The 115343-nt window shown below is 71.0% G+C and carries 85 protein-coding genes, 3 rRNA genes and 1 other RNA gene (2 of these 89 running past the window's edge); 31 read left to right on the top strand and 58 right to left on the bottom strand.

The features are described from left to right. The 4 genes from CRV15_RS18105 to CRV15_RS18090 all read right to left on the bottom strand — a co-directional run. Positions 1-181, bottom strand: the 5' end (the start) of a protein-coding gene (locus tag CRV15_RS18105) for a sigma-70 family RNA polymerase sigma factor (protein WP_003954772.1). 407 nt of this gene lie to the left of the window's left edge; 181 of the gene's 588 nt are visible here — the first part of the coding sequence; its start codon is at positions 179-181; its stop codon lies off the left edge, out of view. A gap of 173 nt (positions 182-354) precedes the next feature. Further along, complete coding sequence (locus CRV15_RS18100) at positions 355-987, bottom strand: CGNR zinc finger domain-containing protein (protein ID WP_003960650.1); 633 nt, start codon at positions 985-987, stop codon at positions 355-357. A 137-nt stretch (positions 988-1124) separates the two neighbouring features. After that, positions 1125-2486: a serine hydrolase domain-containing protein gene (locus CRV15_RS18095; RefSeq protein ID WP_106428633.1), complete on the bottom strand. Its 1362-nt coding sequence runs from the start codon at positions 2484-2486 to the stop codon at positions 1125-1127. A gap of 176 nt (positions 2487-2662) precedes the next feature. Continuing rightward, a complete protein-coding gene (locus CRV15_RS18090; protein ID WP_003954769.1) occupies positions 2663-3613 on the bottom strand; it encodes a LysR family transcriptional regulator in 951 nt (316 codons plus the stop codon). A 66-nt stretch (positions 3614-3679) separates the two neighbouring features. On the opposite strand from CRV15_RS18090, the gene CRV15_RS18085 reads away from it, so the two are divergent. Next, entirely contained in the window at positions 3680-5161 is a 1482-nt protein-coding gene (locus CRV15_RS18085) for an MFS transporter (RefSeq protein ID WP_003960652.1), read from the top strand. Positions 5162-5207: 46 nt separating this feature from the next. Here the strand turns inward: CRV15_RS18085 and ssrA are convergent. From ssrA to ftsE, 5 genes are all read right to left on the bottom strand, one after another. Next, positions 5208-5603: a transfer-messenger RNA gene (gene ssrA / locus CRV15_RS18080) on the bottom strand. Positions 5604-5731: 128 nt separating this feature from the next. Further along, on the bottom strand, positions 5732-6250 hold the full coding sequence (gene smpB, locus CRV15_RS18075) for an SsrA-binding protein SmpB (RefSeq protein WP_003954767.1): 519 nt from the start codon (positions 6248-6250) through the stop codon (positions 5732-5734). A gap of 34 nt (positions 6251-6284) precedes the next feature. After that, the gene (locus tag CRV15_RS18070) at positions 6285-7439 is read right to left on the bottom strand and encodes a S41 family peptidase (protein ID WP_003954766.1); all 1155 of its coding nucleotides are present in this window, start codon (positions 7437-7439) and stop codon (positions 6285-6287) included. Positions 7440-7636: 197 nt separating this feature from the next. After that, the gene (gene ftsX, locus CRV15_RS18065) at positions 7637-8554 is read right to left on the bottom strand and encodes a permease-like cell division protein FtsX (protein ID WP_003954764.1); all 918 of its coding nucleotides are present in this window, start codon (positions 8552-8554) and stop codon (positions 7637-7639) included. A gap of 106 nt (positions 8555-8660) precedes the next feature. Further along, positions 8661-9350: a cell division ATP-binding protein FtsE gene (ftsE, locus tag CRV15_RS18060; protein WP_003954763.1), complete on the bottom strand. Its 690-nt coding sequence runs from the start codon at positions 9348-9350 to the stop codon at positions 8661-8663. 370 nt (positions 9351-9720) lie between these two features. Between ftsE and CRV15_RS18055 the strand changes: the two genes are divergently transcribed. After that, positions 9721-9912 (top strand): hypothetical protein, encoded by a 192-nt coding sequence (locus CRV15_RS18055; RefSeq protein ID WP_003954762.1) that lies wholly within the window; start codon positions 9721-9723, stop codon positions 9910-9912. 229 nt (positions 9913-10141) lie between these two features. On the opposite strand, the gene prfB is transcribed toward CRV15_RS18055, so the two are convergent. The 3 genes from prfB to CRV15_RS18040 form a co-directional block, all read right to left on the bottom strand. Continuing rightward, on the bottom strand, positions 10142-11248 hold the full coding sequence (prfB, locus tag CRV15_RS18050; RefSeq protein WP_003960653.1) for a peptide chain release factor 2: 1107 nt from the start codon (positions 11246-11248) through the stop codon (positions 10142-10144). Between the two features lie 1208 nt (positions 11249-12456). Then, positions 12457-13767, bottom strand: a complete 1311-nt coding sequence (locus CRV15_RS18045; protein ID WP_009996336.1) for a serine/threonine-protein kinase — start codon at positions 13765-13767, stop codon at positions 12457-12459. 283 nt (positions 13768-14050) lie between these two features. Further along, complete coding sequence (locus CRV15_RS18040; protein WP_003960655.1) at positions 14051-15919, bottom strand: serine/threonine-protein kinase; 1869 nt, start codon at positions 15917-15919, stop codon at positions 14051-14053. A 544-nt stretch (positions 15920-16463) separates the two neighbouring features. Between CRV15_RS18040 and CRV15_RS18035 the strand changes: the two genes are divergently transcribed. The 5 genes from CRV15_RS18035 to CRV15_RS18015 all read left to right on the top strand — a co-directional run bounded on the left by CRV15_RS18035 (position 16464) and on the right by CRV15_RS18015 (position 25886). After that, positions 16464-20339 carry an FtsK/SpoIIIE domain-containing protein gene (locus CRV15_RS18035; protein ID WP_009996337.1) on the top strand — a complete coding sequence of 1292 codons (3876 nt, stop codon included), beginning with the start codon at positions 16464-16466 and terminating at the stop codon, positions 20337-20339. 426 nt (positions 20340-20765) lie between these two features. Next, positions 20766-22160: an ABC transporter substrate-binding protein gene (locus CRV15_RS18030; protein WP_003958020.1), complete on the top strand. Its 1395-nt coding sequence runs from the start codon at positions 20766-20768 to the stop codon at positions 22158-22160. A 3-nt stretch (positions 22161-22163) separates the two neighbouring features. Beyond that, positions 22164-23573, top strand: a complete 1410-nt coding sequence (locus CRV15_RS18025; RefSeq protein WP_003960657.1) for a carbohydrate ABC transporter permease — start codon at positions 22164-22166, stop codon at positions 23571-23573. Next, positions 23570-24589, top strand: a complete 1020-nt coding sequence (locus CRV15_RS18020; protein ID WP_003958022.1) for a carbohydrate ABC transporter permease — start codon at positions 23570-23572, stop codon at positions 24587-24589. Before CRV15_RS18025 ends, CRV15_RS18020 begins: the two co-directional genes overlap by 4 nt. A 79-nt stretch (positions 24590-24668) precedes the next feature. Beyond that, on the top strand, positions 24669-25886 hold the full coding sequence (locus tag CRV15_RS18015; protein WP_003958023.1) for a glycosyltransferase family 87 protein: 1218 nt from the start codon (positions 24669-24671) through the stop codon (positions 25884-25886). 164 nt (positions 25887-26050) lie between these two features. Here the strand turns inward: CRV15_RS18015 and CRV15_RS18010 are convergent, their stop codons facing one another. After that, positions 26051-31006 (bottom strand): NAD-glutamate dehydrogenase, encoded by a 4956-nt coding sequence (locus tag CRV15_RS18010; protein WP_003960658.1) that lies wholly within the window; start codon positions 31004-31006, stop codon positions 26051-26053. A gap of 582 nt (positions 31007-31588) precedes the next feature. On the opposite strand from CRV15_RS18010, the gene CRV15_RS18005 reads away from it, so the two are divergent. Further along, complete coding sequence (locus CRV15_RS18005) at positions 31589-32146, top strand: DJ-1/PfpI family protein (RefSeq protein ID WP_003958026.1); 558 nt, start codon at positions 31589-31591, stop codon at positions 32144-32146. A gap of 113 nt (positions 32147-32259) precedes the next feature. On the opposite strand, the gene CRV15_RS18000 is transcribed toward CRV15_RS18005, so the two are convergent. Then, the gene (locus CRV15_RS18000; RefSeq protein ID WP_003960659.1) at positions 32260-32958 is read right to left on the bottom strand and encodes an HAD family hydrolase; all 699 of its coding nucleotides are present in this window, start codon (positions 32956-32958) and stop codon (positions 32260-32262) included. A gap of 153 nt (positions 32959-33111) precedes the next feature. Further along, on the bottom strand, positions 33112-33618 hold the full coding sequence (locus CRV15_RS17995) for a DUF6912 family protein (protein WP_003960660.1): 507 nt from the start codon (positions 33616-33618) through the stop codon (positions 33112-33114). Positions 33619-33902: 284 nt separating this feature from the next. On the opposite strand from CRV15_RS17995, the gene CRV15_RS17990 reads away from it, so the two are divergent. Then, on the top strand, positions 33903-34382 hold the full coding sequence (locus tag CRV15_RS17990) for an Rv3235 family protein (protein WP_230864128.1): 480 nt from the start codon (positions 33903-33905) through the stop codon (positions 34380-34382). 934 nt (positions 34383-35316) lie between these two features. On the opposite strand, the gene secA is transcribed toward CRV15_RS17990, so the two are convergent. Further along, positions 35317-38124 (bottom strand): preprotein translocase subunit SecA, encoded by a 2808-nt coding sequence (gene secA / locus CRV15_RS17985; RefSeq protein WP_003958029.1) that lies wholly within the window; start codon positions 38122-38124, stop codon positions 35317-35319. 237 nt (positions 38125-38361) lie between these two features. Between secA and CRV15_RS17980 the strand changes: the two genes are divergently transcribed. Both CRV15_RS17980 and CRV15_RS17975 read left to right on the top strand, forming a co-directional pair. Further along, entirely contained in the window at positions 38362-39012 is a 651-nt protein-coding gene (locus CRV15_RS17980) for a GNAT family N-acetyltransferase (protein ID WP_003958030.1), read from the top strand. 10 nt (positions 39013-39022) lie between these two features. Then, the gene (locus tag CRV15_RS17975) at positions 39023-40186 is read left to right on the top strand and encodes a winged helix-turn-helix domain-containing protein (protein ID WP_009996342.1); all 1164 of its coding nucleotides are present in this window, start codon (positions 39023-39025) and stop codon (positions 40184-40186) included. 78 nt (positions 40187-40264) lie between these two features. On the opposite strand, the gene CRV15_RS17970 is transcribed toward CRV15_RS17975, so the two are convergent. The 7 genes from CRV15_RS17970 to mtnA all read right to left on the bottom strand — a co-directional run bounded on the left by CRV15_RS17970 (position 40265) and on the right by mtnA (position 49341). After that, positions 40265-41017 (bottom strand): response regulator, encoded by a 753-nt coding sequence (locus CRV15_RS17970; RefSeq protein WP_009996343.1) that lies wholly within the window; start codon positions 41015-41017, stop codon positions 40265-40267. A 224-nt stretch (positions 41018-41241) separates the two neighbouring features. Further along, positions 41242-41934 (bottom strand): ribosome hibernation-promoting factor, HPF/YfiA family, encoded by a 693-nt coding sequence (gene hpf / locus CRV15_RS17965; RefSeq protein WP_029182941.1) that lies wholly within the window; start codon positions 41932-41934, stop codon positions 41242-41244. Positions 41935-42297: 363 nt separating this feature from the next. Continuing rightward, positions 42298-43011 carry a ComF family protein gene (locus tag CRV15_RS17960; protein WP_009996345.1) on the bottom strand — a complete coding sequence of 238 codons (714 nt, stop codon included), beginning with the start codon at positions 43009-43011 and terminating at the stop codon, positions 42298-42300. A gap of 324 nt (positions 43012-43335) precedes the next feature. Continuing rightward, positions 43336-45210 carry an LpqB family beta-propeller domain-containing protein gene (locus tag CRV15_RS17955; protein ID WP_009996347.1) on the bottom strand — a complete coding sequence of 625 codons (1875 nt, stop codon included), beginning with the start codon at positions 45208-45210 and terminating at the stop codon, positions 43336-43338. Continuing rightward, positions 45200-47122 (bottom strand): MtrAB system histidine kinase MtrB, encoded by a 1923-nt coding sequence (gene mtrB / locus CRV15_RS17950; RefSeq protein WP_003958036.1) that lies wholly within the window; start codon positions 47120-47122, stop codon positions 45200-45202. The genes CRV15_RS17955 and mtrB overlap by 11 nt, the downstream gene beginning before the upstream one ends. Before the next feature lie 149 nt (positions 47123-47271). After that, positions 47272-47961, bottom strand: coding sequence for a two-component system response regulator MtrA (gene mtrA / locus CRV15_RS17945; protein WP_003958037.1), 690 nt, complete (start codon positions 47959-47961; stop codon positions 47272-47274). Positions 47962-48189: 228 nt separating this feature from the next. Continuing rightward, positions 48190-49341, bottom strand: a complete 1152-nt coding sequence (mtnA, locus tag CRV15_RS17940) for an S-methyl-5-thioribose-1-phosphate isomerase (RefSeq protein ID WP_003960669.1) — start codon at positions 49339-49341, stop codon at positions 48190-48192. Positions 49342-49520: 179 nt separating this feature from the next. Between mtnA and CRV15_RS17935 the strand changes: the two genes are divergently transcribed. Continuing rightward, complete coding sequence (locus tag CRV15_RS17935) at positions 49521-50714, top strand: DUF7847 domain-containing protein (protein WP_009996351.1); 1194 nt, start codon at positions 49521-49523, stop codon at positions 50712-50714. A gap of 81 nt (positions 50715-50795) precedes the next feature. Here the strand turns inward: CRV15_RS17935 and CRV15_RS17930 are convergent, their stop codons facing one another. From CRV15_RS17930 to CRV15_RS17870, 12 genes are all read right to left on the bottom strand, one after another. Continuing rightward, positions 50796-52079, bottom strand: coding sequence for an IS30 family transposase (locus CRV15_RS17930; RefSeq protein WP_003960671.1), 1284 nt, complete (start codon positions 52077-52079; stop codon positions 50796-50798). 387 nt (positions 52080-52466) lie between these two features. Further along, positions 52467-52583 (bottom strand): 5S ribosomal RNA (gene rrf, locus CRV15_RS17925). Between the two features lie 75 nt (positions 52584-52658). Further along, a 23S ribosomal RNA gene (locus CRV15_RS17920) occupies positions 52659-55784 on the bottom strand. Positions 55785-56070: 286 nt separating this feature from the next. After that, positions 56071-57598 (bottom strand): 16S ribosomal RNA (locus tag CRV15_RS17915). Together the 16S, 23S and 5S rRNA genes form the textbook arrangement of a ribosomal RNA operon. 640 nt (positions 57599-58238) lie before the next feature. After that, the gene (locus CRV15_RS17910; RefSeq protein ID WP_003957149.1) at positions 58239-58853 is read right to left on the bottom strand and encodes a hypothetical protein; all 615 of its coding nucleotides are present in this window, start codon (positions 58851-58853) and stop codon (positions 58239-58241) included. A gap of 162 nt (positions 58854-59015) precedes the next feature. After that, positions 59016-60473 (bottom strand): adenosylhomocysteinase, encoded by a 1458-nt coding sequence (gene ahcY / locus CRV15_RS17905; protein ID WP_009996356.1) that lies wholly within the window; start codon positions 60471-60473, stop codon positions 59016-59018. 328 nt (positions 60474-60801) lie between these two features. After that, positions 60802-61773 (bottom strand): cation diffusion facilitator family transporter, encoded by a 972-nt coding sequence (locus tag CRV15_RS17895; protein WP_003957147.1) that lies wholly within the window; start codon positions 61771-61773, stop codon positions 60802-60804. Positions 61774-61880: 107 nt separating this feature from the next. Beyond that, positions 61881-63044 (bottom strand): mannose-6-phosphate isomerase, class I, encoded by a 1164-nt coding sequence (gene manA / locus CRV15_RS17890; protein ID WP_003957146.1) that lies wholly within the window; start codon positions 63042-63044, stop codon positions 61881-61883. A gap of 189 nt (positions 63045-63233) precedes the next feature. After that, positions 63234-64370, bottom strand: coding sequence for an SIS domain-containing protein (locus tag CRV15_RS17885; RefSeq protein ID WP_003960673.1), 1137 nt, complete (start codon positions 64368-64370; stop codon positions 63234-63236). Between the two features lie 88 nt (positions 64371-64458). Then, positions 64459-64641, bottom strand: coding sequence for a Trm112 family protein (locus tag CRV15_RS17880; protein WP_003960674.1), 183 nt, complete (start codon positions 64639-64641; stop codon positions 64459-64461). Positions 64642-65267: 626 nt separating this feature from the next. Next, positions 65268-66635 (bottom strand): phosphomannomutase/phosphoglucomutase, encoded by a 1368-nt coding sequence (locus CRV15_RS17875; RefSeq protein ID WP_003956784.1) that lies wholly within the window; start codon positions 66633-66635, stop codon positions 65268-65270. A 52-nt stretch (positions 66636-66687) separates the two neighbouring features. Further along, positions 66688-67116, bottom strand: coding sequence for a metallopeptidase family protein (locus CRV15_RS17870; RefSeq protein ID WP_174391376.1), 429 nt, complete (start codon positions 67114-67116; stop codon positions 66688-66690). Positions 67117-67459: 343 nt separating this feature from the next. Between CRV15_RS17870 and CRV15_RS17865 the strand changes: the two genes are divergently transcribed. Beyond that, the gene (locus CRV15_RS17865) at positions 67460-67834 is read left to right on the top strand and encodes a DUF3499 domain-containing protein (protein WP_003956781.1); all 375 of its coding nucleotides are present in this window, start codon (positions 67460-67462) and stop codon (positions 67832-67834) included. 70 nt (positions 67835-67904) lie between these two features. On the opposite strand, the gene CRV15_RS17860 is transcribed toward CRV15_RS17865, so the two are convergent. From CRV15_RS17860 to CRV15_RS17845, 3 genes are all read right to left on the bottom strand, one after another. Next, entirely contained in the window at positions 67905-69503 is a 1599-nt protein-coding gene (locus tag CRV15_RS17860) for a DUF5719 family protein (RefSeq protein WP_003960676.1), read from the bottom strand. 2 nt (positions 69504-69505) lie between these two features. Further along, positions 69506-73423 (bottom strand): glycosyltransferase family 2 protein, encoded by a 3918-nt coding sequence (locus CRV15_RS17855; protein WP_003956778.1) that lies wholly within the window; start codon positions 73421-73423, stop codon positions 69506-69508. Positions 73424-74078: 655 nt separating this feature from the next. Beyond that, positions 74079-74342 carry a WhiB family transcriptional regulator gene (locus tag CRV15_RS17845; RefSeq protein ID WP_003956777.1) on the bottom strand — a complete coding sequence of 88 codons (264 nt, stop codon included), beginning with the start codon at positions 74340-74342 and terminating at the stop codon, positions 74079-74081. An 884-nt stretch (positions 74343-75226) separates the two neighbouring features. On the opposite strand from CRV15_RS17845, the gene CRV15_RS17835 reads away from it, so the two are divergent. The 3 genes from CRV15_RS17835 to CRV15_RS17825 are packed head-to-tail and all read left to right on the top strand — an operon-like array spanning position 75227 to position 78352. After that, entirely contained in the window at positions 75227-75784 is a 558-nt protein-coding gene (locus tag CRV15_RS17835) for a cysteine dioxygenase (RefSeq protein WP_003956775.1), read from the top strand. A 4-nt stretch (positions 75785-75788) separates the two neighbouring features. Further along, positions 75789-76745, top strand: a complete 957-nt coding sequence (cofD, locus tag CRV15_RS17830) for a 2-phospho-L-lactate transferase (RefSeq protein ID WP_003956774.1) — start codon at positions 75789-75791, stop codon at positions 76743-76745. After that, a complete protein-coding gene (locus CRV15_RS17825) occupies positions 76742-78352 on the top strand; it encodes a coenzyme F420-0:L-glutamate ligase (protein WP_003960678.1) in 1611 nt (536 codons plus the stop codon). The genes cofD and CRV15_RS17825 overlap by 4 nt, the downstream gene beginning before the upstream one ends. A 127-nt stretch (positions 78353-78479) precedes the next feature. Here the strand turns inward: CRV15_RS17825 and CRV15_RS17820 are convergent, their stop codons facing one another. From CRV15_RS17820 to CRV15_RS17810, 3 genes are all read right to left on the bottom strand, one after another. Further along, on the bottom strand, positions 78480-79448 hold the full coding sequence (locus CRV15_RS17820) for a DNA-3-methyladenine glycosylase family protein (protein ID WP_003956772.1): 969 nt from the start codon (positions 79446-79448) through the stop codon (positions 78480-78482). A gap of 625 nt (positions 79449-80073) precedes the next feature. Continuing rightward, the gene (gene manB / locus CRV15_RS17815) at positions 80074-81156 is read right to left on the bottom strand and encodes a mannose-1-phosphate guanylyltransferase (protein WP_003960679.1); all 1083 of its coding nucleotides are present in this window, start codon (positions 81154-81156) and stop codon (positions 80074-80076) included. Between the two features lie 336 nt (positions 81157-81492). Continuing rightward, positions 81493-82806, bottom strand: a complete 1314-nt coding sequence (locus CRV15_RS17810) for a peptidoglycan recognition protein family protein (protein WP_003960680.1) — start codon at positions 82804-82806, stop codon at positions 81493-81495. 128 nt (positions 82807-82934) lie between these two features. Here CRV15_RS17810 and CRV15_RS17805 point away from each other — a divergent pair, with 128 nt between their 5' ends. The 4 genes from CRV15_RS17805 (at position 82935) to CRV15_RS17790 (ending at position 89480) form a co-directional block, all read left to right on the top strand. Further along, positions 82935-83684, top strand: a complete 750-nt coding sequence (locus CRV15_RS17805) for a TIGR03089 family protein (protein WP_029182942.1) — start codon at positions 82935-82937, stop codon at positions 83682-83684. Positions 83685-84222: 538 nt separating this feature from the next. Continuing rightward, complete coding sequence (locus CRV15_RS17800) at positions 84223-85518, top strand: LCP family protein (protein ID WP_003956765.1); 1296 nt, start codon at positions 84223-84225, stop codon at positions 85516-85518. Positions 85519-85736: 218 nt separating this feature from the next. Further along, positions 85737-87596, top strand: a complete 1860-nt coding sequence (locus CRV15_RS17795) for an LCP family protein (protein ID WP_009996359.1) — start codon at positions 85737-85739, stop codon at positions 87594-87596. A gap of 63 nt (positions 87597-87659) precedes the next feature. Beyond that, complete coding sequence (locus CRV15_RS17790) at positions 87660-89480, top strand: LCP family protein (protein WP_003960682.1); 1821 nt, start codon at positions 87660-87662, stop codon at positions 89478-89480. 86 nt (positions 89481-89566) lie between these two features. On the opposite strand, the gene CRV15_RS17785 is transcribed toward CRV15_RS17790, so the two are convergent. Further along, positions 89567-90586: a glycosyltransferase family 2 protein gene (locus CRV15_RS17785; RefSeq protein ID WP_003956762.1), complete on the bottom strand. Its 1020-nt coding sequence runs from the start codon at positions 90584-90586 to the stop codon at positions 89567-89569. Between the two features lie 242 nt (positions 90587-90828). On the opposite strand from CRV15_RS17785, the gene CRV15_RS17780 reads away from it, so the two are divergent. Then, positions 90829-92298: an LCP family protein gene (locus tag CRV15_RS17780; RefSeq protein WP_049887375.1), complete on the top strand. Its 1470-nt coding sequence runs from the start codon at positions 90829-90831 to the stop codon at positions 92296-92298. A gap of 80 nt (positions 92299-92378) precedes the next feature. Here CRV15_RS17780 and CRV15_RS17775 read toward each other — a convergent pair whose 3' ends face one another. Further along, on the bottom strand, positions 92379-92927 hold the full coding sequence (locus tag CRV15_RS17775) for an acyl-CoA thioesterase (RefSeq protein ID WP_003956760.1): 549 nt from the start codon (positions 92925-92927) through the stop codon (positions 92379-92381). 142 nt (positions 92928-93069) lie between these two features. On the opposite strand from CRV15_RS17775, the gene CRV15_RS17770 reads away from it, so the two are divergent. Then, entirely contained in the window at positions 93070-94491 is a 1422-nt protein-coding gene (locus CRV15_RS17770) for an LCP family protein (RefSeq protein WP_003960684.1), read from the top strand. Positions 94492-94564: 73 nt separating this feature from the next. On the opposite strand, the gene CRV15_RS17765 is transcribed toward CRV15_RS17770, so the two are convergent. Further along, entirely contained in the window at positions 94565-95443 is an 879-nt protein-coding gene (locus CRV15_RS17765; protein WP_003956758.1) for an alpha/beta fold hydrolase, read from the bottom strand. A gap of 113 nt (positions 95444-95556) precedes the next feature. Here CRV15_RS17765 and CRV15_RS17760 point away from each other — a divergent pair, with 113 nt between their 5' ends. The 4 genes from CRV15_RS17760 (at position 95557) to CRV15_RS17740 (ending at position 97609) form a co-directional block, all read left to right on the top strand. Further along, on the top strand, positions 95557-96123 hold the full coding sequence (locus tag CRV15_RS17760; RefSeq protein ID WP_003960686.1) for a TetR/AcrR family transcriptional regulator: 567 nt from the start codon (positions 95557-95559) through the stop codon (positions 96121-96123). Between the two features lie 155 nt (positions 96124-96278). Continuing rightward, positions 96279-97124, top strand: coding sequence for a helix-turn-helix domain-containing protein (locus CRV15_RS17755; protein ID WP_003956756.1), 846 nt, complete (start codon positions 96279-96281; stop codon positions 97122-97124). Next, on the top strand, positions 97103-97300 hold the full coding sequence (locus CRV15_RS17750) for a DUF397 domain-containing protein (RefSeq protein ID WP_003956755.1): 198 nt from the start codon (positions 97103-97105) through the stop codon (positions 97298-97300). Before CRV15_RS17755 ends, CRV15_RS17750 begins: the two co-directional genes overlap by 22 nt. A gap of 111 nt (positions 97301-97411) precedes the next feature. After that, positions 97412-97609, top strand: a complete 198-nt coding sequence (locus CRV15_RS17740; protein WP_003956754.1) for a DUF397 domain-containing protein — start codon at positions 97412-97414, stop codon at positions 97607-97609. 231 nt (positions 97610-97840) lie between these two features. Here CRV15_RS17740 and CRV15_RS17735 read toward each other — a convergent pair whose 3' ends face one another. Then, positions 97841-98632 (bottom strand): phosphotransferase, encoded by a 792-nt coding sequence (locus tag CRV15_RS17735; protein WP_003960687.1) that lies wholly within the window; start codon positions 98630-98632, stop codon positions 97841-97843. 1282 nt (positions 98633-99914) lie between these two features. Here CRV15_RS17735 and CRV15_RS17725 point away from each other — a divergent pair. Together CRV15_RS17725 and CRV15_RS17720 are read left to right on the top strand one after the other, a co-directional pair. Next, a complete protein-coding gene (locus CRV15_RS17725; RefSeq protein ID WP_003956750.1) occupies positions 99915-100802 on the top strand; it encodes a helix-turn-helix domain-containing protein in 888 nt (295 codons plus the stop codon). Continuing rightward, positions 100799-101005, top strand: a complete 207-nt coding sequence (locus CRV15_RS17720; protein ID WP_003956749.1) for a DUF397 domain-containing protein — start codon at positions 100799-100801, stop codon at positions 101003-101005. The genes CRV15_RS17725 and CRV15_RS17720 overlap by 4 nt, the downstream gene beginning before the upstream one ends. Before the next feature lie 63 nt (positions 101006-101068). Here CRV15_RS17720 and CRV15_RS17715 read toward each other — a convergent pair whose 3' ends face one another. The 8 genes from CRV15_RS17715 to CRV15_RS17680 form a co-directional block, all read right to left on the bottom strand. Then, on the bottom strand, positions 101069-102427 hold the full coding sequence (locus CRV15_RS17715; RefSeq protein WP_003960690.1) for a DUF3987 domain-containing protein: 1359 nt from the start codon (positions 102425-102427) through the stop codon (positions 101069-101071). Further along, complete coding sequence (locus CRV15_RS17710) at positions 102424-102762, bottom strand: hypothetical protein (protein WP_003960691.1); 339 nt, start codon at positions 102760-102762, stop codon at positions 102424-102426. Before CRV15_RS17710 ends, CRV15_RS17715 begins: the two co-directional genes overlap by 4 nt. A gap of 68 nt (positions 102763-102830) precedes the next feature. Further along, the gene (locus CRV15_RS17705) at positions 102831-103574 is read right to left on the bottom strand and encodes an Lsr2 family DNA-binding protein (protein WP_003956746.1); all 744 of its coding nucleotides are present in this window, start codon (positions 103572-103574) and stop codon (positions 102831-102833) included. A gap of 522 nt (positions 103575-104096) precedes the next feature. Next, positions 104097-105011, bottom strand: a complete 915-nt coding sequence (locus tag CRV15_RS17700) for a phage major capsid protein (RefSeq protein WP_003956745.1) — start codon at positions 105009-105011, stop codon at positions 104097-104099. 15 nt (positions 105012-105026) lie between these two features. Next, positions 105027-105428 carry a hypothetical protein gene (locus tag CRV15_RS17695; protein ID WP_003956744.1) on the bottom strand — a complete coding sequence of 134 codons (402 nt, stop codon included), beginning with the start codon at positions 105426-105428 and terminating at the stop codon, positions 105027-105029. A 345-nt stretch (positions 105429-105773) separates the two neighbouring features. Then, positions 105774-106403: a hypothetical protein gene (locus CRV15_RS17690; RefSeq protein WP_003956743.1), complete on the bottom strand. Its 630-nt coding sequence runs from the start codon at positions 106401-106403 to the stop codon at positions 105774-105776. A 61-nt stretch (positions 106404-106464) separates the two neighbouring features. Beyond that, positions 106465-106611 carry a helix-turn-helix domain-containing protein gene (locus tag CRV15_RS17685; RefSeq protein ID WP_257785471.1) on the bottom strand — a complete coding sequence of 49 codons (147 nt, stop codon included), beginning with the start codon at positions 106609-106611 and terminating at the stop codon, positions 106465-106467. Between the two features lie 62 nt (positions 106612-106673). Beyond that, positions 106674-107210 (bottom strand): hypothetical protein, encoded by a 537-nt coding sequence (locus CRV15_RS17680; RefSeq protein ID WP_009996370.1) that lies wholly within the window; start codon positions 107208-107210, stop codon positions 106674-106676. Between the two features lie 121 nt (positions 107211-107331). Between CRV15_RS17680 and CRV15_RS17675 the strand changes: the two genes are divergently transcribed. Then, positions 107332-108507 carry a tyrosine-type recombinase/integrase gene (locus CRV15_RS17675; protein ID WP_003956740.1) on the top strand — a complete coding sequence of 392 codons (1176 nt, stop codon included), beginning with the start codon at positions 107332-107334 and terminating at the stop codon, positions 108505-108507. 200 nt (positions 108508-108707) lie between these two features. On the opposite strand, the gene CRV15_RS17670 is transcribed toward CRV15_RS17675, so the two are convergent. Next, the gene (locus CRV15_RS17670; RefSeq protein WP_003956739.1) at positions 108708-109874 is read right to left on the bottom strand and encodes an acyl-CoA dehydrogenase family protein; all 1167 of its coding nucleotides are present in this window, start codon (positions 109872-109874) and stop codon (positions 108708-108710) included. A gap of 194 nt (positions 109875-110068) precedes the next feature. Between CRV15_RS17670 and CRV15_RS17665 the strand changes: the two genes are divergently transcribed. Beyond that, positions 110069-111406, top strand: a complete 1338-nt coding sequence (locus CRV15_RS17665) for a UDP-glucose dehydrogenase family protein (protein ID WP_003956738.1) — start codon at positions 110069-110071, stop codon at positions 111404-111406. 102 nt (positions 111407-111508) lie between these two features. On the opposite strand, the gene CRV15_RS17660 is transcribed toward CRV15_RS17665, so the two are convergent. Next, entirely contained in the window at positions 111509-112021 is a 513-nt protein-coding gene (locus tag CRV15_RS17660; protein ID WP_003960695.1) for a CGNR zinc finger domain-containing protein, read from the bottom strand. A 147-nt stretch (positions 112022-112168) separates the two neighbouring features. Here CRV15_RS17660 and CRV15_RS17655 point away from each other — a divergent pair, with 147 nt between their 5' ends. Further along, a complete protein-coding gene (locus tag CRV15_RS17655; protein ID WP_003956735.1) occupies positions 112169-112534 on the top strand; it encodes a VOC family protein in 366 nt (121 codons plus the stop codon). Positions 112535-112598: 64 nt separating this feature from the next. Here CRV15_RS17655 and CRV15_RS17650 read toward each other — a convergent pair whose 3' ends face one another. The 3 genes from CRV15_RS17650 to CRV15_RS17640 all read right to left on the bottom strand — a co-directional run. Next, the gene (locus CRV15_RS17650; protein WP_003956734.1) at positions 112599-113819 is read right to left on the bottom strand and encodes a dipeptidase; all 1221 of its coding nucleotides are present in this window, start codon (positions 113817-113819) and stop codon (positions 112599-112601) included. Between the two features lie 247 nt (positions 113820-114066). Next, positions 114067-114597 carry a 5-(carboxyamino)imidazole ribonucleotide mutase gene (purE, locus tag CRV15_RS17645; protein WP_003956733.1) on the bottom strand — a complete coding sequence of 177 codons (531 nt, stop codon included), beginning with the start codon at positions 114595-114597 and terminating at the stop codon, positions 114067-114069. After that, positions 114594-115343 carry the 3' portion of a 5-(carboxyamino)imidazole ribonucleotide synthase gene (locus CRV15_RS17640; protein WP_174391377.1) on the bottom strand. 390 nt of this gene lie beyond the right edge of the window, so the window shows 750 of its 1140 coding nt (coding positions 391-1140); its start codon lies off the right edge, out of view — the gene reads right to left on this strand; its stop codon occupies positions 114594-114596. The genes purE and CRV15_RS17640 overlap by 4 nt, the downstream gene beginning before the upstream one ends.

Raw genomic sequence — 115343 nt, 5'->3', positions numbered from 1 at the left:
CGGCGCGCTGGCGGTCGCCGGCGACGAGACGGAGCACATAGGCGAGCAGTGGACCCGCATGTTCGCGATACAGCGCTCGCATCAAATCCTCATCAGGTAACGAGGAATTGCTGCGTGGCTTCTCGCTGCGATGCCTGATCCCCTGCGGACGGTCATCGGCCACGGCGGCATCCTTGCGCACCTGAACCTCCCGGTCGAGACCCTGATGGCGGCCTTCTCTGCCACTTACCTGTCGCCCATCTCTACGGGGCGGACGGGGTCGTCGACTCAATCCGGGGGCGAAAAAGTTACGGATTCTTCGGGGTACCGCGCTGACCTGCAAGTCAGTAGTGGGGAGGGTGGAGTGACGGTGGGTCAGGCACGGGCCAGGGCGGCGGCGCGGCGCCGATGGCGGGCCACCCGCTCCCGGTTTCCGCACACCTCGCTGGAGCACCAGCGGCGCCTCCGGCCGCGGGACGTGTCCAGATACACCCGGTGGCAGCTCTCCCCCTGGCACTGCCGCAGCCGCCCCCGGGCGCCCGGGTCGGTCAGCAGCAGCACCGTGTCCCGGGCCACCGCCGCCAGCAGCGCCCCGCACTCGGGCGGCCGGGCCAGCACCCGGACGAACGCGCCGCTGTCGTCGCGTACCGCGCGGACGGCCGGGGGCGCGCCGGAGGCCAGGGCGTTGACCCGGTCCAGCGCGGCCCCGTCCGGGCAGCCGTCGAGCTGGGCCCGGACGAGCTGGTCGATCCAGCCGCGCAGCTCCACGAACCGGTCCACCCAGGCGGCCACCGCGGCCACCGGGGTGGACTCGGGCACCAGCCCGGCACCCGTCAGCCAGTGGCCGAGCCGACCGGGCCCGGCCAGCGGCTCGACCCCGGGCGGCCCCGCCGTGGCCATCAGGTCCAGGCACATCCGGCCCGAGTCGAACCGCCAGTCGTGGACCGCGGGACCGGTCGCCGTCGCCGTGCCGGTCGCGGTCGCCGTACCGGTCGCACCTGTCGCCATGCGCCTGTCACCGCCTTGAGGTCACTGCCCGAGAGCCACTGCCGGGTCGTGCGCGGGCCCACCCACCAGAGTGCCCGCGGCGGCGGACCGCCGGAACCCCCCGCCCCGCCGGGGCCCGCGCCGTACACCCGATCCGGTCAGCGTCCGGCCGCGGTCCCCGCCGCCTTCCGCTGCTTCTGCTCCGCGCCCCGGGGGGCCTTCTCCGCCCGGGCCGCCGGGCCGCAGAAGGCCGCCTCCAGGGTGCGCCCGAGCGTGCTGAGCACGGTGGCGTTGTTGGAGGTGTTGGTGAGGGCCGTGACGGAGCGCTTCCCGTCCGCGGACGTGAACGCGGAGGTGTAGTACCCCTGGACCGCCCCCGTGTGCCCGTACGCCGAGACCCCGCAGGACAGATCGCGGCGGCGCAGCCCGAGACCGTACGCCTGGGTGCTGTTCACCGGCGTCCACTTGCGCATCTCGGCGAGCCGCGCGGCGGAGGTCAGCCGCCCCTGGAGAACGGCCGAGTAGAACGTGTTCAGGTCACGGGTGCTGGAGATGATCGCGCCCGCGCTCTGCGCCCAGGACGCCGTCTGCGCGGTCGAGTCCACGAGCGGCGCCCCGGCCTCGTCGGGCCGCAGATAGCCCCGGGTGTGTCGGCCCGGCAGCGCGGTCGCGGGGTGGACGTAGGAGGTGCCGGCCAGCCCCAGCGGGGTGAAGATCCGCTCCCGGTACTCGGTGCCGACGGGACGCCCGGTGGCCTTCTCGATGAGCATGCCCGCGACGACGTAGTTGGTGTTGGAGTACGCGTACGAGGCCCCGGGCCGGTTGTTCAGCGGCCGGGCCACCGCGAGGTCCAGCAGCTCCTGGTTGGTGAAGACCTTGTTCCGCACCGCCTCGAAGCCGGGGACGGTACGCGCGAAGAGGGTGTTGGGGTAGTCGTACAGACCGCTGCGGTGGCTGAGCACATGGCGCACGGTGATCCGGGGGTCCACCGCGCCGGGCAGATAGTCGTTGACCGGGGCGTCGAGGGCGAGCTTCCCCTCGTCGACGAGTTGGAGCACCACCACCGCGGTGAAGGTCTTGGTGGTGCTGCCCGCCCGGAAGCGGTCCTCGTTGGTGATCGCCCGCCGTGTCGTGCGGTCCGCGACGCCCTCGGCCGCCTCGTACACCGTGGCCCCGTCGTCGATCCGGGCGATCGCGCCCGGCGCGCCCTGCGAGAGCGCGGCCCGCAGCGCGTCGCGCAGCGCCCCCGGGTCCGGCGGCGTCAGATTCCGCGCCCCGGCCGCCTGTTCCACGAGCGCCGCCCGCATCCGCTCCGCCGCCGTGGCGGCGTCCCCGGCGCCCTGTGGCCGCGCGCGCTGTGTTGTCTGAGGCTCCTGTGGTGTCTGCTGCTTCTGTGCCGTCTGAGGCGGCACCTTCGGCGCGAGGTCCGCGGTCCTGTCGTCCGCCTGCGCCGGAACCGCGAGCAGTGACACCAGGGCCGCGCCGAGCGCCGTGCCCCTGACCACCGTGCCTGAGACCATCTCTTTCTCCCGTACCTCTGAGCTGCCGCTGTCCTCCGGGCCCGCGAACGCGGGCACAGGCATCACCTATACGCGGGGAAGTGCCCGGCCAGTTGCATTCGGAAGGGTGAAATCCTGATCGGGACAGAATCCGGCCGGAAGTGTGCTGTCGCGGAGGCGCACCGGGAGCCGGACCGTCATTCCAGGGGCTTCCCGGCACCTCGTTCCAGCCACCCCTCCTCCCGCGCCAGCCCGGCCGCCGCCGCGCGCAGGGCGTCGAGGCCCGGGTGGCGCAGACCCGTGCGCCAGACCAGGGAGAGCGGGGCGAGCGGGACGGGGTCGGTGAGGGGCCGCAGAACGGTGTCCGGGACGGCGCGGAAGTCGACGACCGTGAGCACCGGGCGACGGGTCTTCGCCATCACCCGGCGGAACTCCTCCGCCCCGACGGCCATGGGCGCGGGCGGCGCGAGGGCGATGCCGTGCGCGGCGAAGAGACGGCGGGCCGACTCCGTCCACTCGGTGGTCCGGGGGTTGCCCGCGCCCGCGTAGACGCTCTCGCCCGCCAGCGCGGCCAGCGGCACCCGGTCCCGGGCGGCGAGCGGATGGTCGTACGGGAGGACCACGGCCAGCGGCTCGTACCGGACGAGCTGGTGGGAGAGGGGGGCCCGCAGCCGGGGGGCGAGGCCGCCGAAGAGTCCGAAGGAGACATCGAGACGGCCCGCGGCGAGGTCGGCGGCGGCGCCGGTGAGCCCGGACTCGTAGCGGGCCATCAGCTCCTGGCCCGGGGCCAGTTCCCGGGCCCGGGCCAGGACCCGGCCGGAGGCCATGCCCTCGGTGTTGAGATCCACGAGCAGCGGCCTGCCGGGGTCGGCGAAGGCGGCGGCCAGCTCCTCGTGGGCGGCGAGCACCCGCCGGGCGTACGGGAGCAGCCGCTCGCCGTCGGGGGTGAGGGCGACCCGCCGGGTGGTCCGCAGGAAGAGTTCGGCGCCCAGCTCCCGCTCCAGTCGGCGCACATCGCGGCTGAGCGCCTGCTGGGCGAGGTGGAGGCGGGCGGCGGCGCGGGTGAAGTGAAGTTCGTCGGCGACGGCCAGGAAGACGCGCAACAGCCGGGGGTCGACATCGTGGGCCACCGGCAGAACGTACAACACAGGCGCGTCAATGGGACGGGGGCAGGTGTTGGACCGCGCCCCGGGACCGGACCGAGGGTGGTTCCCATGCCGACGCCCTCCTTCGCCGCTCCGTCCGCCTCGCCTGCCCCGTCCGCCTCGTCCAGGTCGTCCAGATCGTCCGCCTCGCCTGCCTCGCCGATGGCGTCCGCCCGGTCCGCTCCGGTACTGGGCCTGACCGCCGAGGGACCGGTTTTCCTGCCCGGCTTTCCCGGCTTTCCCGGCCCGCCCGGAAACGGAGACAGGAACGGGAACCGGGACGGGGGAGGGCGCGGGAGAGGGAACGGGAACGGACCCGGGAAGGGGAACCGGCGACCGCGCCGCCCCCCGGGCCCGTACACCCGTCTTCTGGCCCCGCCCGGCGTCCGCGCCTTCGTCGCGGGCGGTCTGCTCGCCCGGCTCCCGATGGGCATGTTCGGCGTCAGCGCGGTCGTCATGATCGCCACGACGCGCGGCTCCTACGCGCTCGCCGGAGCCGTCGTCGCCACGGGACTCGCCGCCACCGCGCTGCTCGCCCCCTGGACGGCACGGCTGGTGGACCGGCACGGGCAGGCCAGGATCGCCGTCCCGGCCGCCGCGCTCGCGGTGCTCGGCTCGCTGGCGCTGGTGCTCTGCGTCCGGCTCGGCCTGCCCGACTGGACGCTCTTCGCCGCGCACGCCGCGACCGCCACCACCCCCAACACCGGGGGGATGTCCCGCGCCCGCTGGGTCCATCTCCACCGGGACGACCCGGCCGCCCGGCACACCGCGAACTCCTTCGAGCAGGTCGTCGACGAGCTGTGCTTCATGCTCGGCCCGGTACTGGCCGCGCTGCTCTGCTCGGCGCTCGCCCCGCACGCGGGCACCCTGGTCGCGGCGGGACTGCTGCTCACCGGCGTCCTCGTCTTCGCGGCGCAGCGCGCCACCGAGCCGCCGCCCGCCCCGCGCCGGGCCGGTGGGCGCGCCCCGCTGCGGACCGGGGGCATGCCCCCGCTGCTCGCGGTCTTCCTCACCACCGGAGTGATCTTCGGCTCGCTGGAGGTGTCCACGATCGCCCTGCTCGACGGCCCCGGCGCGGGGCTCGTCCTCGGTCTCCAGGCGGCCGGTTCGGCGGTCTGCGGACTGCTGTACGGGACGGTCCGCGCCGCCCGCGATCCGCACCGGCGGCTGGTGGTGTGCCTGGCCGCGCTGTGCGCCCTGCTGGTGCCGCCGCCGCTCGTGGCGCTCGGGGACGGGCCGGTCCCGGCCCTGGCGGCGGCGCTGCTCGCGGTGGGCGCGGCGACAGCCCCGACGATGGTCACCGGGCTGACGCTCGTCCAGCGGCTGACGCCCCCCGCGCGCCTGAACGAGGGGATGACGCTGGCCGTCACCGCCGTCCTCATCGGTATCGCGGCGGGGTCGGCGGCGGGCGGCTGGACGGCGGAGCACCTGGGGCCGGAGTACGGGTATGTGCTTCCGGCGCTCGCGGCGGCCCTGGGCTGTGCCGTGGCCCGGTTCGCCCCCACCCGAACTGCCGGAGCGGCGGCCGGGCGCGACCGAGGCCAGGCATGACAAAGGCCCGGCTGCCGTGGCAGCCGGGCCTTTGCCCACATGGGATGAGTGGAGATGGCGGGAATCGAACCCGCGTCCAACGGTGCGGAACCAGGACTTCTCCGAGCGCAGTCCGCTGTGATTTTCTCGGCCCCGGAGATCACACGGACAAGTCTCCGACGGGCTCAGTCACTGTTGGTTGTCCCCGCTAGCCCCCGTGACCGGGACTAGGGGTAAAGATCCCTAGCTGACGCCAGGGGCCGGGTCGGGATCGATCCCCGGGCTGACGCTCCATGAATGAAGGTTCGCTCTACTGCTTATCAGGCAGCGAGGGCGAAGGCTTCGGAGTTATCGCGCTTGGAATTGGCGATTATTGTTTGCGACATATGGTTTACGAGATCATTGCCGCTTCCTCGGCTCGCTTCCCCTGCCTCGACATCCGCTGTCGAAACCGATCATCCCCATGTTGATTTTTCAAACCGTGCCCCGTCGTGCGGGACGTTGCCATCGTACGTGACCGGCGGGGCCGCGTGCCAGCCATTTACTCCGGCACACCGATGGCGCTGCGGGCGGCCGGGAGACCGCCCCGGGCTAGGAGGCCGCCGCCCGCTGCCGCCTGCGGGCCGACGACATCGCCCGGTCCGCCTCGCGCCGGTCCTGCCGCTCCCGCAGGGTCTGCCGCTTGTCGTACTCCTTCTTGCCCTTCGCGAGCGCGATCTCGACCTTGGCCCGGCCGTTCGTGAAGTACAGCGACAGCGGCACGATCGTGTGGCCCGCGTCCTGGAGCTTGGCCTCCAGCTTGTCGATCTCCGCCCGGTGCAGCAGCAGCTTGCGCTTGCGCCGCGCGGCGTGGTTGGTCCAGGTCCCCTGGCTGTACTCGGGGATGTGCACGTTGTGCAGCCACGCCTCGTGGCCGTCGATCTGGATGAACCCGTCCACCAGCGACGCCCGTCCCTGGCGCAGCGACTTCACCTCGGTGCCGGTCAGCACCATGCCGCACTCATAGGTGTCGATGATGTGGTAGTCGTGCCGCGCCTTCTTGTTCTGCGCGACCAGCTTGCGACCCTGCTCCTTGGCCTTGCTCTTGGCCTTTGTGTTGTCCTTAGCCATAGTGCGTTTATTTTCGCACCCCGGCGCAAGAGGTTTACCGGGTCCGGCCGAGTCCGTCCAGAACGGTGCGCGCCCGGTCCTCGGCGGCGTCGCCCGCCGGGAGGTCGGGGGTGATCCCGGTGCCGTCGACGCTGCGGCCCGCCGGGGTGCGGTAGTGCCCCACGGTCAGCTCGGCCACCGAGCCGTCGGGCAGCTCGCTCGGCATCTGCACGGCCCCCTTGCCGAAGGTGCGCGAACCGACGGTGACCGCCCGGCCACGGTCCTGGAGGGCCCCGGTGACCAGCTCGGCGGCGCTCATCGTGCCCCCGTCGACAAGGGCGACCACGGGCCGCTCCGTGTCCCCGCCCGGCCGCGCGTAGAGGGAGCGCTCCTCCCCCTGGACGTCGTAGGTCGCCACCAGGCCGCCGTCGAGGAAGGCGGAGGCGGCGGCGACCGCCTCGTGGACCAGGCCGCCGCTGTTCCCCCGCAGATCCAGCAGGACCCCGGCACCCTCCGGGGCCCGGCGCACGGCCTCGCGCACCCGTTGACCGGTGCCCGTGGTGAAGGCCGCGACCTTGATCATCACGGCTCCGGGGTCGAGCCGGCGGACGGTGACGGTCTCGGCGGACAGCGTCGTCCGCGTGAGGGAACGGGTCAGGGCCCGGCCCGCGCGCTCCAGGGCCAGCTCGACACGGGTGCGGGCCTCGCCGCGCAGCAGCGCCACCACCTCGGCGGCCGTGCACCGGTCCACGGCCGTGCCGCCGACCGCCCGCAGCCGGTCCCCGGCCCGTACGCCCGCCCGGTCGGCGGGGCCGCCCGGCTGCACCCGGACCACCTCGATCCCCCCGGCGCGGGAGCGGCGCGGCCAGAGCCCGACGCCCGTGTACTCGCCGTCCAGCGCCCGGCGGAAACGCTCGTACTCCCGCTCGCCGTAGACCACGCCCCAGCGGTCGCCGCCGCGCCGGACGGCCTCCTGGGCCGCCTCCGTTCCCGATCGGCCGCCCGCCGCCGCCTCGGCCGCCGCACGGGCGACGGTGTCCCGGTCGACGGTGGTGCCCGCGGGGTGGACGGCGGGGGTGCGGGGCCCGGTCTCGCGGGGCAGCGCGTCGGCCGCCGCGCCGACGGCCAGCGCCATCGCGAACACCAGCGTCAGCACGGCCCCGCGACGGGCGCCGCTGGGCCGTGGGCGGTGGGAGTCCGGGCCCGGCATGGCGTCGAGTCTAGGACAAGCGAAAGGCGCCCCACGGGTGTTGACCGCAGGGCGCCCGGAGCGCTTGTCACATCGTCGGACGCGGTGGTGCGCCGTTCCCGTCCGGCCGTCCGCCGATGGCGTTCCGCCCGGCAGCATTCCGTCCGGCGGCTTTCCGTCCGGTGACGTTCCACGGGTGGCGTTCCACGGGTGGCGCGTCAGACCTTCAGATACTTGCGCAGCGCGATGGAGGCGGCGAGCGCGGGCATCAGCAGACCGATCGCCAGCACCAGCGGCAGCTTGGTGAGCACCGCGTCCCAGCCGATGAAGTTGACCAACTGCATCTTCTCGGCGAGCGCGAGCCCGTTGTCGATCAGGAAGTACCGGCCGAGCAGCAGGAACCCGCAGGCGACAGCGCCGCCGAGCAGCCCCGCGAAGGCGGCCTCCATGATGAACGGCATCTGGATGTAGAAGCTGGACGCGCCGACGAGCCGCATGATCCCCGTCTCACGCCTGCGGCTGAACGCCGAGACCCGCACCGTGTTGACGATCAGCATCATCGCGATCACCAGCATCAGCCCCATGACACAGAGCGCGGCGATCCGCATCCCGTTCATCAGCGAGAAGAGGTTCTCCAGGATGTCCCGCTGGTCCCGGACCTGGTGGACGCCGTCCCGCTGGGCGAACGCGGACGCCACCACCTGGTACTTCTCCGGGTCCTTGAGCTTGACCCGGTACGACTCCTGCATCTGGTCCGGGGTGATGGTGGCCGCGATGCCCGTGTCGCCGTACTGCTTCTTGTAGAGCTTGTACGCCTGCTCGGCCGACTCGTGGTGGACGGTCTCGACCACGTCCATCTTCTCCAGATCGGCCTTGATCTGGTGCTTCTGCTGATCCGTCACGGCTCCCTTGGCGCAGGAGCGGGAGGTCGTGGCGTCGTTCTTGTTGCAGAGGAAGATGGAGACGTTGACCTTGTCGTACCAGAAGTCCTTCATCGTGTTGACCTGCTGGCTCATCAGCAGCGCACCGCCGAAGAGCGCCAGCGACAGGGCCACCGAGACGATGACCGCGAAGGTCATGGTGAGATTGCGGCGGAGACCTACGCCGATCTCCGACAGTACGAACTGGGCGCGCATCGCGTGCGTTCAGCCTTTCCTTGCGCTTGCTGCTTGTGCCGCCGGGGCCCGGCGCCGACCGGGCCCCGGACCGGCCGGGGCGGCCGGGCCGGGCGCCGGGCCGGGCTCAGTGCTGATAGCCGTAGACGCCGCGGGCCTGGTCACGTACGAGACGGCCCTGCTCCAGCTCGATCACGCGCTTGCGCATCTGGTCGACGATGTTCTGGTCGTGGGTCGCCATCACCACGGTGGTGCCGGTCCGGTTGATCCGGTCGAGCAGCTTCATGATGCCGACGGAGGTCTGCGGGTCGAGGTTGCCGGTGGGCTCGTCGGCGATCAGCAGCATCGGCCGGTTGACGAAGGCGCGGGCGATGGCCACGCGCTGCTGCTCACCGCCGGACAGCTCGCCCGGCATCCGGTCCTCCTTGCCGCCGAGGCCGACGAGGTCGAGCACCTGGGGCACGGCCTTGCGGATCTCGCCCCGGGGCTTGCCGATGACCTCCTGGGCGAAGGCGACGTTCTCGGCGACGGTCTTGTTCGGCAGCAGCCGGAAGTCCTGGAAGACCGTGCCGAGCTGGCGGCGCATGTGCGGCACCTTCCAGTTGGAGAGCCGGGCGAGGTCCTTGCCGAGGACGTGCACCATGCCGGTGCTGGCGCGCTCCTCGCGCAGGATCAGCCGCAGGAAGGTCGACTTTCCGGAGCCGGACGACCCCACGAGGAAGACGAACTCCCCCTTCTCGATGTCCAGCGAGACATCGCGCAGGGCGGGCCGGTTCTGCTTCGGATAGCTCTTGGAGACATTGTCGAATCGGATCATGGATGCACCACGGTGAGCCGGGAGTAGATGGGCGTGACACTACGCGAACGAGGGTCGCGACCGCAGGCGCCGGTCGGGGTTGCGCGGTTTGTCCCACCGGGCCGGTCGCACGGGCCCGGACCACGGACCCTCGTACGGGCCCGGAACACCGCCCCTTGAACGGACCCCGGGCGAGCCCCGGGTGGAGCGTCCCGGGAGGGGGAGCCGAGTGGATCACCGTACGGGGTGGTGCCCCGGGAGGGGGCGCGCCGAAAAGCGCGGGAGCTGGCACAGTGGTAGGGGAACAGTCGCGTTTCCTTGAGCGTTGTCGGGAGAGAACTGTGCTGACGGTCCGCGTCTGCGGCTCCGGCGCGCGGGAGGAGGAGAGCGCATGACCTACGACCGACTGGTGTGCGCCAACTGCGCGGCCCCGGTATCCGAGGGCCGCTGTCCGGTCTGCCGGGCGAACCGCGCGCGGATGCAGCAGGAGGGCCCGTTCGGGGGGCTGAATCCGGTCACGCTGTTGACGTTGCTGATCGTACTGGTGGCGGCACTGGCGGTGCTCGCCGCGCGCACCGCGTAGGGAGACCGCGCGGGGCCGGTCCTGGGCCCGGGGTGCTGCCCCGGGCCTTTTTGCGGCCCTGCGGCCAGCACTCCGGGTGACCGGTCGGGTACGGTCGGGTACTCCCGGAGTCGCCGTGCTCCCGGACACGCCGACGGACGAGGTGCCGGGCCCGTGCGGGGCCCGGCACCTCGTCCGTCGTCCGTGGGTGGTACCGGGTGCGCCGGTCCGCGGGGACCGGCCGTCCGGACTACTTCTCCTGGCGCCTGCGCCAGCGGATGGCGGCCTCCAGGAAGCCGTCGATCTCGCCGTCGAGCACGGCCTGCGGATTGCCGACCTCGAACTCGGTCCGCAGGTCCTTGACCATCTGGTAGGGGTGCAGGACGTACGAACGCATCTGGTTGCCCCAGGAGTTGCCGCCGTCGCCCTTGAGCGCGTCCATCCTGGCCTGCTCCTCCTGGCGGCGCCGTTCGAGCAGCTTCGCCTGGAGGACGTTCATGGCGCTCGCCTTGTTCTGGATCTGGGAGCGCTCGTTCTGGCAGGAGACCACGATGCCGGTGGGGATGTGGGTGATCCGGACGGCGGAGTCGGTGGTGTTGACGCCCTGGCCGCCGGGGCCGGAGGCGCGGTAGACGTCCACCCGCAGCTCGGTCTCGTCGATCTCGACGTGATCGCTCTGCTCGACGACCGGAAGCACCTCGACACCCGCGAAGGAGGTCTGGCGGCGGCCCTGGTTGTCGAACGGCGAGATGCGCACGAGGCGGTGGGTGCCCTGCTCGACGGAGAGGGTGCCGTAGGCGTAGGGGGCCTTGACCACGAAGGTGGTCGACTTGATGCCCGCCTCCTCCGCGTAGGAGGTCTCGTAGATCTCCGTGGCGTAGCCGTGGCGCTCGGCCCAGCGCATGTACATCCGCTGGAGCCGCTCGGCGAAGTCGGACGCGTCCACGCCGCCCGCCTCGGCCCGGATGTTGACCAGCGCCTCGCGCTCGTCGTACTCGCCGGAGAGGAGGGTGCGCACCTCCATCTCGTCCAGCGCCTTGCGGACCGCGGCCAGCTCGGTCTCGGCCTCGGCGAGGGTGTCCGCGTCGTCCTCGGCCTCGGCCAGCTCGAAGAGCACACCCAGGTCGTCGATGCGGGCGCGCAGCGCCTCGGTCTTGCGCAGCTCTGCCTGGAGATGCGAGAGCCTGCTGGTGATCTTCTGCGCCGCCTCGGGGTCGTCCCACAGGGACGGGGCAGCGGCCTGCTCTTCGAGCACGGCGATGTCGGCCCTCATCCTGTCGAGGTCCAGGACGGACTCGATCGACCCCATGGTCGAGGAGAGGGACTTCAGCTCTTCGGATACATCGACGACTGCCACGGGTCCAGCGTAACGGCTCCCGCGACGGTTCCTGGCTGGTCCCTGTCATACGGGGCCCGCCGACCGGGCCGCACGGGGGTCGGGCGCCCGCCGTACGGGGCGTCCGCGCCCGGACGTACGGGGCTCCGGCGGCGGTCGTCCACGGCTTCGCGCCCGGACGTACGGGGTGCCTGCGGCGGTGCCGCCCGGTCGCGGGGAGAGCTGGGACGGGCGGCTCCCCGGGCCCGGCGGGCCACCGCCGCGCGGGGCCTGCACGCGCCCCCTCCCGGGCGCGTGCGGCGATCCGCGCGGGGCGCCACCACCGGGGGAAAGCGCCCGACGGGCGTCCGCCGCCGGGCGGCCCCCTCGGGAGCGGGACGGGCCCGGCCCGGGATTCCCCGGAGGGCACGACGCGTGCCACGCCGGGTGAAGCCCGGCGACGGGAATCACGGCACGGCGCCGCCCCGCGGCGGAGTCACGACGTCATGGCCGTCCACCGGACGGCCCCTCGGGAAGTGGGGCGGAAGCCCGCGCCGAAAGCCCCCGGCGGACATCCGCGCCGGGTGCACGGCGGACGCCACGGCACGGCGGCACCCACCGACGGGGAGGAGCCGACAGGCACCCGCCTGTGGAGCGGCGCGGACCCACCAGGGGACCCCGGCGGGCATCCGTCACCGGGCGTCCCCCCTGTGGGGTGTCGCTGTGGAGTGTCGCGGGCCTCCCTCCCGAGGGACACGGCAGGTGTCCACACCGAACGGAGCCCGGCGCGGTGCGACGACGCGAACCACAGCACGGCGGCACCCGGCGGTGGAGTCACGGCGGGACGGGCATCCGCCATCGGCGTCCCCTCGCGGAGCGGGGCGGAAGCCCGCGCCGAGAGACCCCCGGCAGGCATCCGCACCGGGTACGCGCCGGATGCCACGGCACAGCGGTACCCGGCGGTGGGTCACGGCCCGGTGGGCATCCGCCGCCGTGTCCCCCTGGAGCGGCGCGGGCCTCCCGGCCCGAGACCTCCCCGAGGGCACCACAGGCGCCCGCACCGAACGGAGCCCGCGCGGCCCGGCGACGGGAATCACGGCACGGCGCCGCCCCGTGGCGGGGGCACGGCGGGACGGGCATCCGCCATCGGACGTCCCCGGAGCGGGACGGAGCCCACCAGGAGAACCCGGCGGGCATCCGCCGCCGGGAGGTGTCTCAGGCCCCGGCGGGAACGGTGCCGGAGTGCGGTGTCACGGGCCCGTCGAGGTCGACTGGGTGTCCCGGGACGGGGGCTCGGCGTCGCCGTCGTTCGCCGCCAGCCAGCCGCCGACGCTCACCGCCGCGACGAGCGCGAGGCCCGCGACGCCGAGGGTGAGGCGGCGTCTGCGGATCATCGGGGAGACCTGGCCGGGGCGGGCGCCGCTCCGGTTGCGGGCGGAGCCGGGGCGGCGCTGGCCCGGCGAGCGCGGCGCGCGGGCGGTGCCGTGCGCCCCGCCCGCCAGCTCGTCCGGGGCGGGGACCCGCATCGAGGTGTGGGTGTCGCGCTGGGAGTCCGCGAGAGTCACACCCGGCACGAGCGGGACCGCCCCCCTCCGGCGCTCGTCGGGCCGGCCGCCGGGCAGGGTGTCCCGCCCGTCCCGCCCGCCGCGCTCGTCACGTTCCGTGTACGCGCCCTGCTCGCCGTACGGCTCCTGCCCGGACTCGGCGCCCGGTTCGTCCACGTCCAGCGGGGGCATGCCCGCGAGCAGCGGCAGCAGCTCCCGCAGCCGGGTGCCCAGCTCGGACGCGCGCAGCCGGGAGGCCGGAGCCTTGGCCAGGCACTGGACGATCAACTGCCACAGCTCGTCGGGAATCCCGGGGAGCGGCACCACCGTCTCGGTGACATGGCGGCGCAGCACCGCGCCGGGGTGGCCGCCGCCGAACGGGGTGAATCCCGCCAGCAGTTCGTACAGCACGGTGGCGAGCGCGTAGATGTCGACGGCCGCGCGCGGCGGCAGACCCTCCACTATCTCGGGGGCGAGATAGTCGGGTGTGCCGATGATCCGGCTGGACCGGGTGCGGCCGGCGGTGTCGATCAGTTTGGCGACGCCGAAGTCCGTGAGCAGCGCCGGGTGGGACCCGGCCGGGCCGAGCGGGCCCGCCATGTCCAGGAGGATGTTCTCCGGCTTCACATCGCGGTGGACGACACCGGCGGCGTGCGCGGCGGCGAGGCCGTCGGCCACGTCGGCGACGATCGCGACCGCCGCCTCGGGGGCGAGCCTGCGCTCCCGGTCGAGCCGGGTCCGCAGATCGGTGCCCCGGACGAGCTCCATCACCAGGGCGAGGTCGCTGCCGTCGACGACGAGGTCCCGGACGGCGACGATCCTCGGGTGGTCGAGTCCGAGCAGGGCGGTGCGCTCCTGGACGAAGCGCCCGACCAGCTCCTGGTCGGAGGCGAGGTCCTCGCGCAAGAGCTTGATGGCGACGGGTCCGTCGGGGCCTTCTCCGGCCCAGACCGTACCCGCGCTGCCCCGTCCGAGGATCTGGTGGGCCGTGTACCGGCTGCCGATATTCCGTGCCAAGACTGCTCCCTCAGCGGCTGGCGTTGCCCTAAACGTACGCGGGGTTCCGGCACGTGTGTGCGCCGGATGTCACCAACCTTCACTTCTCCGGGCGAAATCAACCCGCAGAAGTCGATAAATCGACTCAGTCGCCGCTCCGGAGATCACCCCCGGACGTCATCCCGGCCACCGTCGCCGTCACCCTGGCGGGTGGCGCCCTGGCGGCTGGCGCCGTGGCGGGTGGTCCGTGGCGGGTGGCGCCGTCGTCGCGGCGGGGTCCGGCCGGACCCCGCCGGAGCGCCGTCTACCGGCCGCCGGTGCCGGGGTCCGAGCCGCCCAGCTCGGAGATCCAGTCGGTCACGGTCGTGATGCCGTCGCCGATGACGTCCCAGTACCCCTTGCCCTGGGCGACCCAGTCCTGGAGCGGGGTCAGCTCCCACACCAGCCAGCCCGCGACGAACAGCATCAGCAGGGAGACGAAGCAGCCCTTGAGGCAGCCGAGGCCCGGGATGCGCATCGGATTGGCGCTGCGCTGACGCCGCTCACGGGGCTCGCGGGGCTCACGCCGGTCCGGCTGCTGCGGCTGCTGCGGCGCGGGCGGCTGCGGAGGCGCGTAGGGCTGCGGTGCGTACTGCTGCTGCTGAGGCGGCTGGGGCTGCGGCTGCCGGGGCGCCTGCCGTCGGGGCTGCGGACGCGGCTGCGGCTGCTGCGGCGGGGGCGCGTACTGCTGCTGCCCGTGCTGTCCGTGCTGTCCGTACGGCTGCTGCTGCGGCGGATACGGGCGCTGCGGGGGCTGCTGCCCATAGGGCTCGGGCCTCGGCGGGTACGGCTGCTGGGGCGGCTGCTGCGGGTGCCGCTGGGGAGCGCGGCGCAGCGGGTCCTGGCCCGGGTCCAGGTACTGGATCTGCGTCTGCTCGTTCCGGTCGCGCGCGGCCTGGAGCTGGGACTGCCAGGGGTGCGGGCCGTCGGGCTGCGGCGGCCCCCCGGGGCCCGGCGGCACGGGCGGCAGAACGGCCGTCGGGTCGGGGGCCCCGGTCCGGGGCAGCACGCTGGTCGGGTCGGCGGCACCCGCCGGACCACCCGTCTGCGGGAGCACGCTCGTCGCGTCCGAGGCCCCGGCCGGAGCACCGGTGTGCGGCAGCACGCTCGTGGGGTCGGCGGCGCCCGCCGGGGCACCGGAGGTGTGCGGGAACACGTTCGTCGGCGCGTTCGGGTCGTATCCCCCCGCCGCGCCGGGCGTCTCCGGCACCGGGGCCGGGGCCGGGTCGGGGGCGAGCAGCGCGGCGACGCCGAGGGCGGCGTCGATCTGGGTCGGCGTGGAGTGCATGCCGATCCCCGCCGCGACGGTGCGCAGCCCCCGCGCCAGGTTCTCCGCACTCGGGCGCTCCGCCGGCTCCTTGCGCAGACAGCGCTCTATGACCGTCCACAGCGGCTCGGGGACGGTGGAGGGGCGGCGGGGCTCCTCGCTGAGATGGCGCTGGAGCACTTCGAGCGCGTTGCCGCCCGCGAACGGCGGACGTCCGGTGACCAGCTCGTACAGCAGGATGCCCGCGCCGTAGATGTCCACGGCGGAGGTCTGCGGACGGCCCTCGGCGGACTCGGGGGCGACATACGCGGGGGTGCCGACGAACTCGTGGGTCCGGGTGAGGCCCGGGGAGTCGGCCAGACGGGCGATGCCGAAGTCCGTGAGCATCGGGTGCATCTGGCCGTCGGCGTCGGTCTTCAGCAGCACGTTCGCGGGCTTGAGGTCGCGGTGCACCACCCCGTCGGCGTGGCTCGCGGCGAGCGCGTCAGCGACCTGGGCGGTGAGCAGGGCGGCGGCGACCGGGGTGAAGGGGCCGTTCTCCCGGAGGTAGCGGTGCAGGTCGGGCCCGTCGACCAGATCCATGACCAGGGCGAGCAGATCGCCCTCGACCACCAGATCGCGGGTCCGGACGATATTGGGGTGGGTGAGGCGGAGCAGGACGGAGCGCTCCCGCAGGAAGCGCATCACGACATCCGCGTCGTTGGCCAGCTCCTCCTTGAGGACCTTGATCGCGACGGTCTCGCCGGGCTGGCCGGGCACGGCGGCCTCGGCGCCCGCCGTCTCCCGCTGCCGGGCGCGCCAGACGGTGCCGGTGGCGCCGCGTCCGAGCGGCTGCTCCAGGAGGTACTTGCTGCCTACAGGCCGCACGTCATCCGCTCCCTGCTGATCGTGGTCCTTGCGTGGTGCGGGCCGTGCGGGTCCGCCCAGGTGTCCGACCCACTGTAGTGCCGCGCGAGTGGATCGGACCGGTTGTCCACAGGCCGGGCCGCCACCCCGGCCGGGTGCGCTCCCCGTCGGCGCGCCCGCTCCGCCGCCGTTCCGTCCTGTTCCGTCCCGGCCGCGCGGACGGGGTTCCATTCGCACGCGTGTACGAGTGAGCACCCGGCCGCGTGTACGGAAGAAAGACGCCGAAAATCGGGCGACGGTTGCCGGACCGGGACGGGAAGCCCGGACCGGCACCCGGGGGCGGCCCGTCCGTTTTCCACCTCGACCAGGCATTTTTCCTCCCGGACCGGACCAATCAAGATCACTTCCCGCCATGGGGCGGGCGCGTTGTCCACGGCAGGTGCGAGGATGCCCCCAGCACGGAGTCACGGGGTGGGACCCGGTGGTCCGTGCCGACCTGTCGGGTGGGGGCGATCCGATGCGGCACCCTGCCGGGCACCCCGCGCAGAAGGGATTGCTGACGGCGATGCAGATCCGGCTGACCGTTCTCGCGCCGCGCGGTGGGCAGTCCGCGGCGGCGGGGCCCGCGGGCGGCCCCGGCGCCGCCGCGGGAGCCCGCGCGTGCTCCGGTCCGCGCGCGTGCGATGTGCTGATCACGGCGCCCGCCGGGACCGCGCTCGCCGCTGTCGCCTCCCCGCTGGCGAGCGCCGTCGCCGGTCCCTCGGACACCTCCGGGACGCCGGTGCTGTACGCGGGCGATGAGCGGCTGGACCCCGACCGCCGGGTCCTGGGCGAGCCGCCGCTGGTGGACGGGGCGGTTCTCTCGCTCCACCTCCCCGGTGCCGCCGGTCCCCGGGACCCGGGCGCCTCACCGCAGCTCCATGTCGTCGGGGGACCCGACGCGGGCGGTGTGCATCTGCTGCACGGGGGACGGGTCAGCGTCGGCCGCTCCGCCGACGCGGATGTGCCGCTGGACGATCCGGACGTCTCCCGGCTCCACTGCGAGATCACCGTCGCCGAGGACGGGATCACGGTCGCGGACCTCGGCTCCACGAACGGCACCGCGCTCGGCGGACGGGCGGTGGGCGGGCGTCCGCTGCCGCTGCACCCGGGGGCACTGCTGCGGATCGGCGAGTCGACGCTGCGGATCGTGCCCGGGGACGCGATGCCACAGCCGCTGGTGACCGCGGCGGACGGCGAGGGTCATCTGCGGGTCCCGGCACGGGCCGTCACCGTCACCGCCGACGGCACCGGCCCCTCCCTGAGCATCCCGGGGGCCCGGCCCGAAACCGATGCCCCGGCCGCCCGTATCCCCCGCCCCGCCGGTCCCTCCGACCCGGTGACGGGCCCCGCGGGGCATGACCCGTACCGCTCCGGCGCGGGCGGTACGGGCACCCGCGCCCCGTACGACGGGACAGGCGGCGCGCCGGACGCCTACCGCGCCTCCGGCTCCACCGGCCCGCAGCCGACGGCCGCCTCCGGTACCTACCGTTCCGCTGTCCACCGTTCCGGCACCGCGGAGGACGGCCGGACCGCGGCGGGGACGGCGGGTAGCGGTGACACCCGCGGAGCGAGCGCGGCGGGCACGTACCGTCCGGGCACCGACGGCCCGCGCGCCGCCGGGGACGGCCGGACCACGGCGGGGACGGCGGGCCCCACCGACTCCCACGCCGCCGACACCTCGACCACCGGCGGCGCCCACAGCCCGCGTTCCCGCGGCACCGGGAACCACGGAACGGGCGACACCCGCGGAGCGACCGCGACGGGCACGTACCGCCCCGCCTCCCGGCACAGCGCCGCCGACGACAGCCCGCACACGGCGGCCACCGCCGACATCCGTGGCACCGCCGACGCGCGCGGAGCGACCGCGGCGGACACCCACCGTCCCGCCACCGCCGCGGACAACCGGGCCGCTGCGGGGACGGCGAGCCCCGCCCGCACCCCGGCCACCGGCGGAAACCGGAGCACCGGCACGGCGGCGACCGGCAGCGCGCACGGCGCGAACAGCCCGCGTCCCCATGGCACCGGCGACCAGGGCCGTACCCCGTACGGCGGAACCGGCGGCCCGCACACAGCGGCCACCGCCGACGCGTACCGCCCGGCGGGCCCCGGTGGCACGGAGGCCCCGGACACCTACAGCTCGGCGGACGCGGCGGCGGTGACCCACGGGGCGGGCGTGTCCGGGCCCTGGGAGGGCTCCGACAGCGAGGACGAGGACGGCTGGGGCGCCCGGGGGCGCAAGGGGCGGCGGCTCGGGATAGGGGCGTGGGCCCGGCGGCTGGCCGGAGGGCGCGCGGAGGCCGCCGCCGAGGCGGACACCGAGAGCTTCCCGGTGCCGGGCGCCCCGGCGGTCCCCGAGCGCTGGCCCGACCCCGCCGCCGTGCTGCTCACCGCGCTCGGCCCCGGTCCCCGGCTGTGGGAACGCGGACCGGGCCACCCCGACGCGCTGGTCCTGCGGCTCGGCACCGGCGACCGGGGCGGCCTGCCCGCGGAGCCGGTCACCGTCGCCCTGCGCGAGACCGGTTCGCTGGGGCTCGCCGGACCCCGGGCCCGGCTCGCCGGTCTGGCCCGGGCGGCCGTGGCCCAGCTCGCCGCGCTGCACGCACCGGCCGATCTGGAACTCGTCCTGATCAGCGCCGACCGGAACCGTTCCGTCCATGAGCGGAAGGCGGAGTGGTCCTGGCTGGGCTGGCTGCCGCATCTGCGCCCGGCGCGCGGACAGGGCTGCCGACTGCTGCTCGCGTACGACCGGGACCAGGCCGCGGCCCGGCTGGCGGAGCTGACCCGGCGGCTGGACGGCGGCCCCCTGGGGCCCGGCTGGCCGAGCGCGGACCGCGCCACCGTCGACGCCGAGGCCGCCCGTTACACCGGCGCCCGCACGGTGCTCGTCGTCGACGGCGACCCCGGCAGCGCCGATCTGCGCGAGGCGACCGCCCGGCTGACGGCGGCGGGACGGGCGGCCGGAATCCATCCGATCGTGCTGGCCGAGACCCCCGCCGCGTCCTCGGCCTCCCCGATGGCCGCCACCTACGAGACCGCGTGCGCGGCCTCGGTCGCCTTCCGCGAGTGCGGCGCGGTCGCCCTGCTCAGCGGAGATGTGGCGACGACGCTGCGGGTGCTGGAGACCCCGGGCGGCCTGCCCCCGGCCCCGGGTTCCGCCGCGACCGTGGACGCGGTGTCGGCGGCGTGGGCCGAACGCTTCGGGCGGGCGCTCGCCCCGCTGCGGGCCGAGGGCACCGCCGCCGAGCGGGCCACGGCACTCCCCCGTTCCGCGCGGCTCCTGGACGAGCTGGGGCTCTCCCGGGCCACCCCCGCGTCGCTGATGGCCCGCTGGGCACAGGCCGACGACACCTCCGGCACGCTGGTCCTGGGCGCGGGCCCGGACGGCCCGCTCGCCGTCGATCTCACGGCCGAGTGCGCGCATCTGCTGATCGAGGGCCCGCCCGGCAGCGGCCGTACGGAGCTGCTGCGTTCGGCCGCCGCCGCGCTGGCCGCCGGGGCCCGGCCCGACCGGCTGGGTCTGCTGCTCGTCGACGGCGTGGGCGGCGAACCCGGCGCGGGGCTCGGGGTCTGCACCGACCTGCCGCACGTCACCGAGCATCTGGTGGCCAGCGACCCGGTGCGGATGCGGCAGTTCGCGACCGCGCTCGGCGCCGAGCTGAAGCGCCGGGACGGGCTGCTGGGCGGCGCGTCCTTCGCCGACGGGGCGGCCCGGCGGCGGGTCGGCGACCGGGTGGTGGCCCAGCGTCCGCCCACCGCCGCCGAGCAGCCCGGCACGGGCCCCGGCGGAGACCTGGAGTCCCCGCCGAGCGGCACCCTGCGGCTGCGCCCGGGGGGCCGCCACCGCGCCGCGGCCGGGACGGCGGACCGGCCGCTGCCCCGGCTGGTGGTCCTCGTCGACAACCTGGACGCGCTGGTCACGCCCGCGCTCGGCAGCACCGGCCGCCCCGCGGCGGGTTCGGTCGTCCGCGCGCTGGAGGCCGTGGCCCGCGACGGCGAGCGGCTGGGTGTGCATCTGGTGGCCGCGACGGCGCCGGACGGGCGCACATCCGCCACCGAGCTGGCACGGGCGGCCCGGCTGCGGGTGGCACTGGACGACCCGCCCCCCGCGACGGGTGCGGAGGGTCCGGCTCCGGGCCGGGGCGCGCTACGGCGGCCGGACGGCCGGGTGACCCCGTTCCAGGGCGGCCGGGTGACGGGCCGTATCCCCCGGACGGCGACCCTGCGGCCCTCCGTGGTGCCGCTGGAGTGGGAGCGCATGGGCGACCCGCCCGCCCGGCGCCCCATACGCGAGCTGGGCAACGGGCCGACGGATCTGGCGCTGCTGGCCAGCGCGCTGGACCGGGCCGCGCATCTGGTGGACGCCGCCCCGGTGCCCCCGCTGGCCCCCGCCCACCCCTGACGGACCCGGTGCGGCACCCACCGCCGCACCGGGCACCCCGCACACCGCCCCGCACCGACCCGCCGCCGTACCGGGCCACCGTCACCCGTCACCGGTCACCCATCACCCGTCGACGTACCGCTGTCCGCTGTCCGCTGTCCGCTGTCCGCTGTCCGCTGTCCGCTGTCCGCTGTCCGCTGTCCGCTGTCCGCACGCGTCCCTGTCCACCGCTCTCCGCCGTCAAACCGTCGTGAACGAGCCATTTCCGCAAGGCGCTCGGGCACGTATCCGCCGCCGCGCCCCAGCCACTCCGCGCGGCGGTGGAGAGATCACCTCACAGAGGCATCACGAAGGTTCCCGGGAGGCGTGGGCGGTATTGCGGCCCCCGCGGCCGGGCGTCAACCTGTCGGCACGCAGGAGACAGCGCACGGAAGAGACGGGGCACAGATGCGCACAACTCTTCGTACACATACGGCGTGCGGGACGAAACCCGACGGCACGACGGCCAAGGCCGCGGTGGCCCTCGCCGCCGTCACCGCGCTCGCCCTCACCGGCTGCGGAGGCGGGGACGGCAAACCGGCCCCCCTGGACGACAAGAGCGGGGCCCCCACGGTCTCCACGGTGGAACTCCCCCGCATCGAAGGGGAGAAGCTCCAGGTCACAGCGGTCTGGAGCGGCCCCGAGCAGGAGAACTTCGACAAGGTGCTGACCGAGTTCGAGAAGCGGACCGGTGCCGAGGTCACCTTCGTCCCCGCCCAGGACCCGATCGTCAACTTCATCGGCACGAAGATCGCGGGCGGCGCCCCGCCGGATGTGGCCCTGCTCCCCCAGCCCGGCGCCATCCGGCAGGCCGTCGAACGGAAATGGGCCAAGCCGGTCGGCGAGGCCGCCAGGGCACAGCTCGCCAAGAACTACTCCCCGGGCTGGCAGCGGACCGGCCAGGTCGACGGCGAGCAGTACGGCGTCTACTACAAGGCCGCCAACAAGTCGCTGATCTGGTACAACACCGCGGTCTTCGAGAACGCGGGCGCGGCCGAGCCGAAGACCTGGAAGGACTTCATGGCCACCGCGCAGACCGTCTCGGCCTCCGGTGTCCCGCCCGTCTCGGTCGCCGGGGCGGACGGCTGGACGCTCACCGACTGGTTCGAGAACGTCTATCTCTCCCAGGCGGGCCCGGAGAAGTACGACCGGCTGGCCCGGCACGAGATCCCGTGGACGGACCCCTCCGTGGCCGGGGCGCTGACCACGCTCGCCGAGCTGTTCGGCAAGCCGGAGCTGATCGCGGGCGGCGCGGACGGGGCGCTCCAGACCGAGTTCCCGGCGTCCGTCACCCAGACCTTCAGCGGCGGGGACCAGCCCAAGGGCGCCATGGTGTTCGAGGGTGACTTCGTCTCGGTGAACATCGGCCAGACCGACGCGGAGATCGGCACGGACGCCAAGGTGTTCCCCTTCCCCTCGGTGGGCGCCAAGCCGCCGGTGGTGACCGGCGGGGACGCGGCCGTCGCGCTGAAGGACGGCAAGGGCGCCCAGGCGCTGCTGACCTTCCTCGCCTCGCCCGACGCGGCGGCGATCCAGGCGGCCGAGGGCGGCTTCCTCTCCCCGAACAAGGCGCTGGACCTCGCCACCTACCCCAATGACGTGCTGCGTTCCATCGCGAAGGCGCTGATCGACGCGGGCGACGAGTTCCGGTTCGACATGTCGGACCAGATGCCGCAGTCATTCGGCGGCACCCCGGGGGCCGGTTTCTGGAAGACCCTCCAGGACTTCCTCAAGAACCCCGGGGATGTGGCCGGAACCCAGCGGAAGCTGGAGTCGGCCGCCGCCAAGGCGTACAAGAGCTGACGGATGGGGACCGCGACAGACGGGGCGGGCCCGGCCCGCCCGGGTCCCGGCACCGCCGGACCCCAGACGGAACACAAGAGCGCGCACGACCGCGGCACCGGCGGGGGCGGAGCGGGGCGACAGGGGCGCACGGCCATCGGCCGCGGGCTCGTCGCGGCCGGTTTCCTGCTCCCCGCGCTGGTGCTGCTGGGCGCGCTCGTGGTCTACCCGATCGGGTACTCGGTCCAGCGCTCGTTCTTCGACCGGTCCGGCGAGGGTTTCGCGGGCCTGGACAACTATGTCGAGATCTTCACCGACGACAGCATCTTCACCGCCGTGCGGAACAACGCGATCTGGGTGCTGGTCGCCCCCGTCGTCGCGACCGCGCTCGGTCTGATCTTCGCGGTACTGACGGAACGGGTCCGCTGGGGCACCGCGTTCAAGCTGATCGTCTTCATGCCCATGGCGATCTCGATGCTCGCCGCCGGGATCATCTTCCGGCTGGTGTACGAGCAGGACCCGGAGCGCGGTGTCGCGAACGCGGTCTGGGTCGGTGTCCATGACACCTTCGCCGAGTCCTCCGTCTTCCCCCGGGCCCATCCGCTGCCCGCGCATCCGCTGAAGGAGGGCGGGGGCGGCTCCTTCGTCACCGAGGAACCGGTCCGCGCGGGCCGCCCCGTTCTGCTGCCGCTGGTCGGGGTCGCGCCGGGGACGATGCCGTCGGACGCCGGGGCGGCCCGGCGGGCGGCACCTGAGACCGGCCGGATCACCGGCACCGCCTGGCTGGACTTCACCCGGGGCGGGGGCGGCACCGTCAACGCCGTCGATCCCCGGGAGCTGGGACTCAAGGGGCTGACGGTGGAGGCGGTGAAGGACGGCAGGGTCGTCGCCGAGACCCGGGCGGCGGCCGACGGGACCTTCTCGCTGCCCGCGGCGGCCGACGGGGCGCTGCTGCGGCTGCCCGCCGACAACTTCCGTGAGCAGTACAACGGGGTCGACTGGCTCGGCCCGGCGCTGGTGACCCCGGCGATCATCGGCAGCTATGTCTGGATGTGGGCGGGTTTCGCGATGGTGCTGATCGCCGCGGGGCTCGCGAGCGTTCCCCGGGAGCTGCTGGAGGCGGCCCGGATGGACGGGGCGAACGAGTGGCAGGTCTTCCGCCGGGTGACGGTGCCGCTGCTGGCGCCGGTCCTGGCGGTGGTCCTGGTCACCCTGATGATCAATGTGCTGAAGATCTTCGACCTCGTCTACATCATCGCCCCCGGCTCGGCGCAGGACGACGCCAACGTGCTGGCGCTCCAGCTCTACCGCTCGTCGTTCGGCACGGACGCGCACCTCGGGGTGGGGAGCGCGATCGCGGTGCTGCTGCTGTTGCTGGTGGTCCCGGTGATGTTCTTCAACATCCGGCGTATGCGAAGGGAGAGCCGCCGATGACACCGCGACCGCGGCAGACGCCGAGGCCCGGAGCACCGGATCCCGAAGCGTCGAAGACCGGGGCAGCAAAAACCGGAGCACCGCAGACCGGAGCACCGGAAACCGGAGCACCGGAAAGCGGGGCACCGCGGACCGGGGCGGCGAAGCCCGGGGCGGCGAAGGCGCGGCAGTCCCTCCCCGCACGGATCGCGGCCCGCGCCGGAGGCGGCGCGCTGCGGGTATTCCTGGTGCTGGTGGGGCTGTTCTGGCTGATGCCGACGTTCGGGCTGCTGATCTCCTCCCTGCGGAAGCCCGCCGACATCGCGGAGAGCGGCTGGTGGCGGGTGTTCTCCGAACCGGCCCGGCTGACCGGGGAGAACTACGAACGGCTGCTGGAGAACGAGGCCGTCACGGACTCCCTGTGGGCCAGTGTGGCGATCACCGTCCCGGCCACGGTCCTGGTCGTGGTGATCGGCGCTCTCGCCGGCTACGCCTTCGCCTGGCTGGACTTCCCCGGCCGGGACTGGTGGTTCATGCTGGTCGTCGGGCTGCTGGTGGTGCCCGTCCAGGTGGCCCTGGTCCCCGTCTCCCGACTCTTCGGCGAGATCGGGCTCTTCGAGACCACCCTCGGGGTGATCCTCTTCCATGTCGCCTTCGGACTGCCGTTCGCGATCTTCCTGCTGCGGAACTTCTTCGCCGAGATCCCCCGGGAGCTGCTGGAGGCGGCCCGGCTGGACGGCGCGGGCGAGATCCGGCTCTTCACCCGGGTGGTCATGCCGCTGGGCGGCCCGGCCATCGCCTCGCTGGGGATCTTCCAGTTCCTGTGGGTCTGGAACGACATGCTGGTCGCCCTGATCTTCGCGGACTCGGAGAGTTCCCCGATCACCGTGGCGCTCCAGCGGCAGGTGCGGCAGTTCGGAAACAACATCGACATCCTGGCCCCGGGGGCCTTTGTCTCGATGGTGATTCCGCTCGCGGTGTTCTTCGCCTTCCAGAAGCAGTTCGTGTCGGGGGTGATGGCGGGAGCGGTGAAGTAGCGGCAGCGCGGGGCGGTCATGATGACGCCGGACGATCAATCACCGGCAAAGCGTCTATCTCGGGCTAAAGTACCCGCCGATGACGACCCCTCGGACCGCCTCGCAGCCCCCCGCCCCCCATCTGCCGCCCGCGCTCTCCCCCGGCGCCGCCGCGCTGCGGCAGAGCGTGCCCATCGCCACCGTCTGGGCCGTGACCCGGCTGGGGATGCTCGTCCTGCTGCTGATCGACCGCCTCGGGGACTCGGGGGTCTCGGGCGAGGTCCACCGCCTCTACCGGGGCTGGTACGGACAGCTCGCCCACGGCGCCTTCCCCCTGGGGGACGCCACCTGGCAGTACCCGCCCGGCGCGGCCGTCGTCTTCCTCTCCCCTGCGGCCCTGCCCTGGCTCACCTACTTCCAGGCGTTCGTCGCCCTGGTCCTGCTCGCCGACGCGACCGTCACCCTGGTCCTCACCCGCGCCGGCCGCCAGGGAGCGTGGCTCTGGGTGTGCGGGCTGCCGCTGCTGCTGAACCTGCCGCTCGCCCGCTACGACGTCCCCGTCACCGCGATCGCCGTCGTCTCCCTGCTCGCCATGGCCTCCCGGCCGCATCTGAGCGGAGCGCTCGCCGGGATCGGCGCGATGATCAAGGTGTGGCCGCTGCTGACCGTGATCGGCTCACCGCCCGGACGGCGCACCCTCACCGTCTGGGGCTCTGCCGCCGCGTCCGCCGGAATTCTGCTCGGAGTCCTGCTCATGGGCTTCAGCCACCCCCTGGACTTTCTGCGGCAGCAGAGCGAACGCGGGGTGCAGATCGAGTCACTGGGCGGAACGGCGCTGCTGCTCGCCCGGGCGTGGGGCTGGTCGGGCGACACCGTCTTCCAGTACGGCGCCTACGAGTTCACCGGCCCCTATGTCTCCGGCGTCGTCCGGCTGTCGCTCGCGCTCAGCCTGGGCGCGCTCTGCTGGCTGGTGCTCTGGCGGGTCGGCGCCCGCCGCTGGAACCCGGCCGTCCCCTATGACGCCGCGTTCACCGCCGTCCTGCTCTTCACCGTCACCAGCCGGGTGATCAGCCCGCAGTATCTGATCTGGCTGCTGGGTCTCGCGGCGGTCTGCCTCACCTCCCGGCACACGGCGCTGCGCCCGGTGTGCCTGCTGATGGTGCCCGCCGCTGCCCTCAGCGCGCTGGTCTTCCCCCTGCTGTACGACGAGGTCGTCAGCGGGTCCGTACTCGGCTGTGTGCTGATGGTGCTGCGGAACGGGCTGCTGCTCGCCGCGGCCCTGCTCGCCTGCCGCAGACTGTGGACGGCGACCTCCTGACCGGTGGCGTACGACGGGGGAGGCGCCCAGCGGGCGACGGCGCGGCCGCCACGGGGCGAGCGCCCGCGGAAGACGGAAAACGGGGCGCCCGCCACCCCGGAGGGTGACGGGCGCTCCTACCCGGTCCTTGGTCGGGGACGGGTGTCAGGGGGCCGCGGCGCGGTTCAGCTGTGCGTCCGCAGCAGTTGCCGCATCGTCCGCATCGCGACCGACAGGTTCGCCAGGTCGAAGGTGTCCGAGCCCTGGATCTCCTCCAGCGTCGCCCGCGCACGGCCCAGGATGGAGGCGTTCTCCTTCTCCCAGGCGGTGAAGCGCTCCTCCGGCGTGGACGTCCCGTTGCCGACCGAGAGGACGTCCGCCGTCAGCATCGCGTGCGCCGCGTACAGGTCCTCCCGGATGGAGGCACGGGCCATCGACTGCCAGCGGTCCGCCCTCGGCAGCTCGATGATCCGGTCCATCAGCTGGGTGATCCCGAGCCGGTCGGCGAGGGCGTAGTAGACCTCGGCCACCGCCAGGGGCTCCTTCTTCGTCCGGTCGGCGATCGCGACGATGTCGAGCGTCGGGAAGGCGGAGGAGAACCCGGCCACCCGGACGGCCAGCTCCTCCGGGACGCCCACGGCGGTCAGCTCCCGGTACAGGGACTCGTACCACTCCCGGTCCGCGCCGCGCAGCATCTTCGGGAGCCGGCTCCAGACCTGCTCCACCCGCTCGGCGAAGAACTCGACGGTCTCGGCCAGCTCCAGCGGCTGCGGCCGGTTGCCGAGCAGCCAGCGCGTACCGCGCTCGACCAGCCGCCGGGAGTGCAGCCGCATCCGGGTCTGGACCTCGGCCGAGACCTGGTTGTCCAGCGCCTCGACCGCGTCCCACACCGCGCCCAGGTCGAAGATCGCCCGGGCTGCGGTCTGTGCCCGTACGACCTCCTCGATCGAGGCTCCGGTCTCCTCCCGCAGCCGGTGCAGGAAGGTGGAGCCACCGGTGTTGACGGTGTCGTTGACCAGGACGGTCGTGATGATCTCGCGGCGCAGCGCGTGGTGGTCGACGGCCTCCGGGTACCGCTCCAGGAGCGGCTTCGGGAAGTACGCGTGGAGCAGCCGCAGCAGATACGGATCGTCCGGCAGGCTGGTGCCGATCAGCTCGTCCGCCACCGTGATCTTGGTGTACGCGAGCAGTACGGCCAGCTCGGGCTGGCTCAGGCCCCTGCCGTTGTTGAGCAGGTCCCGGATCTGCCGGTCGGTGGGCAGGAACTCCAGGGAGCGGTCCAGCGCCCCGTCGCGGACCAGCTTGCGCAGATAGCGCTGGTGGGCGTGGACGAGGGAGGTGGACTGGCTGACGGCGTTGGCCAGGGCGACGTTCTGCGCGTAGTTGTTGCGCAGCACCAGCGCGCCGACCTCGTCGGTCATCTGCGCCAGCAGGATATTGCGCTGCTTGAGGGTGAGGTCGCCCTCGGTGACCAGCGCGTTCAGCAGGATCTTGATGTTGACCTCGTGGTCGGATGTGTCCACACCGGCGCTGTTGTCGATCGCGTCGGTGTTGACCTTGCCGCCGTTGCGGTCGAACTCGATCCGGCCGAGCTGGGTCAGCCCCAGGTTGCCGCCCTCGCCGACGACCTTGACCCGCAGTTCGTCGCCGTTGACCCGGATGGGGTCGTTGGCCTTGTCGCCGACGTCCGCGTTGGACTCGGACGACGCCTTGACATACGTCCCGATGCCGCCGTTCCACAGCAGGTCGACGGGGGCCTTGAGGATCGCCCGCATCAGCTCGGCGGGGGTCATCTTGGTGATCCCGGCCTCGATCCCGAGCGCGGCCCGCACCTGCGCGTTGACGGGGATCGACTTGGCGGTACGGGGGTGGATGCCGCCGCCCGCGGACAGCAGTTCCTTGTTGTAGTCGGCCCAGCTCGAACGGGGCAGCTCGAAGAGCCGGCGGCGCTCGGCGTACGAGGTGGCCGCGTCCGGGGCGGGGTCGATGAAGATGTGCCGGTGGTCGAAGGCGGCGACCAGCCGGATGTGCTCGCTGAGCAGCATGCCGTTGCCGAAGACGTCGCCGGACATGTCGCCCACGCCGACGACGGTGAAGTCCTGGGTCTGGGTGTCGTGGCCCAGCTCGCGGAAGTGGCGCTCCACGGACTCCCAGGCGCCGCGGGCGGTGATGCCCATGCCCTTGTGGTCGTATCCGGCGGAGCCGCCGGAGGCGAAGGCGTCGCCGAGCCAGAAGCCGTAGGCGAGGGCGACCTCGTTGGCGATGTCGGAGAAGGACGCGGTGCCCTTGTCGGCGGCGACGACGAGATAGGTGTCGTCACCGTCGTGGCGTACGACGTCCGCCGGGGGCACCACCTCGCCGCCGACCATGTTGTCGGTGATGTCGAGCAGGGCGGAGATGAAGGTGCGGTAGCAGGCGATGCCCTCGGCGAGCCAGGCGTCACGGTCCACGGAGGGGTCCGGGAGCTGCTTGGCGACGAAGCCGCCCTTGGCGCCGACCGGCACGATCACCGTGTTCTTGACCATCTGCGCCTTGACCAGGCCGAGGATCTCCGTACGGAAGTCCTCGCGCCGGTCGGACCAGCGCAGACCGCCGCGCGCGACCTTGCCGAAGCGCAGATGCACGCCCTCGACCCGGGGGGAGTACACCCAGATCTCGTAGGCGGGGCGGGGCGCGGGCAGATCGGGGATCGCCTGCGGGTCGAACTTCATCGACACATAGCCGTGGCGGCCGTCCACCCCGTCACCCGTGGTGCCCTGGAAGAAGTTGGTCCGCAGAGTGGCCTTGATGACGGTGAGGAAGGAGCGCAGGATGCGGTCCTCGTCGAGACTGGCGACCTGGTCGAGCGCCCCGTCCAGCTCTTCGAGGAGCCCGTCCGTCAGCTCGGTGCCCGCACGCTGCCGCTCGGGCGCCATCCGGGCCTCGAAGAGGGAGACCAGCAGCCGGGTGGTGTGGACATTCGTCCGGAGTGTGTCCTCCATATAGTCCTGGCTGAACGGGGAACCGGCCTGCCGCAGATACTTGGCATAGGCGCGCAGCACCATCGCCTGCCGCCAGTTCAGGCCCGCTCCGAGCACCAGGGAGTTGAAGCCGTCGTTCTCGGCGGCACCGGTCCACACGGCCGCGAACGCGTCCTGGAACCGCTCCCGGGCGTCGTCGCCCAGGTACTCCCCGTTGCCGGAGCCGACCGGCATGCGCAGACCGAAGTCGTAGATCCAGGCCAGGGAGCGGTCGGCGCCGCGCAGCTCGTACGGGCGCTCGTCGACGACCTCGCAGCCCAGCCGCTGGAGCACCGGCAGCACCGCGGAGAGGGAGACCTGCTCGCCGGTGCGGTAGATCTTGAAGCGGCGCTCGCCGGGGCCCGCGCCGACGGGCTCGTAGAGGGAGAGCGCGAAGTCCCGGCCGGAGCCGGCGAGCGCCTCGATGTGGACCAGGTCGGCGACGGCGGCCCGCGGGGTGTGGTCGGCCTTGTACCCCTCGGGGAACGCGGCGCCGTAGCGGCGCAGCAGCTCCGCGGCGCGCTCCTCGCCCAGCTCGGCGTTGAGCGCGTCGGAGAAGCCGTCGGCCCAGGAGCGGGCGGCCTCGACCAGACGGGCCTCGATGCGCTCGGTGTCCGCGTCGGTGAGGTGCGGCAGCTCGGTGCCCGAGGGCACCCGGACGACGAAGTGAATCCTGGAGAGAATCGATTCCGTGTTCCACGCGGTGAAGTCGACGCTGGTGCCGCCCAGCTCCTCCTTGAGGATGTCGATCAGCCGCAGCCGCACCCCGGTGGTGTAGCGGTCGCGCGGCAGATAGACGAGGGCGGAGTAGTAGCGGCCGTACTCGTCCTGGCGCAGATAGAGCCGCAGCCGGCGCCGCTCCTGGAGGTAGAGCACGCTGGTGACGATGGAGCGGAGCTGGTCGACCGGGGTCTGGAACAGCTCGTCGCGCGGGTAGGTCTCCAGGATCTGGAGGAGGTCGCGGCCGTCGTGGCTGTTGGGCGAGAAGCCCGCGCCGTCCAGCACCTCCGCGACCTTGCGGCGGATCACGGGGACCCGGCGCACCGACTCGGTGTAGGCGGCCGAGGAGAAGAGGCCGAGGAAGCGGCGCTCGCCGATGACATTGCCGTCGGCGTCGAACTTCTTCACCCCGACGTAGTCGAGATAGCTGGGCCGGTGGACGGTGGCCCGGCTGTTCGCCTTGGTGAGAACGAGCAGCCGGTGCTCGCGGGCCTTGGCCCGGGCGTCCGCGGGGAGCCTGCTGAAGGAGGGGCTGACCGGGTGGTCCTCGTCCTCGCTGTGCAGCGGGTCGGAGCGGAGGATGCCGAGGCCGGTGCCGGGGACGGCCGCCAGGGCGTCGGACCCGGTCAGCTCGTACTCGCGGTAGCCGAGGAAGGTGAAGTGATCGGCGGCGAGCCAGCGCAGCAGCTCACGGGCCTCCTCGACCTCCTGGTCGGCCAGGTCGGAGGCGACGGGCTCCCGGGGCAGCTCCTCGGCGATGCGCAGCGCGGCCTCGCGCATCTTCTCCCAGTCCTCGACGGCCTCGCGCACATCGGACAGGACGCGCAGCAGATCGGCGGTGATCTGCTTGAGGTCGGCGCGGTCGGTCTCGCGGTCGATCTCGACGTGGATCCAGGACTCGACGAGCGCGTCGTGCGGGAGGGCGGAGCTCTTGACCGGGGTGTGCCGGTCGGTGTGCAGGACCTCGATCAGCTTGCCGGTCACATCGCGGCGGACGGTGACCTGCGGGTGGATCACGACATGGATGCCGCGGCCCTGCCGGGACAGCTCATTGGTGACGGAGTCCACGAGGAAGGGCATGTCGTCGGTGACGACCTCGACCACGGAGTGGCTGCACGTCCAGCCGTTCTCCTCGACGGTCGGCGTGTGGACCCGCACATTGGCCGTGCCCTGCGGCCGGTTCTCCGCCAGCCGGTAGTGCGAGTACGCCGCGCCGTAGATGTCGACGGGGTCGCGGTCGGTCAGGTCCTCGGGGGCGGTGTGCAGGTAGTACCGCTGGAGGTAGCCGAGCAGGGTGTCCTGGTCAGGACGCCGCCCGGACTCGGACCCCGTGGGAAGGTGCCCACCGCCCGGACTGTTCTCGGCTACACGGGCCGCCCGTGCGAGCAGCTCGGCCTTGGCTTCGTCCAGCTTGGTCTGCATGTCCTCTGGCTCCTGTCGCGCGCCGTTGCGTGACGTAGGGGGAAGATGCGACGCGACGCCACGGCTCGGGATATCCGGTCGGGGTCGACGTTATGCCGCGATGAGAGTCGCGCGGGCCGCGTCCGGGAGAGACCGGGGACGGGACCGGCGCAGGGGGAACAGCGATCGCCCGGCCGCTGTGGCGCTCCGGGCGCAGGCCGGGGGCTTCGCTGCCCCCTCGGCATATCGCGCTGATCACGGCTCCAGGCTATCGCCCCGCCCCGGGGGACCGTCATGAGCCTTATGTGTACAAAACCAGGGTGCGAAGTTTGACAGTCTGCACAGCGACATAGGCCCTCTTGGCAAACAGATCCGTACGGGGCAGGTTGGGGCGGTGTCGGCACCCGGCCGTCACGGCGCCCATGCGCCTCCTGCCGTATCCGGTGGCCTCCCGCCGTTTCCGGCGGCGGCGCACCCGCCCCTCTCCAGTCTCCCTCCAGCACGGCCCTGCCCGCCCCCCGGATCACACCCATTCCTTTTCCGCCGTCGTTCAGGTTATTTCCGGCCCTTCTCCGGGCCCTCTTCCTCCGTACGGGAGCAGCCATGACAGCCAAGGTCCTGATCGTCACCGGTGACGCCGCCGAGTCCCTCGAAGTCCTCTACCCGTACCAGCGGCTCCTGGAGGAGGGGTACGAGGTCCACATCGCCGCGCCCACGCGCAAGAAGCTCCAGTTCGTGGTGCACGACTTCGAGCCCGGTTTCGACACGTACACCGAGAAGCCCGGCTACACCTGGCCCGCCGACCTGGCCTTCTCCGAGGTCGATCCGGGGCAGTACACGGCGCTGGTCATCCCGGGCGGACGGGCCCCCGAGTACCTGCGCAACGACCCCGAGCTGCGCAAGATCATGAAGGCGTTCTTCGACGCGGACAAGCCGGTGGCCCAGATCTGCCACGGCCCGCTGCTGACGGCGGCGATCGGCTCCCTGGAGGGGCGCCGGGTGACCGCCTATCCGGCCCTGGAGCTGGACATGCAGGCGGCGGGCGCGACCTTCCAGGACAGTGAGGCCGTCGTGGACGGGGCCCTGGTCTCCTCCCGCGCCTGGCCGGACCACCCGGGCTGGATGCGGGAGTTCCTGAAGGTCCTGCGCGCGAAGGGCTGACACCTCCCCCGCTTCCCCGGCGCCGGTGCGTGAGGCGCCGGGGTGAGATGGGCCGTGGCGCGGTGGCGCCGTGGCGATGCCCGGTGACCGGTGGCCGGTGGCCGGTGACCGGCTCAGGCCACCAGACGTATCGCCTCCTCGACCGCCTCCCGCAGGGTGTCCACGACGGGCACCCCGGCCGCCCCCAGACTCTCCCTGCTGTGCGAGCCGCCCGTGTACAGCACGGCCCTGGCGCCGACGTGGGCCGCCGCGAGCGCGTCGTCCACCGCGTCCCCGATGACCACCGTGCGCTCCGGGGAGACCGTCCCGGGCAGGGCGGCGAGGTGCCGCTCCATGGAGAGTGCCTTCGAGCCTCCGGACGGCCCCGTCCGCCCCTCGACGCGGAGGAAGTGGCCCTCGATGCCGTAGCCCCGGACGAGCGGTATCAGCTCGTCGTGCACATACATACTCAGAAGTGACTGGCTGTGACCGGCCTGACGCCACTCCTTGAGCACCCGCTCGGCGCCCTCGGTGAGGCCGCAGGCCACCCGGCGCTCGCTGTAGTGACGGTGGAAGACCACGTCCATGGTCTCCCACTCCTCGTCCGTCGGCAGCCGGCCGAGCAGCCGCTCGTAGAACTTGGGGATCGGCACCGTGTAGAGCGCGCGATACCGCTCCAGGGTGATCGGCTCCAGCCCTATCTCGGCGAACGCGGCGTTGGTGGCCCCGATGACCGCCGTCACGTCGTCGAGCAGCGTGCCGTTCCAGTCCCAGATCAGATGCAGACCGTCGCCGGTGGTGGGACTCTCCACGGCCCCCAGATGATTCCCCATGCCGAAAACCGTACTCGCCGGGTCTGACAACGGGGTCCCGGGCCACGGCGAAAGGTCCCCCAGGCGTCCCCCGACGAACCCCGCGAGGAGCGTTCCCGCAGCTCAGCGGTTACTGCGGCGGAACGGTTGCTGCGGCGGAGCGGTTCCGGCGGCTCAGCGCAGGATGCCCGGGATCTCCTGGATGCCGAACCACAGCAGCTCGTGGTCCTCCGCGCCGTCCACCGTGAACTGCGCGTCGTTGTCGCCCTGGTCCGCCGCGCCCAGCGCGTCGGCGGCGGCGGACACGTCGGCCACGGCGTCGGCCGCGTCCACGTGCACCGCGGCGGCCTTGGCCAGCGGGACGGCGGCGGCGATCCGCACCTCGCCGAGCGAGGTGGCGTCGAGCGCCCGGTCGGGATCGGCCGACGCGTCCTGGTCACGGATGTCGACCGCGACGACCACCCGTCTGCGGGCCTCGCCGGGAGCACCGGCGATCATCCGCAGGGAGGCGGCGGCTGCCCGGCTGAGCGCCGCGTACTCCAGCTCCTCCAGGTCGTCGGAGACGTACCACTCCCGCAGTCCCGGGGTCACCCCGTACGCCGTCACCGGGCCGGGTCCCAGCTCGCCCTTGGTGTGCGCCTCCGCGAGAGCGGAGAGGGTCAGAGGGACGTAGACACGCATGGCTCAGCCGCTTTCGTCGTCGGAAAACGTCCCCAGGATACGTCCGGGGTTCCCTCTTTCGGGCTGCTCGTCCCGGCCCCCAGGGGGTCCGTCACCCACCGTCACCGGTGCGCCGACACCCCCTCTGGGCTGCACCCTTCACCCCAACGGGTGAATTTTCCGATGAGCGTGTCGGGCGCGGCGAGGCTGTTGCGGTCGCGGCCCCGGCGCCGTAGAAGATCCCCCACCAGAAGTTACCGCCCGGTAGGAACTCCTGCCGGGCCCGGCGGATCGGGGGATGCCGCATGGACAGGACAGGCAGGACAGGCAGGACGGAGGGAACGGGCCGGGCGGGCGGGACCGCCAGGACACGGCCCGCGGGGCGGCGCGACCAGCGGCGACCCGGCAGCGTGGCCGCATCGGCCGTGGCACGGGCCCGGCGGCAACGGCCGCACTACTGGTTCGCCGACCGGCTGCTCGCCGTGCTCAGCGGCCAGCGGCCGGTGCACTGGATGCTCGGCCACACCGTCGGCGACGCCTATGAGCAGTTGGTGCGGCTGGCCCCGGGGGCGCCGCTGCGACCGGCGGACCGGGTGACCCCGGTGGTCCGGGAGTGCGGGGAATACCAGCCCGGGCCGGGGGTGATCGAGGCGTTCGCCCGCATCCGCTCCGGCGAACGGGTCAGCGCGATGGCCTTCCGGCTGGAACGCGGCCCGGACCAGCGCTGGCGCTGCTCAGCCGTGGAACTCGGCGGCGAACGCGCCGCCCCGGCCCCGACGGCCTGACCGCGAGGCTGGACGGGGCCGGTACCCACCGGGCCCGAAGCGGGCCCCGACGGCCCCCGGAGGTCTCGTGGCGCACGGGGGATCGCCCGCCGAACCCCGCCCGAACCCCGGCGGCCCCAGAAGGGCCCTGTGGCCCCGTGAGCCGCCCTGACGGCCCCACCGAGCCGGGACAGGGCGGAACGGGCGCCCAGCACGGCGCTGACGGGCCTCCTGCCCCGGCCCGGCACCCCCTGCCTCTGCCCCTGCCCCGACCCGCCGCCACGGACACGGACGAACGGCTGAGGATGGCCGCCGAGGACGACGGCGGCGGGCAGACCACGACGGGACCGGCGGACCCGGCGGGATCGACGCGGGATCGACACGGGACCGACGCGGGCCATGAGGGACCGGGGAACCCTCCGGGCACCAGGACCTGACACGCGAGCAGGGGCGGGGACAGTGCGGGCAGCACAGCCCCCGTCCGGGCTGCGTCCCTGGCTCCGGCCAGGGGCGCAGCCCGTGGCAGGACACACCCGGGACCGGACCGGGGGACCCACAGCCCCGGGCGGGGCAGGGCCGAGGCGCGGTGTCACACAGACGGGTCGGTACGCATCGGCCGGGGCGGGACCGGCACGGTCCGGAAGCAGGAAGGAGCCGGAAACCACTCGAAGAGCAGGGACGTGCCCACGGTCCGGGCCGGGGCTCCCGTACCCGGGCGGGGACATACCCCCAGGCCGGACCGGGACGCACTCCGCCCGGGCAGGGCACAGCCTCGGGCGGACACGCCCGGCCGCGCCGGGGCAGCGGTGCGGGCACCCCTGCCGATGCCCCGGCGCGGCCAAAAACGGCAGGGCCCGAAAACGGCAGGGGCCGGACCCCGAAGGAGTCCGGCCCCTGCCACCGCCGTTCGCGCGGGGCGGGACCTCACGGCCCCGCTCCGCGCGAGCACCGCGGGTTACTTCTTGCGGCGGCGACCGCCGCCCTTCTGCGCCTTGCGCCGCTCGGCGCGGGTCATCCCGTCCGCAGCGGAGCGGGCGGGCCCGCCCTCGGTCTCGAAGTCGCCCTCGACGACCCCGCCCTCACCGTCGACGGTGGGCGCGGAGAAGTGCAGCCGGTCCGGGCGCTGCGGAGCCTCCAGGCCCTTGGCCCGGATCTCGGGACGCGCCGCCGGAACGGTGTCCTTCTTCTCCAGGGAGGGCGCGGCCTCGTCCACCGGGACCTCCTCGACCTGCTGCTCCACCTGGACCTCCAGGTTGAACAGATAGCCGACGGACTCCTCCTTGATGCCGTCCATCATCGCGGTGAACATGTCGAAGCCCTCACGCTGGTACTCCACCAGCGGGTCCTTCTGCGCCATCGCGCGCAGACCGATGCCCTCCTGGAGGTAGTCCATCTCGTACAGGTGCTCACGCCACTTGCGGTCCAGTACCGACAGGACCACACGCCGCTCCAGCTCCCGCATGATGTCCGAGCCCAGCTGCTTCTCCCGCGCCTCGTACTGCGCGTGGATGTCGTCCTTGACGGACTCGGCGATGAACTCCGCGGTGATCCCCGCGCGGTCGCCGGTCGCCTCCTCCAGCTCCTCGATGGCCGTCTTCACCGGGTAGAGCTGCTTGAAGGCGCCCCACAGCCGGTCGAGGTCCCACTCCTCGGCGAAGCCCTCGACGGTCTCGGCCTGGATATAGGCGTCGATGGTGTCGTCCATGAAGTGCTGGATCTGCTCGTGCAGGTCCTCGCCCTCCAGCACCCGGCGGCGCTCGGCGTAGATCACCTTGCGCTGGCGGTTGAGGACGTCGTCGTACTTGAGGACGTTCTTCCGGGTCTCGAAGTTCTGCTGCTCGACCTGGGACTGCGCGGAGGCGATCGCCCGCGTCACCATCTTGTTCTCGATGGGGACGTCGTCCGGCACATTCGCCATGGCCATCACCCGCTCGACCATCTGCGCCTTGAACAGCCGCATCAGGTCGTCGCCGAGCGAGAGGTAGAAGCGGGACTCACCCGGGTCGCCCTGACGGCCGGAACGGCCGCGGAGCTGGTTGTCGATCCGGCGGGACTCGTGCCGCTCGGTGCCGAGGACATAGAGCCCGCCGAGGGACTTGACCTCCTCGAACTCCGCCTTCACCGCCTGCTCGGCCTTCTCCAGGGCGGCAGGCAGCGCGGCGGCCCACTCCTCCACATGGTCCACCGGGTCCAGGCCGCGCTGGCGCAGCTCCGCCTCGGCGAGGTCGTCCGGGTTGCCGCCGAGCTTGATGTCGGTACCACGGCCGGCCATGTTGGTGGCGACCGTCACAGCGCCCTTGCGGCCCGCCTGGGCGACGATGACCGCCTCCCGGTCGTGCTGCTTGGCGTTGAGCACCTCGTGCTGGACGCCGCGCTTGCTGAGCTGCTGCGACAGATACTCCGACTTCTCGACGGAGGTGGTGCCGACGAGGACCGGCTGGCCCTTCTCGTGCTTCTCGGCGATGTCGTCGACCACGGCCGCGAACTTGGCGACCTCGGTGCGGTAGATCAGGTCGGACTGGTCCTTGCGGACCATCGGCCGGTTCGTCGGGATCGGCACGACGCCCAGCTTGTAGATCTGGTGGAACTCGGCGGCCTCGGTCATGGCCGTACCGGTCATTCCGGACAGCTTGTCGTAGAGGAGGAAGAAGTTCTGGAGGGTGATCGTGGCGAGCGTCTGGTTCTCGTCCTTGATGTCCACCCCTTCCTTCGCCTCGATCGCCTGGTGCATGCCCTCGTTGTAGCGGCGGCCGGCCAGGATACGGCCGGTGTGCTCGTCGACGATCATGACTTCGCCGTCGATGACGACGTAGTCCTTGTCCTTCTTGAAGAGTTCCTTCGCCTTGATGGCGTTGTTGAGGTAGCCCACGAGCGGGGTGTTCACCGACTCGTAGAGGTTGTCGATGCCGAGCCAGTCCTCGACCTTGGCGACACCGGCCTCATGGATGCCGACGGTCCGCTTCTTCTCGTCGACCTCGTAGTCGCCGGTCTCCTCGATGCCCTTGAGGTGGTTGCCCGGCTCGCCCCGGGTCAGCCGCTTGACCAGCTTGGCGAAGTCGCCGTACCACTTCGTCGCCTGGTCGGCGGGGCCGGAGATGATCAGCGGCGTACGGGCCTCGTCGACGAGGATCGAGTCGACCTCGTCCACCACGGCGAAATTGTGGCCGCGCTGGACCAGCTCCTCCTGCGACCACGCCATGTTGTCGCGCAGGTAGTCGAAGCCGAACTCGTTGTTGGTGCCGTAGGTGATGTCGCACCCGTACTGCTCACGGCGCTGCGCCGGCGTCATGTTCGCCAGGATGCAGCCGACGGAGAGGCCGAGGAACTTGTGGACGCGGCCCATCACCTCGGAGTCGCGCTGGGCCAGGTAGTCGTTCACCGTGATCAGGTGGACGCCCTTGCCGGAGAGCGCGTTGAGGTATGTGGGCAGGGTGCCGACGAGGGTCTTGCCCTCACCGGTCTTCATCTCGGCGACATAGCCGAGGTGCAGCGCGGCGCCACCCATGATCTGGACGTCGTAGGGACGCTGGCCGAGAACACGCTTGGCGGCCTCACGGACGGTGGCGAACGCCTCCGGGAGCAGGTCGTCGAGGGTGGCCCCCTCGGCCAGGCGCTCCCGGTACTCCTCCGTGAGCGCCCGCAACTCGGCGTCGGAGAGGCTGACGAAGTCCTCTTCGATGGAGTTGACCTGGTCCGCGATGCGGTGCAGTTTGCGCAGGATCTTGCCTTCGCCTGCACGCATGAGCTTGTTGAAGACGGACACTGAGGCTGGTCTCCTTGCCGATCGGGCCTGGCTGGGTCGTGATGGACACTGGCGCGGGCACGGCAGGCGGGCCCCACCGCAACGGCCATCGTAAGCGAGGACCCCCGCGAGCCGGGAGGTCCGCTCCCGGCCGGGCTCGCCGCCACCCGTTCTGGAGAACGCCCGGAGCCGCCGGAAGGTGCCGCCGCGACGCGAAAAGTGCTCGCACGGCCCCCGGCTCCCCCGCAGAATCCGTTCATGGAGCCGATCACTCTGACCACCGACCGCTTTCTGCTGCGGCCCTTCATCCCCGACGACGCGGAAGCCGTCTGTCGAATTTGTCAGGACCCCGACATTCAGCGCTGGACGACGGTGCCCTCGCCCTACCTCCGCGAGCACGCCGAGGAATTCACCGGGCACACCGTCCCCGAGGGCTGGCACAACGGGACGATGTACACCTTCGCGGTCCTGCCGCGCGAGGGCGGCCCGCTGATGGCCTCGGTCTCGGTCACGCTGCGTACCTACTCCGGCACCTGGGAAATCGGTTTCTGGACCGCCGCGGAGTTCCGCGGGCGCGGGATCATGACCGAGGTCGTGGGCGCCCTCGCGCACTGGGCCTTCACCCGGCTCCGCGCCACCCGGCTGGAGTGGCGGGCCGAGGTCGGGAACACGGCCTCACGGGCCGTCGCCGGGAAGGCGGGCTTCACCATGGAGGGCACGCTGCGGGCCGCGCTCCTGAACAACGGCACCCTGCGGGACACCTGGGTGGCCTCGATACTCCCCGCCGATCTCGGCCTGACCAGCGACTACGCCCATCTCCCCGCGTCTGTCGCCGCACCCGCCGAGTCCCGGGACAAGCACGGGAGGCCCGGTACGGGGCCCGGCCGGGATGTCAGTGCCGCCGTCTAAGGTGCGGATCATGACGACGCTGCCGCCTCCCGCCGCCGAACTCTCCGCCGACGAGGCCCGCCGGATCGCGCTGCGGGCCCAGGGGTTCCTGGGCGCGCCGGACCGCAGGGCGGGGGTGCGCGGCGTGCTGCGGCACCTGGGTGCCGTCCAGCTCGACACGATCTCGGTCCTGGCCCGCTCCCACGAGCTGATCCCGTACGCCCGGCTGGGCGCCGTGGGCCGCGGAAACGTCGAGGACGCCTACTGGACCGGGGGCCACAGCTTCGAGTACTGGTCGCACGCGGCGTGCATCCTCCCCGTCGAGGAGTGGCCGCACTTCGCCTTCCGCCGCCGCGCCTACCGCACCCGCCCGCAGTGGCACCACGACCTGCCGGACGGCGTGTACGACGAGGTGATCGCCCAGCTCCGCGCCGAGGGCCCGCTCACCGCGACCCAACTGGGCGGCGCGAAGAACGGCGGGGAGTGGTGGGACTGGTCCGCCACCAAGATCGCTGTCGAACGGGCGCTGATGTTCGGCGAGGTGGTCTGTGTCGAGCGCCGGGGCTGGAAGCGGGTGTACGACCTCGCCGAGCGGGCCGTCCCCGCGGCGCTGCTCCACGACGAACCGGACGACCAGGAGTGTCTGCGGCGGCTGGTGCGGCTGGCCGGGGAGGCGCTCGGCGTCGGCACCCGCGCCGACATCGCGGACTACCACCGGATCAGGGGGGAGCAGTTCGACGCGGTCGTGGCGGGCTCCGGACTGGTGCCGGTCGCCGTCGAGGGCTGGGGCAAGCCCGCGTGGGCGGACCCCCGGGCGCTGGAGAGCGTGCCGCGCGGCCGTCATCGCACGGCGCTGCTCTCCCCGTTCGACTCACTGATCTGGGAGCGGGCACGGACCGAGCGGATCTTCGGCTTCACCCACCGGCTGGAGGCGTACGTCCCCAAGCCGAAGCGGATACACGGCTACTTCGCGATGCCCCTGCTGTCCGGCGGCCGGCTGCTGGGCCGGGTGGACCCGGCCCGCGAGGGCACCACCCTCGTGGCCCGGCAGGTCTCGCTGGACACCCCCACGGCGGTGGCCCCCATGGCCCGGGCGCTGCGGGAGGCGGCGGAGTGGGTCGGCTGCGACACGGTACGGATCGAGCGCGTCGACCCGCCCGCCCTGGCGGGGCCTCTCGCCGCCGCCCTCTCCTGACCGGCCGATCCGGCGCGGGGCCCGGTCCCGGGTCCCGCCCGGCGCGGGGCCGTGCCGCCGCCGGATCTCCAGGAGCCGCTACCGGATCTCCAGGATCTTCTCCCGCATCGCGTAGACCACGGCCTCCATCCGGGAGTGCAGTTGCAGCTTCTCCAGGATGTTGCGGACGTGGTTCTTCACGGTGTTCTCGGAGATGAACAATTCCTTCGCGATATCGCGGTTGTTCATCCCGGTGGCGACCAGCTTGAGAACCTCCAGCTCGCGGTCGGTGAGCCGGGGCGCGGGGACGAGCCGCCGCTCGTCGGTGCGCTGGATCATGGATTTGAACTCGGTGAGCAGTTTGGACGCCATGGAGGGGCTGATCTGCGACTGCCCGTCGGCCACCGCGCGGATCGCCGTGGCCACCTCGTCGGTCGAGATCTCCTTGAGCAGATAGCCGGTGGCCCCCGCCTTGATCGCGTCGTAGAGGTCGGCCTCCTCGTCGCTGATCGTCAGCATGATGATCTTCGCGCTGGGGGCGACCTCCTTGATGGAGGTGCAGGCTTCGATGCCGCCCCGGCGGGGCATGCGCACATCCATCAGCACAATGTCCGGCAGCAGGTCGGCGGCCTTGTCCACGGCCTCGGCCCCGTCGCCCGCCTCCCCCACGACCTGGATGTCCTCCTCCTGGGCGAGAACGATCTCCAGCCCTCTGCGGAAGAGCGCGTGGTCGTCCACCACCAGGACCCTGATGGGCTCGGCACGGGAGCCGCCCAGGGCCGTGCCGGCCTCGGCGGCCGGGTCGCGGGCGTCGGCCGTGTCGTCGTGCACCGGCCCGAAGCTGTCCGCCATCGTTCCTCCCCCTGAAGGCATGGGCCTGAAGGGCATGTCATGTTCGCCAACACCCATGCACCCTGCACCGGTTGGCCTGAAGGGTCCATGCTTTCATGCCCGGCCGACCCGCGGGTGATCCCGCGGGTCGCACAGTGGTGCCCCCGAGGGCGCACAGGGCGCTCCGGGGGCACCTCGGTCACGGTTTCACCGGGGCTTCTCGCCGGGTGCGGGAGGCGGCGGGGTCAGCCGCCGAGCGCACCTCCGGCGCCCGCTCCCTCGGCTCCTGCCAGCGGGTCGGTCTCCAGATGGATGACGCCGTAGTCATAGGCGTGCCGCCGGTAGACGACACTGGGCTGCTTCGTCTCGGAGTCGACGAAGAGATAGAAGTCATGCCCGACCAGCTCCATCTCGTAGAGCGCCTGGTCGAGCGTCATCGGCGCCGCGGTGTGGATCTTCTCGCGGACGACCAGGGGCCCCTCGCCCTGCACTTCGAGCGAGCCGATCCTCGTGGTGGGAATGGCCGGGGGCTGCTGTTCCTCGACCACCGGCTGGCCGTTGGCGTTCAGCTCGGCGACCCCGGGGACCACGTCGGCGACCTCCGCCGCCGACAGCCGCCCGTTGCCCCGGCGGGTGTTGCGCTTGTCGTGCTGCTTGCGCAGCCGTGCCTCCAGCTTGCCCGTGGCGAGGTCGAGCGCTGCGTACGGATCGCCGGCCGCGGCCTCCGCCCGGATCACCGGGCCCCTGGAGTGGAGTGTGATCTCCACGCGGTCGGAACGGTCTGCCTGCCGCGGGTTGTGTTCCTTGGACACTTCAACGTCCAGGCTGATCACCTTGGCGTCGAGCTTCTGGATCTTGTCCAGCTTCAGCTTCTCGGCCACGTGCTTGCGGAACCGCTCGGGCACCTCGGTCTTGCGGCCCTTGACGACGATGTCCACGCAGAACTCCGTTCCCGGATTGCTCCGCCCGCTCACCGCGCGGAGCGTCTCCCTCTTGCACCAGGCCCCGGTGAGCACCGGAGCCTCGGACTACGCGACTTTCACGTCCTCCTCCCCAGTCGGCAAGATCTCCACCCCACCTGTCTTTCGAGGTTTTCCGCTGCCCCGATTGCCGTGGCCGGAAACACCGCGGTGCATTCGGTGAGGTACGGCATCCCTTTCGCGGATTCCTCACCACCGAACATAGCTCGATCCGCACGGTCTCGGCACCCGCTACCAGCGCGTACCTCCGTTCAGGGCTATTCACTCCCTTACTGGCTCTCCTACTGACTGCAACGTTCCGCCTTCCCCGTCAGTTCCTGTTTATGGGAGGGACATGGGCGGGACTGCGACTACGGCCGCCACACCCCGCCCGGATAGGGAAACACCTTCCGCCCCGGCCGCGCGCAGCGCCCGGGCCGCCTCGGTCAGCGAGGCGCCCGAGGTCATCAGATCGTCCACCAGCACCGTCCGCGCGCCCGTGAGGAACCGGCCCGCGCCGGGCACGGCGGCGAGGGCTCCGCCGAGGTTCGCGGGCCGCTCGGCGGCCGTGAGGGTGGCCTGGTCCGCCACCTCCCGGCACTGCCTCAGCACCGGCAGGACGCGGACCCGCTCCCCGGCGCGCCGCAGCTCGCCCGCCGCCGCCAGCGCGACCCGCCGTCCCGCGTCGTGCCCGCGCGCCCGCACCGCCCGCCGGGACGAGGGCACGGGCACCAGGAACACCGGGCCCGCCCCGGCGCCGTCCCGGGCGAGGGCCGCGCGCACCGCGCGCGCGAGCACCGCGCCGAGCGGCCCGGCCAGCCCGAGCGCGCCCCGCTCCTTGTGGGCGATGAGGACCGCCCGTACCGCGTCGGTGTAGGCCGCGCACGCGTACACCACCGGCAGTCCCGGCGGCTCCGGGGCCGGTCTCACCCGGCGCGCGGCCCCTTCCTCCAACGTCCGTCCGCACGTCACGCACAGCACCGGCCCAGGGGTGCCGCAGCCCGCGCAGGCGGTCGGCAGCACCAGACCGCGGATCTCCTGCCACCATCCCCGCATGACTCCACTGTGCCTGGGGGAACGGTCCCCCGCCACCCCTGTGGATACCGCTCTGACCTGCGCGTTCACTCAATCGTCGCAGGGTGGCGGGCTGATGCTTCCCCTGCCGTCGGCCCACGGAACCGGACCGGACGAGGCAGCGCGGACAGCCCGGGCCGGGACGGTGCGGTGCACGGCAGGGCGGCACAGGGCGCAGCAGGACAGCAGGACAGCACAGAACAACGCAGGGCAAGGCAGAACCGTGCAGGGCACGGCAGGACGGCACCGTGCGGCGGCAGGGCTCAGCGGAGCAGAGCCGGACGGCAGCGGCCCACGGCCCGGGGCTCAGCCGGGGTAGACCGGCGACGACCCCTCACTGACGACCTTCTGCCAGTTCGCCCCGGACGGAAGCCGCACGATGCCCTCGCCGTCGGAGTGCGCCACCAGAGGCAGCCGCTCGTCGTCGGACGCGGCGACGGCCTCCACATTGTTGAGCCCCGGCAGCACCGAGGCGGCGGAGGTGGAACCGTCGGTCTGGATATAGCGCATCTGCTGCACCTCGCCCGCCTCCTTGCCGACCACCACCAGCCTGCTCGGCCCGGCCCAGGAGACCGCCGTCACCGTCTCCATCTGCGGCGCGGCGGGCCGCAGGGCGGTCACCCTCACCTCCGGGTCGTCGCCGGGGCCCGTGCGCTCGACCCGTCCGATCTGGAGGGTGGTCCGCCCGTCCCGCTCCAGCAGCAGCGCGATCCTGACACCGTCCGCCGACAGCCGGACGGACTCGATCCGGGCGCCGTCCGGCTCCGGGACGATCCGCACCGGCCGGGGCTCACCCGTACCGCCCGCGAAGCGGAGCAGCCCACCGTGGCCGGGGTCCCGGTCGGCGACCCACAGATCACCCAGCCCGTCCCAGCTCGGCGCGGAGAGCCGCTGCTCCGGCCCGGCGCCTTTGCTCCGCACCAGGGGCGGCGGTATCTGCGTCCGCGCGGAGAAGATCGGCGCGACCCGCAGCTCCCGCCCGTCCGCGGAGACCACGGCCGCCGTCTTCTCGTCCCGCGCCACCGCGATCTGGCCCGTCGACTGCTGTTCCCTGCCCAGTGGCCCCAGCACCGGCGACGGTACGCCCTGGCCGTCCCTGGGCAGCACGGCCAGCCGTCCACCGCCGTCGACGATGTACTGATTGCCCGCCCGGGGCCAGAGGTGGTCCGGCGCGTACGCCTCCTCCTGGCCGCTGCTGAAGGCGCACAGCATGCCGCCGTTGGCCCGCTGGAGCTCGACCTGGTCGACCCGGCTGGACGAGAGGTCCTTCAGGGTGAAGAGGATCTGCGCGGCCATCTTGTCGCACTGGGCCCTGCTGACGCCGTTCGCCTTCTCGTTGAGAGGGACCTCCAGCGTGTTCCGGTCGTCGAAGGTGAGGGCCACGCCGTCCTTCAGCCGGGTGCCCCGGGGGAAGGACGACTCCACCACCGGCGCCAGCTCCGCCGTCGGCCCGTCGAGCAGCGAGCGCACCGACTGGGTCACGGGGTCCATCAGGGTGGACGGATCGAGCCGCTGGCGGATGAAGACGGGATCGGCCACCACCGTGTTCCGTCCGACGGCGAAGTAGTACTTGTTGACGGGGCGGTAGTTGCGCTGGAAGTCGGAAGCGCCGAGCACCAGCCCCGGCGGCAACTGGTCGATACGCCACTCCAGGGCGTCCGACCCGTCCTGCGACTTGCGCTGGGACAGATGGATCGTCCTGCTGTAGTCGGCGGGCGTGAACGCCTCGTAGGCGAGCTGCGAGTCCACCTGGGCGATCTTCCTGCCGTGCAGCGGGAAGTCCATGCCCGGATTGCTCGAACCGCCCTCGCGCGCCTGCCCGGTCTCGGGGGCCTCGGCCAGCACCGTCGTCCCCGCCTCCGGCTGCCACTTGTCCGACACCTCGGGCGCCAGATACTCGCGAGCCGTGGCGAAGTCGGCGTCGTCGCTGGTCATCGCCTCCAGGAAGCCCTCGACGACCTGGAGCGGCGTCGCTCCCTTCCGCGGCGGCACGGCCTCCACCCGGACCTGGGAGTCGGTTCGCGGGGACGCCTTGACCGCGCGGATCTCACCGCTGTCGGGCATGGACGCGCAACCCGCGAGCAGCAGCAGACCGCAGCCCGCCGACAGCGCCACGAGCCGCCGGACCGGGCCACCCCCACGGGTGCCGGTCCCGGCCCCGCCCCGGGAATCAGTTCCCACGCGTCCTGTCCTCCCCCTCCAGCGGCACCCGGACCACGGAACCCTCCTGCCGCTCCACCGGGCGCGCCACCACCCGGGCACCGCTGCCCGGCAGCGCCGCCGGATCGACCCCCGAGGGCGCCGCGAGAGGCGGCACCGGCAGCGGCGAACGCCCCGGCACCGGTTGAACGGGCACGGTGGCCAGCAAGTGCCCGGAGAGCTTCGTTCCGGCCGATCCGGCCCGGGTCCGCTCCCGGTTCTGCCGCGAGTCCTCCGGCTCCAGGGGTATCGGGGAGCCCCGCAGCGGCTCGTCGGCCGTCCGCGGCAGCGTCAGCCGGAACTGCGAACCGCCGCCCGGCTCGCCCCACGCCTGGAGCCAGCCCCCGTGCAGCCGGGCGTCCTCGACCGCGATGGACAGCCCCAGCCCGGTGCCGCCCGTGGTGCGCGCCCGCGCCGGGTCGGCCCGCCAGAAACGGTTGAAGACCCGGGTGGCCTCACCCGGCTTCAGCCCGACGCCGTAGTCGCGCACCGCGACCGCGACGGCTCCGCCCGCGGCGGCCAGCCGGACCACCACATCCCGGCCCTCCCCGTGCTCCACCGCGTTGACCACCAGATTCCGCAGCACCCGCTCGACCCGGCGGGCATCCGCCTCGGCCACCACCGGCTGCTCGTCACCGGCCACCCGTATCCGGGTGCCCTTGCGCTCCGCCAGCGGCTCGGCACCGCCGATCACCCGCCGGACCACCTCGCGCAGATCTATCGCCTCGGCCTCCAGCGCCGCGGCTCCCGCGTCGAAACGGCTGATCTCCAGCAGGTCCGAGAGCAGCGACTCGAAACGGTCGAGCTGGTCGCCCAGCAGCTCCGCCGAGCGCGCCGTCACCGGATCGAAGTCGACCCGCGCCTCATGGATGACGTCCGCCGCCATCCGTACGGTCGTCAACGGCGTCCGCAGCTCGTGGGAGACGTCCGAGACGAACCGCCGCTGCATCCGCGACAGCTCCTCCAGTTGCTGGATCTTCAGCTGGAGGCTCTGCGCCATCTTGTTGAACGCCTCACCCAGCCGGGCGATGTCGTCCTCGCCGGTGACCTTCATCCGCTCCTGGAGCCGCCCCGCCGACAGCCGCTCGGCGATCCCCGCCGCCATCCGCACCGGCGTGACGATCTGCCGCACCACCACCCAGGCGATGGCCCCCAACAGCACCACGAGAAACAGCCCGGCCGTGGCGAGGGTGCCGCGGACCAGATTGAGCGACTGCTGTTCCTCCGACAGCGGGAAGAGGTAGTACAGCTCGTACGGATTGCCGTCGGCGTCGTTGAGCCGGGTCCCGACGACCAGCCCGGGCTCGGACGCGTGCCCACCACCGCGATAGGTGATCTCGGTGAACGTGAGCTGCGCGCCCTGGTTCTCCGCCACCCGGGCCCGCAGGGCCTCGGGGACGGACGCGACGTCCACACCGCCCGACGTACGCGGCCCCCGGTTGGGGCCGGTGCCCTCGGGGTCGGCGCTCAGCGCCACCACATTGAAGGTCCCCTGGCCGCCGCCCACGAGCTGCTCCAGCAGATCCGTGCGCCAGGAGCCGGCCGCGGCGGACGGGTCGTCCGTCGCCGCGCCGTCCCGCCCCCGGGACTCCACCGGCTCGCTGGCGAGCTGCCTGGCGACCGCGAACCCCGCGACGGCCTGGCTCTCCACCGCCTGCTTCTTGGCGTCGACCAGTCCGTTGCGCACCTGGCCGACGACCACGAAACCGAGCACCACCACTACGCCGAGTGACATCAGCAGCGTGGTGACCACGATCCGGAGCTGAATGTTCCGACGCCACAGCCGCACCGCGGGCAGCAGCGGACGGCGCAGCGACCGCCGCAGCAGCCTCAGCGCGAGACGTCCCAGCCCGCGGTCGCGGCACGGCCGCCCGCCCCTCAGCAGACGTCCCACCCGTCCCTGGCCGGAGCCCCGCCCCCGACACAGGCTCGTACCCGGGGGAGAACCCCCGGCCCGGCACGGGTCCATGCCCGAGCCCGGCGGCCCGCCCCCGTTCGGCCCCCGAAACCCCGGGCCCTGGAGCAGCACCGCCGCGGGGCATCTCAGCTCGGTCCGGCCTTGTAACCGACACCACGGACGGTCACGACGATCTCAGGGCGCTCCGGGTCCTTCTCGACCTTGGAGCGCAGCCGCTGGACATGCACGTTGACCAGCCGCGTATCAGCCGCGTGCCGGTACCCCCACACCTGCTCCAGCAGCACCTCACGGGTGAAGACCTGCCACGGCTTGCGCGCCAGCGCGACCAGCAGATCGAACTCCAGCGGCGTCAGCGCGATGGACTGCCCGTCCCGCTTCACCGAGTGCCCGGCCACATCGATGACCAGGTCCCCGATCGTGAGCTGCTCCGGGGCCGGCTCCTCCGACCTCCGCAGCCGCGCCCGGATACGGGCCACCAGTTCCTTCGGCTTGAACGGCTTGATGATGTAGTCGTCGGCGCCCGACTCCAGGCCGACGACGACATCCACGGTGTCGCTCTTGGCCGTGAGCATCACGATGGGCACGCCGGACTCGGCCCGGATCAGCCTGCACACCTCGATGCCGTCCCGTCCGGGCAGCATCAGATCGAGCAACACAAGATCCGGCTTGGCCTCGCGGAACGCTGCGAGCGCCTTGTCGCCGTCCGCCACGAACGACGGCTCGAAACCCTCGCCACGCAGCACAATTCCGAGCATCTCGGCCAATGCGGTGTCGTCATCGACGACAAGGACTCGTCCCTTCATAATCGACATCATCCCATTTCCACATCGGCGACTGAGGTGCAGGTGAGATAGGTCACTGCGCGCCCTGCCGACCGGCGGCGGCCATCGCCGCACGCCAGACTCCATGGACCGTCGATCGCAGTGACGGAAGTCAGACGCTACCGGCTGCGGGGGCTCGGGAACCAGGGTCCCTACCCGCTCACCAGTGCGCTGTTTCCCCTCCCGTCACTCAGGGACGACCGCCCGACACCACGGGCCCGCTCAGCCCGACACCACCCGCCGCGCCTTCGCACACACCTCGGTGACCCCCTCCCGCGTCACCGGGGAGAGCACCCCCTCCTCGGTCACGATCGCCGTCACCAGCTCGGGCGGCGTGACATCGAAGGCCGGGTTGTACGCCTGCGTCCCCAGCGGAGCCGTCCGCCGCCCCCCGAAGGACGGCCCGTCCTGCCCCGCCGCCGATACGAGCACCGGGGCCGCCAGCTCGGTCACCTCGTCCGCCGACCGCTGCTCCACCACGATCGACGCACCGTCCGGGGTGCCCGGATCGATCGTCGTCGTGGGCGCGACCACCACAAAGGGCACCCGGTGGTACTTCGCCAACACCGCCAGCGGATAGCTGCCCACCTTGTTCGCCACGGCCCCGTCCGCCGCGATCCGGTCCGCGCCGATCAGCACCGCGTCCACCTCGCCCGCCGCGAACAGCGAACCCGCCGCGTTGTCCGTGAGCAACGTGTACGGAAGACCGTTGCGCGCCGCCTCGTACGCGGTCAGCCGGGCTCCCTGCAACAGCGGCCGGGTCTCATCCACCCACAGCCGCCGCAGCCGCCCCGCCCGATGCGCGCTCAGCGCCACCGCGAACGCGGTCCCCTCACCGCCCGAGACCAGCGCCCCCGTATTGCAGTGGGTGAGAACGCGATGCCCGCCACCGGGGAACAGCCCGTCCAGGAAGGCGAGCCCATGGGCCGCCATCCGCGCGCTGGCCTCCGCGTCCTGCCGGTGCAACTCCTTCGCCGCCATCAGCGCCGCCGCTGCCGCCTCCGCCTCGCCCCGTCCGGCCGCCGCCCGGTAGGCGTCCAGCGCCCGCCGCACCCCGTACCCCAGATTGACCGCCGTGGGCCGCGCCCGTTCCAGCAGCCCGGCCGACTCCTCGACGTCGTACCCCCGCGCCGCGGCCAGCGCCACCCCATAAGCACCCGTGATACCCAGCAGCGGCGCACCACGCACCGCCAGCGACTGGATCGCCCGTACCAGCGCCGGTACGTCCGTACAGACCAGCTCGACCTCGTCGGCGGGCAGCCGGGTCTGATCGAGCAGAACCACCACGGCCCCGTCCGGCGGCTCCTCCCAGCGCAGTACGGGAAGCATGCGCGGACTGTCATCGACCCCATCGCGTGCGTACTGATCAGCCATCCGCCCAGTGTGCCCGGTGATCGCTCCCGGATAAAGGCACAAAGGAGATACGGACACCCATACGCCAAGAGCCGCGTGCGACGATGGCTGGCAGCCTGCCGAACTGACACTCGGGCAGGTGAACAAACCCGCCGGTTCGACCAGGGCCGGCTCCCGGACAACTGATGAGGTGGACCACCGTGAACGACACTCCGGGCTGGGCATCGCCCGGATCGGCCGACGACCGGAACACCAACCCTCCCCGTCCCGCCGAACCCGCCGGTTCCTCTCAGTGGGCGGACAACCAGCCGCCCCCCGCCCCATGGTCCGGCCAGACCGGCGGCCACGGCGCCCCGACCCCGCCTCCCGCCCCCGGCTGGGGCGGCGGCCCCCACCACGGCTGGGGTGTACCCGTCGCCGCCAAGCCGGGCGTGATACCGCTGCGCCCACTCGGCGTCACCGAGATCCTCGAAGGCTCCGTGGCGACCCTGCGCGGCCACTGGCCGACCGTCCTCGGCATCACCTTGACCGTGTCCGTGTTCGCACAGCTCTGCATCACCGCGGCTGATCTCGCCTTCGGGATCGAGCCGGTGAAGCAGTCCGCCGAACCCGGCACGGACGAAGCGCTCCGGGAAGCCTTCGACAGCGCCCGCGTGGCACTCATCAACGCGCTTCCGACCATGTTCATCGGACTCATCGTCACCTTCCTTGTCACAGCGCTGCTCACCATGGTCGTGAGCCGCGCCGTGCTCGGCCGGAAGCTGTCGCTCACGGAAGCCTGGCAGGAGGCACGCCCCCGGCTGCCCCAACTGCTCGGCCTGACCTTCCTGCTGCCGCTCATCGCCGTGGCCATCGCCGCCACGGCGATGGCCCCCGGTCTGCTGCTGGGCGGGAACAGCGGAGCGCTGCTCCTCACCCTGGGCACCCTCGTCGGCATGCCGCTGATGATCTGGGTGATGGTCCGGTTCACGCTCGCCCCGACCGCGCTGATGCTGGAGCGCCAGGGCGTCATGGCCGCGCTGCGCCGCTCGGCCAGGCTTGTGGAGGGGGCCTGGTGGCGGACGTTCGGCATCATGCTGCTCACTATCCTGATCAGCTTTGTGATCCAGTTGATCGTCGGGATACCGTTCATCGCGCTCGGCTATCTGGCCGACAGCGGTGGAATGAGCGACCTCATGGCGGGCCGTACACCTGACAGCTGGCAGTTCCTGCTGGTGACCGGGATCGGCGCGGTCATCGGTTACGCCATCAGCTATCCGCTCTCCGCGGGTGTGACCGCTCTTCTCTACATCGACCAGCGCATCCGCCGTGAGTCGCTCGACCTCGAACTGGCCCGCGTGGCCGACCTCCCGGGCTCCGGCACCCCGTCGCCCACCAGCGGCTTCACAAGCTGATCCGAAAGCCTTCAGACAGCACAGAGGCCCCCTCGCCCAGTAGGCGGATTCTAGGGATCGTTGCAACACGTGGTCGGTTGATCAGGCCGTGAGCAGTTTAGACAGGCGCTCGGCTGGGGTTTCCCAGTCGAGCGTCTTGCGTGGGCGGCGGTTGAGCTGGGCGGCGACGGAGTCAAGGTGTTCGCGGGTGTGGACCGACAGATCGGTTCCCTTGGGGAAGTACTGCCGGAGCAGGCCGTTGGTGTTCTCGTTCGAGCCGCGCTGCCAGGGACTGCCGGGGTTGCAGAAGTAGACCGGGACATCGGTGGCGACGCTGAATGCGTGGTGGCCGGCCATCTCGCTGCCCTGGTCCCAGGTGAGAGAGCGTTTGAGGTGGGGCGGCAGTGTCCGCACGGTCTCGGCCAGGGCATCCCTGACGCTGGCAGCGGTATGGTCGGCGGGCAGGTGGAGGAGCATCACGTAGCGGGTGCTGCGTTCGACGAGTGTGCCGATCGCCGAGCCGTTGTTCTTCCCGATGATGAGATCGCCTTCCCAGTGGCCGGGCACGGCGCGGTCGTCCGCCTCGGCGGGGCGGTCACTGATCATGACCATGGGGTCGGTGAAGCGGGCCTGTCGGCAGTTGGCCTGGCGGTGGGGCCTGCGGCGGGCGCGTCCGGTCCGCAGGGCACCGGCGAGCTCCCGTCGCAGATGGCCGCGCCCTTGGACGTAGAGCGCCTGGTAGACCGTTTCGTGGACCACGTGCATCTCCGGCTGGTCGGGGAACTGTCTGCGCAGAGCGTGACAGATCTGCTCCGGGCTCCACTGCTCGTCCAGACCTCTCTGGACGGCGTCCCGCAGTTCGGAGTTGTGGGTGATCTTCCGTGGTTTCGGGCGAGGACGTCGGGCGTCGGCCCGGGCCTGGGCGGCGAAGGGGCGGTAGTGCCACTGGCCGCGGGTGCCCTCGGTGCGGTTGCGCCGGACCTCCCGGCTGATCGTCGAGGGACTGCGGCCCAGCTCAGCGGCTATCGAGCGGATGGGCGCCTTCTCCCGGAGCCGGTCAGCGATGTGGATGCGCTCGCGCTCCGACAGATAGCGGGACCGCGCCCGCGCGGGCAGGGGCACCCGCTCACGGGGAACGGGTGCCCGCTGGGTGTAGACGCCCTGGCCGGGGACGGCCGTCGTCCGGCTCACCGGCGGTCTGAACCGCTTCGGGTCCCACCGGCCGTTGCGCCACTCACGGCCGGTGCGCGCGTTCACGCCGACCAGCGCGGACGCTTCTTTGCAGCTGTACCCCGCCTTCACGAGCCGGAAGTATTCCTCCCGCTCAGCACGGAGCTTCCTCCGCCCCTGAGCCACAGTCCGCACCTTACGGATCTCGAAGTCCATCACACCCCTTGAACTGGGGTGTTGCAACAACCACTAGAACCTAAGGTACGGGCGAGGGGGCCTTTTCGTCTTCCCTCGTTCTCTCTGCCCCTCTGCCTCTCTTCCCCTCGCCCTTCCCCTGGTTCTCGTCCCCCTCGCGGCCTCTTGCAAGGCTCTGAGGAGGGTGGGCCTACACACGTGAGAAGGCGGGTCCTACGGGTCGCCAGAAGCCCCTGCTTCCCCGGCCACTACCGGGTGCGCCAGCGGGCACGAGGGCGGCAGGAAAGAGGAACGCGGGTTCCGGGGAGGGGTTGGCCTGGCCTGGCATGGCCTGGGAAAGGGCCGGAAAAAGGGTCTGGAAACGCGAAAGGCCCCGCACCATACGGTGCGGGGCCTTCCCCAAAAATTGTTCGGCGGCGTCCTACTCTCCCACAGGGTCCCCCCTGCAGTACCATCGGCGCTGAAAGGCTTAGCTTCCGGGTTCGGAATGTAACCGGGCGTTTCCCTAACGCTATAACCACCGAAACACTATGAAACAATCAACAAACCAGCAATAGGTTGTTCGTGGTTTCAGAACCAACACAGTGGACGCGAGCAACTGAGGACAAGCCCTCGGCCTATTAGTACCAGTCAACTCCACCGGTCACCCGGCTTCCATATCTGGCCTATCAACCCAGTCGTCTACTGGGAGCCTTACCCCATCAAGTGGGTGGGAGTCCTCATCTCGAAGCAGGCTTCCCGCTTAGATGCTTTCAGCGGTTATCCCTCCCGAACGTAGCCAACCAGCCATGCCCTTGGCAGGACAACTGGCACACCAGAGGTTCGTCCGTCCCGGTCCTCTCGTACTAGGGACAGCCCTTCTCAAGACTCCTACGCGCACAGCGGATAGGGACCGAACTGTCTCACGACGTTCTAAACCCAGCTCGCGTACCGCTTTAATGGGCGAACAGCCCAACCCTTGGGACCGACTCCAGCCCCAGGATGCGACGAGCCGACATCGAGGTGCCAAACCATCCCGTCGATATGGACTCTTGGGGAAGATCAGCCTGTTATCCCCGGGGTACCTTTTATCCGTTGAGCGACGGCGCTTCCACAAGCCACCGCCGGATCACTAGTCCCGACTTTCGTCCCTGCTCGACCCGTCGGTCTCACAGTCAAGCTCCCTTGTGCACTTACACTCAACACCTGATTGCCAACCAGGCTGAGGGAACCTTTGGGCGCCTCCGTTACTCTTTAGGAGGCAACCGCCCCAGTTAAACTACCCATCAGACACTGTCCCTGATCCGGATCACGGACCCAGGTTAGACATCCAGCACGACCAGAGTGGTATTTCAACAGCGACTCCACGAACACTGGCGTGCCCGTATCACAGTCTCCCACCTATCCTACACAAGCCGAACCGAACACCAATATCAAACTGTAGTAAAGGTCCCGGGGTCTTTCCGTCCTGCTGCGCGAAACGAGCATCTTTACTCGTAGTGCAATTTCACCGGGCCTATGGTTGAGACAGTCGAGAAGTCGTTACGCCATTCGTGCAGGTCGGAACTTACCCGACAAGGAATTTCGCTACCTTAGGATGGTTATAGTTACCACCGCCGTTTACTGGCGCTTAAGTTCTCAGCTTCGCCAGAACGAATCCTGGCTAACCGGTCCCCTTAACGTTCCAGCACCGGGCAGGCGTCAGTCCGTATACATCGCCTTACGGCTTCGCACGGACCTGTGTTTTTAGTAAACAGTCGCTTCTCGCTGGTCTCTGCGGCCACACCCAGCTCACCAAGCATGTTGGATCACCAGACATGGCCCCCCTTCTCCCGAAGTTACGGGGGCATTTTGCCGAGTTCCTTAACCATAGTTCACCCGAACGCCTCGGTATTCTCTACCTGACCACCTGAGTCGGTTTAGGGTACGGGCCGCCATGAAACTCGCTAGAGGCTTTTCTCGACAGCATAGGATCATCCACTTCACCACAATCGGCTCGGCATCAGGTCTCAGCCTTAATGTGTGACGGATTTGCCTGTCACACGGCCTACACCCTTACCCCGGGACAACCACCGCCCGGGCTGGACTACCTTCCTGCGTCACCCCATCGCTTACCTACTACCACCTCGGGTCGTCGGCTCCACCACTCCCCCTCACTCCGAAGAGATCAAGGGCGGCTTCACGGACTTAGCATCAGAGGATTCGATATTGGGCGTTTCAAAGCGGGTACCGGAATATCAACCGGTTGTCCATCGACTACGCCTGTCGGCCTCGCCTTAGGTCCCGACTTACCCTGGGCAGATCAGCTTGACCCAGGAACCCTTAGTCAATCGGCGCACACGTTTCCCACGTGTGTATCGCTACTCATGCCTGCATTCTCACTCGTGAACCGTCCACCACTGCCTTCCGGCGCGGCTTCACCCGGCACACGACGCTCCCCTACCCAACCCAGCACCCGTTGGGGCTATCTGCTGGATTGACACGACTTCGGCGGTACGCTTGAGCCCCGCTACATTGTCGGCGCGGAATCACTTGACCAGTGAGCTATTACGCACTCTTTCAAGGGTGGCTGCTTCTAAGCCAACCTCCTGGTTGTCTCTGCGACTCCACATCCTTTCCCACTTAGCGTACGCTTAGGGGCCTTAGTCGATGCTCTGGGCTGTTTCCCTCTCGACCATGGAGCTTATCCCCCACAGTCTCACTGCCGCGCTCTCACTTACCGGCATTCGGAGTTTGGCTAAGGTCAGTAACCCGGTAGGGCCCATCGCCTATCCAGTGCTCTACCTCCGGCAAGAAACACACGACGCTGCACCTAAATGCATTTCGGGGAGAACCAGCTATCACGGAGTTTGATTGGCCTTTCACCCCTAACCACAGGTCATCCCCCAGGTTTTCAACCCTGGTGGGTTCGGTCCTCCACGACCTCTTACAGCCGCTTCAACCTGCCCATGGCTAGATCACTCCGCTTCGGGTCTTGAGCGCGCTACTGAATCGCCCTGTTCGGACTCGCTTTCGCTACGGCTTCCCCACACGGGTTAACCTCGCAACACACCGCAAACTCGCAGGCTCATTCTTCAAAAGGCACGCAGTCACGAGGATACGAGTAAACTCGCATCCCGACGCTCCCACGGCTTGTAGGCACACGGTTTCAGGTACTATTTCACTCCGCTCCCGCGGTACTTTTCACCATTCCCTCACGGTACTATCCGCTATCGGTCACCAGGGAATATTTAGGCTTAACGGGTGGTCCCGCCAGATTCACACGGGATTTCTCGGGCCCCGTGCTACTTGGGTATCTCTCAAACAAGCCGCCACAATTTCAGCTACGGGGGTCTTACCCTCTACGCCGGGCCTTTCGCATGCCCTTCGCCTATCATGACGGTTTCTTACTTGTCTCACAGTCGGCAGACTGTGAAAGAGAGATCCCACAACCCCGCATGCGCAACCCCTGCCGGGTATCACACACATACGGTTTGGCCTCATCCGGTTTCGCTCGCCACTACTCCCGGAATCACGGTTGTTTTCTCTTCCTGAGGGTACTGAGATGTTTCACTTCCCCTCGTTCCCTCCACACTGCCTATGTGTTCAGCAGCGGGTGACAGCCCATGACGACTGCCGGGTTTCCCCATTCGGAAACCCCCGGATCAAAGTCTGGTTGACGACTCCCCGGGGACTATCGTGGCCTCCCACGTCCTTCATCGGTTCCTGGTGCCAAGGCATCCACCGTGCGCCCTTAAAAACTTGGCCACAGATGCTCGCGTCCACTGTGCAGTTCTCAAACAACGACCAACCACCCGCCACCCCACCACACGACATGGTGAGTACACCGGGGCCGGCAACCGAAGACACTGGCAAAAGCCCGTGCCCTCAGACACCCAACAGCGCGCCCGGCCCAGCAGACCCCACCCCATCCACGTTCCACGCCGAAGCAGTACTAGTGAAAGAAGCAGACCCTACTGTGCCGAATAGTCAACGTTCCACCCATGAGCAACCGTGCGAGACACTCGCTCGCATCCGGCCATGTGCTCCTTAGAAAGGAGGTGATCCAGCCGCACCTTCCGGTACGGCTACCTTGTTACGACTTCGTCCCAATCGCCAGTCCCACCTTCGACAGCTCCCTCCCACAAGGGGTTGGGCCACCGGCTTCGGGTGTTACCGACTTTCGTGACGTGACGGGCGGTGTGTACAAGGCCCGGGAACGTATTCACCGCAGCAATGCTGATCTGCGATTACTAGCAACTCCGACTTCATGGGGTCGAGTTGCAGACCCCAATCCGAACTGAGACCGGCTTTTTGAGATTCGCTCCACCTCACGGTTTCGCAGCTCTTTGTACCGGCCATTGTAGCACGTGTGCAGCCCAAGACATAAGGGGCATGATGACTTGACGTCGTCCCCACCTTCCTCCGAGTTGACCCCGGCGGTCTCCTGTGAGTCCCCATCACCCCGAAGGGCATGCTGGCAACACAGGACAAGGGTTGCGCTCGTTGCGGGACTTAACCCAACATCTCACGACACGAGCTGACGACAGCCATGCACCACCTGTACACCGACCACAAGGGGGGCACTATCTCTAATGCTTTCCGGTGTATGTCAAGCCTTGGTAAGGTTCTTCGCGTTGCGTCGAATTAAGCCACATGCTCCGCTGCTTGTGCGGGCCCCCGTCAATTCCTTTGAGTTTTAGCCTTGCGGCCGTACTCCCCAGGCGGGGAACTTAATGCGTTAGCTGCGGCACCGACGACGTGGAATGTCGCCAACACCTAGTTCCCAACGTTTACGGCGTGGACTACCAGGGTATCTAATCCTGTTCGCTCCCCACGCTTTCGCTCCTCAGCGTCAGTAATGGCCCAGAGATCCGCCTTCGCCACCGGTGTTCCTCCTGATATCTGCGCATTTCACCGCTACACCAGGAATTCCGATCTCCCCTACCACACTCTAGCCTGCCCGTATCGAATGCAGACCCGGGGTTAAGCCCCGGGCTTTCACACCCGACGTGACAAGCCGCCTACGAGCTCTTTACGCCCAATAATTCCGGACAACGCTTGCGCCCTACGTATTACCGCGGCTGCTGGCACGTAGTTAGCCGGCGCTTCTTCTGCAGGTACCGTCACTCTCGCTTCTTCCCTGCTGAAAGAGGTTTACAACCCGAAGGCCGTCATCCCTCACGCGGCGTCGCTGCATCAGGCTTTCGCCCATTGTGCAATATTCCCCACTGCTGCCTCCCGTAGGAGTCTGGGCCGTGTCTCAGTCCCAGTGTGGCCGGTCGCCCTCTCAGGCCGGCTACCCGTCGTCGCCTTGGTAGGCCATCACCCCACCAACAAGCTGATAGGCCGCGGGCTCATCCTGCACCGCCGGAGCTTTCAACCCAAGGGCATGCGCCCCCGGGTGGTATCCGGTATTAGACCCCGTTTCCAGGGCTTGTCCCAGAGTGCAGGGCAGATTGCCCACGTGTTACTCACCCGTTCGCCACTAATCCCCCACCGAAGCGGGTTCATCGTTCGACTTGCATGTGTTAAGCACGCCGCCAGCGTTCGTCCTGAGCCAGGATCAAACTCTCCGTGAATGCTTCCAGGTAATCCTGGTCGACACACACGGGAGCGGAACCAGGAGCAAGGAATAATCACTCCCGGTCCACAGCGTCCTCGCTGTGTGCGCCCCCGCCACCCCACACAATGGGGATGAAACGGAGGACTTTTTCAAAGGAACCTCATCCCGGAGCAGAAGCTCCCGGACGGGGTATCAACATATCTGGCGTTGACTTTTGGCACGCTGTTGAGTTCTCAAGGAACGGACGCTTCCTTCAGGCCCTTTTCACCAGGCCCTCCGGGCAGTTTCCCTTCGGTCTTTCTTGCCTTTCGGCGTTTCCAACTCTACCAGATCCTTTTCCCGCCCCCCGGTCTCCCGGGATTCGGACCTTCAGATCCAGCGGCCAGTTGGACCGGCCTTTCGCCTTTCGGCTGCTCCGACTTTATCAGAAGCGTTTCGGCTGAGCGAATCAGCGTGGCGATCCGGATAAAGGAATCGAAGCGGCTCCTCGGAAATTCTATTTCCTTCTGGAGCGAGATAGACACTAACGGTTGACCTTGACTGTGTCCAGTCCGAGGCAACCGTTCGAATCTACCTCCCCGCTCCACCCGTGTCAACGGGTTTTGCGAACGAGGAGGAGACTAGCAGCTCAGAGGAGTCGGATGCACATCGGACGATCAAGGGAAGACCGATGGCGGGGTCTCCAGGTCCTCCAGCTCGATGCCGGGGGCCGCGAGGACCACGTCTCCGGTGAGGTGGACGGTGTGCTGCTCACCCGTGTCCAGGGCGCTGACCTGGTACTCGTCCACTGTCAGGGGGCCGTTGTCAGTGGCGTGCGCTTCACTCTTCACCAGGGCCCAGGACTGGTCGATCGTCCGGGGCGCGAGGACGGGGTCCGTGAAGGCGACCAGTCGGACGCGGGTCGCCGGGGAGCCGGGGGTGAGACGGAGCAGTCGGGCCGTCGCGACGAGGAAGGCGGGGGATGTACCGGTGAAGGCGTGGGCGGGGGCGTTGCCCTCGGTGGCGTGTGTGCCCGTGGGGTCGGTGCGGACCCAGGTGACGCCGTCGAGGGCGGCTCCCCGGATCTGCCAGCTCAGGCTCTGCAAGGACAGCCGGATAGGGCGGCCGAGGGCGTCGAGGGAGAGATCGACCGAGCCGGCGTGATCGCCGGAGGGGGTGGTGACCCGGGAGACATAGCGCCAGCCGGAGGGGCCGGGGGCGCACTGGAAGCGTTCTTCGCCGAGAGGGGTGCGGTCGTGCGGATCATGGAGCGAATAGCGGCCACGGGGCATGGGGCGTGGTTCCTGTGCGGTCGGGCTCGGGGGATATGAGGGCCCGGACAGGCGGATGAGCGCCGCGGGCGCCCGCCCGCTCGGGACCACAAGGGACAGGCCCCCGTCACGGGGGTGCGGGGGCCTGTCCTGGGTTCGCCGGTGATCAGCGAGAAGAGGTGATCAGTAGCGGTAGTGGTCGGGCTTGTAGGGGCCCTCGACCGTGACACCGATGTACGCGGCCTGCTCCGGGCGCAGGGTGGTCAGCTTGACGCCGAGCGAGTCCAGGTGGAGGCGGGCGACCTTCTCGTCCAGGTGCTTGGGCAGGACGTAGACGTCGGTCGGGTACTCCTCGGGCTTGGTGAACAGCTCGATCTGCGCGAGCGTCTGGTCCGCGAAGCTGTTGGACATCACGAAGGAGGGGTGACCGGTCGCGTTGCCGAGGTTCAGCAGGCGGCCCTCGGAGAGCACGATGAGGACCTTGCCGTCGGGGAAGGTCCAGGTGTGGACCTGCGGCTTGACCTCGTCCTTGACGATGCCGGGGATCTGGGCGAGGCCGGCCATGTCGATCTCGTTGTCGAAGTGGCCGATGTTTCCGACGATCGCCTGGTGCTTCATCTTGGCCATGTCCGAGGCCATGATGATGTCCTTGTTGCCGGTGGTGGTGATGAAGATGTCGGCCTGGCCGACCACCTCGTCGAGGGTGGTCACCTGGTAGCCGTCCATCGCCGCCTGGAGCGCGCAGATCGGGTCGATCTCGGTGATGATCACGCGGGCGCCCTGGCCGCGCAGGGACTCGGCGCAGCCCTTGCCCACGTCGCCGTAGCCGCAGATCACGGCGACCTTGCCGCCGATCAGGACGTCGGTGGCGCGGTTGATGCCGTCGACGAGGGAGTGGCGGCAGCCGTACTTGTTGTCGAACTTCGACTTGGTGACGGCGTCATTGACGTTGATCGCCGGGAACAGGAGGGTGCCGTCGCGGTGCATCTCGTAGAGACGGTGGACACCGGTCGTGGTCTCCTCCGTGACACCGCGGATCTCGGACGCGAGGCGCGTCCACTTCTGCGGGTTCTCGGAGAGGGTGCGGTTGAGCAGGCGCAGGATGTAGCCGTACTCCTCGCTGTCCGCGGTGGCGGGGTCCGGGGCCTCGCCGGCCTTCTCGAACTCGACGCCCTTGTGGACCAGGAGGGTGGCGTCACCGCCGTCGTCCAGGATCATGTTCGGACCGCCGGTCGGCGAGTTCGGCCAGGTCAGGGCCTGCTCCGTGCACCACCAGTACTCCTCCAGCGTCTCGCCCTTCCAGGCGAAGACGGGGACGCCCTGAGGGTCCTCGGGGGTGCCGTTGGGGCCGACCGCGATGGCTGCGGCGGCGTGGTCCTGGGTGGAGAAGATGTTGCAGGAGGCCCAGCGGACCTCGGCGCCGAGCGCGACCAGCGTCTCGATCAGGACGGCGGTCTGCACGGTCATGTGGAGGGAGCCGGTGACCCGGGCCCCGGCGAGCGGCTGCTGCTCCGCGTACTCCTTGCGGATGGACATCAGGCCGGGCATCTCGTGCTCGGCGAGGGTGATCTCCTTGCGGCCGAAGGCGGCGAGGGAGAGATCGGCGACCTTGAAGTCCTGGCCGGCGGTGACGGTCGTCATAGGGGGCTGCTCCTCGTGGGAGGTCGAGGGTGGGTACGGATGGCGCTCTGCGGCGGGCGGGCACAGCAATGCCCGGGCCATACCGCAGTGCAGTCCGTCGGAGGCCCTCTCTCCCCTCGGCCGGTCACGCTCGACCGCCCGACTGCCATCAGCAACGACGCCTGACTCTGATGACGAATCTACACCGACGGGCATGTCCGGCCCCAGCCCGCCCGGTGGCGGAAACGAGCGGGGAGACGGGGTGGTGCAGGGCCGCGGTGTCGGGGATGCCTGCTGGGGACGGAGGTGGGGACGGAGGTCACCTGGGGTTTTGCGGAAGGAGGTGGGGTCAGTGGGGCGGGTTCGGGCCGCCGGGGGTTTTGGCCGGATTGATTCCGGCCGCATCAGCTGACTCGCGGTAGATGTCCGGTTCCAGATAGATGACCCGGGCGATGGGGCAGGCCGCGCGGATGCGCTCCTCGGCTGCGTTGATGGAGGCGGCGACCTCGGGTGCGGTGTCGTCGTTCGGTACCGAGATCTTGGCGGCGACGAGCAGTTCCTCGGGGCCGAGGTGGAGGGTGCGCATATGGATGATGCGGGTCACGCGGTCGCCGTCGACGATCGCCCGCTCGATCTTCCTGAGGTCCTCGGGGCCCGCGGACTCGCCGAGGAGGAGCGACTTGGTCTCGGCGGCGAGGACCAGGGCGATGAGGATGAGGAGGACGCCGATGCAGAGGGTGCCGATGCCGTCCCAGAGGCCGTCGCCGGTGGCCAGGGCGAGGCTGACGCCGATGAGGGCGAGGAAGAGACCGACGAGCGCGCCGAGGTCCTCCAGGAGGACCACCGGGAGTTCGGGCGCCTTGGCCCGGCGGACGAACTCCTTCCAGGAGAGCGTGCCGCGGACCGCGTTCGACTCCTTGATCGCCGTACGGAAGGAGAGGGACTCGGCGATGATCGCGAAGATCAGGACGCCGACCGGCCAGTACCAGCGCTCGATGGGGTGGGGGTGCTTGATCTTCTCGTAGCCCTCGTAGATCGCGAACATGCCGCCGACGGAGAAGAGGACGATGGAGACGAGGAAGGCGTAGATATAGCGCTCACGGCCGTAGCCGAAGGGGTGCTCGGGGGTGGCGGCGCGGCGGGCGCGGCGGCCGCCGAGCAGCAGCAGGCCCTGGTTGCCCGAGTCGGCCAGCGAGTGGACGCTCTCGGCGAGCATCGAGGACGAGCCGCTGAAGAGGAAGGCCACGAACTTGGCCACCGCGATAGCGAGGTTGGCGGCGAGCGCAGCGACGATCGCCTTGGTTCCGCCTGACGCACTCATGAGTGCCCGATGTCCCGTCGTCCGGCCGGATACGCACGCGCTCGCGTAATGCACCCGGATGACGGACGGACCCCCGGATGCGGTGGGAGCGGGCGGGGGCGCGGTGGTCAGTGGGCGACGGTGGCCCGGAAGAGGGTCGCGCTGCCGGAGGCGGACGCGCTCACGCGGGTCGGCTCCCCGGCCGGGACGAAGACGGAGGCGCCGGGGGTGAGGGTCTGGGCGCCCGCGGTGGCCTGTCCGGCGGTGCAGAGCAGGATCTGCGGGCCGGGGGTGGTGAGGTCGTGGGCGGCGGCGCCGGGGGCGAGGACGAAACGGGAGAGGCGGAACTCGTCGACGGGGGTCGCGTAGACCTCTTCGCCGGTCTCGGACGCCTCGGGGCGCAGGACGCCCGGGTCGTTGGCGGTGAAGCGGACGATCCGCAGCAGTTCGGGGACGTCGATGTGTTTGGGGGTGAGGCCGCAGCGGAGGACGTTGTCGGAGTTGGCCATGATCTCCACGCCCAGTCCGCTGAGGTAGGCGTGGGGGACTCCGGCGCCGAGGTAGAGGGCCTCGCCGGGCTGGAGCCGGACATGGTTGAGGAGCATCGCCGCGATGACGCCCGGGTCGCCCGGGAAGTGGTGGGCGAGACGGGCGTACGGGGCGTAAGGGCCGCCCAGGCGATCGGCGGCGGTCGCGGCCTCCGTGACGGTGGCGGCGATGCGGTCGGGGTCGGCGGTGAGGACCGCCGTCAGGACCTCACGGAGGGCGGCCTCCTCGGGGTGGGCGTGAAGCAGGTCCGCGTACGGCTTGAGGGAGTCGACACCGAGCCCGGCGAGGAGTTCGGCGGTGACGGGGACGGGGCGGAAGCCGCACAGCCCGTCGAAGGGGGTGAGCGCGCAGATCAGCTCGGGCTTGTGGTTGGCGTCCTTGTAGTTGCGGTGCGGGGCGTCGGCGGGGATTCCGGCGCGTTCCTCGGCGGCGAAGCCCGCGCGTGCCTGGTCGAGGTCGGGGTGGACCTGGAGGGAGAGGGGGGCGCCGGCCGCGAGGATCTTGAAGAGGAAGGGGAGCTGCGGGCCGAAGCGGTCGACGGCCGGGGCGCCCAGCTCGCGCACCGGGTCGGCGGCGATGACCTCGTCGAGTCCGCCCCGGTCCAGCCGGGAGGGGGCGCCGGGGTGGGCGCCCATCCACATCTCGGCCTGGGGTTCGCCGGTGGGGGCGGTGCCCAGCAGGTCCGGGATGGCGGTGGTGGAGCCCCAGGCGTAGGGGCGCACGGTGTTGACGAGGCGGTCCATGGTGGCTGCTTCCGAGTTCTTCTGTCGTCGTCCGCCCCGATGGCGTGCGGGAGGGCGGGGTGTGGTCACCGTAACGCCGACCGGGGAAGGGCGGGTGGACGGGACATGAAGAGGCGCTGAGGCGGCAGGGGGCCGCTTCTCCCGTGCCGGTCCGCTTCCGGTCGGCCGTTCGTTCCCGGCAGCCGTGCGCTATGAGGGGGTGGCCGGGGTCGCCAGGGCCAGATAGACGGCGGCGAAGTCGGTCACGGCGAGGAGTTCGGCGATCGACTCCAGCTCGGTTCCGCCCTCGGGTTCGAGTTCGCTGATCGGGGTGTCGTGGCCGAGGGCGAGTTCCCGGGCGGCGGGGGCGGCGGTCAGGCCGTCGATGGGGCGGTCGCGCAGCAGGACCACGCGGGCGCGGAGTGCCTGTGGCTCCTCGACGCGGTCGCGGAAGAAGTCGTCCGGGTCGGCCCCGGCGGCGAGGTCGCTCACCAGGAGGACACCGTGGGCAGGCAGCGCCTCGGGAAGTTCGGCGGCGAGGGCGGGGCGGCCGGCCAGCTCGGCGAGCACGGCGGCGAAGCGGCGGCCCGCGGGGGCCGCGCCCGGGCCCTCCGTCCAGATCAGGGGGAGGCTGTCGGCCAGCTCGGCGGCGAGGGTCTTGGCGGGGTTGCTGTAGGTGGCGATGGCCGGGCCGCAGCGCTCGGCGGTGCGGTCGAGCCGGTCCGCGACCTTGTCCAGGGTCTCCGGGGGAGCTTCCAGCAGGCCGACGCGGTCGAGCAGCGCGAGCAGCGGGGTGAACAGGGCCCAGAGCGCGCCGGGGCTGGCGGCCGGGGTCTCCTCGTACAGCTCGTACGGGGCGGTCGCCATGGGGACGACGAGTCCGTGGTGGCCGTCGACGGCCTCGGCGAGCGGTGAGCGCTGGGGGGCGACGGCGACGACGGCGCAGCCGCGGCGGTACGCCTGTTCGGCGAGGAGGGCGAGGCCGGGTTCGCTGCCGTCGGTGGTGACGACGAGCAGGAGATCGAGGGAGCCCGCCCAGCCGGGGAGGGCCCAGCGCAGGGCGCCGGGGGCGGGGGCGACGCCGGTGGGGGCGAGGCGGGTGACGGGGGCGCCCGCGCCCGCGAGTGCGCCGACCAGGTCGGCGACTCCGCCCGCGGCGGTGCCGGACCCGGCGATGAGGACGGCGCGGGGGCGGCCGTCCGGCTTCAGCTCGGCGATGCCCGCCTCGGCGGCGTGGCGGGCGGCGGTCCGGACGCGGGCGCCGGCCTCGGCGGCGCCCCGCAGAAGACCTCGGCGGTCGGCGCGGGAGAGGGCCTCCGGAGCGTCGAGGAGTGACTCATCGAGCATGGGTGGGGTCTCCGATCGCCGTGCGGTTCGCGGTGCGGGGCGTTCCCTCGGCCCGGGGTACGGGGCCGCCGAGTTCCCGGGCCCGGGGTCAGGCGGGGCGGCGGGCCTCGTCGACGAGGAGGACGGGGATCTCGTCGCGCACCGGGTAGGCGAGGCCGCACTCGGTGCCCGTGCAGATCAGCTCGGGGGTCTCGGACTCGGTCCGGTCGTCGAGCGGGGCGTGGCAGGCCGGGCAGGCGAGGATGTCGAGGAGGCCGGCTTCGATCGCCATGGGGTGGGTCCTTACCTTCTGGTGAGTGAGTGAGTGAGTGAGTGGGTGGGTGGGGTGGGTGTGGGCGGGCGGGCGACGTCAGCGTACCGCCGGTGGGGGTGCGGTGCCTGGTCGCCGTCCGGCGGGGGTGCGGGGGGTCTGCGCCGCGTTTTGCTGTGGCGCGCGGGGGTCGTCGGTCCTCGGGTCCTCCGCGGCGCGCGGGTTGTCGTCGGGGGCCGGCCCCCGAACCCCCGCTCCTCAATCTCCCCCAGACTCCGTCCGGGGGGACCCCCAAGAGGCTGATTTTGCGCCCCCCCGCTCCTTGATCCCCCTGGAAGAGGCACCCCCACGGGGCTGATTTTGGCCCCCCGCGTCTCCATCTCCCCGAGGGAGGAAACCCCCACAGGGCTGAATTGGCCCTCCGCTCCTCGGTCTCCCCGAGGGAGGACACCCCCACGGAACTGATTTTGCGCCCCCACTCCTCCATCGCCCCGGAACCGGAAGAGGCACCCTCACGGGGCTAGATTTTGGGCCCCCACTCCTCCATCTCCCCGGAACCGGAAGGGGCACCCTCGCAGGGCTGGATTTTGCGCCCCCACTCCTCCATCGCCGGAGGGGCTGATGTGGGAGATGGAGGCGCCCGCACCTCAGGCGGTGGTGCGGACCAGGGAGAGGACCTCGTCGCGGAGGGGGGCGAGGGTGGCCGGGTCGCGGGTTTCCACGTTGAGGCGGAGGAGGGGCTCGGTGTTGGAGGGGCGGAGGTTGAACCACCAGTCGGCGGAGGTGACGGTGAGGCCGTCCAGCTCGTCGATGGTGACGCCGGGGCGGGAGGCGAAGGCCGCGCGGACGGCGGCGAGGCGGGCGGCCTGGTCGTCGACGGTGGAGTTGATCTCGCCGGAGCCGTGGTAGCGGTCGTACTGGTGGACCAGCGCCGAGAGCGGGACGTCCGCGGAGCCGAGCGCGGCCAGGACGTGGAGCGCGGCGAGCATGCCCGTGTCGGCGTTCCAGAAGTCGCGGAAGTAGTAGTGCGCCGAGTGCTCACCGCCGAAGATCGCGCCGGACCGGGCCATCTCCTCCTTGATGAAGGAGTGGCCCACCCGGGTGCGGACGGGCGTACCGCCCATCTCGCGCACGACCTCCGGGACCGACCAGGAGGTGATCAGGTTGTGGATGACCGTGCCGCCGGGGTGCTTGGCCAGTTCGCGGGCGGCGACCAGGGCGGTGATCGCGGAGGGGGAGACGCCCTCGCCGCGCTCGTCCACGACGAAGCAGCGGTCGGCGTCGCCGTCGAAGGCGAGGCCCAGATCGGCCTGCTCCGCCAGGACGCGCTGCTGGAGGTCGACGATGTTGGCCGGGTCCAGCGGGTTGGCCTCGTGGTTGGGGAAGGTGCCGTCCAGCTCGAAGTACAGGGGGACGACGGTGAGCGGCAGCGGGGCGAGGACGGTGGGGACGGTGTGGCCGCCCATGCCGTTGCCCGCGTCGACGACGACCTTCAGGGGCCGCATGCCGGAGAGGTCGACGAGGGAGAGCAGATGGGCCGCGTACTCGTCCAGAGTGTCACGTTCCGTCACGGTGCCGGGCTCGGCCGCCGGTTCGGGCGCCCCCTCGTCGGACCAGCGTTCGACCAGGGCCCGGATGTCCGAGAGGCCCGTGTCCTGGCCCACCGGCGCCGCGCCCGCCCGGCACATCTTGATGCCGTTGTACTGGGCCGGGTTGTGCGAGGCGGTGAACATGGCGCCGGGCAGCCCGAGGTGCCCGGAGGCGAAGTAGAGCTGGTCCGTGGAGCAGAGGCCGATCAGGGTGACGTCCGCCCCGCGGGCGGTGGCGCCGCGGGCGAAGGCGGCGGCGAGCCCCGGGGACGAGGGCCGCATGTCATGGCCGATGACGATCGCACCGGCGTCGGTGACCTGGACGAAAGCCGCTCCGAAGAGTTCCGCGAGCCCCTCGTCCCACTGATCCGGCACCACTCCGCGCACGTCGTACGCCTTTACGATCTGCGACAGATCAGCAGCCACGGGCCCAACCCTCCTGGAAGTCTCTGCGGTCACCTCAAACTACCGGCACGCCTCACTCCTGGCCGTACCGCGGGTCCACCGACTCCGGGGAGAGCCCCAGCAACTCCGCGACCTGCTCCACCACGACCTCGTGCACCAGCAGCGCGCGTTCCTCGCGGTTCTTCGCCCGGATCTCCACCGGGCGGCGGTAGATCACGACGCGGGCGGGGCTGTCCCGTCCGGCCGGGGCGGAGCTGCCCAGCGGAACCGTATCTTCCGTCACATACGGCACATCCATGACGAGAAAGTCGACATCGGCGAGCTGCGGCCAGCGGCGCTCCAGCCGTTCCACCGAGTCCTGTACGAGGTCGCTGAACGCCTCGGCCCTGCTGGCCGCCAGCGGGACCTGGGGCGGGGTGACCGGTCCGCGCATACCTCGGCCGTGGCGGTCACGATGGCGCGGCCTCGGTTCGGCCGGGCCGTGCGGTGGGGGACTGTCCATCACTGACGCAGCGTAACTCTCCCGCACCCGCAGCGATCGACCCCCCGCGCCGGAAACGGGGCGGGGGCCGGGGCGGGGGTCGATATGTCGCCACATGAGCGTTCGATCGGCACCCGGGGCCGGTCCATCGACCGGGCGCGATCGGCGAGGGGAGCGCGAATGACCTGATTTACACCATGTCATGACTGAATCTACCGGGGTCGTTGTCCCGTACACCCCTTTCCGTGCAGGTCACAGCCCTCCTCCGGAGCCCCTCCGAACAGGCCCGCAGACCACGACACGGTGGGGTGACGCGGGGGAGAGTCGTCGCAGCCCGCTCAAGAGTGCGGTACCGTCCAACGTCGTGAGCCCTGTACGTCGCTGTTCGCGCACCGCGTGCGGTCGGCCTGCCGTCGCGACGCTGACGTACGTCTATGCCGACTCGACCGCGGTCCTCGGTCCGCTCGCCACCTACGCCGAGCCCCACTGCTACGACCTGTGCGCCGAGCACAGCGAACGCCTGACCGCCCCGCGCGGCTGGGAGGTCGTCCGGCTCACGGACGCCTCGGCTCCGGCCCGCCCCAGCGGTGACGACCTGGAGGCCCTGGCCAACGCCGTGCGGGAGGCCGCCCGTCCACAGGGACGGGCCGCCGAGGCACAGGGCGGACGGCGCGCGGCGGACCCCATGGAGGTCGCCCGCCGCGGGCATCTGCGCGTTCTGCGTTCCCCCGAGAGCTGAGCCGGAGCCGAGCCGACGCCGGGAGCCGAGGCTGAGCCGAAGCCGGAGCCGCGCGCGGCGAACGGAGCGGCTAGTCCTCCAGTACGGACATGTCGGGCTGTGCCTTCGGTACCGCCACGGTGCCCCGGTCGTCCTGGAGCGGCTGCACGGTGAACATCTCGACGCCGTTCTCCGGCAGCTCCAGCGTCCGCGCCGCATGGACCGGACCGCCGGACTCCGTCCGAACCGTCAGCGCGAACGAGCCCTTCACCCCCGCCGGTACGGGAACGGGGAACGCGAGGGTCGTCCGCGCCCGGACGGTGTAGGTCTTCGTCACCGGCGCGCCGCCCTCCGTGCCCGCCGACGCGGTCACCCGGACCCTGGCCTCCTTCTCGGGCGCGGTGAGGGACAGCGTCGAGCCCTTGGCCCGGTTGTCGGCGACGGTGGCCCGCTCCCCCACCGGCACCGTCGCCGGGATGAACGCGATCTCCCGCTCGTCGCCCTCGCCCCGGACGATGCGCAGCGCGGCGACCACCGGGGTCGCGCGGGCGCCCTCCTCGGGGCTGACGATCAGTGAGCCGGGTTCGCCCCGGGTGACGTCCCCCAGGTCGATGCTTGCCGTCATCCCCGCCTTGACGTGCAGTGACTCGCTTCCGGCGGGCACGATCCGGCCCTCTGGACCGGCCAGTTCGACCTTCAGTTCGGCGTCGTGGGCCCCGGGTGCGTAGGCGACGAGACGGACGGAGGTCGCGTCGGCCGGGATGCCGGGCAGGACGGCGGTCGCGGCGGGCCGGGCCGCCCCGGTGAGCCAGTCGCTCCCGGTCTCCGCCTCGCCCACGCGCACCGCGGCGCCGATCCGCCCCGAGCGCGTGCTGACGTGCACGGTGACATCGGGGGCCACATCCGCGGTGAGGGTGGAGAGCAGGATCGGCAGACCGGCGCGGGCGGGCACCGGGATGCCCTCGGTGAGGGTGGTCCTCAGCTCCCCGTTCGCGCCGAACATCTCGATGTCGACCACGGCCGGGGAGTCGTCGGGGTTGGTGAGATGGACGTAGTCCTGGCGCTCCTTGGCCGTCGAGGCCCCTGGAATCCACAGATCCGTCTCGGGTGGGGTGCAGCTCAGACCGAGCGCTCCCCGGGTGGCTCCGGCCGCGACGACGGTGGTCTGCTGCGCGGTCCAGCCGGGGGCGAGCCGGCCGGTCGCGGTGCCGACGAGGGCCGGGGCGTCGGGCGCGCTCTCCTCCGCGGAGACCGGGGTGCCGGGTTCCGTCAGCGGGACGACGGGCTTGCCCGCGGCGCGGGGGTCGGGGCGGGACTGTCCGGGCTCGACGCGGCGTTCCGACTGGCCCGAGACCGAGGGCCGCAGCCCGGCCGTCGGCCGTGCCCCACCGGACTCACCTGCCTTGCCCGTCTCACCAAGCTCACCCTTCTCGCCCGTCCCACCGGACTCGGTGGACCGTGAGCCGGGGCCGGAGAGGGCGGGCGGGGTGAAGGCCGTGTAGCGGGTCTCGGCCACGTCCGAACCGCTGGGGGCGGGGCAGAGCAGGCTGGACCGTTCGATCGGCAGCCGGGCCGGGGCCTTCGCCTCCGCCGTGGTCTCCGCGGCGCCGGGCGCGGTCAGGGAGGCGACCGCGGTGATCGCGGCGAGCGCGGTGGCGGTCGCGAGCAGGGAGATGGTCGTGCGCTTCACGCTCACTCGCCTCGGGTGGTGTGGGGGTCGGTGCCGGAGGGGTCGTACGGGCCGTACGCGCCCTGGCCGTCGCTGTCGTGGCCCGCCCGGCCGTCGGGGTTCGCACGGCGGTCGTACCCGGCGGTGCCGTACGGGTCGGCCTGGTCGTACCCCTGGTACGGGATGGGCGGCTCGTAGGGCGCGGCGGGGTCTCCGCCGCCGTGCGGGGCGCGGGGGCCGGGGAGGCCGCTCTGCGGAGCGGCGGACTCCGGGGCGCCGTGGGCGGTCCGGCCGTACGGGTCGGCTCCGCCGTACCCGCCCGGTGTCCCGTACCCGCCGCCCTCGCCGCCGCAGGGGCCCGGGGCCTGCGGCGGGAACGGTTCCGGATACCCGCCGGGCTGCGGCTGACCGTGCCGGTGCTGCGCGTGCTGTTGCTGATGCGACTGCGGCTGCGGCTGCGGCTGCGGCTGCGGCTGACCGTGCGCCTGCGGCCCGCTGTGCTCGTGCTGTTGCTGTTGCTGTTGCTGTTGCTGTTGCTGTTGCTGGGGGATGTCCCCGTACCCGTACGGATACGGGGGCTCCCCGGGCGCGGCGGCGGGGAACGGCCCGTCCGGTGCCACCGGGGCCGTCAGGTCGACCGCGTCCGCCGGGAGCAGTGCGTCCGCCGGGAGCGGCGGCGTCTGCGCGCGCAGCCTGCGGGCCCTGCGCCCGTCGGCGTCGGCGCCCCGCGCGGGCGGCGGTACGGCGGCCTCCGGCTCCTCCGGGAGGTCGTCGTCGTTGTCGACCCGGCGGCCCGGCAGAGCGAGGACGATCAGCACCAGGGCGAGCAGCCCCTGCGCCCAGACCCTGACCGTGTGGCCGGTCGGGTTCTCGTACGACAGGGTCAGCCGACCGCCCGCCGCGGGCAGTTCGAAGCCCTGCGCCCAGCCGTCGACGGTCTTCCCGGGCAGTTCGCGGCCGTCGAGCGTGGCCCGCCAGCCCTCGTCCGCCCGGTCGGCAATGCGCAGGATCCGGCCCGCGCCACCGGCGGGAATCCTGGTGTCCGCGCCGACCTCCGCCGTCTCCACAGGGAGCGGATCACCGTCCTCGCGGATGATCATCGCGCGGGCCACCTGGCGGTTCACCCGCCACAGCGCGCTGCCGTCGAGCTGGCTGAGCCGGTTGAGGCCGGGGGTCGAGTCGAGGACGCGGGAGAACTCGCGCGGCGCCCCGTCCCGGACGAGCACATAGCGGATGGCGTAGCCGCTGAGCTGCCCCGCCTGGTCGGCGCCGGAGCCCGCGACCAGGTTGGCGACCATGGTGTCGAACCGGGGGTCGGGATCGGCGGCAGCCGCGAGTTCGGCGTCGCCGAGCCGTCCGCCGGAGCCCCGGAGCAGGGTGTACGAGACCTCCGCCGCCGAGGTGCCGCCGAGGACGAGGGTGCGCGGCTGGTCCTCGGTGCCGCTCTCCTCGGCGACGAACGCGGGCACCTGGACGGGGTCGCGGCGCTCCAGCGGTCCGGCGGCGCCGCCGACCATCCACACGGCGGCACCGATCAGCGGGCCGAGCGCGGCGGCGAGCGCCACGAGCACGGCGGCGGGCTGCCGCCAGCCGAAGCTGCGCGCGCCCACACGGGTACGGCCCAGTTCGGCGCCGAGGACGGCGGCGGCCAGCAGCGCGGCCCCGTAGACGAGGGTCGCGGGCCCGGCCCAGGTGGAGCGGTTGGTGACGACGGCGAACAGCAGGCCGACGAGGGCGACGGCCCAGGCGGTGCGGATCGCGAACTTCCGGTCCTCGCGCAGCAGCGCGGTGAGGGCGGCCAGCACGACACCGATGAGCAGCAGACCGCCGACGGCCTTGGGGCCGCCGGGGCTCATGCCGAGCAGGTCGAGTGCGGAGGCGCCCGCTCCGCCGATGTCGACGCCGACTTCGCGCAGCAGCGCCGACGGGTCCGTCAGCACCGTGAACGACCAGGGCGCGAGCGCCAGTACGGGGGTAGCGGCGACGGCGAGGAAGCGCGGTCCCTGGACCTTGAGGGCCGAGCGGCGGACGGCGAGCGCGCCGAGGCCGAGCACGAGGGCCAGCGCCCAGACGACGGGGGTGAACGCGGTCGCGGTCGTGAGCAGCAGGGCGTAGGTCCAGGTGGCGCGCCAGCTTCCGCGCCCGGAGCGGCCGAAGCCGTGGGCGGCGACGGCGGCGCGGGCGATCAGCGGCAGCAGGATCGCGAGGACGGCGGTGCCGAGCCGTCCGGTGGCGAGCGCTCCGGTGACGGCGGGCAGGAAGGCGTACGCGACGCTCGCCCAGGCGCGCAGCAGCCGGGAGCCGACGAGCGGGCGGGAGGCGAAGTAGGCGCTGAGTCCGGCCAGCGGGACCGAGCAGACGAGCAGCACGGTGAGGGCGAGGCCGGTGGAGCCGAGGAAGAACGCGGAGAGGGTGGCCAGGATCGCGAGGTACGGCGGGGCGGTCTGGGTGCCGCCGGTACCGACGGGGTGCCAGGCGTCCGCGTGGCGCGACCACAGCTCGGCGAGTCCGTCGGGGGCGGCGAACAGGGCCCCGCCCGCGAGCGCTCCGGAGCCGAGCAGTCCGCGGCAGGCGACGAGGGAGACGAGGAACAGCAGGGCGAAGAGGACGGGCGCGGGCCTGCGCGCGATCTTCTTCAACCGGGCGAACTGCTCGATCTCCAGATAGTCGGCGTCCTCGCCGCCGGGCCCGGACTCGGTGGCGCCGATGGTCCCGCCGTGGCGGGAGCCCGCCGCGTCGGTGGAGCCGTCCGCGCCGAAGTGTCCGGCGACGCGTTCGGCGGTGACCCGGAGGGTGGCGCCGAACGGCGGGAACAGGGGGCGCAGCCCGCGGGTGTCGGCGGTGCGGGCGGCGGCCCGCCTGCGGCGTCCGGCGACGATCCGCTCGGGGCGCAGCAGGACGGCGGCCATGCCCATGACCTCGTCGACGGCCTGGACGGGCGCCTTGCCGACGAGGTAGGCGAGGGTGCGCAGCACGGTGCCGAGGACGACCCGGAGGAGGACGTACGGGAGGGCGGCGGCGCGGGCGTTGGTGAGGAGGGTGTAGACGGCGCCGGACTTGTCGACGCGGTGGGGGTTGACGACGGAGCGTCCGGCGCAGTCGACGGTGCGGCGTTCGCGGGCGGCGGCCTCGGCGTGGCGGAGCACGGCGTCGGGGGCGACGAGGACGCGGTGCCCGGCGGCGTGGGCGCGCCAGCACAGGTCGACGTCGTCGCGCATCAGCGGGAGTCTGCGGTCGAAGCCGCCGAGTCGTTCGAAGACGTCGCGGCGGATCAGCATCCCGGCGGACGAGACGGAGAGCACGGAGCGGATCTGGTCGTGCTGGCCCTGGTCCTGTTCGCGCCGGTCGAGGCCGGTCCAGCGGCGTCCGCTGTTGGCGATGGAGACGCCCGCTTCGAGGAGTTGGCGGCGGTCGTACCAGCCGCGGAGCTTGGGGCCGAGGACGGCCGCGTCGGCGTCGGAGTCGGCGACGCGCAGGAGTTCGGTGAGGGCGCCGGGTTCGGGGGCGCTGTCGTCGTGGAGGAGCCAGAGCCACTGCACCGGTTCGCCGTGGGGCAGGTCGGGCAGGTCGTAGGCGTCGTCCTGCCAGGTGCGGGTGACGGGGTCCCAGCCGCTGGGGCGTTTGAGGTAGGGCAGGTCCTCGGGGGTGAGGACGGGCGCGGTGCGGACGGCCTCGTCGACGGCGGCGCCGAAGCCGGTGCGCCGGGCGAGATGGAGCACGCGGTCGGGGCCGAACGCCTCGGTGAGCAGCCGCGCGGAGTCGTCGGCGCTGCCGGTGTCGGCGGCGATGACGTTCTGCACGGGGCGGTCCTGGCCGAGGAGCCCGGCGACGGCGTCGGGGAGCCAGCGTGCGCCGTCGTGCGCGACGAGGACGGCGGTGACGACATGCCGCGGGAACTCCGGCGGATGCGCGGGGGAGAACGCGGCGGTGGTGGCGGACATGGGGGTACGGGCCCTCCGGCCGTGGTCGCCCCGTCGGGGGCGCGAAAGCGTCTGGGACGGGGCCCCACACTAACGCCCGTGCACCGTCCAGGGGCGCGAAGCGGGTGACGGGTGGGGAGGGGGAGACGGGGCGTACAGGGGGTTCTGATGGAGATTCGTCCGGAAAACAGCGCTGGTGTCAACGGCGTGGTCAAGCGGGGGGAACGGGGTGCTCCGCACGGGCGGCGGCGGGCGGTGCGGAACGCCTCCCGGAGGGCCGCGGGGCCCTTCCCGGCGGAGCCCTTCCCCAAGGGGCGGGCGCGGTTCCCGGGCCGGTGTGCCGGGGCCGGTCCGGTGGGCGGGCCCGGGGCCCTCCGGGAGGGGCCGGGAGGCGGGACCGGCTCAAGCCCGGGGCCCGGGCCTGGCCCCGGGAACACAGAACGGTCCGCCGATCGCTCCGGCGTCTGCTGACGCCGCGACGGCGGACCGTGACAGGTTTTCCGTTGTCCGCCGCCGCCGTATGCGGAGTCGTCCGACGCGCGGCGGAGCGGGAATGAACGTGGTGGCGGTATCGGGGCTGTCGGCGGATTCGCCGGTATCCTCGGTATCCGCGGCCGGGTTACCGTTCCGGTTCGCGGGCCGCCCCGGATTCGGTTCCCGGATATTCGCTGGGTTTTCAGACGGCGGCCTTCTTCAGCCGACGCCGCTCACGCTCGCTCAGTCCGCCCCAGATTCCGAATCTTTCATCGTTGGCGAGCGCGTACTCAAGGCATTCGGCGCGGACTTCGCAGGCGAGGCAGACCTTTTTGGCCTCGCGTGTGGAACCGCCTTTTTCAGGGAAGAAGGACTCTGGATCGGTCTGGGCGCACAACGCACGCTCCTGCCAGCCGATTTCGTCGTCCGCGTCCTCGACCAGCAGTTGTTCGAACAGCTCGGTCATGTGCGCCCCTCGTCTGTCTTTGCGTCCCCGTGATGTTGCCGTGAGCGATTTCGGCCAAACGACACGAGTGAAATTACAAGTACGTGCTTCGCCCCAGTCAAGCGGGGATCTGCTATTGGGCCAGGTATTCACTCTGCGGAACCAAGGCTATGCGGAAAGTGTTCAAATCACCAAAAATCTGACACATGCCAGCGGCCAGTTCCGCCGCCCCGGGCACACCCTCCCCCCGCACGAGTGAAGACGGTGCGGCGATCGATCTTGTTGCGATCCGGCCACCGGGGCGACACGGATCACAGCGCGGTCACCGCCGTTCCGCGTGACACAAGTGACACGAGTGGCATTCGACGGAGCCCGACGGCGTTCGACGGGGTTCGACGGGGTTCGACGGGGTTCGACGGGGTTCACACGTACGGGGCCACAGCGGGCACGGGGCTGCTGCCCGTGTCTCCGCCCGGCGGAGCGAGCAAACCTTTCTGCGGATTCCGTGACCGCATGAGGTGAAACATTGCCGCCAAATCGGTCATTGAGTTGACATGTAAGACGCCCACCCGTCACCTTGGGTGCCATGCCAGCCACCTCAGCATCTTTCGCGACCCCCGTCCGCGGGTTCCGCAGTGCTGTCCAGGCGCGCTGTTGCTGTTCCAGCTGTTGTTGATCCCAGCTGTCGATGCCGCCGCTCGTGCCGGCACAGCCGATCCGGCTTTTCCCGCACGACTGCCGTCCTGACCGTATGACCGCGTGACGCAGGCGAACCGTGCCGACGCGGTCCGTGTCCCACGCTTTCGCCCCGCGCCGACGATGCCGCCGAGCCGCCGCCCCGTCGTGACGCGCCGCGCAGCTCATCGCACCTGTCCGCACGCATCCGCCGAGGAACCACCGCAGCCATGAACAGCGACAGCGACCTCCAGATCGCCGGCGACATCCTCGCCGTCCAGCATCTGCTCCAGCCCGCCGCCGAACACCCCAGCACCGTCGCCGACTTCGTCGGACTCGCCCGTTCCGTCGCCGCCGACCGGGCGCGGTGGGCGCCACTGGTGCGGTACGACGCCACCACCCGCTGGTACCACCGGCTGCGGACGGGCCCCGGCTACGAGGTGTGGCTGCTCTCCTGGCTGCCGGGGCAGAGCAGCGGGGCCCACGACCACGGACGCTCGTCCGGAGTGCTCACCGTCCTCCGGGGCACCCTCACCGAGCACACACGGCGGGGACCGCACACGCTGGCCGCGGGGGCGCAGCGGGTCTTCGCCCCCGGGCATGCGCACGATGTGGTCAACGACGCGCTGGAGCCCGCGGTCTCCCTCCATGTCTACTTCCCCGGGCTGACCGAGATGCCGATGCACGGCGCGGCCGGCCGTACGGCGGACACGGACGCGAACGTCACCGCCCCGCAGCCGACGGCCACCACCCGTACCGCGACGGACGTCCTCCGCCTGACAAACTGAGCGCATGCGCATTGTGGTTCTGGCCGGGGGCATCGGTGGTGCCCGTTTTCTGCGTGGTCTTCAGCGGGCCGCGCCCGACGCGGATGTCACGGTGATCGGGAACACCGGGGACGACATCCATCTGTTCGGACTCAAGGTCTGCCCCGACCTCGACACCGTGATGTACACCCTGGGCGGCGGCATCAACGAGGAGCAGGGCTGGGGGCGTCAGGACGAGAGCTTCAAGGTCAAGGAGGAGCTGGCGGCGTACGGCGTCGGCCCGGAGTGGTTCGGGCTCGGCGACCGTGACTTCGCCACCCATATCGTCCGGACGCAGATGATCGCGGCGGGCTATCCGCTCAGCGCGGTCACCGAGGCGCTCTGCGCCCGCTGGCAGCCCGGTGTACGGCTGCTGCCGATGTCCGACGACCGCGTCGAGACCCATGTGGCCGTGGAGCTGGACGGGGAGCGGAAGGTCATCCACTTCCAGGAGTACTGGGTGAGGCTGCGGGCCTCCGTGGCCGCCGAGGCCGTCGTCCCCGTCGGCGCCGAACAGGCCAAGCCCGCGCCGGGTGTGCTGGAGGCGGTCGCCGCCGCCGACGTGGTGCTCTTCCCGCCGTCGAACCCGGTCGTCAGCGTCGGCACCATCCTCGCCGTACCGGGCATCCGGGAGGCGGTCGCGGAGGCGGGCGTCCCGGTCGTGGGGCTCTCCCCCATCGTCGGGAACGCCCCCGTGCGCGGGATGGCCGACAAGGTGCTGGCCGCGGTCGGCGTCGAGGCCACCGCGGCGGCCGTGGCACGGCACTACGGGCCCGGGCTGCTGGACGGCTGGCTGGTGGACACCGTGGACACGGCGGCGGTGGCCGAGGTCGAGGCGGCGGGCATCCGCTGCCGGGCCGTGCCGCTGATGATGACGGACCTGGCGGCGACCGCGGAGATGGCGCGGCAGGCGCTCGCGCTCGCCGAGGAGGTGCGGGGATGACCGCCTTCCAGGAACCGGTCCGGGCAGCCGCGCAGACATCCGTCCAGGCATCCGCGCAGGCATCCGCCGAAGCGTCGGCTGAGGCGTCGGCTGAGGCCCGCGCGCAGGCGTCCGCTGAGGCCCGCGCGCGGGCGGCCGTGGAGCAGGCGTCCGGCGCGGGTGCGCCGCACCTCGCGGAGCCGGGGCGGCCCGCGCCGCTCGACGGAGCGCCGCCGTTCGGCACCCCGTCCGAAACCCCGTCCGTGCTCGGCGGGCCCGGGGCGGCCGTCGGCGAGGGGGACGCGCCCTCGTTCTCCGTACGGGCCCTGACCGGGTTCCCCGAGGTGCGGCCCGGTGACGACATCGCGGCGCTGATCGCCGCCGCCCGGCCCGGTCTCGCCGACGGCGACATCCTGATCGTCACCTCCAAGATCGTGAGCAAGGCCGAGGGCCGGGTGCTCGCCGCCGCCGACCGCGAGGCCGCCATCGACGCGGAGACCGTCCGGGTCGTCGCCCGGCGCGGCACCCTGCGGATCGTCGAGAACCGGCTGGGACTGGTGATGGCCGCCGCCGGGGTCGACGCGTCCAACACGCCCTCCGGGACCGTGCTGCTGCTGCCCACCGACCCCGACGCCTCCGCGCGCGCCATCCGCGCCGGGCTGCGCGCGGCGCTCGGCGTGGATGTGGGGGTCGTCGTCACCGACACCTCGGGGCGGCCGTGGCGCTCGGGTCTGACCGACATCGCGATCGGCGCCGACGGGGTCGCGGTCCTCGACGATCTGCGCGGCGGGACCGACGCGTACGGCAATCCGCTGACCGCGACCATCGTCGCCACCGCCGATGAGCTGGCCGCCGCCGGTGATCTCGTCAAGGGCAAGGCGGCGGGGCTGCCGGTGGCCGTGGTGCGCGGGCTCGGGCGGCTCGTGGGCGACCGCCCAGGAGACGACGGGGACGAGGGGACGGAGCGCGGGACAGGGGCCCGGGCGCTGGTGCGTTCCGCCGGGGGGGACCTGTTCCGGCTGGGCACCTCCGAGGCGGTGCGGGAGGCGGTCGCGCAGCGGCGCACCGTGCGGGAGTTCACGGACCGGCCGGTCGACCCCGGCGCGGTGCGGCGCGCGGTGGCCGCCGCGGTGACCGCGCCCGCTCCGCACCACACCACGCCCTGGCGGTTCGTCCTGCTCGAATCGGAGTCCTCGCGCACGGAGCTGCTGGACGCGATGCGGGACGCCTGGATCGCGGATCTGCGGCGGGACGGGAAGTCCGAGGAGTCGATCGCCAAACGGGTGCGGCGCGGCGAGGTGCTGCGCCGGGCCCCGTATCTCGTCGTCCCCTGTCTGGTGGCGGACGGTTCGCACCACTACGGCGACGCGCGGCGGGACACCGCCGAGCGCGAGATGTTCGTGGTGGCCATGGGCGCCGGGGTGCAGAACCTGCTGGTGGCGCTCGCGGGCGAGGGCCTGGGGTCGGCGTGGGTGTCGTCGACGATGTTCTGCCGGGACGTCGTACGGAGCGTGCTGGCGCTGCCGGAGCACTGGGACCCGATGGGGGCAGTGGCCGTGGGGCACGCGGCGGCGCCGCCGAAGGAACGGCCGGGGCGGGAGCCGGAGGCGTTCATCGAGGTGCGCTGACCGTCCGGTGTCCGGGCCGCGCCGGGCCCGTGCCGTGCGTGCCCCGACCGTCCCGTGTCCGGGCCGTTCCCCGTCGATCCGGGCCGTTCCCGTCGAAGGGGAACCGGTCGCGGCCCCGGCGGGGCCGTCAGAGCCGGCCGATGTGCACGCGCGGCATCTTCGGGGTGCGGCGCGGCGGGACCCTGCCGCTCAGCAGGATCAGCCGCGCCGCGCGATGGCGCTGGCCCGCGTAGGGCGCGAGCAGGTCGAGCATGGCCGTGTCGTCGGCGTCGCGGTTCCCGGTCAGGGCGTATCCGACGATCCCGGGGAGATGGAGATCGCCGACGGTGACGGCGTCGGGGGCGCCGTGGCTGCGCTGGACCGTCTCGGTCGAGGTCCACGGCCCGATGCCGGGGATCAGTTCCAGCCGGGCGCGGGCCTGCTCGGGCGGCAGCCCGGCCGTCTCCTCCAGCCGGTGGGCGACGCGGGCCGCGCGCAGGATCGTGGCGGCGCGCTTGTCGTCGACCCCGGCCCGGTGCCACTCCCAGGAGGGGACGAGCGACCAGGTGCGGGCGTCGGGCAGCACGAACAGACCGGGGGTGGGCCCGGGCGCGGCCTCCCCGTGCCTCCGGACGAGGAGCCGCCAGGCGCGGTACGCCTCGTCCGTGGTGACCTTCTGTTCCAGGATCGTGGGGATCAGCGTCTCCAGGACCAGGCCGGTACGGGTGAGGCGCAGACCGGGGCGGCGGCGCTGGGACAGCGCGACGAGCCGGTGCCGGGGGACGAGGGCGCCGGGGTCGTCGTCGGCGCCCAGCAGCGCGGGCAGCCCGTCCAGCAGCCAGGCGGCGCCCGGCCCCCAGGCGTGGGCCTCGACCTGGTCGCCGACGGCCGTGATCCGGAGGCTGCCGGGCCCCTCGGGGGTGCGGCTCGTCCGCCAGAAGGCGCCGTCGGGTGTGGCGCGGTAGGTGGGGTCCGCCGGTCCGCGCCGCAACGGGGTGAGGACCAGCCCCAGGTCCAGCGGTCCGGGCGGCGTCCAGCGGCGGGCCGGGGCGGACGGCTGCACCGGGCGCGCCGCGGCGGGCGCGGGGCGCGGGGCGGGCTGGAAACGGCCTGACACGGAATCCCTCGGAACGGGTCGCGCGCGACGACCGCGACGGCATGGACCGGGTTCGTCGCCCGGGTTCACCTCCGAGGGTAGGCGGTGCCCCCGGCTGGCCGGCGGCCCCGTCGCCGATGCCTGATCCCGTTCCCGACCCGCGGCCCCGATCCCGATTCCCGTTCCCGAGCCCCGACCCCCGATCCCGTTCCCGTTCCCTGATCCCGTTCCTGGTCCGCAGCCGGGCCGGGCCGGGCCGGGCGCTGGACGTGTACCGCCGCCGGGCCGGGAGGGCCCGGGCCACCGCCGTCGCCCCCGGGCAGATCCGCCCTGACACGGCCGGCACGGGCCCGCGCCGCCCCCGTCCGGGGCACCGGACCGGGCGTCGCCCGGGCACCACCCGGCCTGGGGCGCCTCGCTCCCCGGCCGGGGTTCGTCCGGCACCGCCTGGGCCGGGAAATCCGCCCGCCAGGGTCTGGGCGATGACCGCGCGGGCCCGGGATCACCCGTCCCGGGAGCGTTCAGGGGCCCGCGCTCCGGCCGGGAGGCGGCCCATCGGCACCGGAGAGCCACCCTGCCGGGACGCAGCCAGGGCCGGGCGGCCCCGGCCCGCCGCAGGATCGGCCGCAGGAGGCCCAGGAGGCCCCTACTGGTCCGACGAGAAGCGCAGGGAAGCCGCCGGGAGGACCGCGTCGCACCACACCCTGGCGCCGTCCCGCAGTTCGTTGTCGGGGCCGACGGTGGCTCCGTCGCCGATGACCGAGTGGGTGAGGATCGTCCGGGCGCCGATGCGGGCGTGGGCGCCGATCAGGGAGGACGAGATCCGGGCGCCCTCCTCGACGACCGCGCCCGCGAGGACGACGCTGCCGTCGACCCGGGCGCCCGGGGCCACCGTCGCCCCCTCGCAGACGACGGTGCCGCCGGTCAGCTTGGCGTCGGCGGCGACCCGGGCGGACGGCAGGACGAGCCGGTCGCCGCAGCGGCCGGGCACCGCCGGGGAGGGGGCGCGGCCCAGGACGAGGTCGGCGGAGCCGCGGACGAACGCCTGCGGGGTGCCGAGGTCGAGCCAGTAGGTCGAGTCGACCATGCCCTGGAGGTGGGCGCCCGCGGCGAGCAGCTCCGGGAAGGTCTCCCGTTCCACCGAGACGGGACGGCCCGCCGGGATGGTGTCGATGACCGACCGGCGGAACACATACGCGCCCGCGTTGATCTGGTCGGTGACGATCTCCTCCGGGGTCTGCGGCTTCTCCAGGAACGCCGTGACCCGGCCGGTCGCGTCCGTCGGGACCAGGCCGAAGGCGCGGGGGTCCGGCACCCGGGTCAGATGCAGGGAGACCTCGGCCCCGCTCGCCCGGTGCACCTCGACGAGGGCCGGGATGTCCAGGCCGGTCAGGATGTCCCCGTTGAAGATCAGGACGGGGTCGTCCGGGCCGGAGTGCAGCCGGTGGGCCACGTTCCGGATCGCCCCGCCCGTGCCCAGCGGCTCCTCCTCGGTGACGTACTCCAGGTGCAGGCCGAGGGAGGACCCGTCCCCGAAGTACGGCTCGAAGACCTCCGCCAGATAGGACGTCGCCAGCACGATGTGCTCGACGCCCGCCGCCCTCGCCCGCGCGAGCTGGTGCGTGAGGAAGGGGACACCCGCCGCCGGGACCATCGGCTTGGGGGTGTTCACGGTGAGCGGGCGCAGCCTGGTGCCCTTGCCGCCGACCAGGAGGATCGCTTCTGTCACCTTGTCGTCTCTGCTTCCTGTTTCCGGGCCGGAGGGGGCATGCGTAGAAGGGTCGTTCGTTCGAGATCGGTCAGAGATTGATCAGAGATCGGTCAGTTTATGCAGCGACGGCGGCTACCGTGGGCCGATCCGCCGGACACGTACGGACACGTACGGACACCGATGAACACCGATCGACGCCGGTGAACGCCGACGGGCACGGACGGGTACCGACGGGCACGGACCAGCACGGACCGGCACCTACAGGCACGTCCGGGCACCGAAGGGCACCGACCGGCACCGACCGGCGCCACCGCGGAGAGCCCGGCCCCGGGCCCGCCGGGGCGGCCCCGCCCGTCAGCGCCCCTGATAACCGGCCGCCGCCGTACGCGCCCCGCCGAGCTTCCCGTAGAGGCGGGCGCCCGGACAGTCCGTGTTGAAGCCGTCGCGGTGCCCGGAGATGACGTTGAACGTGACCTTCCGGCCCTTGGCGTACTTGCCGCTGCCCCCGGAGACCAGCGTGACCCTGCCCTTCGGGTTGCCCTGGAACAGCCCGAGCTTCCAGGCGGTGAGTTTCGCGATCCCGGTGACGGCCGCCGCGGGCGGGGTCGAGCGGCTGTACGAGCCCAGTACCGCGATGCCCATGCTGTTGGTGTTGAAGCCCAGCGTGTGCGCGCCCCGCACCGCCTTGGTGACGCCTCCCGCGCGGCCCTCGTAGATGTTTCCGCACTTGTCGACGGCGAAGTTGTAGCCGATGTCCCGCCAGCCGCTGCTCACGACGTGGTAGCGGTAGATACCGCGCAGCACGGAGGGCGCCTGCTTGCAGCTGTAGTTGTTGCCGGTGGCGCTGTGGTGGACGAACGCCGCCTTCACCGTCTTGGTGTACGCGAAACCCTTCTCCCGCAGCGACTCGCTGGCGCCCCAGCCCTGACGGGTGACGATCTTCGGCCGGGGGCCGATGTACGGCTTGGCGGCGGGGGCCGCGGGGATCGCCGCCGGGGCGTCCGGGGCGCGCGCCGGCTCGGGCCGGGCGGCGGCGGAGCCCGCGGGCGGGCGGCCCGGGTCGACCAGTTCGAGCCGGAGCCCGTGCGGCAGCGAGGGCGCGGGGAACGGTTCGGCGGCCCGGGGCCGGACCCGGACCTCCACGCCGTCGGACGGGCCCACCCACAGCGGGGCCGTGGCGCCGCGGGCCGCCCGGTGCTCGGCCGTGCCGGGGTCGGCGCCGTGCTCGTGGTGGTGGGTCTCCACGCTCTGCCAGCCCGTCCAGCGGGTGGCGCCGATGGGCCGGGTACGGACCTGGACGGTGCCGAGCAGTTCACTCGCCGGGTCCGCCCAGACGACTCCGAGCAGGGAGAAGGGCGTGACCTCGGGGCGGAGCAGGGAGCGTTCGAGGGCGGGGGCGACGGACCGGCTGGCGGGGGCGGGCGGGAGCAGCGCGAGGGACTGGGTCGTCCCGGGGATGCCGTCGGACGACCGGAGGTGTCCGGCGCCATCGGCCGTCGCGCCGGGCCCCGGGGCCCCCGAGGCCGCCGGGGTCCGCGAGGCCGCTGAGCCTGTCGAGGCCGCTGTGTCCGTCAAGGCCGTGGAGGCCGCCGGGAGGGAGAGGGAGAGCGGGAGGGCGAGCGCCGCGGAGACCGCGACGCCGATCGGGTTGACCAGATGTCCACGCATGCAGAAGATCCTGAGCCGTCGGCGCGGGACGCGCCCGCCGGGAACGTGACGGCGTGTCGGACCGACCGGGGTATCCGCTCACCGGGACGGCGGCCCCCGCGCACGGCGTGGCGCGTACCCTATCGCTGATGAACGCCAGCGACCGTACCCCTGCCGACCTGCTGCGATCCGCGCTCGCCGCGGACCCCGCGCGGCCCTTGGTCACGTTTTACGACGACGCCACCGGTGAGCGCGTCGAACTGTCCGTCGCCACCTTCGCCAATTGGGTGGCCAAGACGGCCAATCTGCTCCAGGACGAACTGGCGGCCGAGCCGGGCGACCGGCTCGCGCTGCTGCTGCCCGCCCACTGGCAGAGCGCGGTCTGGCTGATCGCCGCCGCCTCGGCGGGCGTGACGGTCGAGATCGGTGGCGATCCGGCCGACGCCGATCTGGTGGTCAGCGGCCCGGACACGCTGGACGCGGCGCGCGCCTGCGGCGGTGAGCGGGTGGCGCTGGCGCTGCGTCCGCTGGGCGGCCGGTTCCCCGAGCCCCCGGCCGGGTTCGCCGACTACGCGGTGGAGGTGCCCTCGCAGGGCGACCGGTTCGCCCCGTACGCGCCGGTCGACCCGGACGCCGCGGCCCTGGTGGTCGACGGTGTGGAGCTGAGCGGCGCGGAGCTGGTGGCGCGGGCCCGGGCCGACGCGGCGGAGCTGGGGCTCACGGCCGGGTCGCGGGTGCTGACGGGACGGTCCTTCGGCACCTGGGAGGGGCTGTCCACGGGCCTGTTCGCACCGCTGGCCGCCGGTGGCTCGGTGGTGCTCTGCCGCCATCTCGACCGGCTGCCCGAGGACGGGCTGCGCCGCAGGGTGGAGACGGAGCAGGTGACCCACACCCGCTGAGACGAGGACGGGCCGGGCCCCGCCGGACGCCGGTGGGGGCCGGTCCCGGCACATCCCGCGCACCCGGCGCACCGGATACCCTGCGCCCGGCCCGCGGCATCCGGCGCACCCGGCGGGCGCGGTGGGCGCGGTGGAACAGGCCCGCGGAACGGCTCTGGCCACGGCCCCGCCTCGCCCGGCCCCGCTCTCCCCGCCCGCCTCCCCTGCCCCTCCTCCGTCTCCCTCACTTCTCCCCCCTCTCCCCCCTCTGCCCGCTCTTCCTGACTCCTCCCCCTTCCGTTTCCTCATTCCTCCCGTCTGCCTCCCTTCCTTCCCTCCCTCCCCAGCCTTCTTTTCCTCTCTTTCTCTCCTCCTCCTTCCTCTCTGGTCTCTCCCTGCCCCGCACCCGGCCCCCGGCCCCTCACCTGGAGCGCCGCCACGGAACCCCCAACTCCCGTGGCCACTGGCCGAAAACGCATGCTTTAACGCACAACCAAGCTCCCTGTTCAGCCGTCTACCCCTGCAACCGGTGTCCGGCGTGCCGCCGGTGCCAAGAAGAATGGACACAGACGTGACCGACAGTGCCGGCACCCTGGCCGAGCCCGAGGTACGGGCCGAAGCCACGGGCGTGGGCGACAGCGCCCGGCGGACGGACGACGGCCCCGCGCCCGCCCGCCGCTGGCGCTGGCTGCGCTGGGCCGCTCTCGCCACCTCGTTCGTCCTGCTGGCAGCCGCCGCGACGACCTGGTGGTTCTACCGTCGGCTCGACGCCAACATCACCACCGACACCGCCACCACCGTCGAGCTGAGGAGCTACGAGCGGGAGCGGCCGAAGCCCGTCGTCCACGACGCCCGCAACATCCTGGTCCTGGGCTCCGACACCCGGGCCGGGAAGGGCAACGGCAAGTACGGCCGGGACGACGGCGGCAGCCAGCGCGCCGACACCACGATCCTGCTCCATCTGGCCGCCGACCGGCGCAGCGCGACCGCGATGTCCATACCGCGCGATCTGATGGTGGGGATACCGAGCTGCCGCCGTGCCGACGGCTCCCGCAGCACCGCGCAGTTCGCCCAGTTCAACTGGGCCTTCGAGTTCGGCGGGGCCGCCTGCACCATCCGTACGGTCGAGCGGATGACCGGCATCCGCGTCGACCACCACGTCATCGTGGACTTCCGGGGCTTCAAGAAGATGGTGGACGCGGTCGACGGGGTCGAGGTCTGCCTCGCGGAGCCGGTCGACGACCCGGACGCCCGTCTCACGCTGGACGCGGGCCGGCAGACGCTGGACGGCGAGCAGGCCCTCGGCTACGTCCGGGCGCGCAAGGGCATCGGCGACGGCAGCGACACCGGGCGGATGGACCGCCAGCAGCAGTTCCTCGGCTCCCTGGTGAAGAAGGTGCAGAGCAACGGGGTGCTGCTCAACCCCGGCAGGCTCTACCCGGTGCTCCAGGCCGCGACCACCTCGCTGACCACCGACCCGGGGCTGGACTCGTTGAAGGATCTGTACGATCTCACCCGCTCGGTGCAGGACATACCCACCGGCAAGGTGCAGTTCCTTACCGTGCCCCGGCAGCCCTACTCCGCCGACCGCAACCGGGACGAACTGATACAGCCCGCCGCCGATCTGCTGTTCCGGCAGCTCCGCGAGGACAGGCCCATCACGGTGCTCCCCCGGGACAGCCACCCGAACGAAACAGGCAGCGCGGGCAACACGGACACCACAGACGGTATGAGCAAGTCTCAAATGAGCCAGATCGGCGAGCGGAAGCCGGAAGTCGATCCATCCACTTCCCCTGTCCCCGATCCCTCTCCCACGTACACAGGAACCAATGCGGCGGTGGGCATGTGCAAGTAAAACGCAGACCAAGCTCTGGTTCACACCATACGGATTGGGCGTATTGCCCGCTTGTAAGCGACGTGGAATTTGTCACTGGCGTCGCTCGACTGTGAACTGGGCGGATAGTGTGACGCGATCCGGCTTTCCCGGTCCGTGTGACAGTACTGCTGGACCGGGAGGCCGAGCGCCCGTGGGGGAGGCGCTTCGCGTGGCAGCGACGGAGGATTCAGAAAACCGTGGATGCGCAGAGCCGTGGGCGGGACGATTTCGACCCCGCCGACCAGTGGGTATTCAACCCACAGACCGGCAACTACGAGCTGCGACTGGATCACTCCATTCCGCATCCGGCGCCCGCGCCGCAGCCCGGCCTCAGATCCGGTGCCCCGGCCGCCCCGCTGGACGCGACGGCGCCCCTGGAGCAGTTCGACCCCGCCGATCTGCCCAGCCCCGGCGGCGCCCCGGCCCGGCCCGAGGTGCCCCGGCAGGGCACCCCGCGGCCCGGCGGACGGGCGGCGGGGCGGCGGGAACAGCAGCGGTCCGCCGAAGTGCCCGCGCAGCGCTCCCGCCGCTCGGGCGGGCGGGCGGCGAACCGTCCCTCGGGACGTGACGGCGGCGGTCAGCAGTCCCCGCCCCCGAGCCGCCGCAAGCGCAAGCCCCCCGCGGCCCGCAAGAAGAAGGCCCTGGTGTGGACCGGCGGTGTCCTGGGCTTCGTCCTGGTCGCCGGATCGGCCGCCGCGTACTACGTCTACGAGCGGCTGAACTCCGGTCTGCACACGCTGGACGTCAAGGGCGCGGGCACGGGCGGCTTCCGGAAGGACCGGCCCATCAACATCCTGGTCCTCGGCACGGACAAGCGCACCGGCGCGGGCAACACGTCCTACGGCGACCGCAACAGCGCCGGGCACGCCGACACCACGATCCTCTTCCATGTCTCCCAGGACCGGACGAACGCGACAGCGCTGTCGATCCCGCGCGATCTGCTCACCACCATCCCCGACTGCGAGACGAAGACGGACAACGGGACGATGACGGTCCCCGGCTCGTTGAACACCCGTTTCAACGAGAGTCTGGGCCAGGAGGGGCGGGACCCGGGCTGCTCGATGCGCACGGTCACCGAACTGACCGGCGTCCCCATCGACCACTTCATGATGGCCGACTTCAACGCGGTCAAGACGATGTCGACGGCGGTGGGCGGGGTCGAGGTCTGCCTCGGCAAGGCCATCAACGACAAGGACTCCAAACTCAACCTCCCCGCCGGTACGCACAATCTGAAGGGCGAGGACGCGCTCGCCTTCGTGCGCACCCGGCACTCGGTGGGCTTCGGCGGCGATCTGAGCCGGATCGAGATCCAGCAGCAGTTCCTCAGCTCGATGATCCGCAAGATGAAGTCGGGCGACACCCTGACCAACCCCAGCAAGATGTTCGGTCTGGCGGAGGCGGTCATCGACGCGCTCACCGTCGACACCGGCATAGGAAGCATCAAGAAGCTCCAGGAACTGGCCCTGGAGCTGGCCGAAGTGAACCCGAAGAACATCGCCTTCGTGACCGTGCCCGTGGTGGACAACACCGACAAGGTGACCGTCCTGCTCGACGAGGCCAAGGCGAAGCCCCTCTTCTCGATGATCAGGAACGACACCTCGCTGACCGAGGTGAAGAAGAAGGAGAAGGACGCCAAGGCCGCGGCCAGGAAGAAGCAGGAGGCCCTGCTGAAGGGTCCGCGTGCCGAGGCGTCCGAGGTCAGGGTCCAGATCTTCAACGGCAGCGAGACCCAGGGAGCCGCCGGGGAGACCCTGACCTGGCTCCAGACCCAGCAGGGCGTGCTGAAGTCGAGCAACGAGGGCAACGGGCCCAAGCTCAAGAAGACCCGGCTGGAGTACGCGCCCAACCAGGCCGACCAGGCGCGCAAGCTGGCGGACCTGATGGGTCTGCCCGCGACGGCCATGGTCCAGGGCGCGCAGGACGCCCAGGCCATGGAGCCGATGAAGCTCACCCTCGGCGACGACTTCGAGGACGCGGGCGTCCCCATCGCCGGACCGGCGAAGGCGCCGGAGGGTGTGAAGCAGGTCGCCGCGGACCAGACGGTGTGCGCGAAGTGACGCCATGCGCCATGTGACACGACGGCAGCCGGTCGTCCGGCGGGCCCGACAGGGGGATTCAGGGTGGGACACAACAGCGTGCACCGGGAGGGGATACCCGACAGCCCGGCCCGCCCCGCGGACCCCGGGCACCCCCGGGAGCAGGGCACGGACCGGGAGCCCGGCGCACCCGTTCCGGCCCCGCGCGGCCGACGGGGCGGCACCCGGCAGCGCCCGCCGTCCCGCAGGCGGCGGACGGACGGACGAACAGCCGGACGCACGGACGGGCGGCCGGGCACGGCACGCGACGGCGGCACCCGGCGCGCCGGACAGAAGCGGCAGGGGAAGAACGGCGGAAAGGGCAGGCGCCGCGCCCTGCGCTGGACCGCGACCGTGCTGTCCCTGCTGATCCTCGCGACCGGCGCCGCCGGATACCTCTACTACGAGCACCTCAACAGCAGGATCAAGAAGGACCGGCTGACCCTCGGCCGGACGATGCCCGGCCACAAGGCGAACGCGGCGGGCCAGACCCCGTTGAACATCCTGGTCATCGGCTCGGACGCGCGGAACAGCAAGGAGAATCAGCAGCTCGGCGGGGCGAAGGAGACGTTCAACAGCGCGCCTCTCGCGGATGTGCAGATGCTGATCCACCTCTCGGCCGACCGCTCCAACATCTCCGTGGTCAGCATGCCGCGCGACACCATGCTGCGCATCCCCGAGTGCGCGGACCCCAAGACGGGGAAGGTCCACCCGGCGAGCGACTGGGTCCAGACCAATGAGTCCCTGGGCCGTGGCGGCGCCGGCTGCACGGTCGCGACCTGGTACGAGCTGACCGGGATCACCATCGACCACTTCATGATGATCGACTTCGCGGGTGTGGTCTCCATGGCGGACGCCATCGGCGGCGTCCCGGTCTGTGTGAAGCAGAACATCCACTCCCGCACCCCGACGGGCGAGGGCTCCGGGCTGCGGCTGGCGGCGGGCACCACCCCGATCCAGGGCGAGGACGCGCTCAAGTGGCTGCGGACCCGCTACGGCTTCGGCGACGGCACGGATCTGGCCCGCACCCGGGCCCAGCACATGTACATGAACTCGATGGTGCGCCAGCTCCGGAAGAACACCAAGCTCAGCGACCCCGTCAAGCTGCGCAAGCTGGCCGAGGCGGCCATCGACGCCCTCACCGTGGACGAGGGCATCGAGTCGGTGAAGAAGCTCCTGGACATCGGGAACGAGCTGAAGGACGTCGCGCCCGAACGGATCACGATGAGCCGGATACCGGTCGACTACTCGAAGCGGCCCGGGTTCACCGGCAAGGTGGAACCGATCCCCGGCGAGGCGGAGAACGTCTTCCGGATGATCCGCGAGGACATCGCCCTGGACGGCAAGGACGCGAAGGACGGGAAGAACGGGAAGGGCACGAAGGGCGGCAAGGACAGCGCCGGGGGGAAGGGCTCCGAGGACGGCAAGAAGCCCGGGGCCGCCGCCCAGGACCCGGCCGCCGCGCCCGCCGAGATCGGCGTCCTGGTGCGCAACGGCACCGGTGGCGACGGCGCGCTGCCGCAGCGGGGCCGGGCCTCCGAGGTCAGCGCCCTGCTCCAGGGCAAGGGCTTCACCCAGGCGGTGGCGGACACCGCCGTCGACCCCCGGAAGGCCACCCTGATCCGCTTCTCCAACGTGGAGCTGGAGGGCGACGCCCAGGCGGTCGCCAAGGCCCTCGGCATCCCGCTGACGTCGGTCCGGAAGTCCACCGACGTCACCGGGATCGAACTCACCGTGGGCGCGGACTGGCGGCTGGGCTCCGCCTTCCCCGAACCGCAGGTCAGCAATAAGACGCCGGAGTCGGCGAACGCGCTCCGCGGCGACCAGGGCGGCTGTATGGACGTACAGCCCGGCTTCACCTGGTAGCCGCGCGGACGGCGAACGGGAGGAGCCCCCGGCGACCGCGGTCGCCGGGGGCTCCTCCCGCGCACCCGTCACCGGGCGCGGGGGTCTCAGGCCGGTGCGGCGTCGGTCACGGCCGGGCGGCGGGAGGCGATGACCTTCCTCGCCAGCGCGCGCGGGCTGGTGAGGAAGCCGAAGCCCCAGGACATGTGCATGGTCGCCAGTGCCACGGGGATGCGCAGCCGGGCCGCGAGCGGCAGCCCGCGGCCCGCGGGGACGGAGCCCGCGACGATCGCCGCCAGATAGCCGCCGGGGATCACCAGCCCCCAGGGGGTGAGCACCGCGCCCACGACGGTGCCGCAGGCGATGGCGAGCAGCGCCACGGGCGGGGCGAGGTAGCGCAGATTGATCGAGCCCTGGTGGTAGCGGGCGACCACATGCCGCCAGCGGCCGTAGTCCTTGTACTGCTTGGCCAGGGCCCGTACCGAGGGCCGGGGCCGGTAGCTCACCCGCAGCTCGGGCGAGAACCAGATCAGCCCGCCCGCCTCGCGGATGCGGAAGTTCAGCTCCCAGTCCTGGGCGCGGATGAACTCCTCGTTGTAGCCGCCCTGCTGCTCCAGCGCCTCCCGGCGGAAGACCCCGAGGTAGACGGTCTCGGCCGGTCCGGCCGCCCCACCGGTGTGGAAGGCCGCGTTGCCCACGCCGACCTTGGAGGTCATCGCGGCGGCGACGGCGTGCTCCCAGTCGTTCTCGCCCTCGGCGTGCATGATGCCGCCGACGTTCTGCGCCCCGGTCTCCGCCAGGAGCCGTACGGCGGTGGCGATGTAGTTGGGTGACAGCATTCCGTGACCGTCAACGCGTACCACGATCGGGTGGTGCGAGGCGTTGATCGCGGCGTTGAGCGCGGCGGGCGTGCGCCCGGTGGGATTGGGCACGGTGTGGACGCGGGGATCCTCCCGCACCAGTTCGGCGGCGATCTCGTCGGTACGGTCCGTGGACGGCCCGAGCGCGATCACCACCTCCATCTCACCGTCGTACTCCTGCTCAAGGATGTGACGGACCGAGTTGCGCAGATGCCGTTCCTCATTGAGGACCGGCATGATCACGGAGACAGCGGGCGTGGCGTTCATCGTTCGCCACGTTACCGCGAATGGGGGAAAGGGACGCGCGGCGGCCACTGCGATGCGACGGACAGCAGATCGTATGGGCCTACGGTGTGCGGGTTCCCCCGTTCGCCGTCGTCCGCCTCCTTGGTGTCCCCGTCCTCTGCCCCCCCTTTTCCCCTGTCGTCCTCTGCCCCTCTTTCCCCCTGTCCTCTCTGCTCTCCCCGCCGTTGTTCGGCCGTCCGCCCGCGGAGGTGCCCCTCTTGCCCATGCCGCCCCCGTCCCGTTCCCCCCGGCACCGTCCGGTGCCCCGCCCCCGGCCGAATCCGGGGCCCAGGACGAGACAGCCGGTGGTCGTCGTCCGGCCGCGCTGGGGTCTGCGGCTGGCGACGGTGCTCTCGATGCTGGTGCTCGGCGCCGGGGCGATCGGGCATGCCGCGCTGACCAGCCTGGACACCCGGATCAACCGGGTGGACCCGTTCCGGGACATGAAGAACAGGCCTGCGGCGGGGCATGGGATGAACATCCTGGTCGTCGGCACCGACGGACGGGACCGGATCGGCGCGGAGGAGAAGGAGAAGTACCGGCTGGGCGGCGCGCCCTGCCACTGCACCGACACGATCATGCTGGTGCACCTCTCCGACGACAGCGGCCGGGCGAGTGTGGTGAGCCTGCCGCGCGACAGTTACGCGGAGGTCCCGGAGCACACGGACGAGAACACCGGGAAGCACCACGCGGCGCATCCGGTGAAGCTGAACGCCGCGTACGCGGAGGGCGGTCCTTCGCTGACCGTCCGCACGGTCGAGCACATGACCAAGGTGAAGATCGATCACTATCTGGAGGTCGACTTCACCAGCTTCATGAAGACCGTGGACGCGGTCGGCGGGGTGGAGATCTGCACGGCGCGGCCGATGGCGGACCGGTACACCGGGCTCGCCCTCACGGCGGGCAGGCACCGGCTGAACGGGGGGCAGGCGCTCCAGTACGTCCGTTCCCGGCATGTGGACGGGGCGGCCGACCTGGGCCGGATGGGGCGGCAGCAGCGATTCGTTGCGGCCCTGATCCAGCAGGCGAGCAGCAGCGGGGTGCTGCTCAACCCGGTGCGGTTCCGTGAGGTGGCCGCCACGATGCTGGGCTCGGTACGGGCGGATGAGGGGTTCGGCTCCGACGAGATGCTGGCGCTGGGGGCGGCGATGCGCGGGTTCTCGGCGGCGTCCTCGGAGTTCACGTCCGTCCCCATCGGCGCGATGGAGACCGTCCCGGGCATCGGCGCGACGGTGAAGTGGGACACCGCGAAGGCAGAGCGGCTGTTCCGGATGGTCCGGGAGGACAAGCCGCTCGCCGGGGCGCGGCCGGGGAAGAAGCGGGCGCGGCTGGTCGAGGTGTCGCCGCGGCAGATCCGCGTCCAGGTCTACAACGGCACCGGGCGGGACGGTCTGGGGCGCACGGTCGACGCGGCGCTGCGGTCGACCGGTTTCGCCACCACGCGGGCGCCGCTGAACGGGGCGGCCCCGGGGGTGGAGCGGACGTATGTGACGTACGACCCGCGCTGGGACCGCTCGGCGCGCACGCTGGCGACGGCGCTGCGCGGCTGTGAGCTGCGCGCGGCGCCGGGACAGGGGCCCACGCTGCGGGTGGTGGCGGGGGCGGACTACGCGGGGGTGGTGCCGGTGCGGGCGCAGGACGCGTATCAGGGGGAGCCCGGGGCGGTGACGGGGGACGAGGTGACGTGCCCATGAGGCACTTGCGGCGCCTCGGTCACCCCGGCCGTCTCAGTCTGCTCGGCCCGCTCAAGCGCCTCGGCCGTCCGCGGCGCGGCTCAGTCCTCGATGCCCTCGGCGGCGCGGCTCTCGCGCAGCTCCTTGATCGCGCGGCGGCGGGCGAGCCGGTGCGTGCGCCGGATCTGGGCCTCCTGGTAGCGCCGCTTGTCGCGCTCGCTCTCGGGGATCACGGGCGGCACCGGCCGGGGCCTGCCGTCCGCGTCCACGGCGGCGAAGACGAGATACGCGGAGCCGACCTGCTGTGCGGGGGTCGACTCGTTCCACCGCTCGGCCAGCACTCGGACGCCGACCTCCATCGAGGAGCGTCCGGTCCAGTTGACCTGTGCCTTCACATAAACGAGGTCTCCCACTCTGACCGGCTCCAGGAAGACCATCTCGTCCATGGAGGCGGTGACGGCGGGACCGCCGGAGTGCCGGCCCGCGACCGCGCCCGCCGCGTCGTCCACCAGCTTCATGATCACGCCGCCGTGCACGGTACCCAGGAGGTTGGTGTCACTGCCGGTCATGATGGTGCTGAGGGTGGTGCGCGAGGCGGCTGTGGCCTTGCCCTCGATCGCCGGTTCCGGGCGCTGGACCTGTTCCGTCATGTCCCCACTGTAGGTGGATGACGGGTTTACTCATGACCCGATAGGGATATAAGCGGCGTTTTGCATCAGCTTCGCTACAGGCCCGGTCCGATTCCCCCTCTGCCCTGTCCGCGTCAGGCTCGGACCCGGCAGACTGAACGCCATGAACGATTGGCCCGATGGATACGGACGCGGCAACCAGGCTCACGAGCCCGAGGGTGCGCGCAGGATGCGCCATGTGCAGCGACCGGTCCCGCCGCAGCGACCGCCGGTCCCGCCGCAGTCGCAGCAGCCGCCGCACTCGGCGCAGGGCCGACCGTATCCGCCGCGTCAGCAGCAGCCGTACCCGCCGCACGGGCAGCAGGACCCGTACGGACAGCAGGCCCCGTACGGGCAGCAGCAGCCGTACGGACACCAGGGACAGCACGGACAGCAGGGGCACGGGCAGGACGACGGCTACGGCGAGGCCCCGTACGACAGCGGCTACAACACGGGCCAGGTCTACGGCGCGTCCGGCGGCCGTCAGGGGCACCCGCAGCGGCAGAACAGCCCCGGCGGCCCCGGCGGCCCCCGCCCGCCCGGGGCCCCGCCGCGCCCGGCCCCGGCCCCCGACTGGCGCCGCCGGATAAAGATCGGCTCGATCGTCGTCGCGAGCACCCTGGTGGTCGTCACCGTCGCCACCTACTTCTGGGCGGACGGCAAGGTCCGCCGGGAGGTCGATCTCTCCAAGGTCATCGAGCGGCCGAGGGAGGACGACTGCACCACGTATCTGATCGTCGGCTCGGACAGCCGCAAGGGCATGTCCGCCGCGGAGAAGCAGCGGCTGAGCACCGGTTCGGCGGGCGGCAAGCGCACCGACTCGATGATGATCCTCGCGGACTGCTCCGGCGGGACGACGATGATCTCGCTGCCGCGCGACTCGGACGTGGAGATCCCCTCGTACAAGGGCTCGGAGTCCGGGAAGCTCTTCCCGGCCCAGGGCCGGAGGGTCAAGCTGAACTCCGCGTACGCCGAGGACGGCCCCGAGCTGCTGGTGCGCACGGTCGAGCACAACACCCATCTGCGGATCGACCACTACGCCGAGATCGGTTTCGCGGGCTTCGCGAATGTCGTCGACGCGATCGGCGGGGTGGAGCTGGACATACCGAAGGCGTTCAAGGACAAGAAGTCGGGCGCCGACTTCCAGGCGGGCAAGCAGACGCTGGACGGCGAGGAGGCGCTGGCGTTCGTCCGGACCCGGTACGCCTTCGCCGAGTCGGACCTGGCCCGGACGAAGAACCAGCAGAAGTTCCTGGCCGCCCTGGCCAATCAGACGGCGACGCCGGGAACCATCCTCAACCCGTTCACGCTCTACCCGGTGATGGGCGCGGGCCTGGACACCCTGGTCGTGGACAAGGACATGTCGCTCTGGGACCTGAGCCAGATGTTCTTCGCGATGAAGGGCATCACCGGCGGTGACGGGACCTCCATGAACATGCCGACGGCGGGCACCCGGGGCTCCAATCTGGTCTGGGACAAGGCGAAGGTGGCGCAGATCGTGGACCAGATCCAGAACGACAAGAAGGTGACGGTCACCGGCGGCTGAGCCGCCCCCCCCCGTTCCCCGTTCGCCTCGCTCAACCATCCCGCCGGACGTCACCCATCCCGCCGGACGTGACTCACTCCGGGCGGCCGGCCCGGCGCAGGAACTCCCGTACCAGCGCGGCGATCTCCTCGCCGTGGCTCTCCAGCGCGAAGTGCCCGGCGTCGAGGAGATGGATCTCCGCGTCTGGCAGATCCCGGGCGAACGCCTCCGCCCCGGCCGGTCCGAAGATCCCGTCGTTCCGCCCCCAGACCGCGAGCAGCGGCGGCCGGTGGGTCCGGAAGTACTCCTGGAAGACGGGGTAGAGGTCGAGGTTGAGACGGTAGTCGCGGAAGAGCCCGAGCTGCACCGCGTCGTTCCCCGGCCGGTCGAGTCCGGCCTGGTCCAGCCGCCAGGCGTCGGGGGCGATCCGCTCCAGCCGGTCGGCGGGGGTGCCGTGGGTGTACTGCCAGCGGGTGCTGTCGGCGGTGAGCAGCTTCCGTACCTCGTCCTCGTGCGCGGCGGGGTCCGTCGCGTAGGCGAAGAGGAGGTCCCAGAACGGGGTGAAGCCCTCCGTGTACGCGTTGCCGTTCTGGGTGACGACCCCGGTGATCCGCTCGGGGTGGCGGGCGGCGATCCGCAGGCCGATGGGGGCGCCGTAGTCCTGTACATAGAGCGCGAAACGGTCGACGCCGATGCGGTCGAGCAGCGTGAGGGTGATCTCCGTCAGCTTCTCGAAGGTGTACGGGAAGGAGTCGGCGGGCGGGGCGGCGGAGGCGCCGAAGCCGATGTGGTCGGGGGCGACGAGGTGGTACTCGTCGGCCAGCTCGGCGATCAGGTTCCGGTACATGTGGCCGCTGGACGGGAAGCCGTGGAGCAGGACGAGGGTGGGGCGTGCGGGGTCGCCCGCCTCGCGGTAGGCGACCTCAAGTCCTTCGACGGTCTCGGTCCGGAAGCGGGTGGCGAACGTGGACATGGGACCTCCTCGGAGGCGTGGAGAACGGTCGTTCTCCATCTGCCCTGTAGAGTACAAGAACGCTGGTTCTCCCAGCAAGCGGAAGCGCAGGCGGAAGGAGAGGAGTGAGCGGTATGGACGCGGAGACGGCGGAGCTGCGGGTGCTGGAGGCGGCGCGGACGCTGTTCAACGAGCGCGGGGTCCAGGCGGTCGGCATGGACTCGATCCGCAGCGCGTCGGGCGTCTCGCTCAAACGCCTCTACCAGGTCTTTCCCTCGAAGGACGCCCTGCTGGACGCGGTGCTGCGACGCCGCGACGCCGAGGTCCGCGAGGCGATCGCGGCGCATGGCGCCGCCCGTGCCCGGACCCCGCACGAGAAGGTCCTCGCGGTCTTCGACTATCTCGGCGACTGGTTCGCGGAACCCGACTTCCGGGGCTGCGCCTTCATCAACGCGTACGGGGAGCTGGGCGCGGTCTCCCCGTCGGTCGCGGACATCGCCCGCACCCACAAGACGGCGGTCCGCGACTACTTCGCCACCCTGACCACCGCCCTGGGCGCCCCGCCCCTCCTGGCCGACCAGCTCGCCATCCTGGCCAACGGCGCGATGGCGACCGCCGCGCTCACGGCTTCCCCGGAGCCCGCCGTCCAGGCCCGGGAGGCGGCGCGGGTCCTGCTGGACGCGGCGGCGCGGGGCGACTGACGCCTGGGCCTTTTACGCCATGCCCCTGGGGAACACAAGACCTTCACCCCCTCCGGGGACCGTTGTCACGGAACGTGGCTACTGCGTGACGCTCGACCGCTAGCCTTCGGGGGAAACGGGGCCAAACGGTCTGGCGGGAGAGGTGATGGCAGCGTATGGAAAGTCATGACAATCCATACACCGAGCGGCCGAAGGACTTCATCGGGGAGGAGCTTCGACGGCGGCGCAAGGCGCACAAGCTCTCCCAACGGGAGCTGGCCGCCAGGATGTTCATCTCGGGTGGCTACATGGGCCAGATCGAGGTGGGCAAGCGCCGGCTGACGGAGGAGCTGGCGGAGCGGCTGGACAAGGAGCTGAAGGCCGACGGGTTCTTCAGCAGGCTGCTGGCCGCGATGAAGAGGAACACCGGGCTCACGGATTACTTCGCGGATGTGGCCGAGCTCCAACTGCTGGCCTCGGCCGTCTACCACTACGGGCAGGTGTTCGTGCCCGGGATACTCCAGACCGAGGCATACATCAGGGCTCAGTGCCTGGGCAGCACCGCACCTTCGCCTGGGGTGGTCGACACACTCGTCAAGCTGCGGACGGAGCGCGCCCGGAAGCTCCTCAAGGACCCGGAGAAGCCGTATCTCTGGGTGGTCCTGCACGAGAGTGTGCTCCGTACCGCGGTCGGGGGACCGTCGGTGATGGCGGAGCAACTGCGGACCCTGGCGGAGGTCATCCGCGCGGGACGCGTGCACATCCAAGTGGTCCCGTTCAGCGCGGGTATGCACGGGTGCACCGGTGGCATGGTGAGCATCATGACCTTCTCGGACGCCCCCGATCTCGTCTATACGGAGGGCGCCTTCACCGGACAGACGGTGGATGATCCGGATCTGGTCGCCAAGCATCGGCGGGCATACGATGTGGCGCGGTCGGTGGCGCTGTCACCAGAGAAGTCGCTGGCCTTCATCGAGACAGTCGTGGAGGAGTACGAGCGATGCGTGCACGACCCGACCTGACCACCGCCCGCTGGCGCAAGTCCACCTACAGCAACGGCGAGGCAGCGGACTGTGTGGAAGTCGCCGACGGCCTCCCCGGCCTCGTCCCCGTCCGCGACAGCAAAACCCCCACCGGCCCCGCCGTCACCTTCGGCGCACCCGCGTGGACAGCCTTCGTCGACGACCTGGTCACGTAGCCAGACCCTGGTCGCCACGTACCGGCGGACATACGATGTCGCCCGGTCGGTGACGCTGTCAGCACAGAGGTCACCGGCCTTCATCGAGACAGTCGCGGAGGAGTACCAGCAATGCGTACACGACCCGACCTGACCACCGCCCACTGGCGCAAGTCCACCTACAGCAACGGTGAAGAAGCGGACTGCGTGGAAGTCGGCGACGGCCTCCCCGGCCTCGTCCCCGTCCGCGACAGCAAAACCCCCACCGGCCCCGCCGTCACCTTCGGCGCACCCGCGTGGACAGCCTTCATCGACGACCTGGCCAGGTAAACGGACACACAGGCGACCCCGGGCGGGACCGCCCGGGGTCACCCGTGCGTGAGGGCTACGGCAGGTTGCGGGCCATCACGATGCGCTGGATCTGGTTGGTGCCCTCGTAGATCTGGGTGCTTTACAGTCCATCAGGCGCTGACCTGCACAGATACCCCCTTCACCGCACCCCTCCCCAGCATTTCCCCATGATCGCCTCGACTCGACGGGGCCTGCTCGGGTCGCTGCGGATCACGGTGAGCCGAGCAGGTGCCGGAAGCGTGCGTTCGTCGGGGCTGAGTCTTTCTCTCCCAAGCGCGCTGTGGCCTCGCGGCATGTGACCTCTACGAAGGTCTCCACGGCGGCGCGGTCCGCCTGTCGCCAACTGGTGAATCCGTTGAGCCATGCCATGGCGTCTTCCGGAGGCTGACCGAAGGCCATGAGCCATCGGGCCGTGTAGGCGACATCCACCCATGCGGGTCCCAGTGCGGGCATGGCCCAGTCCACGACGTACGCGGCTCCATCCCGCCCGATCATGACGTTGTGCGGATTGGTGTCCGTATGGAGAAGGTTCGTGCCGTGCAGCGCTGCCGCTTCCTCCCGCGTGAGTGGTCCGTCGAACCGGTCGGACAGTTGCGGAACGTGGACAGCTGGGGGGCCCAGGTGTTGCATCCGGCGAAGGGTCCGCGTGACGGCCTCCAGGTCGCCGGTTCCGGGCGCGTAGTCCACGTGCCGCCCGTCGATGTGGATGAACGCCAGAGCAAGCCACCCGCCCGCCTCAAACTGGTGGCAAATCGTCGGCCCGACATCGCCGACCACCTTGTTGAGCTGCTGTTCCCAGAGCAGACCGTCCATCCCTGCCGTGTCTGATACCCGTACTCCTTTGAGGAACAGGCGTCCACCCCTGCGGGTGTGCACCTTGAGTGCCAGGGTGCAGTTGAATCCGCTGGCCACAGTCTCAGCCGCGATCACCGGCCCGGTGCGCGCTTCGACGGCCGCGCGGAGTTCGACGGGCAACTCTTCCCACTGGACTCGTTCAGTCATCGATTCCCCATGTCAGCGCCAGGAGGGGCACCGGTGTCGCCCCGGCACCCCTCCGGCTTCTCGACTATCGCTGCGTGTGGCCGCACTTGATGCAGCGCTGCGCCCCACTCCACTGCTCGTACTGGTGGTCGCACTCGTTCAGAATCCACGGTTCCATAGCTGAACCTCTCTTCTGTCGGGTGGTGCGTTTCCCGGCCCGGTTGGGTCCGGGGTTCCCGCCGCCGCTCTGTGCTCTCCACGGGGGCGGAAGCTGATTGGGCTACCTCCCTCGACGCCGAGCCCTGCGGCGCTCCTCTGCGGGCCGCTGGCGCCACCATGCGATGGCTGCTTGTGAACGGGTCCGCATCGGAACGTTCCAGTCGCTGAAACGGTCGCGCAACCATTCAGGACGCACACCGTAGTCCCGCGCAATCGCGTTGACCGACGCTCCCGCGTGGTACCGCTCGACTACGTCGTTCCTTTCTTTGAGGACGCGTCCGCGTGCGGCGACTGTCTCCGGCGCGAGGTGTGCCACAGATGCCTCTCCTCGTGAGGGTGTAAGCCCGCCCCCGCCGCGACTCTGGCCGTGGGGGACACGGAAACGGGGGTTCGACGGGGGCGGAGTATCTAGGGGCTGTTTCTGGCGAGTGCGACGAGCAGGACGGCGGTGGCCGCGTAGGCGACGGCCATGCCGATGGCGACTGCCCACGAGCGGAGCTTGTTCACACGGCCCCCCACCCCGTCCGGCGCGCGTTGTCCTCACGGATGCGCGCCCGGAGCGCGGCGAGTACGGGACTGTCATCCGAGGGCTGGATGGGCTTGGCCTGCTCGACAGCTTCGGCTGATTCAGCAGGCGCCTGATCCGGGCAGGCGGGATTGGGGCACTGGCACGGAGGAAACCTCAACGGGTTGTCCATCCCGGCGCCCCCTTCCCCTCTGTAGCTCGACGGTCGGGGCACTGCCTGACGGCATCGTCACAGCACCACCCATTGATGGGAAGTGACTCAAGTTCCGGAACCTGGAGAGCAATAGCACTCACGGGTTCGTCGTCGCTCACCGCCGAATACCTCCAACGCCACTGGCGAAATCTGATGACACGTCAACTCGCTTCACCAGCAACGGTGATGCTGTCCGGTGTCTGGGTTTCCAGCCTGCATGGCGGGCCATTGCCGTGCAAGACTTCATTACAATGTCCCGCTGCTGGGGAGTCGAACTGATGCCCTGCGGCTCGGGACGAGCGTCAGAGCACTCTCATCGTGAGTGACGGAAGTCCGTCATACTGAGGCCAGAAGAAGGAGCAGAGATGACAGAGGGGCCGACAGGGTCAACAGTCCCCCGCCGACAACTGGGGCGGCACCTGAAGGAACTCCGCAGCCGCGCCCGGCTGACTGTCCGCGCGGCGGCGGTGAAGCTGGAGTGGTCCGAGGCAAAGATGTGGCGGATCGAGACGGGGCAGACGCCTCTGCGCGCCCTCGACGTCCAGGCGATGTGCACGGTCTACGGCGCTCCATCGGATCTGACCAAAGCCCTGATGGGCCTTGCCAAGGAGACGAAGGCCCGTGGCTGGTGGCACGCCTACGGTGACGTGATTCCCGAAGGCTTCGACGTGTATGTCGGTCTGGAGGAGGCCGCTACGGGTCTGTCCTCCTACGAGAGCGATGTAGTTCCGGGCCTGCTCCAGACCGATGGGTACGCTCGCGCGATCACCCGCATTCACTACCCGGACATGGATGAGGCGGGACTCGACGGTCGGGTACGGCTGCGCATCGAACGTCAAACCCTCCTCACTCGTGCGACTGACCCGCCCGTCGTGAAGGTGGCCCTGGCCGAGACTGTGCTGCGCAGGCCCATAGGAGACCACGCGGTCATGGCCGCCCAGCTTGCGCATCTCGTCTACGTGTCCGAATTGCCGAACCTCTCGATTCGGATCGTGCCGTTCAGCGCCGGTGCCCACATGGGAGTCGTCACAGGACCCTTCGTCATCCTCCGCTTCCCGGTGAACGGCGATGGGGTCGAGATGGAGCCGCCGACCGTCTATGCGGACGGGTACACCGGAGGGCTCTACCTCGACAAAGCGAAGGAAGTGGACCAGTACGAGGCCGCGTTCGAGGGAATCTGGAGCGCGGCACTCGATGAGCAGGCGTCAAGGCGCTTGATCTCCGAGGTGGCAGGGAGCTATAGGGAGCCATGAACAGGAAAGATCCACACAGCGCGCAGTGGCGGAAGTCCAGCTACAGCAACGGAAACGGGAACTGCGTTGAGGTGCGCCTCACCCCCGGCACAGTGGCCGCACGGGACAGCAAGGTCACGCGGGGGCCTGAAGTGACCGTAGGCGGGCGGACTTGGTCCACGTTCGTCCGCGCCCTCCAAGACGCGCAGTTCCCCGGCGCGTAGGTCTGGGACCGGCACAAAAGTGCCCCGGCCGGAGTGATCCGGCCGGGGCACTTCTTTTGTTTGTCAGAGGAGGGCTCGGAAGGGGTTGTCAGATACGGCGGGGGAAGGGGCCACTGGCCGCACCGGGGCGAGTGCCGGACGGTAGGCGTCCATGTGAACGACGGTGGTGCGGTTCTTCTCACGCTCCGCGCTCGCCGGCTGGGGCTCCAGGGCCTGTTTCGGCTGCTCTGCGTGAGCGGAAGTGTCACCGCGGAGGGTGAAGACGGTGGCCGGTCGGCCGGTCTTTCCGGACCGTTCGACCGTGACCGCGACATCCGGCAGGGCCTTGACCTCGGCGGCGGTCGCTCCGACGAACGGGAGTACCTGGGAGGAGGTGGCGCGTCCGCCGTGCATCTCAATGCGGGCGCGAACCTTGTCCGCGAGGCTCGGGGCCTGACGCCCCGGCTTCGGGGCGGTGGCTCCCTTACTAATCCTCACGGTGTCGTGGATGGATCGGCGTACGAGAGTGAGGGCCGCCGACAGCATGTCGTCCGTGATGGTCTCGGAGCACTCGGAGGCTGCGAGACAGGCCGCGACCCGCAGGGTCTGTTCGGCGGTCCGCTCGATGAACACAGCCTGCGATTCGGGAAGGGTCTCGCCCAGGATGCGGGCGTAGCGGCGGATGGTGCGCCAGCGGGGGCGGGCGTTGTCGGCGAGGGTGATGGTGCGGGGGCGGGCGGTGGCCCACCCGTAGGCGTCGGCGAGGTCGCCGCCGTCCACGGTGGGCAGGCTGATGCGGTCGTCGTCCAGCATCGGGACCGATCCGAGGAGGAAAGGGAGGATACGGTTGTACGAGCCTCCGGCCGCTTCCGCTTCCCCGATGTACTTGGTCCAGTCGGAGGGGGTGATGTGGGAGTGGAGGACCATGGCGGGGTTGCGGACTTCCTGCGCCTCTTCCTTGGTCGTGTTGCGCAGGGTGGCGCCGTCCCACGCGGCCCGGAGCTTGGTCGTGAACGACGGGTCACGCTTGACCCTCTTCAAGATCTCCGTCCATTCCTCTTCGACCACCAGGGCCCGGACATCCCGCCCGTGCTCTGTCTCCGCTGTCGCTTCCTGCTGCTGCCACAGGTGGTTGACCATGCTGGCGCCGGAGGTGATCCCGGATGTGGTGTGGGTGGCGAGGAAGCGGCCCAAGGGTCGGTCCAGGATGTGCTGGGCGGCTCGCAGTGCGGTTCCCTTTCCGCGTCCCGTTCCGGCGACGAGTGCGGACCACAGGAGAACGGGCCGGGCGTTGCCCCGGGAGGAGACGGTGACCGTTCCGCCGATCGCGGCGGACCACATCGAGAGAACGGCCACGTAGATCCCGAGCGGATCGGTTTCCGTGAACGGTGCGATCTTGCGGACCGCGCGGCCGATGGGACCGTAGAGAACGAGGGTGTTCATGCTGCTGCCGCTTCCTTGGTTCGTTCGTGGTGGGGGTGGGCGGGGCGCCAGCGGCCCCCGTCCTTGATCACTGCGTGGGGGTGGTTCTTCGTGGCCGGGCACAGCGGCAGGGCGTCGCCCCCGTCGGCCGGTAGCACCACGGCCTTGCAACGCGATTCCTTGGCCTGCCCCACCTGTGCCGACCGCCTCACGGTGGCCAGGGTGAACCGGTCATCACTGACGACGCCCATGCGCCGCTTCCCGTTCGGGGCCGTCCACGCCACCCAGCTACCGGGGGCGTAGTCGCGCTTGCTGGGCTTGGCCCCTGCCCCGTAGCCGGTCGCCTGCTTCCACACACTCAGGTCACAGGGTCCGGGGTGCCGACCGCCACGGGGAACGGTCGGCCCCGCCGGGGGTGCGGCACTCAGGCCGCTGCCGCTTTTCCCTCCGGGGCGTTCCGGTGAGCTGTCTCGTAGGCGTGCCGCACGCCCATCGGGATGCGCCCCTGGGAAGGAACGGTGTATCCCTGGCCACGGGCCCACGACCGGATCAGCCGGTTGCGCTCCCGCTCACTCATCCCCGACCGGTCCACCTTGGCAGGCTGCGGAAGCGGGTCACCGCCCGTGAACCGTCCAGCCCGTACCGCGTCACGGAACCGGCCCGGTGCCCGGACGTCCATGCACGGGATGCCGCGCTCCGCCGCGTCCCGCAGCTTGGTTCCGTTGCGCTCCCCACCCTCACCCAGGATGAGCAGAACCGTGCTGTCGTCCGCGCGCCCCACCACTTCGTACCCGAGGTTCCGCACGGCCTCACGGGCCGTGTCCCACTCGTACCCGGGTACCTCACCGGCGATCATCACGGACCGCACCGGTTCCGGTCCGGCACCATCGTCGGCGTCCGCCTCACAGGCTCTGTCCGCTTCCGGCTCCGTCTCGATGACGGGGTCCGGTTCTCCGGTTGTGTCGTCGTCTGGAACGTGGTCGTCGTCCGCCCCTGTCCCCAGGGCATCCGTCAGGTAGCGGCTGAACGTCGCCTGATGCTCCCCACACAGGTCCCACGCGCGCTCTCCCAGGGTCAGGGTCGCCGTGGCGTCTTCCTCGCTCCCGTCCCGCGCTATGTGAGCGTCGCACAGGGTCTTCAGAACGGGCACGAGAACGGTCCTACGCATGAATCTGCATTCCTTCGTTCGTGAGGGACAGGGAAGTCTCAGAAACAGGGCCGGAGCGATTCGCTCTGACGGCCGACCGCATTCGCTGCTGCGGTGCGAGATCAACCCTGCCGACGATCAATCACGAAATTATTACGCGCAGATAAATGATGCGTAACTCAAACGAATGCAAGAAGTGGGGGTAATGCGTGTTAGTAAGGAATGAGGACCCACCGGGGGTGCCTTCCTCGAACCGTGTACGGGTATCAAATTTTCAGGAATTCGCCATTTCCTTATTCAAATCCCTGAGGCGCGTTCCGCGGGTGACCCGAGAAAGGCCGCTGGGGTCGAATTTTGCATGAATAGCGGTGAGGCGCGTCACCCTTTGAGGTGGCGGCGTACCGGAATCGGCAGATCACACCTAGCGGCGTGTGGTCGCATCGATTTTTGTCACTCTGGGCCGGTGGCCGGCGCCCGTTAAGTTCGACGGAGAGTGAACGGGAACGGGCCCCGCCGGTCGGCGGGGCCCAAACAAATCAGCGGTCAGGCCGCCAGCACCCATTCCACGGAAGCCTTCACGATGCCCTTGGTGGGCTTGGACTCGTCAAAGGTACTGTCCGCCTTCTTCGTGTCCATACCGGGGTATCGGAGGATCTTGGCCCCGTACAGGTGAAGGTTGTCGATGACGTCTGCCCTGTATCGCTCACTCTGAAGGGTCCGGAATCCGGTGAACTGGCTTGCGTGAGTGCTGAAGTCAGAGTGACCGGCGACGATGTCCACCCCCTTCGGCATGGCGGTAGTGGACACGACGGTGAAGCCTGCCAGTCGAGCGATCAGACCGTTTGCGGTGACGCCGCCTTCGCCGTATGCCCCTGCGTTCGCAATGGCGGGATGCTCGATCAGATATCGCTTCACCCTGGGGGACACGACGACGTAGCGGCCCGTGGGAACATCGTTGTCGTCCAGGGCCAGCATCATGTCAAGAATTGTTCCGTAGAGCACCTGAGGTGCGTTCTGAGCCGTCGCCTTGGCGCTTGGCAGAGCCGTTGCACCGCTGGCGATAACGTTCCCTACGAAGGTGTCCGTCTCGCGGGCGAGGGCTTGAATCATGCGCTGATTGATCGGTGAATCGATCGTCCCCGCCACCTGTGCTCGCTCGGCATCCTCAACAAGAAGCTGAATATACTTGGCCTCGCTGACTTCCAGCTTCTGGTCAACCGTCTCGGGGCGCTGAAACGTCATGCCGTCCGGCAGTTTGTAATCCGCGACAGTGGGAGTCACAAGCGAGTTGATGTGAACAAGGTCGCCCTGCTTACTGATGTCGCCCTCGTACTTGCGGTTGCAGACAAGCGGCGAAGCCCAGACCAGCAGCGGATCATATTGGGTCAGGAGTGCGGAGTCCCATTCCTCACTGACAAATGTATGGGAAGAAGGGTTCTGGTATGCACGGGCCGTCATAGGCTTACCTCCGGGTTAGTGCCGCTCTCGGGCGTCAAGGGATACGTGTGCTGCCGGAGCATAGCTGGGGCCCTGGCGGCCGAGGCCGAGGTTTTGGATGAACTTGGGCTTCTTCAACTCCTGAAAGGGCTGGAGAGCCAGCCCGATGGCGTCGGCCGATGGCTCTCCGTCCTCGCCCAGCAGCTTGGAAAGGTCGAGGAGTTCGACAAACCCATCGGGAAGATCAATCCCCGCACGGGTGGCCTCGACCCTCAGTTCGGCATGAGCCAGCCTCACGGAGTAATCCCGCCGGATCTCGGCACGCAGGGCCTCGGCAGGATCGGGCTCAGGAACTACAACAGGATCTTCCTGGACAGGGTCGGCCACATCGGCCGGCGTGGGCATCAGAGAAGAGGAATGGTTTGGTTCGTCGCTCATGGCGACACCTCCTGAAGATCTAACTAAGACAGGAATCGAAGGGGAGGGAATGGGCCGCTCTAGGACGGCCCTACCCCCTCACAAGAGGACAACGTAAGAGAAGACACTGCCCCCCTTACCCCCCACTGAGATCAACAGCAGGAAGCAAGGGAGGAAGTGTTTCTCTACATTGCCCCTCTCACAGGGAGGTGTCCGCAGAGCCCCATGACGACTTGGGAACTGCCCGGCCCGCAGGCCGTGCCAGAGGCACACCGCCGAGTGTGCATGGCCCCGGAGGATCCGTTCCTCCACTGTTATGAATTAATGCGACACAGCAGGGAAGCCCCGGACGCGGTCTCCGGCGCATCATGATCCGGCGACGTTGACCCGGCCCCACAGCTCCCGGTAGCCCGATAGATCCTGCTCCTTCAGGCCGCCGAAGTCGTACACGAGGTTCCTGTTGCGCCCCACCTGAATCCCCGCATACCTCAAACGCCGCGTACGGGCCCTGGCAGGCTTCTGGTGAGCCTCGCAGTACCTCCGAGGGCGCCCCCGTTTCCGCGCCCCCTGCAAGGCGTACAGAGGCTCACGGCATTCAGTCCACCGGCACGAATCCAGAGGATAATTCCGGCGCTCAACTATGAAGCCGGTGCCGTGGTGCACGCCATCCCTCTCCGCTTCGGAGAGCAGAGAGAGCAGTTCGCCATAGCGGTCCGGCTCACACTCTCCGGGGCGCTGTTCCATGACGGATTGCACGTCCCGGTGACGCAACTCCGGATCGCAGGAAGGAAGCATCGCCACGATCGCGGTCCAGCCCAAAGGAACCATCCCGGTATGCGCTGCCACTATCCGCTCGAACTCCGTTTCCGCCTGCTTCGGCCAGAACCCCGGCCACCCCTCGGCCGCCTCTTCCCCGGCCGCCTCCAGCAGCGCATCCGCACGCCGCTCCCACTTGGCCCGCTTCGACTTGCCTGAGGGCGGGATCGTCTTGGCCACACAGTCCTCTCATCAAAGAAAAAGCCCCCGATCACCTCGGGGGCTCTGGCAGTCGCGCTGTTCAGTTCTGGTCGTCAACCCATTCTTCCAAGGCGGCCGGGCGGCAGCGGAGCGCCTGACCCACCTTCCGGAACGGAATACCCCTGGGCTTCCAGTTCGCGTATACCCACCCCTTGGGCTTACCCAAGTATTCGGCCACGTCGTCCACGGTCAGGAGCCTGCCTGTCACGGTGTTCCTCAATCCAGATTCCGCCCTTCCTCTTCCAGCACTTAGAAGGCAATGCGCTTAAGCACCTCCGTCGCTTTATCGGTCAGCTCGCCCCCGGCCTTGCCAGCCACGGTCGTGAGGTAGCCATCGCGTCGCGCTTGCTTGAGGTGCCCCTTAACCGTTTCGGTGCTGCGGTTGACTCGCCGCGCAAGCCAGGGAACCGGGGCTGCGGCGCCGGTATCGGACACGGCCTTGTAGACGGAGGCGAGAACCGCAAGATACGCGTCTGAGACTCCATCACGTTCGAGTAGCACTCCGGCTGTTTCGGCGCCCCGGTCTATGGCCCTTGCGAGTTCCTGCATGACCTCCTGCCCCTTCGGGGCGTGTTCTTCCGCCATCTTGATCGCCCCGGGCAGGTCCAGCCGCCGGAGCACGGTCGTGGAGATCCCTCGCGCCACATCACGTGCCGGGGCATCCTCCGCCGTCTCGATGGTGACCCGCTGCGGACCGCCTGTTACCGGGCCGCTGGGCCACCACAGGCGAATGGTCCAGGCCCCTTGCTGCTGGGTGATCTCGAACCCGCTCTCATCGCCTTCCATACCCGCACCGTACCACGCAGGGTTGCCCACCCCGTGTTGACAACCCTGGGGGGCCAGTGATCAAACTTGCGCCACAGGGCAGCGCACGGCGGCCCATCGGCAGCAGAGAAGACCAGGTCACATGGCAAAGGCATGGATAGCGCGCTCCACGGACGATCCGAAGAAGTGGACAACCTTCTGGTACGACCCGGACGGCAAGCAGCGGCAGAAGTCGTTCGGGACGAAGACACGCGCCGACGACCACCGGAAGAAGAAGGAGCGGGAGCTAGACGCCGGAACCTACCTGGACGACAGGCTTGGGAAGCAGCCAGTGACGGCGGTCTGGGAGCAGTGGACGAATCAAAGGAAGCTGGAGAACAGCACGAAGAAGCAGTACCGGTCGATCCAGAGGACGACTCTGGAACCGTTCTTCAAGGCCCGCACCATCGTGTCCCTGAAGGTGGCCGACATCGAGCAGTGGCTGTTGTGGATGGAGACGGACCGCAAGCTGTCAGCGCGGACCAGGCGCCAGCGGTTCTCCTTCTTCTCCGGGATGATGGAGTGGGCTGTCGTCAACGAGATCATCGGGCGCAACCCCTGCAAAAGAATCAAGCACGCAGGCAGTCGCGCCAAGGAGATTCGCGAGCACAAGAGCAAGGCTCGGCGGCTCACAACGCGTGAGGTCCTGGCAATGCTCAACGGGGCTCCGACCCGCTATCGGGCGATGCTGTGGCTGATGGCCGGGTGTGGGCTCCGGCTGGGGGAAGCCATGGCCGTCTCGCGGGATCAGATCGACTTCAAGGGCGAAGTCCTGCGCGTGGACTTCCAGATCGCGGAGGACGGCGAGAGTGAGTCCGGCAAGAACAGCGCGCTACAGCGGCGGCACGTCAAGGCCCGCGACAAGGAGGAGCCGGGACGTGTAGTCCCCCTACCGCCCAACGTCGCGTTCGAGCTGCGGCGGCACATCAAGAGCCACGGAGTGTGGGGACCGGAACGCCTGCTCTTCCCCAACGTCTCCCGCACGGGCTACCTCTACGCCTCGTACTTCTACCGGCAGATCTGGCTTGCAGCCCTGACGAAGGGGGATGTGGCGTACTGCAAGCCACACGCCATGCGGCATTACTACGGCTCGCGGCTGCTCTACGCGGGTGTCCCTGAGAACGACGTGGCCGACTGGATGGGTCACAGCTCCACGGACGTACTGCGGGAGCACTACCACTACATCTTCGAGGGGGCGGAACAGCGTGGACGGGCAGCCATCGCCACCATGCTGACGCCCGGCGCGGACGATCCCACCGAGCAGGCTGAAGCAGCCTGACCGAGCCCATACGGATGGCCCCCGGCATTGCGCCGGGGGCCATCACGTTTGCGCAGTTCAGAGCCTGTTTTCTGCCCAGCATCCGCCCAGGATTTCCCCAGCATGACGCCCAGGAACAGGCGGAAACGGAGCCGAACGGACGGAAGTCGATCCCTCGGTTCAGATACCCCTCAGAGTGCCGTTGACCTGCGAAAACCCTGCTACGGCAGGTTCCTCGCCATGACGATCCGCTGAACCTGATTCGTGCCTTCATAAATCTGGGTGATCTTGGCGTCGCGCATCATGCGCTCCACCGGGTAGTCACGGGTGTAGCCGTAGCCGCCGAGGAGCTGGACCGCGTCCGTAGTGATCTCCATGGCGGCGTCGGAGGCGAAGCACTTCGCGGCGGCGCCGAAGAAGGTCAGGTCGGAGTCGACACGCTCGGACTTCGCGGCGGCGGCGTAGGTGAGCTGGCGGGCGGCCTCCAGCTTCATCGCCATGTCGGCCAGCATGAACTGGACGCCCTGGAAGTCGGCGATGGGCTTGCCGAACTGCTTGCGCTCGCGGACATAGCCCTTGGCGTAGTCGAGCGCGCCCTGCGCGATGCCGAGCGCCTGCGCGGCGATCGTGATGCGGGTGTGGTCGAGGGTCTTCATCGCGGTGGCGAAGCCGGTGCCCTCCGCGCCGATCATGCGGTCGGCCGGGATGCGGACGTTGTCGAGGTAGACCTCGCGGGTCGGCGAGCCCTTGATGCCGAGCTTCTTCTCCGGGGCGCCGAAGGAGACGCCCGGGTCGGACTTCTCGACGACGAACGCGGAGATCCCCTTCGAGCGCTTCTCGGGGTCGGTCACGGCCATCACCGTGTAGTACTCGGAGACGCCCGCGTTGGTGATCCAGCGCTTCACCCCGTTGAGGACCCAGTGGTCGCCGTCGCGGACCGCCTTGGTCTTCATCCCGGCGGCGTCCGAGCCCGCGTCCGGCTCGGAGAGGCAGTACGAGAACATCGCCTCGCCCTTGGCCAGCGGGGTCAGATAGCGCTTCTTGAGGTCGTCGGAGCCGGAGAGGATCACCGGGAGCGAGCCCAGCTTGTTCACGGCGGGGATCAGCGAGGACGAGGCGCAGACCCGGGCCACCTCCTCGATCACGATGACCGTGGCGAGGGCGTCGGCCCCGGCGCCGCCGAACTCCTCGGGGACGTGGACGGCGTGCAGGTCGCCCGCGACCAGCGCGTTCAGGGCCTCCTGCGGGAAGCGCGCCTCCTCGTCGACCGCGGCGGCGTACGGCGCGATCTTCGCCTCGGCGAGGGAGCGGATGGCGTCCCGGAGCGCGTCGTGCTCCTCGGACGTGCGGTACAGGTCAAAGTCCGGCTTACCGGTCGATCCGGCCACGTCTCTCACTCCCCAGATGCGCTAACTACCGTTAAGTAACCAAGTTTAGGGCGCGGGGCCGGGACGGCATAGGTGACCTTGACGACAGCCCGGGGCCCCGGCGCGCACCCGCGCGACTATGCTCGGGGCCGCGCCCCGGCGCCCGACACCGTCCGTCCACGGCGCCCGACAGCGCCACCGTCTGGAGCTTCGTCATGGCCCTCAAGATCACTGTGATCGGTACCGGATACCTCGGTGCCACGCACGCGGCGGCCATGGCGGAGCTGGGCTTCGAAGTACTGGGCCTCGATGTCGTCCCCGAGAAGATCGCCATGCTCTCGGCGGGCCGGGTGCCGATGTACGAGCCCGGTCTCGAAGAGCTGCTGACCCGGCATGTCGCCGGTCTGCCCGGCTCCAGCGGGCGGCTGAGGTTCACCTCTTCGTGGGACGAGGTCGCCGCGTTCGGCGATGTCCACTTCGTCTGTGTGAACACCCCGCAGAAGCACGGCGAGTACGCCTGCGACATGTCGTACGTCGACGCCGCCTTCGCCTCGCTCGCCCCGCTGCTGACCCGGCCCGCGCTGGTCGTCGGCAAGTCGACCGTGCCGGTCGGCAGCGCGGACCGGCTGGCGCGGCTGCTCGCGGAGCAGGCCCCGGGCGACGGCGTGGAACTGGCCTGGAACCCGGAGTTCCTGCGGGAGGGCTTCGCGGTCGAGGACACCCTGCGTCCGGACCGGATCGTCGTCGGTGTGACGAGCGAACGCGCCGAGAAGCTGCTCCGCGAGGTCTATGCGACCCCGATCGCCGGGGGCTCCCCCCTCGTCGTCACCGACTATCCGACGGCGGAACTGGTGAAGACCTCCGCCAACTCCTTCCTGGCCACCAAGATCTCGTTCATCAACGCCATGGCCGAGGTCTGCGAGGCCGCGGGCGGCGATGTGCAGAAGCTCGCCGAGGCCCTCGGGCACGACGACCGCATCGGCGCGAAGTTCCTGCGCGCCGGGATCGGCTTCGGCGGCGGCTGTCTGCCGAAGGACATCCGCGCCTTCATGGCCCGCGCCGGTGAGCTGGGCGTCGACCAGGCGCTGACCTTCCTGCGCGAGGTCGACTCGATCAATATGCGGCGCCGCGGCCATATGGTCGAGCTGGCCCGCGAGGCCGTCGGCGGCTCCTTCCTCGGCAAGCGGGTCGCCGTCCTGGGCGCCGCCTTCAAGCCCGACTCGGACGATGTGCGCGACTCCCCCGCGCTGAACGTCGCCGGGCAGATCCACCTCCAGGGCGGCCAGGTGACGGTGTACGACCCGAAGGGCATGGCCAACGCCCGGCAGCTCTTCCCCACGCTCGGCTACGCGCCGTCCGCGCGGGAGGCCGTGCGCGGCGCCGATGTGGTGCTGCATCTGACCGAGTGGCGCGAGTTCCGCGAGCTGGACCCGGCGGAGCTGGGCCAGGAGGTCGCCGGACGGATCATGCTGGACGGCCGCAACGCCCTGGACCCGGCGCGCTGGCGCGAGGCGGGCTGGGTCTACCGCGCGATGGGGCGCCCGGGCGCCTGACGTCGGCAGGCGCCCGGCCGGTCGGCTTCCGTCGGCCGGGCCCCGTACCCGAGCCCGGCCATTCGGCATCTCTGCTCCCGCGCACCAGTAGTTCTGCGGATCTCAGGCCCGCCGCGCCCGGTACGTCCGCATCTTCGCGCGGGCGCCGCACACCGACATCGAGCACCAGCGGCGGCGGGCGGCCGGGCTGCGGTCGTAGTACGCCCAGCGGCAGGTCTCGGCCTCGCACGCCTTGAGGCGGGGCCAGGTGCCGTCGGCCGCCGCGGCGGCGATCGCTTCGGCGACGCGGGCGAGCAGGGTGCCGGGGGTCACCGCCGTCAGGGCCGCCGTGCCGTCGGCGGCGACGGCGAGGCGCAGCGGGGCGCCCGTCAGCAGCCGGTCCAGGTCGGCCGGGGTGGGGGCGCCGGGGGGCGGGGGGTGGCCCGCGTGGGCCAGGCAGGCCGCGCGCAGGGCCTCGCGCAGTTCGCGGGCGGCGGCGAGGCCGTCCCCGGTGAGGCCGAAGGGGGCGCGCCCGGTGGGGGTGTCCAGGGTGTCCGTGCCGCTCTCGACGTCCAGGGTGTTCACCAGCGACTCAACCAGCGCCAGTCCGCCGGGGGCGGCTGCCCGCCCGTTCATCGCCGCACCCGTCTCATTGCCGCGCCCGTCTCATGGTTCCGCCCGTTTCATGGTTGCGACCGTACCTCCCTTCGGGCACGATGCCGGAACACACCACCGTTACCCATTAACGGGATCTACTGGTAACACCGAGGGAAGAGGAACCCCATGGCCATAGCGACGCTGGAATCCGTCGTCCTCGACTGTCCCGACCCCCAGGCGCTCGCCGCGTTCTACCGGCGGCTGCTCGGCGGCGAGATCCACGTCGACGACAGCGGCTGGGTGGAGCTGGTGGGCCACGGGGGCACCTCGCTGGCCTTCCAGTCCGCCCCCGGGCACACCCCGCCCACCTGGCCCGCGGACGGCGTTCCGCAGCAGGCGCACCTCGATCTGCGGGTGCCCTCGCTGGACGCGGCCGAGCCCGAGGTGCTGGCCCTCGGGGCGAAGCCGCTGGACGCGGAGGCGCCCGGACGGACCTGGCGGGTCTACGCCGACCCGGCCGGGCACCCCTTCTGCCTCGTCGGCCGGCCCTGACCGAAGGGCGACCGAGGAGCACACGGCGACGCCCGAGCGCCCTTGCCGCCCGGGCGCCGCTGTCTCAGGCCCTGAGCCCGGCCCTGCCGTCGAGTACGGCGATCGTCGCGTTCGACGGGCCCCTGCGGGCGCGCTCCTCCCGGGCGACCGACTCCGCGTCCCGCAGCACACGGACCGCGTTCTGCCAGGTCAGCTTGGCCAGATCGGCCGTGGACCAGCCCCGGCGCAGCAGCTCCGCGATCAGGTTGGGGTAGCCGGAGACATCGTCCAGACCGGCCGGGGTGAAGGCCGTGCCGTCGAAGTCGCCGCCGATGCCGATGTGGTCGACGCCCGCGGCCTCCCGCATGTGGTCGAGGTGGTCGGCCACGGTCGCCACCGTCGCGACGGGACGCGGGTGCGCCTCCTCGAAGGCGGCGTGGAGCTTCATCGCCTCCGCGCTCATGTCCAGCGGGTGGTGGCCGTGGGAGCGCAGATTCTCGTCCGCGGCGAGGGTCCACTCGATCGCCGCCGGAAGGATGAACTTGGGGACGAACGTGGCCATCGCGACCCCGCCGTTCCCGGGCAGCCGCTCCAGCACGTCGTCGGGGATGTTCCGGACGTGGTCGCAGACCGCGCGCGCCGAGGAGTGCGAGAAGACCACCGGCGCCGTCGAGGTGTCCAGGGCGTGGCGCATGGTGCTCGCGGCCACATGGGAGAGATCCACCAGCATCCCGAGCCGGTTCATCTCGCGGACGACCTCGCGGCCGAACGCGGAGAGCCCGCCGACCCCGGGTTCGTCGGTGGCCGAGTCCGCCCAGGGGACGTTGCTGTTGTGGGTCAGCGTCAGATAGCGCACGCCCAGCGCGTACAGGGCCCGCAGGGTGGCCAGGGAGCTGTTGATGGAGTGGCCGCCCTCCGCCCCCATCAGCGAGGCGATCCGGCCCTGGGCGCGGGCCGCCTCCATGTCGTCGGCGGTGAGCGCGGGCGCGAGGTCGGCGGGGTAGCGGTCCAGCATCTGCCCCACGCCGTCGATCTGTTCCAGCGTGGCGCTGACCGCGTCGTCCCCGGCCATCCCGGCGCGGACGAACACCGACCAGAACTGGGCGCCGACGCCTCCGGCGCGCAGCCGGGGGATGTCGGTGTGCAGGCCGCCGCCGCAGTGGTTCGCGGCCAGGTCGAGGCGGTCCAGGTCGTAGCGGACGCGCTCGCGCAGCGCCCAGGGCAGGTCGTTGTGGCCGTCGACCACGGGGTGGGCCGCGAGCAGTTCCCGCGCCTGTTCGTCGAATCCGGGTTCGATGGGTTCCATACGGGGGCTACTTCCCGGTACGGCGGCGGGCCGCACCTCATGGCGGGCCGCCCGTACCGGCGGTGCGGTACGGGCGGCCGATACGGGGCTGTCGGCGGAGGCCCGCGCCGCGGAGGGGGCGCGGGCCGGGGCTACCGGAGCCGGGCTGCCGGAGCCGGGGCTACTGGGGCCGGGCTGCCGGAGCCAGGGCTACTGGGGCCGGGCTACAGGGGCCGGGGCTACTGGGGCCGGGCTACAGGGGCCGGGGCTACTGGGCGAAGCCGAAGGCTCCCGCGCCCTCGACCTTGGCGCGCAGCCGCTTGCCCTTCTCCGTGGCCAGCTCGTTCAGCTCCTGCTGGAACTCCTTCATCCGCGCCAGCAGCTCCGGGTCCTGCGTCGCGAGCATCCGCGCGGCCAGCAGTCCGGCGTTGCGCGCCCCGGCGACGGAGACGGTCGCGACGGGCACCCCGGCGGGCATCTGCACGATCGACAGCAGCGAGTCCATGCCGTCGAGGTACTTGAGCGGAACGGGGACGCCGATGACGGGCAGCGGGGTCACGGAGGCCAGCATGCCGGGCAGATGGGCCGCGCCCCCCGCCCCGGCGATCAGCACCTTCAGCCCGCGGGCGTCGGCTTCCTCCCCGTACGCGACCATCTCGCGCGGCATCCGGTGCGCGGAGAGGACGTTCACCTCGTACGGAATCTCGAACTCGGCCAGTGCCTGGGCGGCGGCCTCCATGACGGTCCAGTCGGAGTCGGAGCCCATGGCGATGCCCACGAGCGGGGTGGTGCTGCTCATTCGGTGATCGTCCCTCTGAGGTAGTCGGCCGCGTGGCGGGCGCGCTCGCGGACCTCCGCGAGATCGTCACCACAGGTGTTGACATGACCCACCTTGCGGCCCGGCTTGACGTCCTTGCCATACATATGGATCTTGAGCTGCGGGTCCCTGGCCATGCAGTGCAGATACGCCGCGTACATGTCCGGGTAGTCGCCGCCGAGGACATTGGACATCACGGTCCAGGGGGCGCGGGGCCGGGGGTCGCCCAGCGGGAGATCGAGCACGGCCCGCAGATGATTGGCGAACTGCGAGGTCACAGCCCCGTCCTGGGTCCAGTGACCCGAGTTGTGGGGCCGCATGGCGAGTTCGTTGACCAGGATGCGTCCGTCCGGGGTCTCGAACAGCTCGACGGCGAGATGGCCGACGACGCCGAGTTCGGCGGCGATGGTCAGGGCGAGCCGCTGGGCCTGGCCCGCCAGCTCCTCGTCCAGCCCGGGGGCGGGGGCGATCACCGTGTCGCAGACCCCGTCCACCTGCTGGGACTCGACCACCGGATAGGCGACGGCCTGTCCGTGCGGGGAGCGGACGACGTTCGCCGCCAGCTCCCGGGTGAACTCGACCTTCTCCTCCGCGAGGACGGGCACGCCCGCGCGGAACGGGTCGGCCGCCTCCGCCTCGGTCCGCACCACCCAGACGCCCTTGCCGTCGTAGCCGCCGCGCACGGTCTTGAGGACGACCGGATAGCCGCCGGCCTCCTCGGCGAACGC

Source organism: Streptomyces clavuligerus (assembly GCF_005519465.1).
GTDB lineage: Bacteria > Actinomycetota > Actinomycetes > Streptomycetales > Streptomycetaceae > Streptomyces > Streptomyces clavuligerus.
Note: the sequence above shows the minus strand (reverse complement) of the source record. Positions and strands in the feature narration are given on the sequence as shown.

Bases quoted from the DNA above. Each gene is read 5' to 3' on its own strand.
- CRV15_RS18100 (WP_003960650.1), bottom strand. From the start codon at position 987: ATGGCGACAGGTGCGACCGGTACGGCGACCGCGACCGGCACGGCGACG.
- CRV15_RS18095 (WP_106428633.1), bottom strand. From the start codon at position 2,486: ATGGTCTCAGGCACGGTGGTCAGGGGCACGGCGCTCGGCGCGGCCCTG.
- CRV15_RS18085 (WP_003960652.1), top strand. From the start codon at position 3,680: ATGCCGACGCCCTCCTTCGCCGCTCCGTCCGCCTCGCCTGCCCCGTCC.
- smpB (WP_003954767.1), bottom strand. From the start codon at position 6,250: ATGGCTAAGGACAACACAAAGGCCAAGAGCAAGGCCAAGGAGCAGGGT.
- CRV15_RS18070 (WP_003954766.1), bottom strand. From the start codon at position 7,439: ATGCCGGGCCCGGACTCCCACCGCCCACGGCCCAGCGGCGCCCGTCGC.
- ftsX (WP_003954764.1), bottom strand. From the start codon at position 8,554: ATGCGCGCCCAGTTCGTACTGTCGGAGATCGGCGTAGGTCTCCGCCGC.
- ftsE (WP_003954763.1), bottom strand. From the start codon at position 9,350: ATGATCCGATTCGACAATGTCTCCAAGAGCTATCCGAAGCAGAACCGG.
- CRV15_RS18055 (WP_003954762.1), top strand. From the start codon at position 9,721: ATGACCTACGACCGACTGGTGTGCGCCAACTGCGCGGCCCCGGTATCC.
- CRV15_RS18035 (WP_009996337.1), top strand. From the start codon at position 16,464: ATGCAGATCCGGCTGACCGTTCTCGCGCCGCGCGGTGGGCAGTCCGCG.
- CRV15_RS18030 (WP_003958020.1), top strand. From the start codon at position 20,766: ATGCGCACAACTCTTCGTACACATACGGCGTGCGGGACGAAACCCGAC.
- CRV15_RS18025 (WP_003960657.1), top strand. From the start codon at position 22,164: ATGGGGACCGCGACAGACGGGGCGGGCCCGGCCCGCCCGGGTCCCGGC.
- CRV15_RS18020 (WP_003958022.1), top strand. From the start codon at position 23,570: ATGACACCGCGACCGCGGCAGACGCCGAGGCCCGGAGCACCGGATCCC.
- CRV15_RS18015 (WP_003958023.1), top strand. From the start codon at position 24,669: ATGACGACCCCTCGGACCGCCTCGCAGCCCCCCGCCCCCCATCTGCCG.
- CRV15_RS18010 (WP_003960658.1), bottom strand. From the start codon at position 31,006: ATGCAGACCAAGCTGGACGAAGCCAAGGCCGAGCTGCTCGCACGGGCG.
- CRV15_RS18005 (WP_003958026.1), top strand. From the start codon at position 31,589: ATGACAGCCAAGGTCCTGATCGTCACCGGTGACGCCGCCGAGTCCCTC.
- CRV15_RS18000 (WP_003960659.1), bottom strand. From the start codon at position 32,958: ATGGGGAATCATCTGGGGGCCGTGGAGAGTCCCACCACCGGCGACGGT.
- CRV15_RS17995 (WP_003960660.1), bottom strand. From the start codon at position 33,618: ATGCGTGTCTACGTCCCTCTGACCCTCTCCGCTCTCGCGGAGGCGCAC.
- CRV15_RS17990 (WP_230864128.1), top strand. From the start codon at position 33,903: ATGGACAGGACAGGCAGGACAGGCAGGACGGAGGGAACGGGCCGGGCG.
- CRV15_RS17980 (WP_003958030.1), top strand. From the start codon at position 38,362: ATGGAGCCGATCACTCTGACCACCGACCGCTTTCTGCTGCGGCCCTTC.
- CRV15_RS17975 (WP_009996342.1), top strand. From the start codon at position 39,023: ATGACGACGCTGCCGCCTCCCGCCGCCGAACTCTCCGCCGACGAGGCC.
- CRV15_RS17970 (WP_009996343.1), bottom strand. From the start codon at position 41,017: ATGGCGGACAGCTTCGGGCCGGTGCACGACGACACGGCCGACGCCCGC.
- CRV15_RS17960 (WP_009996345.1), bottom strand. From the start codon at position 43,011: ATGCGGGGATGGTGGCAGGAGATCCGCGGTCTGGTGCTGCCGACCGCC.
- mtrA (WP_003958037.1), bottom strand. From the start codon at position 47,961: ATGATGTCGATTATGAAGGGACGAGTCCTTGTCGTCGATGACGACACC.
- mtnA (WP_003960669.1), bottom strand. From the start codon at position 49,341: ATGGCTGATCAGTACGCACGCGATGGGGTCGATGACAGTCCGCGCATG.
- CRV15_RS17930 (WP_003960671.1), bottom strand. From the start codon at position 52,079: ATGGACTTCGAGATCCGTAAGGTGCGGACTGTGGCTCAGGGGCGGAGG.
- CRV15_RS17910 (WP_003957149.1), bottom strand. From the start codon at position 58,853: ATGCCCCGTGGCCGCTATTCGCTCCATGATCCGCACGACCGCACCCCT.
- ahcY (WP_009996356.1), bottom strand. From the start codon at position 60,473: ATGACGACCGTCACCGCCGGCCAGGACTTCAAGGTCGCCGATCTCTCC.
- CRV15_RS17895 (WP_003957147.1), bottom strand. From the start codon at position 61,773: ATGAGTGCGTCAGGCGGAACCAAGGCGATCGTCGCTGCGCTCGCCGCC.
- manA (WP_003957146.1), bottom strand. From the start codon at position 63,044: ATGGACCGCCTCGTCAACACCGTGCGCCCCTACGCCTGGGGCTCCACC.
- CRV15_RS17885 (WP_003960673.1), bottom strand. From the start codon at position 64,370: ATGCTCGATGAGTCACTCCTCGACGCTCCGGAGGCCCTCTCCCGCGCC.
- CRV15_RS17880 (WP_003960674.1), bottom strand. From the start codon at position 64,641: ATGGCGATCGAAGCCGGCCTCCTCGACATCCTCGCCTGCCCGGCCTGC.
- CRV15_RS17870 (WP_174391376.1), bottom strand. From the start codon at position 67,116: ATGGACAGTCCCCCACCGCACGGCCCGGCCGAACCGAGGCCGCGCCAT.
- CRV15_RS17855 (WP_003956778.1), bottom strand. From the start codon at position 73,423: ATGTCCGCCACCACCGCCGCGTTCTCCCCCGCGCATCCGCCGGAGTTC.
- CRV15_RS17845 (WP_003956777.1), bottom strand. From the start codon at position 74,342: ATGACCGAGCTGTTCGAACAACTGCTGGTCGAGGACGCGGACGACGAA.
- CRV15_RS17835 (WP_003956775.1), top strand. From the start codon at position 75,227: ATGAACAGCGACAGCGACCTCCAGATCGCCGGCGACATCCTCGCCGTC.
- cofD (WP_003956774.1), top strand. From the start codon at position 75,789: ATGCGCATTGTGGTTCTGGCCGGGGGCATCGGTGGTGCCCGTTTTCTG.
- CRV15_RS17825 (WP_003960678.1), top strand. From the start codon at position 76,742: ATGACCGCCTTCCAGGAACCGGTCCGGGCAGCCGCGCAGACATCCGTC.
- CRV15_RS17810 (WP_003960680.1), bottom strand. From the start codon at position 82,806: ATGCGTGGACATCTGGTCAACCCGATCGGCGTCGCGGTCTCCGCGGCG.
- CRV15_RS17805 (WP_029182942.1), top strand. From the start codon at position 82,935: ATGAACGCCAGCGACCGTACCCCTGCCGACCTGCTGCGATCCGCGCTC.
- CRV15_RS17800 (WP_003956765.1), top strand. From the start codon at position 84,223: ATGGACACAGACGTGACCGACAGTGCCGGCACCCTGGCCGAGCCCGAG.
- CRV15_RS17785 (WP_003956762.1), bottom strand. From the start codon at position 90,586: ATGAACGCCACGCCCGCTGTCTCCGTGATCATGCCGGTCCTCAATGAG.
- CRV15_RS17780 (WP_049887375.1), top strand. From the start codon at position 90,829: ATGCCGCCCCCGTCCCGTTCCCCCCGGCACCGTCCGGTGCCCCGCCCC.
- CRV15_RS17775 (WP_003956760.1), bottom strand. From the start codon at position 92,927: ATGACGGAACAGGTCCAGCGCCCGGAACCGGCGATCGAGGGCAAGGCC.
- CRV15_RS17770 (WP_003960684.1), top strand. From the start codon at position 93,070: ATGAACGATTGGCCCGATGGATACGGACGCGGCAACCAGGCTCACGAG.
- CRV15_RS17765 (WP_003956758.1), bottom strand. From the start codon at position 95,443: ATGTCCACGTTCGCCACCCGCTTCCGGACCGAGACCGTCGAAGGACTT.
- CRV15_RS17760 (WP_003960686.1), top strand. From the start codon at position 95,557: ATGGACGCGGAGACGGCGGAGCTGCGGGTGCTGGAGGCGGCGCGGACG.
- CRV15_RS17755 (WP_003956756.1), top strand. From the start codon at position 96,279: ATGGAAAGTCATGACAATCCATACACCGAGCGGCCGAAGGACTTCATC.
- CRV15_RS17750 (WP_003956755.1), top strand. From the start codon at position 97,103: ATGCGTGCACGACCCGACCTGACCACCGCCCGCTGGCGCAAGTCCACC.
- CRV15_RS17740 (WP_003956754.1), top strand. From the start codon at position 97,412: ATGCGTACACGACCCGACCTGACCACCGCCCACTGGCGCAAGTCCACC.
- CRV15_RS17735 (WP_003960687.1), bottom strand. From the start codon at position 98,632: ATGACTGAACGAGTCCAGTGGGAAGAGTTGCCCGTCGAACTCCGCGCG.
- CRV15_RS17725 (WP_003956750.1), top strand. From the start codon at position 99,915: ATGACAGAGGGGCCGACAGGGTCAACAGTCCCCCGCCGACAACTGGGG.
- CRV15_RS17720 (WP_003956749.1), top strand. From the start codon at position 100,799: ATGAACAGGAAAGATCCACACAGCGCGCAGTGGCGGAAGTCCAGCTAC.
- CRV15_RS17715 (WP_003960690.1), bottom strand. From the start codon at position 102,427: ATGAACACCCTCGTTCTCTACGGTCCCATCGGCCGCGCGGTCCGCAAG.
- CRV15_RS17705 (WP_003956746.1), bottom strand. From the start codon at position 103,574: ATGCGTAGGACCGTTCTCGTGCCCGTTCTGAAGACCCTGTGCGACGCT.
- CRV15_RS17700 (WP_003956745.1), bottom strand. From the start codon at position 105,011: ATGACGGCCCGTGCATACCAGAACCCTTCTTCCCATACATTTGTCAGT.
- CRV15_RS17695 (WP_003956744.1), bottom strand. From the start codon at position 105,428: ATGAGCGACGAACCAAACCATTCCTCTTCTCTGATGCCCACGCCGGCC.
- CRV15_RS17680 (WP_009996370.1), bottom strand. From the start codon at position 107,210: ATGGAAGGCGATGAGAGCGGGTTCGAGATCACCCAGCAGCAAGGGGCC.
- CRV15_RS17675 (WP_003956740.1), top strand. From the start codon at position 107,332: ATGGCAAAGGCATGGATAGCGCGCTCCACGGACGATCCGAAGAAGTGG.
- CRV15_RS17665 (WP_003956738.1), top strand. From the start codon at position 110,069: ATGGCCCTCAAGATCACTGTGATCGGTACCGGATACCTCGGTGCCACG.
- CRV15_RS17660 (WP_003960695.1), bottom strand. From the start codon at position 112,021: ATGAACGGGCGGGCAGCCGCCCCCGGCGGACTGGCGCTGGTTGAGTCG.
- CRV15_RS17655 (WP_003956735.1), top strand. From the start codon at position 112,169: ATGGCCATAGCGACGCTGGAATCCGTCGTCCTCGACTGTCCCGACCCC.
- CRV15_RS17650 (WP_003956734.1), bottom strand. From the start codon at position 113,819: ATGGAACCCATCGAACCCGGATTCGACGAACAGGCGCGGGAACTGCTC.
- purE (WP_003956733.1), bottom strand. From the start codon at position 114,597: ATGAGCAGCACCACCCCGCTCGTGGGCATCGCCATGGGCTCCGACTCC.